The following is a 115,343-nucleotide window of genomic DNA, read 5'->3' as shown; positions in this document are numbered from 1 at the left end:
CAGCAGCAGCCGCTCGACCTGCAATGTCTGGCAGAAGGCCACGCGGCTCAGGCGCCAGTGGTTGTTGGTGAAGCGGAACTCATCGCCATCGACCGGCCCGGCCACCGCCAGGCACACCGCCGCCAGGCCGCCGCGGGCGATACCCTGGCCTTCCAGGTAGGCCTCGATGGCCTGTTCCGGGCAGGTGTAGTCAGCGGTGGCGAAGACCTTCACTTCATGCAGCTGGTTGTCACGCCACAACGCAAAACGGGCATTGGTGCCGCCGATGTCGCCAACCAGCAGGTCCTTCATTTAAGGTTCTCCAGGGCCGAGGTGAACGCACTGGCGCCCTGCTCTGCCGGGCTGAATGCCATGCGCATGAAGCCGAACAGCTCGCGCCCGCAACCCAGGTCGTTACCCTGGGGCGCTGGCGGCAGGTCGCGGCTGGCCAGTTCTTCGGCCGACACCATCACCCGCAGCGTGCCTTCGACACCATCGACCCGCACCATATCACCGTCACGCACCCGCGCCAGCGGCCCCCCGTCATAAGCCTCGGGGCAAACGTGAATGGCCGCCGGGATCTTGCCCGAAGCACCGGACATGCGCCCGTCGGTGACCAGCGCTACCTTGTAGCCACGATCCTGCAACACGCCGAGGAACGGCGTGAGCTTGTGCAGTTCCGGCATGCCGTTGCAGCGCGGGCCCTGGAAGCGCACCACGGCGACGAAATCACGCTCCAGCTCGCCGGCCTTGAATGCATCGGCCAGCGACTGCTGGTCGTGGAACACCCGCGCCGGGGCCTCGACCACCTGGTGCTCGGGGGCGACAGCGGACACCTTCATCACCCCTCGGCCAAGGTTGCCCTCCATCACCCGCAGGCCGCCTTCGGCCGAGAATGGCCGCGCCACCGGGCGCAGGATGCTTTCGTCCAGGCTGTGCTGCGGCCCTTCGCGCCACACCAGCTTGCCGTTATCGAGGAATGGCTCCTGGGTGTAGCGGCGCAGGCCATGGCCGGCCACGGTGTTGACGTCTTCGTGCAGCAGCCCGGCATCGAGCAGCTCGCGGATCAGGAAGGCCATGCCGCCCGCGGCCTGGAAGTGGTTGATGTCAGCCTTGCCGTTGGGGTAGACGTGGGACAGGGTCGGCACCACCTCGGACAGGTCAGCCATGTCCTGCCAGGTCAACTGGATACCCGCAGCCTGGGCAATCGCCGGGATGTGCAGGGTGTGGTTGGTCGAGCCGCCGGTGGCGTGCAGGGCAACGATGGAGTTGACCAGCGCCTTTTCGTCGACGATTTCACCCAGCGGCATGAAGCTGCCGCTGGCCTTGGTCATGCGCGTGACCTGCTGCGCAGCCTCGGCGGTGAGTGCGTCGCGCAGCGGTGTGTACGGGTTGACGAACGAGGCGCCCGGCAGGTGCAGGCCCATCACTTCCATCACCAGCTGGTTGGTGTTGGCAGTGCCGTAGAAAGTGCAGGTGCCCGGGCTGTGGTAGGACTTCATCTCCGACTCCAGCAGCTCTTCGCGGCTGGCCTTGCCCTCGGCGTAGCGTTGGCGCACATCGGCCTTCTGCTTGTTGGAAATGCCGGAGACCATCGGCCCGCCCGGGACGAAAATGGTCGGCAGGTGACCAAAGCGCAGTGCACCCATCATCAAACCAGGGACGATCTTGTCGCAGATCCCCAGCATCAGCGCGGCGTCGAACATGTTGTGCGACAGGGCCACGGCGGTAGACATGGCGATCACTTCGCGGCTGGCGATGGCCAGCTCCATGCCCGGCTCACCCTGAGTCACGCCGTCGCACATGGCCGGCACGCCACCGGCGAACTGGCCGACCGAGCCGACCTCGCGCAGGGCCTGCTTGATCTGCTCGGGGAAGTGCTGGTACGGCTGGTGCGCCGAAAGCATGTCGTTGTAGGCCGAGACGATGGCCACGTTGGCCGCGTTCATCAGGCGCAGGGTCTGCTTGTCGTCGCTGCCGCAACCGGCCACGCCGTGGGCGAAGTTGGCGCACTGCAGGCTGGCACGCATGGGGCCATCACTGGCCGCGCCGCGAATCAGCTGCAGGTAGCGTTCGCGGGTGGCACGGCTACGTTCGACCAGCCGCTGGGTGACCTCAAGGATGCGCGGATGCATGTACTGGACTCCAGGCTAATTGTAAGGGCGGTTTGCCGGGCATTTCCCCTCCAAACGATTGCGGCCTAGGCTCAAGGTAAAGGAGCCTGCTGCATCACTGGAGGAACGTCGCCCAACCACTCGTTGTATGTTTAAACAAAATACTGCCACTAAAAAGGCTTGTTTTCTATCGTCGAGTGAATAATCTTGTAATTCCAACAACAAAACCGTTTCAGTGAAGCTCCTTTTTGCCACAGGTTTCACTCGGACTGCCAGAGGTACTGCCATGACCCTACGCATCGCCATCAATGGATTCGGCCGCATCGGGCGCAACGTCCTGCGCGCACTGTATACCCAAGGCTACCGCCAGGACCTGCAGGTCGTCGCCATCAACGACCTGGGCGACAGCGCCATGAATGCCCACCTGCTCAAGTACGACAGCGTGCACGGCACCTTCGATGCCAGCGTCGAGGCCGACCACGAGAGCCTGACGGTCAATGGTGACCGTATCGCGGTCAGCGCCATCCGCAACCCGGCCGAACTGCCCTGGAAGGCCGAAGCGATCGACGTGGTGTTCGAATGCACCGGGCTGTTCACCGAGCGCGCCAAGGCCGCCGCACACCTGGCCGCGGGGGCTGGCAAGGTAATTGTCTCGGCACCGGCCAAAGGCGCCGATGCCACCGTGGTGTACGGGGTCAACCACGACATCCTGCGGGCCTCGCACCAGATCATTTCCAACGCCTCCTGCACCACCAACTGCCTGGCGCCGATTGCCCAGGTGCTGCATCGCGAGTTCGGCATCGAGCAAGGCCTGATGACCACCATCCACGCCTACACCAACGACCAGGTGCTGACCGATGTGTACCACAGCGACCCCTACCGTGCGCGCTCCGCGACCCAGTCGATGATCCCGAGCAAGACCGGCGCCGCCGAGGCCGTGGGCCTGGTGCTGCCGGAGCTGGCCGGCAAACTGACCGGCATGGCGGTACGGGTGCCGGTGATCAACGTGTCGTTGGTGGACCTCACCGTCAACCTCAAGCGCGAGGCCACGGCCGAGCAGGTCAACCAGCTGTTCCTCGAGGCCAGCAAGCATTCCAGGGTATTGGGCTACAACGCCTTGCCGCTGGTTTCCTGCGATTTCAACCACAACCCGCTGTCGTCGATCTTCGATGCCAACCATACCCGGGCCAACGGGCGCATGCTCAAGGTGCTGGCCTGGTATGACAACGAGTGGGGGTTCAGCAACCGGATGCTGGATAACTGTTTGGCGTTGTGCCGGGCCCGTTGAGCATGACATGGCATTTTTGCCGCCTGTGAGATCGAGCGCCGCGCGGGCGGCGCTCGATCTCACAGGCACTGATAATGCCGTGGCGAGCGCCTCTGCGCCCAATACTCACAATCTTTACCTTTTCCTAACATTTCCAGGCTTGACCTTCGAGATAGATGATAAGCATTATCATTAACCTTTCGTCGGCCAGGTCCCCCCGTGAGTCAGTCCCGGTTCAACTCTGTCTTCCTCGTCCAGCGCCTTACCCTGCTGCGCACTTTGCAGCGCATGGTGGGCAACCCCACCACGGCCGAGGACCTGCTGCAGGAAACCTACCTGCGGGTTTCCCGCGCCCTCGGTGAGCGGCCCATCGAACACATCGAACCGTTCGTGTTCCAGACCGCGCGCAACCTGGCCCTCGACCACCTGCGCGCGCGCCGGGTGCAATCGCGCATGCTGGTCGACGACGTGCCCGATGAGGTCCTGCACAGCGTGGCCGCGCCGGCCACCAGCAGCGAGGATGCCGCCCATGCCGAACGGTTGCTCAAGCAACTGAGCGTCAGCCTCAACCAGCTCAGCGAACGCCAGCAGCGCATCTTCATCCTCAGCCGCCTGCATGGCGCCACCTACCTGGAAATCGCCGAACAACTGAATGTTTCGCCCAGCACGGTACAGAAGGAACTGAAACTGATCATGGCGATCTGCATGGGTGTCGCCGACCGCCTCAAGTGAGGCTACGCAAAGCCCTTGCCACACCCCGCCTCAGCCTTGATCATTCGCAAAAAACCATTCAAGGACTCACCGTGACCGACAGCCCTGCCCCTCGCCCGTCACCCGCCGGGCCCAGCGCCCGTGCTCGTGCCATGGACGAGGCGCTGGACTGGCTGGTGCGCCTGCAATGCGCCGACGCCGAGGACACCCAGGCCTTCGAAGCCTGGCTAAGCGCTGCACCGGAAAATGCCGAGGCCTATGTCGAGGCAGAAGCCCTGTGGAACGGTGCGCCGCTGCACCAGGTGGCCGTGCAGATGCACCAGCAACAGCGCCGCTCGTGGCGCGGGCGCCTGCGCAGCCACTGGAAACCCCTGGCCACGGCGGCGCTGCTGCTGGTCGGGCTGTTCACCCTCGGCAACCTGCCCATGCGCCTGCAGGCTGACCACCTGACGGTGGTGGGCGAGCGCCAGCGCCTGCAGCTGGAAGACGGGGCGCAAGTGCTGCTCAACACCAATTCGGCGTTTGCCAGCGACCACCGTGACGGTCGCCAGATCGCCCGCCTGCTGCAGGGCGAGGCTTATTTCCAGGTCCCCGAGGGTGCGCTGCTGCCACTGGAAGTGCAGGCCGGGCCGCTGCGCGCGCAGGTGCGCGACACCGATTTTGCCGTGCGCTACCTCGACGGCGAGGCACAGGTGCGGGTACAGCGCGGCGATGTCGACCTGCAGGGCAGCCGCGACCAGCGCATTCGCCTGAGTGCCGGCGACAGCATCAGTGTTGGCCCACAGGGCTTTGGCCAGCGCCAGCGCCCCGACATGCACAAGGACCTGGCCTGGGTAGACGGCCGCCTGGTGTTCGAGAATTGCCCGTTGAGCCAGGTGCTGGCCGAGGTGCAGCGCTACTACCCGGGCTGGATCATCAACCGCAACGCACAGCTGGAAGACGTGGCGGTCACCGGCAACTACCGCCTCGACCAGCCACTGGAAACCCTGCGCGCGCTGGCCCACATCACCTCGGCACGGCTGCACGAGTACCCGGCGCTGGTCATCCTGAACTGATCCGCCAATCGATCTTCAGCAAAATCTGAAACCCGACACGGTCCCTGTGGGAGCGGGCGTGCCCGCTCCCACGGAAATCGCGATACAGATTGCCAGACCGCAATCCAACTTTTTTTACGCAGTCACGCTACCCCGCCCGTCTCGTTATAGCCAATGCAACTGATTCTCGTTTGAAAACGGGAACAGCCATCACCTATAACAGTCCGCGCGTCAGGGAGCGCTTCCGATGTCCACAGGTCCTACCCGCCCCTCCACCCTTCCCAGCCGTAGAGGGCAACCGTCCCTCCTGAGCCTTTCCCTACTGAACCTGGCCCTGCTCGCCAGCGGCGCCTGCAGCCTGCCGGCGCTGGCCGCCGAGCCGGCCCAGGCCAGCAGCCCGCGCATGGGCGACTACCGCTTCAGCATCGGCCAGCAGCCACTGGTTTCGGCCATCAATGCCTTCAGCCAGGTCACTGGCTGGCAAGTCGGTTTCAGCGCCGAGCTGGCCGACGGCGTGGCCTCACCAGGCGTGCAGGGCTCGCTACCGCCGGAAGCCGCGCTCAAGCGCCTGCTGCACGGTACCGGCCTGGGCTTTCGCAAGATCAGCAACGGCAATGTAGTGCTCGAACGCCAGGCCAGCGCCAATGTGGTCGCCCTGCAACAGGTCACGGTCAGCGCCACGCGCAGTGCCCAGGACGTCAGCCAGGTGCCGAGCACCGTCAGCGTGCAGACCCGCGAGGAACTGGACCGGCAGAACGTCAACAACATCCAGGACCTGGTGCGCTACGAGCCGGGTGTATCGGTGGCCGGCACCGGCCAGCGCAGCGGCCTGAACGGCTACAACATCCGGGGCATCGACGGCGAGCGCATTCTCACCCAGGTCGATGGCGTGTCGATCCCCGACAGCTTCTTCTTCGGCCCCTACGCCCAGACCCAGCGCAACTACGTGGACCCGGAGATCGTCAAGCGGGTGGAAATCCTCCGCGGCCCGGCCTCGGTGCTGTATGGCAGCAACGCCATCGGCGGGGCGGTGAGCTACTTCACCCTCGACCCGGATGACATCATCAAGCCCGGCAAGGATGCAGGTGCCCGCCTGAAGACCGGCTACAGCTCGGCCGACGAAAGCTGGCTGACCTCCGCCACCGTCGCCGGTCGCCAGGGCGACTTCGACGGCCTGTTGCACCTGAGCCAGCGCAACGGCCACGAAACCGAGACCCACGGCGGCCACGGCGGTGACGGGCTGTCCCGTACCGAAGCCAACCCGATGGACGTGCGTACTACAAACGTGCTGGCCAAGCTGGGCTGGAACTACGCCGACGACGCGCGCCTGGGCTTCACCTACGAACGCTACAAGGATGATCGCGACCAGAACATCCTCAGTGCGGTGGGCGGGCCGTTCATTCCCGGCCTTGGTGCCTCGGGTTACTACAAGGCGCGCAATGGCAACGACACCATCACCCGCGAACGCTTTGGCATCAACCATGAGTTCGGCCTGGATTCGCTGGTCGCCGACCATGTGAAGTGGAGCCTGAACTACCAGATCGCCAAGACCGACCAGCACACTGAGGAAGTCTACGCACCGCCCGGCCGTCAGGTGCTGCGTACCCGCGACACCACCTACAAGGACCGCCAGTGGGTATTCGACGCCCAGCTGGACAAGGCCTTCAGCCTCGGCGCCACCGACCACCTGCTGACCTACGGCACCACCTTCAAGCACGAAAAGGTCACCGGTTCGCGCAGCGGCACCGGCACCTGCCTGGCCGTTGGCTCAGGTTGCTCCGCCGCTGGCGCCGAGCGCCCGGCAGATGGCCAGGCCCTGGTCAGCGACTTCCCGGACCCGACCGTGAATACCTACAGCCTGTTCGTGCAGGATGAAATCCGCTGGAACAACTGGACCTTCATGCCTGGCGCTCGTTACGACTACACGCGCATGGAGCCCAGGTTCACCAAGGAATTCCTGCGAGGCCTGGAGTCCTCCGGCACCGCGCCCACCTCCCAGGACGACTCGGACAAGAAGTGGCACCGTATCTCGCCCAAGTTCGGCCTGACCTATGCCTTCAACGACAACTACACCTGGTATGGCCAGTACGCCGAAGGTTTCCGCACCCCGAGCGCCAAAGCCATGTACGGGAAGTTCGAGAACATCGAGCAAGGCTACCGCGTAGAAGGCAACCCGGGCCTCGAGCCCGAAAAGAGCAAAAGCTATGAAACCGGCCTGCGTGGCAACTTCGACGCCGGCAACTTCGACGTGGCGGTGTTCTACAACAAGTACCGCGACTTCATCGACGAGGACGCCGTAAAAAGCGCCAACCTGGAGCAAACCTTCAAGGCCAACAACATCAAGCACGCCACCATCAAGGGTGCCGAGGTCAAGGGCCGCCTGAACCTCGACCACTTTGGTGCGCCGCAGGGCCTGTATACCCAGGGCTCGATCGCCTACACCCATGGCCGCAACGATGACACCGGCGAGCCACTGAACAGCGTCAACCCGTTGAAGGGCGTGTTCGGCCTGGGTTACGAGCAACAGCACTACGGCGGCCTGCTGAGCTGGACACTGGTCAAGCGCAAGACCCGCGTCGACGACAGCACCTTCTACTCGCCCGACGGCTCGAGTTCCAAGTTCCGCACCCCGGGCTACGGGGTGCTGGACCTGACGGGTTACTACAAGGTCACCGACGACGTGACCATCAACGCCGGCCTGTACAACCTCACCGACAAGAAGTACTGGCAGTGGGATTCGGTACGCAGCTACGACGGCCAGGGTGAAGCGGCTGTGACCCAGCCCGCCAACATCGACCGCCTGACCATGCCGGGGCGCAACTTCGGCATCAATGTGGTTTGGGATATCTGACCTGGATTATCGCTGACAGGTTTGTTTCGTCAGTGCCGGCCTCTTCGCGGGTAAACCCGCTCCCACAGGGACATCACAGGCCCGAGGTCTGCGCAATACCTGTGGGAGCGGGTTCACCCGCGAAGAGGCCGTCACTACCAGCACAAATACCGGCTTTTTTTACTGTCCCGCCCCCGCTGTTTCGTCTTGTTTCCAGACGCCCCTTTTTTCAAGGACTGCCCCATGACCGACCGCCCAGCCCTGCGCTCTCAGCGCCTGAACCAGATCACCCACGCCCCGCACGCCGAACTGGATGCCCTGGTCAAATCCCACGCGCCCTTCGACAGCCGTGAAAGCTTCGCCCGCTTCGTGGTTGCCCAGTACCTGTTCCAGGCCGAGTTGCAGGCCCTGTACAACGACCCGCAACTGATCGCCATCGTCCCCGACCTGGCCGAGCGCTGCCGCGCCGAACAGGCACGCCTGGACCTCGCCGACCTCGACACCGAAGTACCGCCAGCCGTGCCGGGTGCCCTGCGCAACCCGAGCCTGGGCGAGGCAATGGGCTGGATCTTCGTCTCCGAAGGCTCCAAACTGGGCGCTGCGTTTCTGATCAAGCGTGCCGTGGCCCTGGAACTGTCCGACAGCTTCGGTGCCCGCCACCTGGGCGAACCGGCCGGTGGCCGTGCCGAAGGCTGGAAGCAGTTCACCCGCATTCTTGATGAACTGGCGCTGTCGGCCGAAGAGGAAGCCGCTGCCGAACGCGGCGCAGTCGCTGCCTTCGAGCGCTTCACCGAGCTGCTCAAGCACGCCTATGCTGCAGATGCCGCGCTGGTTTGACACACCGTACCCGGCCACCCTACCGGTGGCCGAACCGCTTTATGCAGTGAGACCATGACCCGACCCGCCCGCTCGAAACTCGCCCGCCTGCTGTATGCGATCCTGGCTTACGTGAGCCTGGGCGTGGGCCTGGTCGCGATCGTCATTCCCGGCCTGCCGACCACCGAATTCATCCTGCTGGCCGCCTGGGCGGCCACGCGCAGTTCGCCACGCCTGTCTGCCTGGCTGGAGAACCATCGGCTGTTCGGGCCGATCCTGCACAACTGGCGCAATGGCAAGGTGATCCAGCGCCGGGCCAAGGTCAGCGCAACCTTCAGCATGCTGCTGTGCGCGGGCCTGATGCTGACGTTCCTGGAACACCGCTGGCCGGTGTTCCTGGCCATCGCCGGCATGACCCTGGGCAACCTGTGGATCTGGTCACGCCCGGAGCACGCCGCCTGCCCTGCCCCGTCACAAGCTCAGCAGCCCTGAATACAGGGCATATGCCGCCAGCGCGGCGCCTGCCAGCACGGCGGCGAAAATCAGCTTTTCCCAGGTGGTGAACAAGGTTTTTCCCTGCTCATGCTTGGCCCTGGCGAACAGGATCACGCCCGGCGCGTACAGCAGCGCCGACAGCAGCAGGTACTTGAGCCCGCCGGCGTACAACAGCCACACGGCATACGCCAGGGCAACCAGCGCCACCAGCAGGTCCTTGCGGCGCAGGGCCGGCTGCCCGGTGTAGGTTTCTGCACGTAACGCCAACAGCACGGCATAGGCCGCCGACCACAGGTAGGGCACCAGGATCATCGACGAGGCCAGGTAGATCAGGCTGGTATAGGTACCGGCGGAAAACAGCGTGATCAGCAGAAAACCCTGGATCATGCAGTTGGTCAGCCACAGGGCGTTGGCCGGCACATGGTTGGCGTTTTCCTTGGCCAGGAAGCGCGGCATGGTCTTGTCCCGCGCCGTGGCGAAGAGGATCTCGGCGCACAGCAGCGCCCACGACAGCAGCGCGCCGAGCAGCGAAACCGCCAGGCCGATACTGATCAGCAAGGCACCCCAGGGCCCGACGATATGCTCCAGCACCGAGGCCAGCGACGGGTTCTGCAGCCCGGCCAGCTCCGGCTGGGTCATCACCCCCAGCGACAGCACGTTGACCAGTACCAGCAGCGCCAACACCCCCAGGAAACCGATCACTGTGGCCTTGCCCACATCCGAACGGCGCTGGGCGCGCCCGGAATACACGCTGGCGCCCTCGATGCCGATGAACACGAACACGGTCACCAGCATCATGTTGCGCACCTGCTCCAGCACGCTGCCGAACTGCGGGTTGCTCAGGCCCCAGATGTCACGGGTGAAGATATCGGCGCGGAAGGCGAATGCCGCTATCACCACGAAAATCAGTAACGGCACCACCTTGGCCACGGTGGTCACCTGGTTGATGAATGCCGCTTCCTTGATGCCGCGCAGCACCAGGAAATGCACCGCCCACAACAGCAGCGAGGCGCAGCCGATGGCGATTGGCGTGTTGCCTTCGCCGAACACCGGGAAGTAGAAGCCCAAGGTACTGAACAACAGCACGAAGTAGCCGACGTTGCCCAGCCAGGCACTGATCCAGTAGCCCCAGGCCGAAGAAAACCCCATGTACTCGCCAAAGCCGGCCTTGGCGTAGGCATACACCCCCGAATCCAGCTCCGGCTTGCGGTTGGCCAGGGTCTGGAACACGAAGGCCAGGGCCAGCATGCCGACCGCGGTGATACTCCAGCCGATCAGCACCGCCCCCACATCGGCACGCGCCGCCATGTTCTGCGGCAGCGAGAAGATCCCGCCACCAATCATCGAGCCGACCACCAACGCGATCAGCGCACCCAGGCGCAGCTTCTGTCCCGGTTCGCTCATGAGCCTTCCTTTTTTTTGCGCGCTGTCATGGGTTTGAAACAGCCATGCGCGCCATATACACGATGTTACTTATAAGGATCCTGATCGATGAAGCTATAGCACTAATAACTGCTTTGTCTATGCCACCCTTTGACAAAAAACTAGCAGCTCCCGAGCAACTAGAAAAGAACCTGATAAAACTCGAAATTCTTGTGAAAAATTTGCGAAAGCGGCAAAAGCGGCTAGCTTCAAGCATCGCAGGCTGAACAGAGCGTTTGCTCTAGAAGGACATGGAGGTGCCAGCGTGCAAGGCCTGCAGCAGAAGTTGTCGGCACTCTCCAGGAGCTTCGTGAAGGAATTTTCCTACTTCACGTCGCCATGAACTGACCCAAGTCAGCGAATGGCCGCGGCGTCGGATTTACTCTGTCGTCAACTTTCTCCTGGCAGGAGTTGTTAAATGTCTGATTCATCCGGAAAACTAAAACTCGGCGCGCTAGTTGCACTTGTCGTCGGCTCGATGATTGGTGGCGGGATCTTCTCGCTGCCGCAAAACATGGCTGCCAGCGCTGGGGTTGGCGCTGTACTGATCGGTTGGGCCATCACCGCGGTCGGCATGCTGACCCTGGCGTTCGTGTTCCAGACCCTGGCCAACCGCAAGCCTGACCTGGATGGCGGGGTGTATGCCTACGCCAAGGCCGGTTTCGGCGACTACATGGGCTTCTCCTCGGCCTGGGGCTACTGGATCAGTGCCTGGCTGGGCAACGTCGGCTACTTCGTGCTGCTCTTCAGCACCCTGGGCTACTTCTTCCCGATCTTCGGCGAAGGCAACACCCCGGCCGCCATCATTGGCGCGTCGGTGCTGCTGTGGGCCGTGCACTTCCTGGTGCTGCGCGGCATCAAGGAAGCGGCATTCATCAACCTGGTCACCACCGTGGCCAAAGTGGTGCCGCTGCTGCTGTTCGCCCTGATCTGCCTGTTCGCCTTCAAGCTCGACATCTTCACCGCCGACATCTGGGGGGTTGGCACGCCAGAGCTTGGCAGCGTGATGAACCAGGTGCGCAACATGATGCTGGTCACCGTATGGGTGTTCATCGGCATCGAGGGTGCGAGCATCTTCTCGTCGCGGGCGGAAAAACGCTCTGACGTGGGCAAGGCCACGGTCATCGGCTTCGTCACCGTGCTGCTGTTCCTGGTGCTGGTCAACGTGCTGTCGCTGGGCATCATGACCCAACCGGAACTGGCCAAGCTGCAGAACCCGTCGATGGCAGCCGTGCTGGAGCATGTGGTCGGCCACTGGGGCGCGGTGCTGATCAGCGTCGGCCTGATCATCTCGCTGCTCGGGGCACTGCTGTCGTGGGTGCTGCTGTGCGCCGAGATCATGTTCGCCGCCGCCAAGGACCACACCATGCCGGAGTTCCTGCGCCGCGAGAACGCCAACCAGGTACCGGCCAACGCCCTGTGGCTGACCAACGCCATGGTGCAGATCTTCCTGGTGATCACGCTGTTCTCCAACAGCACCTACCTGTCGCTGATCTACCTGGCCACATCGATGATCCTGGTGCCCTACCTGTGGTCGGCAGCCTATGCCGTGCTGCTGGCAGTGCGTAGCGAAACCTACGAACAGGCCCTGGCCGAACGCCAGAAGGACCTGGTGATCGGTGGCATCGCCCTGTTGTACGCCATCTGGCTGCTGTACGCCGGCGGCGTGAAATACCTGCTGCTCTCGGCCCTGCTCTACGCACCTGGCGCGATCCTGTTCGCCAAGGCCAAGCGTGAGGTTGGCCAACCTGTCTTCACCAACGTGGAAAAACTGATCTTCGCAGCCGTGGTCATCGGCGCCCTGGTGGCAGCCTTTGGCCTGTACGACGGCTTCCTGACCCTTTGACCCACGTCTTCGTTCAACTGGAGGAATGAAACCATGTCCGCTGAAAAACAGAAGTACGGTGTCCACTCCGAAGCCGGCAAACTGCGCAAAGTGATGGTTTGCTCGCCGGGCCTGGCGCACAAGCGCCTGACGCCAAGCAACTGTGACGAGCTGCTGTTCGACGATGTGATCTGGGTCGACCAGGCCAAGCGTGACCATTTCGACTTTGTCACCAAGATGCGCGAGCGCGGCGTGGATGTGCTGGAGATGCACAACCTGCTGACCGACATCGTCCAGCAACCCGAGGCACTGAAGTGGATCCTCGATCGCAAGATCACCTCCGACACCGTCGGTGTCGGCCTGACCAACGAAGTACGCAGCTGGCTCGAAGGCCTTGAGCCGCGCCACCTGGCCGAGTTCCTGATCGGCGGCGTCGCCGGGCAGGACCTGCCACAGAGCGAAGGCGCCGAGGTGGTCAAGATGTACAACGACTACCTGGGCCACTCCAGCTTCATCCTGCCACCGCTGCCCAACACCCAGTTCACCCGCGACACCACCTGCTGGATCTACGGCGGCGTCACGCTCAACCCGATGTACTGGCCGGCGCGACGCCAGGAAACCCTGCTGACCACCGCCATCTACAAGTTCCACCCACAGTTCACCAACGCCGACTTCCAGGTGTGGTATGGCGACCCGGACAAGGAACATGGCCAGTCCACCCTCGAGGGCGGCGATGTCATGCCGATCGGCAAGGGCATCGTGCTGATCGGCATGGGCGAACGCACCTCGCGTCAGGCTATCGGCCAACTTGCGCAGAACCTGTTCGCCAAGGGCGCCGTCAAGGAAGTGATCGTCGCCGGCCTGCCGAAATCGCGCGCCGCCATGCATCTGGATACCGTGTTCAGCTTCTGCGACCGCGACCTGGTCACGGTCTTCCCGGAAGTGGTCAAAGAGATCGTGCCGTTCATCATCCGTCCGGACGAAAGCAAGCCTTACGGCATGGACGTGCGCCGCATCAACAAGTCGTTCATCGAAGTGGTAGGCGAGCAACTGGGGGTCAAGCTGCGCGTGGTCGAGACCGGCGGCAACAGCTTCGCCGCCGAGCGCGAACAGTGGGATGACGGCAACAACGTGGTGGCCATCGAGCCGGGCGTGGTCATTGGCTACGACCGCAACACCTACACCAACACCCTGCTGCGCAAGGCCGGTATCGAGGTCATCACCATCAGCGCCGGCGAACTGGGCCGGGGCCGGGGCGGCGGCCACTGCATGACCTGCCCGATCGTGCGCGACCCGATCGACTACTAACGCCCATTACCCCCGGCCGCCCTCACAAAGCGGCGGCCGGTGTGTTCACCAAACTCAAGGAGAAAAGTCATGGCGTTCAATATTCACAACCGCAACCTGCTCAGCCTGGAACACCACAGCACCCGCGAGCTGCGCTACCTGCTGGACCTGTCCCGCGACCTCAAGCGCGCCAAGTACACCGGTACCGAGCAGCAGCACCTGAAGGGCAACAACATCGCGCTGATCTTCGAAAAAACCTCTACCCGTACCCGCTGCGCCTTCGAAGTGGCCGCCTATGACCAGGGCGCCAATGTCACCTACATCGACCCGACCTCCTCGCAGATCGGCCACAAGGAAAGCATGAAGGACACCGCCCGCGTGCTCGGGCGCATGTACGACGCCATCGAGTACCGTGGCTTCAAGCAGGAAATCGTCGAAGAGCTGGCCAAGTTCGCCGGCGTACCGGTGTTCAACGGCCTGACCGACGAATACCACCCCACCCAGATGATCGCCGACGTGCTGACCATGCGTGAACACAGCGACAAGCCGCTGCACGACATCAGCTACGCCTACCTGGGCGACGCCCGCAACAACATGGGCAACTCGCTGCTGCTGATCGGCGCCAAGCTCGGCATGGATGTGCGCATCGCCGCGCCCAAGGCACTGTGGCCGCATGACGACCTGGTCGAACGCTGCAAGAAATACGCGGAAGAAAGCGGCGCGCGCATCACCCTCACCGAAGACCCGCTTGCCGCGGTCAAGGGCGTGGACTTCGTGCACACCGACGTGTGGGTATCGATGGGTGAGCCGATCGAAGCCTGGGGTGAGCGCATCAAGCTGCTCAAGCCGTATCAGGTGAATGCGCAGCTGATGAAGTCCACCGGTAACCCACGGACCAAGTTCATGCACTGCCTGCCGGCGTTCCACAACTCCGAAACCAAGGTAGGCAAGCAGATCGCCGAACAGTACCCGGACCTGGCCAACGGTATCGAAGTGACCGACGACGTGTTCGAGTCGCCGGCCTGCATCGCCTTCGAGCAGGCGGAAAACCGCATGCACACGATCAAGGCGATCCTGGTGTCGACCCTGGCTGACCTGTAAAGGCTGACTCGGCAAGCCGGGCAACCCGGATCCCTGTGGGAGCGGGTTTACCCGCGAATGCGTCAGTAGCACCAGCCGCGTTGCATGGGCTGACGCTTTCGCGGGTAAACCCGCTCCCACAAGGGGCGGCGATACCGGTCGAGCGCAGCGCTCCCTTCTTTTCGTTAAAGGACATTCCCCATGCGTATCGTTGTTGCATTGGGCGGCAACGCCCTGCTGCGTCGCGGCGAGCCCATGACCGCTGACAACCAGCGCGCCAATATCCGCACCGCCACCGAACAGATCGCCAAGATCCACCCAGGCAACGAGCTGGTCATCGCCCACGGCAATGGCCCGCAGGTTGGCCTGCTATCGCTGCAGGGCCTGTCCTACAAGCCCGACGAGGCCTACCCGCTGGACGTGCTGGGTGCCGAGACCGAGGGCATGATCGGCTACATGATCGAACAGGAACTGGGCAACCTGCTGGCCTTTGAAGTGCCGTTCGCCACCCTGCTGACCCAGGTCGAAGTGGACGCCAACGACCCCGCCTTCAAGGACCCGACCAAGTTCATCGGCCCGGTCTACGGCAAGGAAGAAGCCGAGCGCCTGGCCAAGGAAAAGGGTTGGGTGGTCAAGCCCGACGGCGACAAGTACCGCCGCGTGGTGGCCAGCCCGAAACCCAAGCGCATCTTCGAGATCCGCCCGATCAAGTGGCTGCTGGAAAAGAGCAGCATCGTGATCTGCGCCGGCGGCGGCGGTATCCCCACCATGTATGATGAGAACCGCAAGCTCAAGGGCATCGAGGCGGTGATCGACAAGGACCTGTGCTCGGCCCTGCTGGCGGAGCAACTGGACGCCGACCTTCTGATAATCGCCACCGACGTCGATGCGGCCTACATTGACTGGGGCAAACCCACGCAGAAAGCCATCGCCCAGGCACACCCCGACGAACTCGAACGCCTCGGCTTCGCCGCCGGCTCCATGGGGCCGAAGGTGCAGGCCGCCTGCGACTTTGCCCGCAATACCGGCAAAGTGGCTGTCATCAGTTCGCTGGAGAACATCGAAGACATCGTCAAAGGCACCGCCGGCACACGCGTTTCCACCGCGAAGCCGGGGATCAGCTACCGTTGAATGCAGTGGGCGGGCGCCAGGCGCCCGCCATTTTCGACCTTCCAAAGGAGCTTGCCATGGCCCAGTACCAGCCCGGTCATGTACACATCGAGCGCACCGCGCTGAACAAGAACGACCACAGCTATGACCTGAACATCGAATACGAAGCCGCGTCGGATCCCAAGGAAGGCAGAGGTATCCAGTTCAAGATGCATGGCAGCATCGAAGGCAAGCCAGTCGAAGAAAAGTTCTTCCTGGCCAAGGATCAGGTGTTGCCCAGCTTCCTCATGCTGCTGACCCGCAAGGCGCAGTCGTACCTGACGCCACCGAAGAAATTCGAGAACCTGAGTTCGCCGCACAAGCTTTATGACCATATGTTCGCGGACATTCGCGAAAAGCTGGATGTGAAGTCGGGCGACCCGATCAAGCCTGAGCATCTGGAGTAATTCAGGAACCGGGGGCTGCTGCGCAGCCCATCGCGACACAAGGCCGCTCCCACAGGTTGGCCGCTGACCTCAAGGCCTGTGCAATATTGTGGGAGCGGCCTTGCGTCGCGAAAGGGCCGCAAAGCGGCCCCGACAATGTTGAGGCATACTACCGCCCTCCCCGGCCACCACTTCACCCTCCCCATGCGCATCCACGTCAGCTTCATCGACCGCGTCGGCATCACCCAGGAAGTCCTCGCCCTGCTCGGTGCCCGCAACCTCAACCTGGACGCCGTGGAGATGGTCCCGCCGAACGTCTACATCGACGCCCCTACCCTCAGCCCCGCCGTGCTCGAAGAACTGCACGATGCGCTGTTCGAGGTGCATGGCGTGCAATCGGTGGACGTGGTCGACATCCTCCCTGGCCAACGCCGGCACCTGCAGCTCGATGCCCTGCTGGCGGCAATGACCGACCCGGTGCTGGCCGTGGACAGTGCCGGCAAGGTGTTGCTGGCCAACCCCGCGCTGATCGAGTTGTGCGGCCGCGAATCGGCCGGGCGCTCGGTGGGTGAACTGTTCGGCGACCCGGCACTGCTGCAGGCCCTGCTGGACAACAACTTCCACCTGCCCATGCGCGAGATGCAGCTCAACGGCCAGAGCCTGCTGCTGGACGCCATGCCGATCACCAACGCCGGTGGCCTGCTGACGCTGTACCCACCCACGCGCATGGGCGAGCGCCTGTCGGCCATGCACCACGACCATGCCGAAGGCTTGGATGCCTTGCTCGGCGAGTCACCGGCCATCCGCACCCTCAAGGCCCGCGCCTTGCGCGTGGCGGCGCTCGATGCGCCGCTGCTGGTGCATGGCGAAACCGGCACCGGCAAAGAACTGGTAGCCCGCGCCTGCCACGCCATCAGCAGCCGCCACGCGGCGCCATTTCTGGCCCTGAACTGCGCCGCGCTGCCCGAAAGCCTGGCCGAGAGCGAACTGTTCGGCTACGCCCCCGGCGCCTTCACCGGCGCGCAACGGGGCGGCAAACCCGGGCTGATGGAGCTGGCCAACCAGGGCACGGTATTCCTCGATGAAATCGGCGAAATGTCGCCGTACCTGCAGGCCAAGCTGCTGCGCTTTCTCAGCGATGGCAGCTTCCGCCGGGTGGGTGGCGACCGCGAAGTGAAGGTGGATGTACGCATCATCAGCGCCACCCACCGCGACCTGGAGCGCATGGTCGCCGAAGGCAGCTTCCGCGAAGACCTGTTCTACCGCCTGAACGTGCTCAACCTGCAGGTGCCGCCGCTGCGTGACCGTGGCCAGGACATCCTGATGCTGGCGCATTTCTTTATGCAGCAGGCCTGTACGCAGATCCAGCGCCCCGCCTGCCGGCTGACCCCGGCCACCCATTCGGCACTGCTGGCCAACCCTTGGCCGGGCAATGTGCGCCAGCTGCAAAACGTGATATTCCGCGCCGCAGCCATCTGCGAAAGCAACCTGGTGGATATCGGTGACCTGGACATCGCCGGCACCTCGGTGGCCCGTGGCCAGGACGGCGAAGTGGCCAGCCTGGAACAGGCCGTGGGCGATTTCGAGCGCGAGCTGTTACAACGCCTGTATGCCAGTTACCCCTCAACCCGGCAACTGGCCGGGCGCTTGCAGACCTCGCATACCGCCATTGCCCAGCGCCTGCGCAAATATGGAATACCGGGCAAAGCCTAGTGCCTGTCAGATATCGCTAACGGGGCTGCCGGCGATGGGCGCAAAGCGGCCCCAAATTAAGTAACTGACAGGTCGTAGGTTAAAGCCTGATAGTTTGCTGGAATAATCCAGTTGGTTGTTCAGGCTTTTCCTACGCCGATGAAAGATACTCTCCCACGCATGCCTCGTAGAATGGTGACAGTGTAATCCTACCTGTCACCCCGCTTATCCGCCCCAGAGCGGGAAGTGGTTCGCTACTGGATATAACGAGAGCACCTGATGTTTGAACTCGATTTTTACGGGACGCTTGTAGCCGCCTCTTTAGTACTGTTATTAGGGCGCGGCCTTGTCGCACGCATTGGCTTCTTGCGCACTTACAACATACCGGAACCTGTCGCAGGCGGCCTGTTAGTGGCCTTGGCACTCTTGGCCTTGCGCAGTTTCGATGTCCACGTGCAATTCGATACCTCACTGCAAGCCCCCCTGATGCTGGCATTTTTCGCCACCATCGGTTTGAGTGCAGACTTCGCCAGCCTGAAAAAAGGTGGCCGCGTGGTTACCGTGTTCCTGTTGGTGGTAACCGGCTTGCTGCTGGTTCAGAACGCCATGGGCATCGGCCTGGCAACGGCACTGGGGCTCGACCCGCTGATGGGCCTGCTGGCCGGCTCTATCACCTTGTCGGGTGGCCACGGCACAGGCGCTGCGTGGGGGGCGACTTTCTCCGAGAAGTTTGGCCTGGCCTCGGCCGCCGAACTGGCAATGGCATCCGCTACCTTCGGCCTTGTGCTGGGCGGCCTGATTGGCGGCCCGGTCGCCCGGCTACTGATCAAACGGGTAAGAACACCGGGCATCGAAGAAACTGCACCGCAACTGCCCAAGGGTTTCGAACAACCGGACAGAGAGCGCCTGATTACATCGTTTTCATTTATCGAAACACTGGCGCTGATCGCTGTCAGTTTGCTCGCGGGTTCGTTACTTGACGGTTTGTTGAAAGGCACTGCGTTTGAACTGCCAACATTCGTTTGCGTGCTGTTCGTGGGTGTGGTGTTGCGAAACGGCCTTTCGGCATTCGGCGTTTATCATGTCTTCGAGCGGGAGGTCTCGGTATTGGGCAATGTGAGTTTGTCGTTATTCCTGGCCATTGCCTTGATGTCGCTCAAGTTGTGGGACCTGGCGGCGTTGGCATTACCGTTCTTTGTATTGCTCGCCGCACAGACACTGGTCATGGCACTGTTTGCGATCTTTGTCACGTTCCGGGTCATGGGCCGCAACTATGATGCAGCAGTACTGGCCGCCGGGCACTGTGGTTTCGGCCTGGGCGCAACGCCGACGGCAATTGCCAACATGCAAGCGGTGACCCAGCGCTACGGAGCCTCGCACATCGCCTTCCTGGTGGTGCCGATGGTGGGGGCGTTCTTCATCGACATCATCAATGTCATCGTCATCAAGCTGTATCTGGCCTTGCCGTTCTTTTGAGCCAGACGCTGAACACTCAGCCGGTATGTTGCTCCGCCAGGTGCTGCCCAGGATCCGTAGACAGGGCCTGGTGCAGCATTTTCTCCAGAATCGAGAAAAAGCACTTTATGTGAGGCTGCTTCAACGCCTGTGGCCGGGTCACCATGTAGACGTCCATATCTGGAATGGGAAGGTCGACGAACAACTCGATCAAATCCTTGGCCAAAATCCGGGGAAGTACCGCCACCCCCATGCCTCGTCTCACCGATTCGAACTGTGCGCTGAACGAGTTCACGCGGATAGGCGCACGTTCCAGCCCCCCCGCCTTTGCCGCACGGACTTGCGGCAACACATCCAGCGGCGGAAGCAGGCCGATATTGGCCGCCGTCGCTGGGGTAACCCCCGGAAACCGCTGCAAGTAACCAGCAGCGGCGAACACACCATAGCCAAGCCGGCCTATCGGCCGATAAATCAGTGAGGGTTCCCCCAGGTGGGCCGTGCGCACGGCAATGTCCGCCACCCCCCGGACGATCTTGTGGAAGTCGGCGGTCACGGTCAGCTCCACCGAGCAACCCGGGTGTAGGCCGGTGAAGCGATCGGCTGCCTCCAGTACGCAAGTCGAGAAGCCTTCCCCTGCGCTCACCTGAACAGTGCCCGAGAGCTCGCAAGGCAGCTCGGCATCGCCTGCACGCGTCTGGCGCCGCAGGCCAGCTTCTGCGGCCAGGGCCACTTCGACCAGCGATTGGCCGCGCGAAGTCAGCCTGCATCCCTCTACGCCTCGCTCGACCAGTGGCTCACCCAACGCGGCCTCAAGCTGGGTCAGGCGACGCGAAACGGTCGAGGGTGCAATACCCAGCAACTCGCCAGCGCGAAGAAAGCTGCCCCGTCGCCATACGGCCAATAGCAGCCGAAGATCATCCCAGTTTTCCTGCAATGCCATATGCGCTGGCCTCTCCCTGGTTTGCAAATACGCAAAGCCATTATGCGGTAGGCGCTGTTTTTCGACAGCAACCGCCGGCGTATACCTTGGGCCCCTCTGAACGAATGGAATGGATTGCATGATGACTAGCCCCAAGGATTATGCCCAGCGAGCCGCCAACGCCTTTAACCAGCGTGATGTGCAAGGGCTGCTGGCATTGGTCGACGAAGACTTCGTGTACCTGGATGGCATGACGACCCAAACCGGGCGCGAAGCCATGCGCGCACGCGAGATGGCGCTGTTCAGCGCATTCCCTGATGCCCTGGTGACCATGACCCCATTCATGGTCTCGGACGATCGGCTGGCAATGACCGCCATCCTGACCGGCACCTTCGCTGCCCCGCTGCTGCTGCCAGCAGGTGTGATCGTTCCGGCCCATGGGCGTCGGGTGTGCGTGCACTATGCGGCCCACTTCACCTTCAGGAACGGCCTGGCCATTCGCGAAGCGGTATTTTTCGACAGCGCCATGTTGCGGCCATCTGCCGAACAGCACGAGGGTTGAGCCATGCGCAATGTATTCGTCACCGGAGCAACCGGCTTGCTGGGCAACAACCTGGTCCGCGAACTGGTCGCTCGTGGCTACAAGGTCAAAGGGCTGGTGCGGTCAAGAGCAAAGGGGGAACAGCAGTTCGGTGATATGCCCGAAGTGGAGCTGGTCGAAGGCGACATGGCCGATGTCGACGCCTTCGCGGCATCGCTGCGCGGCTGCGACACGGTGTTCCATACTGCGGCGTTCTTTCGTGACAACTACAAAGGCGGCAGCCATTGGCAAGCACTCGAGCAGGTCAATGTGACCGGTACCCGCCGCCTGTTGGAACAGGCCTACCAGGCCGACATCCGGCGGTTCATCCACACCTCGTCCATTGCAGTGCTCGACGGGGCACCCGGCACGTCCATCGATGAGACATGCCTGCGGGCCGAAGCAGATGCAGATGACTACTACCGCAGCAAGATCCTCGCCGACCGCGTCGTGGCTACGTTTCTCGAAGCCCACTCCGACATGCACGCCTGTATGGTGCTCCCAGGCTGGATGTGGGGCCCTGGCGACATCGGCCCTACGTCGTCCGGGCAACTGGTCAACGATGTCGTGCACGGCAAACTGCCTGGCTTGATCCCGGGCAGTTTCTCGGTGGTCGATGCCCGCGATGTGGCTTTGGCGCACATTGCCGCTGCTACACAAGGGCGAAGCGGTGAACGCTACCTGGCTGCGGGCCGGCATATGACCATGGCTGAACTGGTACCAATAGTGGGCCGTCTGGCAGGCGTACGAACGCCAGCACGGCATTTACCGCTGCCGTTGTTGTTCTGCCTGGCCGCAGTGCAGGAAATGTATGCGCGGCTCACCGGCAAGCCCATCCTGCTAAGCCTGTCCACACTGCGCCTGCTGGTACGGGAAAAGGATCGTACGCGTTTCAACCACAGCAAAAGCGAACACGCGCTTGGCCTGAGCTTTCGGGCGCTGGAGCTGACAATCGCCGATACCGTGGCGTGGTATCGTGATCACGGCTGGTTTGAACAACAGGGCGCGCCCACCAGGACAAGGAAGTAGTTACACCATGACCGCGGAAATAATCTTGATGCGCCACGGCCAGCCAGCACTGGTTACAAGCAACAAAGTGTCAGCGCTGGATATGAAGGACTGGATCGAAGGCTACAACCGCGCCGAAATTACCGACCAGCCCGTCCCGGCCGCCAGCCTGCAGCTCGCCACAACGGCGAGGGTGATTGTCTCGAGCACAGCGCCACGTGCATTGAGCTCGCTGCAGGCGCTCGGTCTTGAGCCCAGCCACGTCGATGCGCTTTTTTGTGAAGCGCACCTGCCGTATGGCCAATGGAAGTTGCCTCGACTTTCACCGTTTACCTGGGCATTCATCCTTCGCCTCCTGTGGTTGTGTGGTTACTCGCGCAATGTCGAAACAGTCAGCGGTGCCAGGCTTCGCGCCAGCATGGCAGCACAACGGCTGTTATCACTTGCCAGCGAGGGGCCGGTACTGCTGCTGGGTCACGGGTTCATGAACCGGATGATTGCCAAGGAACTGATGGCAAAGGGCTGGACTCGCCAACACCAAAACGGCAGCCGCTATTGGAGCGCGGCTGTTTTTGCGAAGGGTAATGAGGGCCAGGACTAAGCGGCCGTTATAGCTACAAGTTCCAGGTACGATCCATGACCGGCGACTCTAGCATCCTCCCTGGTTGAAGCACTGCGAGCGGCCAGCAAGCTGAACTGCCCGGCCCCGTCTGCGACAAAAGGGCGCTGCCTGGAACTTTTACAGAGCGCCACCGATGCGGCTTAATGCGCAACTTACTCCATGGGGCGGTCCATGCTGCCAGACCTTCGCACTCACCTCTGGCTGCTCGCCTGTTTCGCAGTGGTGTTCAACCTGCTGGCGATGCCGCTCGACCGTTCCTTGCGCGCCCCGGCTGTAGACCAGTCGCTGATTCTCGGCAGCTTCTGCAGCCTGCATGGCACGCAGAACCTGCCAAAATCACTACTGGCTCAACTCAAACTCAATCAGCCCGAACTGGCTGAGCATGCCGATAGCAAGCTGCAAGCCGGTGATTGCTGCTGTGGTCACGCCGGTCAGGCACTGCTAGCCGGTGACTATTTCAAGCATCTGTTCCCGCGTTTCTGGCCCGCTGAGCTGCTGCTCGGCCATGCCCCTACCTTGCGGCTACCTCGTGAGCAGTGGCCCAAACTGAGTCCACGCGCCTCTCCCTTGGCCTGATCTGTCGACTACTCCTCGGTCCCACGCACGATGCGCGTGATGACCGTGCCCGACTTTTTCTTGCCAGGAAGCTCTGTCCATGCCTGCGTTCCGTAGCACCGCACGCACTGTATTACCCGTTTTTGCCATCACCTGCGTTTCCACCCTGAACCCTCTGTCCCAGGCGGTAGCCGAGACGCTGCCTAGCGAAAACTCCACCTTGACCCTCGGCGCCGTCACCGTCAGCGGTACCAGCACCGGTCCACTGACCACCAGTACCGTCCTCAGCTCGGTGGACATTCTCGGTGGCGATATCCTTGAGAAAATGCCAGTCACCTACAGCTGGGAACTGTTCAACCGCGCGCCCGGTGTAATGCTTACAGAGTTCAACCAGGGCACCACCTCTGGCAAGTTGTCGTTCCGCGGCTTCAACGGCGAAGGTGAAGTCAATGCAGTGAAGCTGTTGATCGACGGCATTCCCAGCAACAGCAACGACGGCAACATGCCCTTCATCGACTCGGTGTTCCCGATGGACATCGACAGCATCGAGGTGGCGCGCGGCACCAGCGACCCGCGCTACGGCCTGAACAACATCGCCGGTAACGTCAACATCAATACCCGCACCGGCGGCAACTACAACAAGGCACGCGTGCGTTACGGCAGCTTCAACACCCTTGAGGTGCAACTGGCCAAGGGCATCGAGACCAGCAACTGGACGCAGAACTATTTCTTCGGCCGCCAACAGCTCGACGGCTATCGCGACCATGCCGATACCGAACGCTACAGCTTCGGCGGCAAGTGGTTCTACACCCCCGACGATGGCAACTACCGCCTCGGCCTGATTGCCCGCCACTATGAGTCCGAAGCCCAGGAAGCCGGCTACCTGACCGAAGACGATGCCCGCCATCACCCACGCATGAGCAACGCCTACAACGCCACGGACAAAGGCACACGGCGAATGAACCAGGTCAGCGTGCACTTCGACACCGAACTGGCCGACACCTTGTCCTGGTCAGCCAAGACCTACGTCAACACCTTCGACGACCTCCGCTGGACCCAGTACTGGCACACCAGCTCACAGCAGGAGCTGCGATAGCTACGAGGACCAGTACGGCGCCATCACCTCCCTGACCTGGCGGCCTCAGATCGACTGGCTGCACACTTTCGCCCTGGAAAGCGGCAGCGACGTGCAGAAGCAGCAGAACCGTAGCCAGCGCTACCGCACGGTAGAACGTGTGCGCCAGGTGCAGACTCGCGATCAGGACTTCGACCTCAACACCGTCGGTGCCTATGTCCTGGCTGAAATCGAACCGGTCGAAACGCTGAAGATTGTCCATGCGTATCGCATCGACAAGATCAGTGGTGATTTCACCAACAAGATGACCGGGCAGGACTACGACATAAACGACTATGGGTTGATCAAGCAGCCCAAACTCAGCATTGTCTACTCACCATGGCAGTTCGCCAGTATCTATGCGAACTGGGGCCGCACCTTCCAGGTCGGTACCGGCGCTGCAGCCTACAAGGTGCCGCCGCGCAACGAAGACCTCGACCCTTCGATCAACGAAGGCTGGGAAACCGGTGTGAAATTTACCCATGCCAGTTGGATCGATGGCCGCGTGGCCTACTGGCGCCAGGACGCCACCGGCGAGGTCAGCCGTCGCCTGAACGACCCGAGCGGCGAATCCGATAACGTCGGTGAGACACGCCGCTGGGGCTACGACCTGCAGGTCAACCTGCACCCTGACGAACGCACCGAGGTCTGGATGTCCTACTCCTGGCAGTACTCGAAAATTCTTGAACCCAGCAGCGCGCTCCCGGACAGCAAAGGCAAGGAAATCGACCACGTGCCGCACCACCTGTGGAACACCGGTATCAGCTACCAGGCCACCCCGGCACTGCAACTTACAGCCTGGGCTAACGGGCAGACCAACTACTACCTTGAGCGGGAGAACACTCAGGGAACTTATGGCGGCTACGTATTGATGAACCTAGGCGCGACCTGCAGGCTCAGCGACTTGATGAGCGTGGACCTGCAACTGAAGAACCTCACCAATCGCTACTATGAGTATGTCTGGTACGACCCGGATGGAGCGGACGCGTCCCTGCATTCGCCTGGTGATGGTCGCGCAATTTATGCCGGTATGACGCTCGATTTTTAAAGGGTGCCTGCTCTCGGGTTTAGCGAAAACACGCTGTGGCTGGATCGGTCGGGGGCACCATTCGAAATGCTTTATCGCTCCCCTGCCGATTTATGCAACGGCGTGAAGTGAGTTGATGAATCCGCATCGCTTACCTCTGTGCCCCCCTGTAACTGGGTCGCCGAGCCTTGTCGCAGCCAGGGGAAATTGGCGAGATTCCGGGTGCACAGCGGAACAAGCTGATTGATTGTGCTGCCGGCAAGATTTTCAGCGCTCGATATGAAGCGCTGGATCAAGCAATCCGACCTTTCCGAAATGAAAAACCTGCCCGCACCGAAGGATAGCGTCGTCAAGCAGCGCGCGCCTCGCACACCGACTTCCATTGAAGCGCTAGGCTTGCCGCCCACTCGAGTGGGAGTGGCGTCACCGCGCGCTTGATGGTAAGGTTCGCTCAGAATACTGTAATTTTGTACAGTGTACATTTATCCAGAGGACGGAATATATGCTCAAAGGTAGTTGCTGCTGTGGAGCGGTAAAGTTCATGGTATCCAGCCCGCCGACAATGATGGGTACATGCCACTGCTCCCGCTGCAGAAAAGCAGGAGCCAGTACATTTGTTTTTGTTCAGCGCTCATCGTTCGAAATGCTGTCCGGCCTGGATTCGATAACTACTTACAAGCCCGAAGCACCTTACAAGTACAACCGATGCTTTTGCTCGATATGCGGAACTGCATTAGGTGAAGTGACAGCAACCGCCGATTCCTTTCCAGTGGCTGCTAACTGTTTTGACGACGCATTGCACCCTTCAAACCTGTTCCACGAATTTGTCAAGGAAAAACCGAATTGGTACGAAATTTGCGATAACGCCAAACAATTCGCTGCACACCCTTACAATTAAATCGACCACGTCGAACTACAACTCTGACAGAGCACAAGACGAAGCTGACCGCGATAGAGAATAGCCACTTCATGATCTGACGCGCAGGCAGACACAACTGCCCAAGTCGGTCCTTGCCCGCCAACCGATGCGCGACAGATTTTATTGCTGCCCCACCTTCACATCAGTCAGGCCTCACCACCTGTACTGATTTCAGTACATCGTATCGAATTCACTACAACCTTGCCTGGATACGGCTCGCCAAGGTTTTGAACCCCAAACCCTTTTCCTCCGTCCACTGTGTGTAGCGTTTTCATTCCACAGAAAATGAGAAAACGTCATGAGAACTTTGTAAATCATTGATTTAAATGATTTTCTATACATTGGCCGCATTTTTGCTAAGGGAATCCCAACCCCAAGAGCGCGGAGCCACCGCGCCTAACGCCCTGCTTCCCGAGGATTCCCCATGAGCGAGTTGCGTTTCACTGAAGATCACGAATGGCTGCGCGTCGAAGCCGATGGCAGCGTTACCGTGGGCATCACCGCCTACGCCCAGAACGCCCTTGGCGATGTGGTTTTCGTGCAACTGCCAGAGTTGCAGCAGTATGAGAAAGGCAGCGAAGCCTCCACCGTCGAGTCGGTCAAGGCCGCCAGCGGTGTGTACATGCCCCTGACCGGCGAAGTGGTGCAGATCAACGAGCAGCTCGAAGACAGCCCGGAACTGGTCAACGAAGACCCGATGGGCGAAGGCTGGTTCTTCCGCTTCATCCCCGCCGATGCCAGCGCCGTGGCCGCCCTGCTCGACCAGGACGCCTACGACCGCCTGATCAAAGCCAACGACGACGCCTGAGGAACTCCGCCATGACCATCAACCTCGGCACCGCCAACGAATTCATCGCCCGTCACATCGGCCCGCGCGCCGCCGACGAGCAGGCCATGCTGGCCGCCCTCGGCTTCGACTCGCTGGAAGCCATGACCGCCGCGGTCATCCCCGACAGCATCAAGGGCACCAGCGTGCTCGGTTCGCACGACGGCCAGAGCGAAGCCGACGCGCTCGCCGCGCTCAAGGCCATCGCCGGCAAGAACCAGCTGTTCAAGAGCTACATCGGCCAGGGCTACTACAACACCCACACCCCGGCGCCGATCCTGCGCAACCTGCTGGAAAACCCGGCCTGGTACACCGCCTATACCCCATACCAGCCAGAAATTTCCCAGGGTCGCCTGGAAGCGCTGCTGAACTTCCAGACCCTGATCAGCGACCTGACCGGCCTGCCGATCGCCAACGCCTCGCTGCTCGACGAAGCCACCGCTGCGGCCGAGGCCATGACCTTCTGCAAGCGCCTGTCGAAGAACAAGGCCAGCCACGCGTTCTTCGCCTCCGTGCACTGCCACCCGCAAACCCTCGACGTGCTGCGCACCCGTGCCGAGCCGCTGGGCATCGAGATCGTGGTCGGCGACGAGCGCGAACTGGGCGATGTCAGCGCCTTCTTCGGCGCCCTGCTGCAGTACCCGGCCAGCAACGGTGAAGTGTTCGACTACCGCGAAGTAATCGAGCGCTTCCACGCTGCCAACGCCCTGGTCGCCGTTGCCGCCGACCTGCTGGCCCTGACCCTGCTGACCCCGCCGGGCGAGTTCGGCGCCGACGTGGCCATCGGCAGCGCCCAGCGCTTCGGCGTACCACTGGGCTTCGGTGGCCCGCACGCCGCCTACTTCGCCACCCGTGACGCGTTCAAGCGCGACATGCCGGGCCGCCTGGTCGGCGTGTCGATCGACCGCTTCGGCAAGACCGCCCTGCGCCTGGCCATGCAGACCCGCGAGCAGCACATCCGCCGCGAAAAGGCCACCAGCAACATCTGCACCGCCCAGGTGCTGCTGGCCAACATCGCCAGCATGTTCGCCGTGTACCACGGCCCGGCCGGCCTCAAGCGCATCGCCGAACGTACCCATGCCCTGACCTCAATCCTGGCCGCCGGCCTGAAGACACTGGGCGTGCAGGTAGCGGGCGCCAGCGCCTTCGACACCCTGACCCTGGCCACCGGCAGTGCCACTGCCAGCCTGCATGACAAGGCGCGCGCCCAGGGCATCAACCTGCGCCAGATCGATGCCGCCCACGTGGGGCTGTCGCTGGACGAAACCAGTAGCCAGGCCGATGTCGAGGCCCTGTGGCAACTGATCGGTGGCGACCAGGCCCAGCCGGACTTCAACGCCCTGGCCGCCAGCACCGGCTCGCTGCTGCCTGCTGCCCTGCTGCGCCAGTCGGCCATCCTCGCGCACCCGGTGTTCAACCGCTACCACAGCGAAACCGAGCTGATGCGCTACCTGCGCCGCCTGGCCGACAAGGACCTGGCACTGGACCGCAGCATGATCCCGCTGGGCTCGTGCACCATGAAGCTGAACGCCGCCAGTGAAATGATCCCGGTCACCTGGGCCGAGTTCGGCAACCTGCACCCGTTCGCCCCGGCCGAGCAGAGCCAGGGCTACCTGCAGATGACCACCGAACTGGAAGCAATGCTCTGCGCCGCCACCGGCTACGACGCCGTGTCGCTGCAGCCCAACGCCGGTTCCCAGGGCGAGTACGCAGGCCTGCTGGCCATCCGCGCCTACCACCGCAGCCGTGGCGAAGGCCACCGCGACATCTGCCTGATCCCGTCGTCGGCCCACGGTACCAACCCGGCGACCGCGCACATGGCCGGCATGCGCGTGGTGGTCACCGCCTGTGACGCCCGCGGCAACGTCGATGTCGAGGACCTGCGCGCCAAGGCCATCGAGCACCGCGAGCGCCTGGCCGCGATCATGATCACCTACCCGTCGACCCACGGCGTGTTCGAGGAAGCGATCGGCGAAATCTGCGCGATCATCCACGACAACGGTGGCCAGGTGTACATCGACGGCGCCAACATGAACGCCATGGTCGGCCTGTGCGCCCCGGGCAAGTTCGGCGGCGACGTTTCCCACCTGAACCTGCACAAGACCTTCTGCATCCCGCACGGCGGTGGCGGCCCGGGCGTCGGCCCGATCGGCGTCAAGTCGCACCTGGCGCCGTTCCTGCCCGGTCACGCGCAGCTGGAAAACACCGAGGGCGCGGTTTGCGCCGCGCCGTTCGGCAGCGCCAGCATCCTGCCGATCACCTGGATGTACATCCGCATGATGGGCGGTGCCGGCCTCAAGCGTGCCTCGCAGATGGCGATCCTCAACGCCAACTACATCGCCCGTCGCCTGGAAGAGCACTATCCTGTTCTGTATACCGGCGGCAATGGCCTGGTGGCCCACGAGTGCATCCTCGACCTGCGCCCGCTGAAAGACACCAGCGGCATCAGCGTCGACGACGTGGCCAAGCGCCTGATCGACTTCGGCTTCCACGCCCCGACCATGTCCTTCCCGGTGGCAGGCACGCTGATGATCGAACCGACCGAAAGCGAGTCCAAGGAAGAACTGGACCGCTTCTGCGACGCGATGATCCAGATCCGCGAAGAAATTCGCGCGGTCGAAAACGGTAGCCTGGACAAGGACGACAACCCGCTGAAGAACGCCCCGCACACAGCGGCCGAGCTGGTTGGCGAATGGGCCCATGGCTACAGCCGCGAGCAGGCGGTGTACCCGCTGCCAAGCCTGGTGGAAGGCAAGTACTGGCCGCCGGTCGGCCGGGTCGACAACGTGTTCGGCGACCGCAACCTGGTGTGCGCCTGCCCGTCGATCGAGAGCTATCAGGACGCCTGATAGCCCTCAGGCCCGCTCCCACAGGGTTCACCGTCCGCCCAATTTTCCTGGCTGGAGGTCACCCATGTCCCTGAGCGTCTTCGACCTGTTCAAGATCGGCATCGGCCCCTCCAGCTCCCACACGGTCGGCCCGATGCGCGCCGCCGCGCGTTTCGCCGAAGGGCTGCGCCGTGATGACCTGCTTACCCGCACCGTCAGCGTCAAGGCCGAGCTGTATGGCTCGCTCGGCGCCACCGGCAAGGGCCACGGCAGCGACAAAGCCGTGCTGCTGGGCCTTGAGGGCGAGCACCCCGATGTCATCGACACCGACACCATCCCTGCCCGCCTGCAGGCCATCCGCGACAGCGGTCGGCTGAACCTGCTCGGCGAGCACAGCATCGCGTTCATCGAAAAGCAGCACCTGGCGATGATCCGCAAGCCGCTGGACTACCACCCCAACGGCATGATCTTCCGCGCCTTCGACGAGGCCGGCCTGCAAATCCGCAGCCGCGAGTACTACTCGGTGGGCGGCGGTTTCGTGGTCGACCAGGACGCCGCCGGCCACGACCGCATCGTCGAAGACAGTACACCACTGACCTACCCGTTCAAGACCGCCAAGGAACTGCTCGGCCATTGCACCGGGCAAAACCTGTCGGTCAGCCAGGTCATGCTGGCCAACGAGGCGGCCTGGCGCCCCGAGGCGGAAACCCGTGCCGGGCTGCTGCGTATCTGGCAGGTGATGCAGGATTGCGTCGAAGCCGGCTGCCAGCATGAAGGCATCCTGCCGGGCGGGCTCAAGGTCAAGCGCCGGGCGCCGGCGTTGTACCGCCAACTGAGCCGCCACCCGGAGGCCAGCCTGCGCGATGCCCTGTCGGTGCTCGACTGGGTCAACCTCTACGCCCTGGCGGTGAATGAGGAAAACGCCAATGGCGGGCGTGTGGTCACTGCGCCGACCAACGGCGCGGCGGGCATCGTCCCGGCAGTGCTGCACTACTACATGCGCTTCGTACCGGGAGCCAGCGAGGACGGGGTGGTGCGGTTTCTGCTCACCGCCGCGGCCATCGGCATCCTGTACAAGGAAAACGCCTCCATCTCCGGCGCCGAAGTGGGCTGCCAGGGCGAGGTCGGTGTGGCCTGCTCGATGGCCGCCGGGGCGCTGTGCGAAGTGATGGGCGGCAGCGTGCAACAGGTGGAAAACGCTGCCGAAATCGGTATGGAACACAACCTGGGCCTGACCTGCGACCCGATCGGCGGGCTGGTCCAGGTGCCTTGCATCGAGCGCAACGCCATGGGCTCGGTAAAGGCGATCAACGCGGTGCGCATGGCCTTGCGCGGCGACGGGCAGCACTACGTGTCGCTCGACAAGGTCATCCGCACCATGCGCCAGACCGGCGCCGACATGAAAAGCAAATACAAAGAGACCGCCCGTGGCGGCCTGGCCGTCAACATCATCGAATGTTGACCCGACAACAACAGCAAGGAGTCACCGATGTCCGAAACACTGCTCAAGACCCCGCTGCACGCCCTGCACCTGGAACTGGGTGCGCGCATGGTGCCGTTCGCCGGCTATGACATGCCAGTGCAGTACCCGCTGGGCGTGCTCAAGGAACACCTGCACACCCGCGAGCAGGCCGGCCTGTTCGATGTCTCGCACATGGGCCAGATCACCCTGCGTGGCAGCGATGCCGCCAAGGCCCTGGAAAGCCTGGTGCCGGTGGATATCATCGACCTGCCGGTGGGCATGCAGCGCTATGCCATGTTCACCAATGAGCAGGGCGGCATCCTCGACGACCTGATGGTCGCCAACCTGGGCGACGACACCCTGTTCCTGGTGGTCAACGCCGCCTGCAAGGACCAGGACCTGGCCCACCTGCAAGCGCACATCGGCAGCCGTTGCGAGGTGCAGCCGCTGTTCGAGCAACGCGCCCTGCTGGCCCTGCAAGGCCCGGCGGCGGTCAAGGTGCTGGAGCGCCTGGCCCCGGAAGTGGCCGGCATGACCTTCATGCAGTTCCGCCCGGTGAAACTGCTGGGCGAAGACTGCTTCGTCAGCCGTTCGGGCTACACCGGCGAAGACGGCTATGAAATTTCGGTACCGGCACAGGCCGCCGAAGCCCTGGCCCGCCGCCTGCTGGCCGAGCCCGAAGTACAGCCGATCGGCCTGGGTGCGCGTGATTCGCTGCGCCTGGAAGCCGGCCTGTGCCTGTATGGCCACGACATGAACACCGAGACCAGCCCGGTCGAAGCCAGCCTGCTGTGGGCCATTTCCAAGGTTCGCCGTGCCGACGGCGCGCGTGCCGCCGGCTTCCCGGGTGCCGAGGCCATCTTCGCCCACCAGCGCGATGGCGTGGCGCGCAAACGGGTGGGTCTGTTGCCGCAGGAGCGTACGCCAGTACGTGAAGGCGCGGATATTGTCGATGCAAACGATAAACCTGTAGGCAAAGTGTGCAGCGGCGGCTTTGGTCCGACACTCGGTGCACCTGTAGCAATGGGTTATATCGATAGTGAACATGCCGCACTCGACACCCCACTGTTTGCCATGGTGCGTGGCAAGAAGGTTGCCTTGAAAGTCAGCAAAATGCCTTTCGTGGCACAACGTTACTACCGGGGCTGAAGCCGCTTTGTGAAGGTTGCGGGCAGGCTCGAGATATTCGATTTCGAACCTGTCCAATAACTTTTGAACATGGCGCCAGGCCAGGCGCCATGCCGTTTCCGACAAACCGGTCGGTTATCGGCAAACGGCTGATTTTCCATACGACCAAGGGCTTGTTTTTCGCTCGGGAGTTGGCGTAGAGTCACTGCACTGTGTTTGCATGGGTCGCAACAGTTCGTGACCTGGGCCAGTAGCCGCAATCTGCTACAACCCGTTTGACGTCTCTTACTTTCCTGCAACCCAGCCCAGTAATCTTTTGCTTGTTTATTGCAAAAGAAACTGTCATCAAAATTCAAGCTTCATAGGAAATAAGACAATGGCTGAGCGTCAGAACGGTACCGTCAAGTGGTTCAATGACGAAAAAGGTTACGGCTTCATCACCCCAGAAAGCGGTCCGGATCTGTTCGTGCACTTCCGCGCTATCGAAGGTAACGGCTTCAAGAGCCTGAAAGAAGGCCAGAAGGTCACCTTCGAAGCAGTCCAGGGCCAGAAAGGCATGCAGGCTGACAAAGTTCAGGTCGCCGGCTAAGCCGAACCCGACTTCGAGAAAAGCCCCTGCCAAGTGCAGGGGCTTTTTTTTGCCCGTAGAATAGCGGCTTCGTCTTCTGGAGCCGTTTTGCATGTCCAAGCCTCTGCTCACACCCCAGGGTGATTTTCCGCCAGTCGGCCTGGGCCGGCGCCTGGCGGCGATGTTCTATGACTTCCTGCTGTGCTCGGCGCTGCTGATCGTGACCGCCGGTGCCTACAAGATGATCCAGATGGCGATCATCGGCGAAGCCCGCATGCGTGAGCTGACCGAGGCTGGCGCACTGGACGGCGACCCGCTGCTGTCGACGGTACTGCTGTTTGCCTTGTTCGGTTTCTTTGCCAAGTTCTGGACCCATGGCGGGCAGACCCTGGGCATGCAAGTGTGGGGCGTGCGGGTGCAGAACGCCGATGGCACGGCTATCAGCCTGTGGCAGGCGCTGTTGCGCTTTGTGGTGTCGATTGCTTCGTGGCTGTGCCTGGGGCTGGGGTTTTTCTGGGTGTTGATCGACAAGCGCAAGCGGGGCTGGCATGACATCTATTCGGAAAGCCAGCTGGTGCGGGTGCCGAAGCAGAAGAAATGAGCCGGGGATTTGTGTTGCCTGTTCGGGCCTCTTCGCGGGCTCGCCCGCTCCCACAGGAACCTCACAATCCTCAGGGCCTGTGATGAACCTGTGGGAGCAGGCAACACAAATGCCAGCAAAAAGCCGACCCTGAGGTCGGCTTTTTTTGTGCAGCTCAGGCCATCAACCCGCCCGGCGCAACAACCACACACCCGCCAAGGCACAAATGCCTGCCGGGATCACCACTGCCAGCAGCGGCGGGAAGCCGAACACCTGGCTCGAAGGCCCCAGCAGGTCCTGGGCGATGCGGAACACGAAGCCCACCAGCACACCGGTGAACACGCGCTGGCCAAGGGTCACCGAACGCAGCGGGCCGAAGATGAAGGAAATCGCCATCAGCACCAGCGCCGCAGTCACCATCGGCTGCAACACCTTGGTCCAGAACGCCAGCCAGTAACGTGCATTGTTCAGACCCTGGTCGGACAGGTAGTGGATGTAGTCCCACAGCCCGGTGATGGACAGCGACTCCGGCGCCAGGATCACGGTATTGAGCAGTTGCGGCGTGAGCGAAACGTCCCAGCGCTCCTGCGGCGTGTTCACCACTTCGGTGTGGTCGCCACGGAAGTAGGTGGTGCGCACATCGGCGAGCAGCCAGTGGTCATCCTGGTACTGCGCCCGGCGTGCAAAGCTCGAGGTGATGATCTTGCGCTCGTTGTCGAAGCGGTAGCGGGTCACCCCCAGCAGCAGGCCGTTGGGCTGCACGGCGTTGATGTGCACGAACTCCTCGCCCTGGCGGTGCCACATGCCGCGCTTGGAGCTTTGCGCATCGCCACCACCCTGGGCCAGGGAACGGTCGGCCTGGGCCTTGTTCTCGGTCACCGGCGCCACGTACTCGCCGATCAGCAGGCCGACCAGCATCAGCACCAGCATCGGCTTCATCACCGCCCAGACGATACGGCCGATGGAAACCCCGGCAGCGCGCATGATGGTCAGTTCGCTGCTGCTGGCCAGGCTGCCCAGGCCGATCAGGCAGCCGATCAAGGCGGCCATCGGCAGCATTTCGTACAAGCGCCGTGGTGCGGTCAGCAGAACGAAGTTGCCCGCCTCCATCACCGTGTAGGTGTCACTCAGGTCGCTCATCTCGTCGATGAAGGCAAACAGCGAAGCCAGGCCAAGGATGATCCCCAGCACGGCGAGGATGGCCAGCAGCACACTCTGGCCGATGTAGCGGTCGAGCTTACCCATGGGCCACCTCCGCACGACGGGCGGCGCGCTTGAGGCGCAGCGGCTCCCAGTACATCAGGCCCAGGCCGATCAGCAGGAACAGGCCGTGGACCCACCACATGCCCAGGGCGATCGGCAGTTTGCCCTTCTCGAGGGCGCCGCGTACGGAAATCAGCATTGTCAGGTAGGCCATGTACAGAAGAATTGCCGGCAGCAGCTTGAGGAAGCGGCCCTGGCGCGGGTTGACCCGGGACAGCGGCACCGCCAGCAAGGTGACGACGAACACCAGGATCGGCAGCGACAGCCGCCATTGCAGCTCGGCGCGCTCACGCAGGCCCTTCTTGCCGATCAGCTCGGAGGTGGGGACGGCCTCGCGCTCGGTCACTTCCTCGCTGACCTCCGGTTTGGGCAGCAGCACGCCGTAGGTATCGTACTTGATGGCACGGTAGTCGGCCTGGCCCGGGTTGCCGTCATAACGGTAGCCGTTTTCCAGCACCAGGTAGCGGTTGCCGTCGGCCTGTATTTCCTGGTGGCCTTTTTCGGCAACCAGCACCGACGGGGCGCGGTCCTTGGTCTTGTCCTGGTTGAAGCGCTTCTCGGAGATGAACACGCCGGCCAGGTTGATGCGATCGTCCGAAAGCTCTTCGGTGTAAGTCACTCGCGAACCGTCGCGCAGGGTCTGGAAGCGGCCCGGCACCAGGGTGTCGAACTCGGTCAGGGCATCCTGCTGGCTGATGATCTGCTGCACCTGGGCAACGCCCAGCGGCGCCAGGCTCAGGCTCAGCCAGGCCACCAGCAGGGCGACCAGGGCGGCCGGCACCATGGTCAGGCCCAGCAGGCGCTGCTGGCTCATGCCGGTGGCCGACAGCACGGTCATCTCGCTTTCCAGGTACAGGCGCCCGTACGCCAGGAGAATGCCGAGGAACAGCCCCAAAGGCAGGATAAGCTGCAGGAAGCCCGGCAGGCGGAAGCCCATGATCAGGAACAGCACGCTCGGGTCGAGCACGCCCTGGGCAGCCTGGGCCAGGTACTTGATGAAGCGCCCACTCATGATGATCACCAGCAGCACGGCGCTGACGGCGCTCAAGGTCACCAGGACCTCGCGGGACAAATAACGAAAGACGATCAAACCAGACACTCCTGGGTTGTCAGGGCGGACTGCCAATCTATGGCGCCAGACAATGACTTAGTACAGCCAAGACCAATGCCGGTTCGCCAAAGGCGAACCTCCATGTAAAGTGCGCGCATTATCCTGTGATTGACCGCCCCTGTCACTTCGCCGCGCATGAAGGCGCATGACGGGGTTGTCAGCACGCTTGCCGCAGGCTCAAACTGGCAGCTTTTCCGCTGGCGCGCGACGACGCGGCCTGGCCCGTCCAGAGCGCTGGAATACACAGCGCCGACTGTATCGATCATTCGGGGATCCTGACATGGAACTGGTTGTAAAAAGCGTAGCTGCTGCATCCGTAAAAACCGCCACCCTGGTCCTCCCGGTAGGTGAAAACCGCAAGCTCGGCGCCGTGGCCAAGGCCGTGGACCAGGCCAGCGAAGGCGCCATCAGTGCCGTGCTCAAGCGTGGCGACCTGGCCGGCAAGCCGGGCCAGACCCTGCTGCTGCAGAGCCTCCCGGGCCTTAAGGCCGAGCGCGTGCTGCTGGTGGGCAGCGGCAAGGACGAAGCCCTGGGCGACCGCGCCTGGCGCAAACTGGTCGCCAGCGTCGCCGGCGTGCTCAAGGGCCTGAACGGCGCTGATGCCGTGCTGGCCCTGGACGACATCGCGGTCAGCAACCGCGACGCCCACTACGGCAAGTACCGCCTGCTGGCCGAAACCCTGCTCGACGGCGAGTACGTGTTCGACCGCTTCAAGAGCCAGAAGGCCGAGCCACGCACCCTGAAGAAGGTCACCCTGCTGGCCGACAAGGCCGGTCAGGCCGAGGTCGAACGTGCCGTCAAGCACGCCAGCGCCATCGCCACCGGCATGGCCTTCACCCGCGACCTGGGCAACCTGCCGCCCAACCTGTGCCACCCAAGCTTCCTCGCCGAACAGGCCAAGGACCTGGGCAAGGCGCACAAGGCGCTGAAAGTCGAAGTACTGGACGAGAAGAAGATCAAGGACCTGGGCATGGGCGCGTTCTACGCCGTCGGCCAGGGCAGCGACCAGCCGCCACGCCTGATCGTGCTCAACTACCAGGGCGGCAAGAAGGCAGACAAGCCGTTCGTGCTGGTGGGCAAGGGCATTACCTTCGACACCGGCGGCATCAGCCTCAAGCCTGGTGCCGGCATGGACGAGATGAAGTACGACATGTGCGGTGCCGCCAGCGTGCTCGGCACCCTGCGTGCGGTGCTCGAACTGCAGCTGCCGGTCAACCTGGTGTGCCTGCTGGCCTGCGCCGAGAACATGCCAAGCGGCGGCGCCACCCGCCCGGGTGACATCGTCACCACCATGAGCGGGCAGACCGTGGAAATCCTCAACACCGACGCCGAAGGCCGCCTGGTGCTGTGCGACACCCTGACCTACGCCGAGCGCTTCAAGCCACAGGCAGTGATCGACATCGCCACCCTGACCGGCGCCTGCATTGTCGCCCTGGGCAGCCACACTACCGGCCTGATGGGCAACAACGACGACCTGGTCGGCCAGTTGCTCGACGCCGGCAAGCGCGCCGACGACCGCGCCTGGCAGCTGCCGCTGTTCGATGAATACCAGGAGCAGCTGGACAGCCCGTTCGCCGACATGGGCAACATTGGCGGGCCGAAGGCCGGCACCATCACCGCCGGCTGCTTCCTGTCGCGCTTTGCCAAGGCCTACGACTGGGCACACATGGACATCGCCGGCACCGCCTGGGTCAGCGGCGGCAAGGACAAGGGCGCCACTGGCCGCCCTGTGCCCCTGCTGACCCAGTACCTGCTGGACCGCGCTGGCGCCTGACGCCGTGCAGCCGGTGGCGCCCCACGCGCCACCGGCCGGCGATACCACCATGAGCAAAGTCGATTTCTACATCCTGCCCACCGACTCGCTGTCGGCACGGCTCGATTTCGCCTGCAAGCTGTGCGAAAAGGCCTGGCGCCTTGGCCACCGGGTCTACCTGCATTGCCAGGACGCCGAGCAGCGCAGCGAGCTGGACCAACGCCTGTGGCGCTTCAAGGGCGAGGCCTTCGTGCCCCACGACCTCGCGGAAGTACATGCCGATGCCGGCGTGGCATTGGGCCTGGCCGCCGACAGTGCAGGCGATCACCACGACCTGTTGATCAACCTGGGCGCCGGCGTACCGGGCTTTGTCGGCCAGTTCGAACGGGTGGCCGAAATCGTGGTTGAGGAGCCTGGCATCCGCCAATCGGCCCGTGAACGATTCCGTTTCTACCGTGAACAGGGCTATGCTCTGCAAGACCACCGCTTACAGCGACTTTGACGACGATGGACAAGCCCTCCCCCCTGCCCGACTCCGCCCATCTGCTCGATGACCTCGAGTCGATACGCCAGCTGCTTGGCGACGCCGACCTGCAACCACCGCTGCTGACCGAGACAGTGGAGCAGATCCCGCTGCTGCTGGAAGAAGCGCCCGGCAACCCCGCGCCTGTGGCCGAACCGGTCGAGCCCGAAGACGACCCGCAGACCCGCCGCCAGGACACCCTGCTGCACCTGGAAAGCGAGCTGCGTGCCGCGGCGCAGATGATCATGCAGGACGTGATCAACGACTTCACCCCGCACATCGAGAACGAGATCAAGCGCCGGCTGGATGCGCGGATCGAGCGGTTGATCAAGCGTTCCGAGTAAAACCGAGATTCGGCGGTACCTTCTTCGCGGGTAAACCCNNGAGCGGGTTTACCCGCGAATAGGCCATCCCTGCCGTGCCAGATAGCAGCAGCTTGTCGCCTGCGGCCCCCAGCTTGGTTATACTTCCCGGCTTTCCCGAATAAATGCACAGGGTCCCGCCGCGCATGGATAAGACCTACCAGCCGCACGCCATCGAAACTTCCTGGTACAACACCTGGGAGTCCGAGAACTATTTCGCCCCACAAGGTGCAGGCGAGTCCTACACCATCATGATCCCGCCGCCGAACGTGACCGGCAGCCTGCACATGGGCCACGGGTTCAACAACGCGATCATGGACGCCCTGATCCGTTTCCGCCGCATGCAAGGCCGCGACACCCTGTGGCAGCCAGGCACCGACCACGCCGGTATCGCCACCCAGATGCTGGTCGAGCGCCAGCTCGAGGCCAAGGGCCAGAACCGGCATGACCTGGGCCGCGAAAAGTTCCTGGAAAAGGTCTGGGAATGGAAGGACCAGTCCGGCGGCAACATCAGCCGTCAGATCCGCCGCCTGGGCTCGTCGGTCGACTGGAGCCGCGAGCGCTTCACCATGGACGACGGCCTCTCCGAAGCGGTCAAGGAAGCATTCGTGCGCCTGCACGAAGACGGCCTGATCTACCGCGGCAAGCGCCTGGTCAACTGGGACACCAAGCTGCACACGGCCATCTCCGACCTCGAAGTGGAAAACCACGACGAGAAGGGCCACCTGTGGAACCTGCGCTACCCGCTGGCCGACGGCGCCAGGACCGCCGAAGGCAAGGACTACCTGGTCGTCGCCACCACCCGTCCGGAAACCCTGCTGGGTGACGCCGCCGTGGCGGTCAACCCGAACGACGAGCGCTACCAGGCACTGATCGGCAAATTCGTCGAACTGCCGCTGGTCGGCCGCCGCATCCCGATCATCGCCGACGACTACTGCGACCCCGAGTTCGGTACCGGCTGCGTGAAGATCACCCCGGCCCACGACTTCAACGACTACGAAGTCGGCAAGCGCCACAACCTGCCGCTGCTGAACATCTTCGACAAGAACGCCTTCGTGCTGGCCAGCGCACAGGCCTTCAACCTCGACGGCAGCGTCAACGAGCAGGTCGACACCCGCCTGCCGGCCCAGTACGCCAACCTCGACCGCTTCGTCGCGCGCAAGCAGATCGTCGCCGACCTGGATGCCCAGGGCCTGCTGGTGAGCATCGACGACCACGCCCTGAAAGTGCCGAAAGGCGACCGTTCGGGCACCGTCATCGAGCCGTGGCTGACCGACCAGTGGTACGTTTCCACCAAGCCGCTGGCAGAACCTGCCATCGCCGCCGTGGAAGATGGCCGCATCCAGTTCGTGCCCAAACAGTACGAGAACATGTACTTCTCCTGGATGCGTGACATCCAGGACTGGTGCATCAGCCGCCAGCTGTGGTGGGGCCATCGCATCCCGGCGTGGTACGACGAGGCCGGCCAGGTCTATGTCGGCCGCAACGAGGATGAAGTGCGCGCCAAGCACAACCTGGGCGCCGACGTGGCCCTGCGCCAGGACGATGACGTACTCGATACCTGGTTCAGTTCGGGCCTGTGGACCTTCTCCACCCTGGGCTGGCCGGAGCAGACCGAGTTCCTCAAGAAGTTCCACTCCACCGACGTGCTGGTGACCGGCTTCGACATCATCTTCTTCTGGGTTGCGCGCATGATCATGCTGACCATGCACCTGATCAAGAACGAGGACGGCACCCCGCAGGTACCGTTCAAGACCGTGTACGTGCACGGCCTGGTGCGTGACGGCCAGGGCCAGAAGATGTCCAAGTCCAAGGGCAACGTGCTGGACCCGCTGGACATCGTCGACGGCATCACCCTCGAGGCCCTGCTGGAAAAACGCACCAGCGGCATGATGCAGCCCAAGCTGGCCGAGAAGATCGCCAAGCAGACCAAGGCCGAGTTCCCCGAAGGCATCGCCAGCTACGGCACCGACGCCCTGCGCTTCACCTTCTGCTCGCTGGCTTCCACCGGCCGCGACATCAAGTTCGACATGGGCCGCGTCGAAGGCTACCGCAACTTCTGCAACAAGATCTGGAACGCCGCCCGCTACGTGCTGGACAAGGGCGAGGACTGCGGCCAGAACGGCGAAGCCGTCGAGCTGTCGCTGGCCGACCGCTGGATCATCTCGCAGCTGCAGCGTACCGAAGCCGAAGTGACCCGCCAGCTGGAACAGTTCCGCTTCGACCTGGCCAGCCAGGCGCTGTACGAGTTCATCTGGAACCAGTACTGCGACTGGTACCTGGAGCTGTCCAAGCCGGTGCTGTGGGACGAGAACGCCCCGGTCGAGCGCGCCCGTGGCACCCGCCGCACCCTGGTGCGCGTGCTGGAAGTGGCCCTGCGCCTGGCGCACCCGTTCATGCCGTTCATCACCGAAGAAATCTGGCAGCGCATCGCGCCGCTGGCCGGCATCCAAGGCAAGACCATCATGCTGCAGCCGTGGCCGGTGGCCAATGAAGCACGCATCGACGCTGCTGCCGAAGGTGACATCGAGTGGCTCAAGGAACTGATGGTCGGCCTGCGCAACATCCGCGCCGAGATGAACATCGGTCCGGGCAAGCCGCTGCCGCTGTTCCTGAAAAACGCCAATGTCGACGACCAGCGTCGCCTGCAGGAAAACGAAGCCCTGCTGAAGAAGCTGGCCAAGGTCGAATCGTTCACCATACTGGGCGATGCCGACGAAGCGCCGCTATCGGCCACTGCCCTGGTCGGCGACCTGCAAGTGCTGGTACCAATGGCCGGCCTGATCGACAAGGATGCCGAGCTGGCGCGCCTGAACAAGGAAATCCAGCGCCTGCAGGGTGAAGTGGCACGCGTGGGTGGCAAGCTGTCCAACGCCGCCTTCGTCGACAAGGCACCGCCTGCGGTGATCGAGAAGGAACGCGCCAAGCTGGCCGAGTCCGAACAGGCCCTGGCCAACTTCACCGAGCAGCATGCGCGGATTGCAGCGCTGTAATCACTAGAGAGACCGTTGGGGCCGCTGTGCGGCCCTTTCGCGACACAAGGCCGCTCCCACAGGACGGCGCCAACCTTCAAGGCGCTACCATCCTGTGGGAGCGGCCTTGTGTCGCGAAAGGGCTGCGCAGCAGCCCCAGGCTCTTCAAGCCACCGCTCGTATAGGGCTGGACACTGCCATGACCCCGAACAAACCCACCCTGCACCCGCGCAACCGCCACCAGGGTCGCTACGACTTCCCCAGCCTGATCAAGGCCCACCCTGACCTGGCGCGCTTCACCATCACCAACCCCCACGGCAAACCCAGCATCGACTTCGCCAACCCCGAGGCCGTGCGGGTGTTCAACCGAGCCTTGCTCAAGGCCCAGTACGGCATCCAGCACTGGGACATCCCCGCCGATTACCTGTGCCCGCCAATTCCCGGCCGCGCCGACTACATCCATGTGGCCGCCGACCTGCTGGCCGACGACAATGCCGGCGAGATCCCCAAGGGCGCCCAGGTGCGCGCACTGGACATCGGCGTTGGCGCCAACTGCATCTACCCGCTGCTGGGCCACAGCGACTACCGCTGGCGCTTCCTGGGTTCGGACATCGACCCCGTGGCCCTGGCTTCGGCCAAAGCCATCGTCCAGGCCAATGGCCTGGGCAAGGCCATCACCCTGCGTCAGCAGGCCAACCGTGCGCACATACTCAGCGGCTTGCTGCAGGAAGACGAACGCTTCGACCTGACCCTGTGCAACCCGCCCTTCCATGCCTCACGTGACGAAGCCACCCGTGGCAGCCAGCGCAAATGGAAGAATCTTGGCAAGCAGGACCCCAAGCGCAAGCTGCCGGTGCTCAACTTCGGCGGCCAGAACAATGAACTATGGTGCGAAGGTGGCGAGATCCGCTTTGTCACCCAACTGGTTGGCGAAAGCGTGCAGTACGCCGAGCGGGTACTGTGGTTCACCAGCCTGGTGTCCAAGGCCAGCAACCTGCCAGGGATCGAGGCCGCGCTCAAGAAAGCGGGCGCCAAGGCCGTGCGCATCAGTGAAATGGGCCAGGGGCAGAAGCAAAGCCGCATGGTCGCCTGGAGCTTCCACGACGACACCGCGCGCCAGGCCTGGCACGCCCGGCGTAAATCCCAGGCATGAAAAAACCGCGCCCGGGCAAGCCGGGCGCGGTTTCGTCAAAGCTTCAACAATTACTTGTTGATGGCGTCGGTCAGCACTTTGGCTGGAACGAACTTGACGACTTTCTTGGCAGCGATTTCGATGGCAGCGCCAGTCGAAGGGTTGCGGCCGGTACGGGCAGGACGCTCAGCGACTTTCAGCTTGCCGATGCCTGGCAGAGTGATTTCAGCGCCGTTTTCCAGTTGGTCGGCAACGATCTGGCCCAGTTGCTCCAGAGCGTTCTTGGCGGTGGCTTTTGGCGCGGCGATCGATTCGGCGATGTCGGCAATCAGTTGGTCTTTGGTCAATGCCATGGTGGTGTTCCTTCCCTATCAAATTCGATGGTTATGCAGCGGACTACGACGTTATCGGGCCAGCCCCTGAAAGTGGAGGGCCGCGCCAATCGCGTATGTAGATACGTAAATCGACGTTTGGTTCGACACGACGACAGCACGCTGCCAGCAATGCGCCACACAAGGGGCGCAAGACCGCGCAAAGCTACCACAGGAACGGATAAATATCCGCTGCGCACTTCGATTTAATGCAGGTTTTTCGGGGGTTTTAGCCTAAAACGCACAAATTTGAACAAAAAACGAACAACCGACATTTCTGCCAACATCCGGCCACTGCATCACCTTGTGTCTAAGGTAAACTGGACGACTTTTGCAGCTCGCGAGAATTCCATGCCAATCCGTCATTGCATCGTTCACCTGATCGACAAAAAGCCCGATGGCAGCCCCGCCGTGCTGCATGCCCGCGATTCCGAACTGGCCGCCTCCGACGCCATCGAAAACCTGCTGGCCGACCTCAATGACAGCTACAACGCCAAGCAAGGCAAGGCCTGGGGCTTTTTCCACGGTGAGTCTGGCGCCTACCCGCTGAGTGGCTGGCTGAAACAGTACCTGGACGAAGAAAAGGACTTTACCGCCTTCAGCCGCGTGGCCGTGGAACACCTGCAGAAGCTGATGGAAGAGTCCAACCTGTCCACCGGCGGCCACATCCTGTTTGCCCACTACCAGCAAGGCATGACCGAATACCTGGCGATCGCCCTGCTGCACCACAGCGAAGGCGTGGCGGTGAACGCCGAGCTCGACGTGATGCCTTCGCGCCACCTCGACCTTGGCCAGTTGCACCTGGCAGCGCGCATCAACCTGTTGGAGTGGAAGAACAACCAGAACTCCAGACAGTACATTTCGTTCATCAAGGGCAAGAACGGCAAGAAGGTCTCGGACTACTTCCGCGACTTCATCGGCTGCCAGGAAGGCGTCGACGGCCCGGGTGAAACCCGCACCCTGCTCAAGGCCTTCAGCGACTTCGTCGAGAGCGAAGACCTGCCGGAAGAGTCCGCCCGCGAAAAAACCCAGACCCTGGTCGAGTACGCCACTACCCAGACCAAGCTGGGCGAGCCGGTAACCCTTGAAGAGCTGTCCAGCCTGATCGACGAGGACCGGCCCAAGGCGTTCTACGACCACATCCGCAACAAGGACTACGGCCTGTCGCCGGAAATCCCCGCGGACAAGCGCACTCTCAACCAGTTCCGCCGTTTCACCGGGCGTGCCGAGGGGCTGTCGATCAGCTTCGAAGCGCACCTGCTGGGGGATAAGGTCGAATATGACGAAGCGGCAGGGACCTTGATCATCAAGGGCCTTCCGACCACCTTGGTGGATCAGTTGAAGCGGCGCAAGGACTGAGCGCGAAGCGGCCCTAAATAGCGGAAGACACAGCCTCATAGGAGGCCACCAGCGCCTCCTTCGCCGACTTGCGCAGCCGCTTCACCAGCCGCTCCTGGCGCAATGCTTCGCCCTTGTCCGGCCATTGCTCCACATACACCAGCGCCTGGGCCGGGCTGGTCTTGAAGTAACGCGCGCCCTGCCCTTTCTGGTGCGCCAGAAAACGCCGCTGCGGATCATCGCTGATACCGCAATACAGCGATCCATTGGCAGCCCTTACCAAGTAGACATACCAGGGTTTTACTGCCTGATCCGGCACTTTTTCACTCACGACGCCTGCTCTTTCCATCATTAATTTGGTGAGCCCACCCCAAAAGGGCTTCATCATGCTCACTTCAGTATCCCGCACCTTGCTTGCCGCTGCCCTCTGGGCCGGCGTATCCACCGCCCAGGCCTCCATCGGCGCCCAGACCGCCAAGCAGTTGCAGAAAAACTACGACTCCACGCCCGCGCAGTGCCAGGGCAACGCGGTACCTGCCCACGCCTGTTCGGGCGTTTTACTAAGGTCAACCAGACCTTCACCGCTTTATCACTCCTGGCATCATAGCCAGAACAGCAAGGACAAAGGCGGCGTATCGTTCTCTTACCTGCGCGCCGACATTCCCACCACGCAGCTGGCTGCCGACGGCCGTAGCGGCTTTACCCTGTACCCGCTGCTGCAACGCCCGAAAGAGAGCTTGCGCTACGAAATGCTGTGCGCCTGGCCCACTGACGGTGATACCTGGGAGCGTGACAACCGCGGTTGCGGCGACAATCGGCAGACAGCCGCAACCGAAGCGGCCTGCCATGAACAGGGGGTACTCACTGCCGAGCAGTGGATGGAGCGCTTCCGGCAAAGCGGCGACTACAAGGCCCAGTGTGCATTCGATATCCGCCGGGCGCGGGTTCCTGAGCGGGCTGACGCCTTCTACCAGAGCATACGTGCCAAACAGTTGTTTGCGCCTGAATTACCTTTCCCGTGGAACGAAGTAGTGATCGGTGCGTGGGACGAAGAGCAGTCCAGCAGGCTGCCAATCCAGTCGTTCTTCCATATCGAAGGTGCTTACGGCGCATTGCAACAAGCTCAGGCCGATCAGCAGGATTGGCACAGGACCAACGGCACATTCATACCCGTCATTCGTATTCGCCTACCGAACGGCCTCGATGAACGTGCCGCCTTCAGCTATCACGAGAGTGATCAGGCAGTAGCGCTGCCTTGAGCATGCTGGTACGCCCGCAGGCCTTTGAATGCCTGCTGGCGTACCTTGTTCTGCACCAGCGGCGACCAGCCCAGCAGCACGCCAGGCACTCCCAGCGCCTGGCGCGTCCAGCGCCACAAGTCGAAGTGGTCATCGTGCTGGCAGATCAGCCCGTCACGGATCACGAAACGCGCCTGGATATCGTTGACCACGGTGCGACCGGTCTGGCTGAACAGGTAGGTGGCCACCCAGTGCGCTCCACCACTGCGCTCGTCAGCGCGGACGTTATCGAAGGTCAGGGTGAAGTCCTTGGCGCGGCTGGTCAGCATCCGCCACATGTCGCCTGCATCCTTGCCACGCAGGGTGCCGAAGACCGGGTCGCTGAAGACGATATCATCGCTGTAGCAGGCGACCATGGCCTCGGCGTCCAGGCGCTGGAAGGCCTGGTAGAAACGGGTGATCAGGTCGTGGTTGGCATCGCTCATGAGGGCTGGTCCATCCTGGGAGTCAAAGCAGCACGATAATCTGCCCCGGTTGCTTATGCCAGTACCGGCCCCTTCGCGGGTGAACCCGCTCCCACAGGGATCGCACACATCTTGAAAATTGTGCAGTAGCTGTGGGAGCGGGTTCACCCGCGAAAGGGCCGGCACTGCCAACATCAACTTCAGACTTTCTCGCTGCTCACCTGCACATGCAAAGCCCGCCCGGCCCCCAGGCCGAACACGAGGGCACCCGCCCCCAGCACGGCGAAAATCCACCCCACTGCCGCCCAGCCCCCGGTCAGGTCATGCACCAGCCCCACCGCGAACGGTCCCATCGACGCCAGCGTATACCCCACTCCCTGCGCCATGCTCGACAGGTTTGCCGCCACATGGGCATCCTTCGAGCGCAGCACGATCAAGGTCAGCGCCAGGGCAAAGGTACCGCCCTGCCCCAGGCCCAGCACCACCGCCCAGCCCCACAGCCCGGAAAGTGGCGCATACAGGCAACCGAACAGGCCAGCCAGGGTAATCAGCATGACCAGCACGATAGCCAGGCGCTGGTCCTTGCCGCGCGTGGCCAGCCAGGGCGCACTGAGCGAACTGACCAGTTGCACGATCACCGACCCCGACAGCACCAGCCCCGCTTCGGTCGGGCTCAGGCCGCGGCCGATCAGGATTGATGGCAACCAGCCGAAGACGATGTAAGCCAGCGAAGACTGCAGGCCCATGTACAGGGTCACCTGCCAGGCCAGCGGATCACGCCAAAGCCCACGCACGCGATAGGCCACCTTGTGCAGACCATGGCCCTGGCGGGCTTGCGGCAGCCATACCAGCATGGCCAGCACGGCCGGCAGCACCCAGAAACCCAGCCCCAGCGCCCAGCTGTCGTAGAATTGCCGGGCCAGGGGTACCGTGGCACCCGCCGCCATGGCGGCGCCCAGGCACAACGCCATGGTGTACACGCCGGTCAGGGTGCCAGCATGCTGCGGGAAGTCGCGCTTGACTATACCCGGCAACAGCACGCCAATAATGCCAATACTGGCCCCCGCCATCAGGCTGCCAAGGAACACCCCGATAGCGCCAAAGGTGCTGCGCACCAAAATGCCCAGCGCCAGGGTGACGAGGATGCCGAGGATCACCCGCTCGCTGCCAAAGCGCCGCGCCAGCACCGGCGCCAAGGGGGCGAACAGGCCCAGGCACAGCACCGGCAGGGTGGTCAGCAAACCGGCCTGCGCAGCATTCAGCCCCAAACCTTCGGATACCTGGCCCAGCACCGGCGCCATGCTCGACAGCGCCGGACGCAGGTTCAAGGCCACCAGCACCAGGCCCAGCAGCAACAGCCAGGGCCGCCGCACGACCACTGGCTGCTGCTGGACCTGCTCGTCGTCCGCCTCGGCGTCGATCAGCAGCTCATCGAGGTCCCGCTCGTTCGGTGGGGTGTTACGGGTGATGGATTCAGCCATGGCCTTCTCAGAGTCAGGATTCGATAAGGGTACGGCTCAGGCGCTTGGCCTGCTCCGCATCGCGTTGCTCGATGGCGGCGAGGATTTGCCCATGCAGGTCGAACGTGGCCTGGCAGCGCGGCACAGTCGCCATGTTGTGCTGCAGCGCGGCAGCCACCACACCGGAAAAGTACCGGTACAGTTCACTCAGGGCCGGGTTATGGGCGGCATCGACCAGCCGCTGGTGAAACACCAGGTCGCAGGCCACATAGGCATCGATATCACCGTGAAAATGCCCGGCACTGCTGGCCAGGGCATCACGCAGCGCTTGCAGGTCGGCGTCGGTACGGCGCAGTGCGGCCAGGCCGATGGCCTCGGCTTCGAGGATGTGCCGGGTTTCACGGGCCTGCTCGTGCGTGCAACGGGACATCGCCTGCACCGCCTGCAGCGGATCCTGGGCCGTGCGCAGGTAACTGCCGTCGCCCTGGCGGATCTCCACCAGGCCACTGAACGCCAGCACGCGCATGGCCTCGCGTACGGTGTTGCGGCTGATGCCCAACTGCAGGGCAAGTTCCGGCTCGGTCGGCAAACGCTGGCCAACCTGCCAGTCGCCCAGCTCGATGCGTTCACGCATGCGCTCGACGGCCAGTTCGACCAGGGAGCGCTTGGTCAATTCGGTACTCATGCAACTCAACCAATCATCCGATGAATCTGGTCAGCATAATGTATACCGGCAATACAGCAAACACTGATGGTTTCTGCCGATAGCGGAAATCCTTGTGGGAGCGGGCACGCCCGCTCCCACAAGGGCCGCGTCACGGCAGCTTGCAATACCGTCAGTTCAACGCATCAAGCAGCGCCTGGTTCATCTCTGGCGTACCGATGGTAATGCGCAGGAACTGGGCAATGCGCGGCTGCTTGAAGTGGCGCACGATCACGCCCTGCTCGCGCAGGCGTGCAGCCAGCTCGCCAGCATCCTGCTGCGGATGGCGGGCGAAGATGAAGTTGGCCGCCGAAGGCAGCACTTCAAAGCCCTTGGCCCGCAGCTGCCCGACCAATACCTCGCGGCTGTCAATCACCTTGCGGCAGGTTTGCTCGAAGTATTCGCGGTCCTCGAACGCCACCGCCGCGCCGACGATCGCCGCACGGTCCAACGGGTAGGAGTTGAAGCTGTTCTTGATACGCTCCAGCGCCTCGATCAGGTCCGGGTGCCCCACCGCCAGGCCAACCCGCAACCCGGCCAGCGAACGCGACTTCGACAGGGTCTGGGTGACCAGCAGGTTGTCGTAGCGGTTGACCAGGCTGATGGCCGTTTCGCCACCGAAGTCGATGTAGGCCTCATCGATCACCACCACCGAATCACGATTGGCCTGCAGCAACTGCTCCACCGCCTGCAGCGGCATCAGGCAGCCGGTCGGCGCGTTGGGGTTGGGGAAGATGATGCCGGCGTTGGGCTTGTTGTAGTCCTCGATGCGGATCTGGAACTGCTCGTCCAGCGCCACCTGCTCGAAGGCGATACCGTAGAGGCCGCAGTAGACCGGGTAGAAGCTGTAGCTGATGTCCGGGAACAGCAGCGGTGCGTCGTGCTGGAACAGGCCGTGGAAGATGTGCGCCAGTACCTCGTCCGAGCCGTTGCCGACAAACACTTGTGCCGGAGTCACGCCGTAGTACTCGGCCACCGCCTGCTTAAGCCGGTCACCGTTCGGGTCCGGGTACAGGCGCAGGTTGTCGTTCAGCTCGCCGCGCATGGCCTCCAGCGCCTTGGGTGACGGGCCGTAGGGGTTTTCGTTGGTGTTCAGCTTGACCAGACGGGCCAGCTTGGGCTGCTCGCCCGGCACGTAAGGCACCAGGTCCTTGACGAAGGGGCTCCAGAATCGACTCATGCTCAGTTCCCCTTCTCTTGGGTCAGGATGCGGTATTCAGCGCTGCGGGCGTGGGCGGTCAGCGACTCGCCACGGGCCAGGACCGAGGCGGTATGGCCCAGTTCGGACGCGCCCTGCTCGGAGCAGTAAATGATCGACGAACGCTTCTGGAAGTCATACACCCCCAGCGGCGACGAGAAACGCGCGGTGCCGGAAGTCGGCAGCACGTGGTTGGGGCCGGCGCAGTAGTCGCCCAGCGCTTCGCTGGTGTGGCGGCCCATGAAGATCGCGCCAGCGTGGCGGATGTGTGGCAGCCAGGCCTGCGGGTCGGCCACCGACAGCTCCAGGTGCTCCGGTGCGATGCGGTTGGCCACTTCGATGGCCTGCTGCATGTCGCGCACCTGGATCAGCGCGCCACGGCCATTGATCGACTTCTCGATGATCTCGGCACGCTCCATGGTCGGCAGCAGCTTGTCGATGCTGGCGGCAACGCGGTCGAGGAAGGCGGCATCGGGGCTGACCAGGATGGCCTGGGCATCTTCGTCGTGCTCAGCCTGGGAGAACAGGTCCATGGCGATCCAGTCCGGGTCGGTCTGGCCGTCGCACACCACAAGGATTTCCGACGGGCCGGCGATCATGTCGATACCCACCTGGCCGAACACGTGGCGCTTGGCGGTGGCGACGTAGATGTTGCCCGGGCCGACGATCTTGTCCACCTGCGGCACGCTTTCGGTACCGTAGGCCAGCGCGGCCACAGCCTGGGCGCCACCGACGGTGAACACCCGGTCGACACCGGCGATGCAGGCAGCCGCCAGCACCAGCTCGTTGACCTCGCCACGCGGGGTCGGCACCACCATCACCACCTCGGCCACTCCGGCGACCTTGGCCGGGATGGCGTTCATCAGCACCGACGACGGGTAAGACGCCTTGCCGCCCGGCACATACAGGCCGGCGCGGTCCAGCGGGGTGACCTTCTGGCCGAGCACGGTGCCGTCGGCTTCGGTGTACTGCCAGGAGTCCTGCTTCTGCCGCTCGTGGTACATGCGCACACGGTTGGCGGCCTTTTCCAGGGCTTCACGCTGGGCCGGGGTAATGCGGGTCAGGGCCAGTTCCAGGCGCGCGCGATCGAGGATCAGGTCGTCAATCGACTTGGCATCGACACCATCGAAACGCTGGGTGAACTCCACCAATGCCGCATCGCCACGCTCACGCACGGCCTTGATGATGTCGAGCACGCGCTGGTTGACCGCGTCATCGGACACACTTTCCCAGCTCAGCAGATGATCCAGATGTCGGGCGAAATCCGGATCAGCAGCGTTGAGACGGGCAATTGCAGTGGACACGGTCATGGCGAGGGCCTCGATTATTGGCGAATGCTCAGGCGCCCTAGGCTACCAGTCCATCCGCGCGGGCACCCGAGAAAAATGGCTATGACGCGGATAGACGGGCGCGACAGCAAAGGCCGCGCACAGTCGGTAGAGAGTCAGCCGCGGTGTCGCGATTCGACCGCACCGCGCAGCGTGTCGATCAGGCTCTGGATACGGGCGTGCTGCATTTTCATGGAGGCCTTGTTGACCACCAGGCGCGAGCTGATCGTGGCGATCAGTTCCTGGGGCTCCAGGCCGTTGGCACGCAGGGTATTACCGGTGTCGACCACGTCGATGATCTTGTCGGCGAGGTTGATCAGCGGTGCCAGTTCCATCGAGCCGTACAGCTTGATGATGTCGACCTGGCGGCCCTGTTCGGCGTAGTAGCGCTTGGCTACGTTGACGAACTTGGTTGCCACGCGCAGACGGCCCTTGGGCTCGGGTGCGCCGACCACGCCAGCGGTCATCAGCTTGCAACGGGCAATCTGCAGGTCCAGGGGCTCGTACAGGCCCTGGCCGCCGTACTCCATCAGCACATCCTTGCCGGCCACACCCAGGTCGGCGGCACCATGCTCGACATAGGTCGGCACGTCGGTGGCACGCACGATCAGCAGGCGCACATCGTCCTGCGTGGTGGGGATGATCAGTTTGCGGCTCTTGTCCGGGTTCTCGGTCGGCACGATACCGGCCTCGGCCAGCAACGGCAGGGTATCGTCGAGAATACGGCCTTTGGAAAGCGCGATGGTCAACATTGGAACGTCGGTCCTTAAGCGGCTACTGCCGGTCGGGCGTCGAGCCCGACCGCATTCAATTCGTTATGCGGGAGCGGGCAAGCCCACTCCCGCAGCAGACGACTAGCCCGGTACGCGACGAATCTTCGCGCCCAGCATCTGCAGTTTTTCCTCGATGCACTCGTAACCACGGTCGATGTGGTAGATGCGATCGATCAGGGTATCGCCTTCGGCTACCAGCGCCGACAGCACCAGGCTGGCGGAAGCACGCAGGTCGGTGGCCATTACCGGGGCCCCCTTCAGCGCCTTGACGCCAGTGACGATGGCTGTGTTGCCTTCGACCTGGATCTGCGCGCCCATGCGGTGCATTTCGTAGACGTGCATGAAGCGGTTTTCGAAGATCGTCTCGATCACCGCGCCAGTACCTTCGGCAATGGCGTTGAGCGAGATGAACTGCGCCTGCATGTCGGTCGGGAACGCCGGGTACGGGGCAGTACGCAGGTTGACGGCTTTCGGCCGCTTGCCGTGCATGTCCAGCTCGATCCAGTCTTCGCCGGTGTTGATGTCGGCGCCGGCTTCCTTGAGTTTTTCCAGTACGGCTTCAAGGATGGTCGGGTCGGTGTCCTTGACCTTGACGCGGCCACCGGTCACGGCAGCGGCAACCAGGTAGGTACCGGTCTCGATACGGTCCGGCATCACGCGGTAGCTGGCCGAGTGCAGGCGCTCGACGCCATCGATGGTGATAGTGTCGGTACCAGCGCCCTGGACCTTGCCGCCCATGGCGTTGATGAAGTTGGCCAGGTCGACCACTTCCGGCTCGCGCGCGGCGTTCTGCAGCACGCTGCGGCCGTTGGCCAGGGCAGCGGCCATCATGATGTTCTCGGTACCGGTCACGCTGACGGTGTCGAAGAAGAAGTGCGCACCGCGCAGACCACCCTCAGGTGCCTTGGCCTTGATGTAGCCGCCTTCGACTTCGATCTTCGCGCCCATGGCCTCGAGGCCACGGATGTGCAGGTCGACCGGGCGCGAGCCAATGGCGCAACCGCCAGGCAGCGCCACTTCGGCCTCACCGAAACGGGCGACCATCGGCCCCAGCACCAGGATCGAGGCGCGCATGGTCTTGACCAGCTCGTAAGGCGCGACCAGGGTCTTGATGGTGCGTGGGTCGATCTCCACCGCCAGCTTTTCGTCGATCACCGGCTCGATGCCCATGCGGCCGAACAGCTCGATCATGGTGGTGATGTCGTGCAGGTGCGGCAGGTTGCCCACGGTGACCGGGCCGTCAGCCAGCAGGGTCGCCGCCAGAATCGGCAGGGCTGCGTTCTTCGCGCCCGAAATACGGATCTCGCCATCAAGGCAAGCGCCGCCAGTAATAATCAGTTTGTCCATTGGAATCTCGCCGCCACGTTGGCTCAGGTGCGCTCAGCCCAGGCTGCGCTGCTGAAAAATTTCATGGTTACCGCATGGATGCTGCCATTGGCGATCCACGGATTCAGGTGAGCATAGATCGCCTGCTGGCGTTTGACCGGGCTCAGGCCAGCCAACTCGTCGCTGATCACGTTCAACTGGAAGTTGCAGCCTTCGCCTTCAACTTCGACCCGGGAACCCGGCAATTTCTCTTCAAGGAAGCTTTTAACTTCTACGGCCTGCATGCTCAACCTCAATCGGCGCCCGATGCGCACGGGTCGGCCATCATACAAAAAAGCCCCTCGCCTGCGAAGCCCAACGAGGGCTTCGCTGACCGAGGGGCCATCACAGGTGGCGAGCCATCAGGTTGCCAGCACTTCATCGAGGTCATAGACCTCGGCAATTTCCCGCATGTCGTCGGGCATGCTGCGTACCTGGCAGCCCTTGCCGGCGGCCTGGGCATCGCGCATGAAGGCCAGCAGCAACGACAGGCCGACACTGGTGGAGCGCTGCACCGCCGAGCAATCGAGTACCAGCTGCACCTCGCGGCAGGCCGCGATCAGTGCCTTGCCCTGCTTGCGCAGGGCCGGCCCGCTGCGGTAGTCCAGCACACCGGCCAGGCGCAACACGCCCGGCTCGGCCATGCTTACACCGGCCTCACTCATTTGACGGTCTTCTCTGGCGAGTTGTCGGCGGCCTGCTTGGCCTTGGCCACTTCGCCGGCCCAGCCGTCGATGGTCTTGTCCAGATCGTTGCCATTGCGCTGCATGGCGTCGGCGAACTGGTCGCGGAACAGCTTGCCGATGTTGATGCCGTTGACGATCACGTTACGCACCTTCCACTCGCCGCCGATGTTTTCCATGGTGTACTGCACCGGATACACGGCACCGTTGTTGCCAGTGACCTTCATGCCGACGCTGGCGCGTTTGCCGTCATCAGCCTTGGCCGGGTCGACTGCGATGCCCTGGTTGTTGTACTCGAGCAGGGCATTGCCATAGAACTGCATCAGGCTGCGCTTGAAGTTTTCCTGGAAGCGCTGCATCTGCTCAGGGGTGGCCTTGCGCGAGTACTTGACGGTCATGATGCTTTTGGAAATACCGTCGGCATCCACCACGGGGCCGAGGATGCGGTTCAGCGCATCGTAGAAGGCATTGGGGTTGGACTTGTACTGTTCCTTGTTGGCCTTCAGGTCACCCAGCAGCTCAGTGGTTGTGCCCTGGATCACATCGTGTGGGGTCTGCGCAGCCATGGTCAGCAGGGGGAAGGCTGCCAGCAGGACCAGCAGGCCACGTCGCAGGATGGAAATCATGGAAACTCCTTAATTAGCCGGTTGCGCTTCTTTAGGTTCCTTGCCAACGGAGTTGAGCAGGAACTTGCCAATCAGATCTTCCAGCACCAGCGCCGACTGGGTGTCGTGGATGGTCCCGCCATCCTTGAGCACCTGGTCTTCACCGCCCACGCTGATGCCGATGTACTTCTCGCCAAGCAACCCGGCGGTCAGGATCGAGGCAGTGGAGTCGGTCGGCAGGTTGTCCACCGACTTGTCCAGCTGCAGCGTCACCCGACCGGTGTAGGAATCACGGTCCAGATCGATGGCGGTAACCTTGCCGATGGTCACACCGGCCATGGTCACTTTAGCTCTGACCGTCAAACCGGCGATATTGTCGAAGTAGGCATAAACTTTATAGGTATCGCTGCTCGGGCTGGCCGACAGCCCGCTGACACGCAGTGCCAGCAGCAGCAGCGCCAGGATCCCGGCCAGGAGGAACAGGCCGACACCGATTTCCAGGGTGCGGTTTTGCATCAGAAATCTCCAAACATCAAGGCGGTCAGAATAAAGTCCAGACCCAGCACTGCCAACGAGGCATAAACCACGGTCTTGGTGGTGGCACGGCTGATCCCTTCTGAGGTGGGCTCACAGTCGTACCCCTGGAATACGGCGATCCAGGTCGTGACAAAGGCGAATACCAGGCTCTTGATCAGCCCGTTGAGCACGTCGTCGGTAAACGAAACACTGTTCTGCATGTTGGCCCAGAACGAGCCCTCGTAGACGCCCAGCCAGTCCACCGCCACCCACGAGCCACCCCAGATGCCGACCACGCTGAAAATCAGCGCCAGCAACGGCAGCGAGATGAAGCCGGCCCACAGGCGTGGCGCGACGATGTACTTGAGCGGGTCGACGCCGATCATTTCCAGGCTCGACAACTGCTCGGTCGACTTCATGTTGCCGATTTCGGCGGTCAGCGCCGAACCGGCACGGCCGGCAAACAGCAGCGCCGTCACCACCGGGCCGAGCTCTCGCAACAGGGTCAGGGCGACCATCTGCCCCACCGCCTGCTCCGAGCCGTACTTGGTCAGGATGCTGAAGCCCTGCAGCGCCAGCACCATGCCGATGAACACGCCGGACACGACGATGATCGCCAGCGACAGCACGCCCACCGAGTACAGCTGCCTGATCAGCAGCTGGAAGCCGCCGCCGATACCGCCACGGCCAATCAGCGCATGGAACAGGAACAGGCAGGAACGCCCCAGCACCGCCAGCACGTCGATTGCCGAGCGGCCCAGCAGGCGGACACGTTCGAGTAAGGATTTTCTGCGCATCAACGCGCCCCCAGCAAGTCGGCGCGGTAGTCAGGCGCAGGGAAGTGGAAAGGTACCGGGCCGTCCGGGTCGCCCTTCATGAACTGGCGAATGCGCGGGTTGTCCGAGCCCATCAGCTCGTCAGGCGTCCCCTGGCCCAGCACCTGGCCGTCACCTACCACATAGATGTAGTCGGCGATGCTGGCGGTTTCCGCCAGGTCGTGGGAAACGACGATGCTGGTGATACCCAGGGCATCATTGAGCAGGCGGATCAGGCGCACCAATACACCCATGGCGATCGGGTCCTGGCCGACGAACGGTTCGTCGTACATGAGGATCTGCGGGTCCAGGGCAATCGCCCGGGCCAGTGCCACCCGGCGTTTCATGCCACCGGACAGTTCGTCGGGCATCAGGTCGATGGCACCGCGCAGCCCCACGGCCTGCAGTTTCATCAGCACGATATCGCGGATCATTTCGTCCGACAGCTGGGTGTGCACGCGCAGCGGGAACGCAACGTTCTCGAACACATCGAGATCGGTGAACAGCGCGCCGCTCTGGAACAGCACCCCCATTTGCTTGCGGGCGTCGAACAGGTCGCTGCGCGACAACGTCGGCAGGTTCTGCCCGGCAACCCAGACCTCACCGCTGGAAGGGCGCAACTGCGCGCCCATCAGGCGGAGCAACGTGGTCTTGCCGCAACCCGATGGCCCCATGATACCGGTGACCTTGCCGCGCGGGATGCGAATGTCGACGTTGCTGAAAATGCTGCGCGAACCGCGTTTGAAGGTAACCCCCTTCAACTCGACCGCGTAGGCGCTATCCACACTCATCTAGACTCCTTGCTGGTGCAGCCTCGTCCTTATGGACGTCGGCCTCCATCTGGAAGGCACAAGCGCCCCTGGCAGGCCGAATAGCGGCGAACTATAGCACCGCTGGCAGCGCCGCCCCAAGGTCGGCTAACGAGTCGTTCAGCCCTGCGACAGGCTGACGAGACATACGCCACGGCAATCGAAAGCGTGAGGGTTTCTTTCATTGCAGCTATAATCGCCGCCTTTTCATCAGGCATTGCTTTTTCGACATGAGCCAATCCAGCGAGCTGATCCAATCCGCCCAACGCACCCTGCGCCTGGAACTCGAGGCCGTAGAGGCCCTGCTGGCGCGCATCGACGACAATTTCGTCAAGGCCTGCGAACTGATCCTGGCCAGCAAGGGCCGGGTCGTCGTGGTCGGCATGGGCAAGTCCGGACACATCGGCAACAAGATCGCCGCCACCCTGGCCAGCACCGGCACACCGGCGTTTTTCGTGCACCCGGCCGAAGCCAGCCATGGCGACATGGGCATGATCACCCGCGATGATGTCATCCTTGCCCTGTCGAACTCCGGCAGCACCGCCGAAATCGTCACCCTGCTGCCGCTGATCAAGCGCCTGGGCATCAAGCTGATCAGCCTGACCGGCAACCCGGACTCACCCCTGGCCCAGGCTGCCGAGGTCAACCTCGACGCCCGCGTCGAGCAGGAGGCCTGCCCGCTGAACCTGGCCCCCACCTCCTCCACCACCGCATCGCTGGTGCTGGGCGATGCGCTCGCCATTGCCCTGCTCGAAGCCCGCGGCTTCACCGCCGAGGACTTTGCCTTCTCGCACCCGGGTGGTGCGCTGGGCCGCCGCCTGCTGCTCAAGGTGGAGAACGTGATGCACGCCGGCGACGAACTGCCCAAGGTGCCCCGTGGCACCCTGCTCAAGGACGCACTCCTTGAAATGTCCCGCAAAGGCCTGGGCATGACCGTGATCGTCGAAGCCGACGGCAAGCTGGCCGGGATCTTCACCGACGGCGACCTGCGCCGCAGCCTGGACCGCAACATCGACGTCCATACCACCCTGATCGACCAGGTCATGACCGTGCACGGCAAGACGGCCCGCGCCGAAATGCTCGCGGCCGAGGCCCTGAAGATCATGGAGGACCACAAGATCGGCGCCCTGGTGGTGGTGGACCGCGAGGACCGCCCGACCGGTGCCCTGAACATGCACGACCTGCTGCGCGCCGGCGTAATGTAAAGGAGCGATGGAATGAACCAGGACCTCATGCAACGCGGCAAGCACGTCAAGCTGGCAGTGTTCGACGTGGACGGCGTGCTCACCGACGGGCGCCTGTACTTCCTCGAGGACGGCAGCGAGTTCAAGACCTTCAACACCCTCGACGGCCAGGGCATCAAGATGCTCATGGCCTCGGGCGTGACCACGGCGATCATCAGCGGGCGCAAGACCCCGGTGGTCGAGCGCCGGGCGAAGAACCTCGGCATCCCGCACCTGTACCAGGGCCGCGAGGACAAACTGGTGGTGCTGGACGGCCTGCTCGCCGAACTGGGCCTGAGCTATGCTGAAGTGGCCTACCTGGGCGACGACCTGCCCGACCTGCCGGTAATTCGCCGGGTCGCCCTGGGCATGGCGGTGGCCAACGCCGCGCCGTTCGTTCGCCAGCACGCCCATGGCGTGACCCAGGCACGTGGCGGCGAAGGCGCGGCCCGTGAATTCTGCGAACTGATCATGCAGGCCCAGGGCACCCTGGACGCTGCCAACGCCAACTACCTGTAAGGCTGCCCATGTTCAGCAAGAAAGCCCGCAACATTGCGCTGCTCGCGGTGATCGCCGCCCTGCTGGTGGCGATCGGCTACTGGAATGTCAGCCCGGAAAGCTTCCTCGACAAACCGGTGGCCCAGGTCGACGCAAGCGCCATCGACTACTACGCGGTCAACGCCCACAGCGTGCAGTTCCTGCCCGACGGCAAGCTGCAGTACGAAATGACCGCCGACAAGGTCGAACACCTCAAGGCCAGCGAAATCACCCTGCTGACCACGCCGGACCTGCACCTGTACCGCGGTACCGAATACCCGTGGCACGTGCAGAGCACCCGCGCCGAGGTCAACCCGGACGGCAGCGAGGTCGAACTGATCGACAAGGTCCGGGTTGCCCGCACCGACGAAAAGCAGCGTGAAACCATCATTACCAGCTCACGCATGACCGTGTTCCCGCAGAAGCAATATGCGCAGACCGAGCAAGCCGTTAGAATCGACGGCGCCGGTGGCACAACTACGGGCAAAGGAATGAAAGCGTATTTGAAAGAAGGCAAGATGGACTTGCTCTCTAACGTAAGAGGACAGTATGAGGCTCGTTAAAACCCTCCCCCTTTTGCTCAGCCTGAGCGCAGCACTGGGAAGCGCGAGCGCCCTCGCCCTGCCGAATGACCGTGACCAGCCTATCCGCATCCAGGCCGACAACGCCCACCTGGACGACAAGCAGGGCGTGGCCACCTACACCGGCGACGTGATCATCACCCAGGGTTCGATGATGATCAAAGGCAACACCGTGACCATCACCCGCTCCGCCTCCGGCGATATCGACGTGGTGACCTCGGTGGGCAACCTGGCCTACTTCGAGCAGCAGCAGAGCGCGGCCAAGCCGGACAAGATGAAAGGCTGGGGCGTGACCATCCAGTACCAGTCGCAGAAGGACCTGGTGATCCTCACCGACCGCGCCAAGGTCGAGAACGAAGGCAACACCACCGAAGGCGAGAAGATCGTCTACAACACCCAGACCCAGGTGGCGACCGCCGGTCGTGGTGGCAACGTGACCTCGCCGCGTCAGCGTATCGACATGGTGATCCAGCCCAAGAAGAAGGCCGAGTAAATGGCAACCCTCAAAGCCCAGCACCTGGCCAAGAGCTACAAGGGGCGGCAAGTCGTACGTGATGTCAGCCTGTCGATCGACAGCGGCCAGATCGTCGGACTGCTCGGCCCCAACGGCGCCGGCAAGACCACTTGCTTCTACATGATCGTCGGCCTGGTCCAGGCCGAGCAGGGGCGCGTGCTGATCGACAACCTCGATGTCAGCCACCAGCCCATGCACGGGCGCGCCCGCGCCGGCATCGGCTACCTGCCGCAGGAAGCCTCGATCTTCCGCAAGCTGTCGGTGGCCGACAACATCATGGCCATCCTCGAGACCCGCAAGGACCTCGACCGCGACGGCCGGCGCAAAGAGCTGGAAAGCCTGCTGCAGGAGTTCCACATCAGCCACATCCGCGACAACCTCGGCATGAGCCTGTCCGGCGGTGAGCGCCGCCGCGTGGAAATTGCCCGCGCGCTGGCGACCGCGCCCAAGTTCATCCTGCTGGACGAACCCTTCGCCGGTGTCGACCCGATCTCGGTCGGCGACATCAAGCAGATCATCCACCACCTCAAGGCCAAGGGCATCGGTGTACTGATCACCGACCACAACGTGCGTGAGACCCTGGATATCTGCGAAACCGCCTATATCGTCAATGATGGCCGGTTGATCGCCGAAGGCGACGCCGAAACCATCCTGGCCAACGACCTGGTCAAAGAGGTTTACCTGGGCCACGAGTTCCGGCTCTGAGCCCGGCACGCGCCTGGAGTACTGGCAAATCGCCCTAAAACAGCGGGTAAAGTTGTTACAGTGCTCTAGGCAAACGCTACAATTTAAGGCATAAAACTTGCTTGATCTGGCGCCCCGGCGCCCTCGTGTAGTGGATGGCGCATGCGCGCCGGCGAACAAGGTATTAAGCCCCAGCCATGAAACCATCGCTCGTCCTAAAAATGGGCCAGCAACTGACGATGACACCGCAGTTGCAACAGGCCATCCGCCTGCTCCAGCTCTCCACCCTGGACCTCCAACAGGAAATCCAGGAAGCGCTGGAGTCGAACCCGATGCTCGAACGTCAGGAAGACGGCGACGACTTCGACAACAGCGACCCGATGGCGGACAACGCCGAGAACAAGCCGGCCGCCGAAGTCCAGGACAACAGCTTCCAGGAAAGCACCACCAGTGCCGACACCCTGGAAGACGGTGAGTGGAGCGAGCGCATCCCCAACGAACTGCCAGTCGACACGGCCTGGGAAGACATCTACCAGACCAGTGCCAGCAGCCTGCCAAGCAACGATGACGACGAGTGGGACTTCACCACCCGCACATCGGCCGGCGAAAGCCTGCAAAGCCACCTGCTGTGGCAGCTGAACCTGGCACCGATGTCCGACACCGACCGCCTGATCGCCGTCACCCTGATCGACAGCATCAACGGCCAGGGCTACCTGGAAGACACTCTCGAGGAAATCTGCGCCGGTTTCGACCCGGAGCTGGATATCGAGCTGGACGAGGTCGAAGCGGTGCTGCACCGCATCCAGCAGTTCGAGCCCGCCGGCATTGCCGCCCGCAGCCTGGGCGAATGCCTGTTGCTGCAACTGCGCCAGCTGCCCGCCAACACCCCGTGGATGACCGAAGCCAAGCGCCTGGTCACAGATTTCATCGACCTGCTCGGCAGCCGTGACTACAGCCAGCTGATGCGTCGCATGAAAATCAAGGAAGACGAGCTGCGCCAGGTCATCGAGCTGGTACAAAGCCTCAACCCGCGCCCTGGCTCGCAGATCGAGTCCAGCGAGCCTGAGTACGTGGTGCCCGACGTCATCGTGCGCAAGGATAGCGACCGCTGGCTGGTGGAACTGAACCAGGAGGCCATCCCGCGCCTGCGCGTCAACCCGCAGTACGCCGGGTTCGTGCGCCGGGCCGACACCAGCGCCGACAACACCTTCATGCGCAACCAGCTGCAGGAAGCGCGCTGGTTCATCAAGAGCCTGCAAAGCCGCAACGAAACCCTGATGAAGGTGGCCACGCAGATCGTCGAGCACCAGCGCGGCTTCCTTGACCACGGTGACGAAGCGATGAAGCCGTTGGTGCTGCATGACATCGCCGAAGCGGTGGGCATGCACGAGTCGACCATTTCGCGGGTTACCACGCAGAAATACATGCATACACCGCGTGGCATCTACGAACTGAAATACTTTTTCTCCAGCCACGTCAGCACCTCCGAAGGCGGAGAATGCTCGTCCACGGCGATCCGCGCGATCATCAAGAAACTGGTTGCGGCGGAAAATCAGAAAAAGCCATTGAGTGACAGCAAGATCGCTGGTTTACTGGAGGCACAAGGCATCCAGGTAGCCCGTCGCACCGTCGCCAAGTACCGCGAGTCCCTCGGCATCGCACCGTCGAGCGAGCGCAAGCGACTGATGTAGCCCCTGAGATGTACCACAGCGTTTGTGGGGCAGGTGCAAGACCTGCCTCTTTATGCACGGGCAACAAAGGAGAAGCTGTATGCAAGTCAATATCAGTGGACAGCATGTAGAAGTCACCCAGCCACTGCGCGATTATGTGCTTGAAAAGCTCGCTCGCGTGGAAAGTCACTTCGACAAGATCACCAACGTGCAGGTCATCATGAAAGTCGAGAAGCTGCAGCAGAAGGTCGAGGCGACCTTGCAGATTCCCGGCGGCGAAGTGGTTGCCAACGCCGAACACGAAGACATGTATGCAGCGATCGATGCCTTGGCCGACAAGCTCGACCGCCAACTGAAAAAACACAAGGAAAAACAGCAAAGCCTGCTGCAAGGTGCAGCTGCCCGCTGATCCCCCTCATCCATGATCCGACTTGAAACCATCCTGACCCCCGGCCGTTCCCTCGTGAACGTGCCGGGCGGCAGCAAGAAGCGCGCCCTGGAAAAGGTCGCCACCGTCATCGCCGAACAAGTGCCAGAACTGGAGATGCAGGATGTCTTCGAAAAACTGGTCGCCCGGGAAAAACTCGGTTCGACCGGTTTCGGCAATGGCATCGCCATCCCGCACTGCCGGCTGGAAGGATGTTCCGCTCCGGTCAGCGCCCTGCTGCACCTGGAAGCCCCTATCGACTACGACGCCATCGATGGCGCGCCGGTGGACCTGCTGTTCGTCCTGCTGGTGCCGGAAGCCGCCACCGATGCCCATCTGGAACTGCTGCGCCAGATTGCCAGCATGCTCGATCGCAAGGAGGTCCGTGATCGCCTGCGTGCGGCCACCAGCAGCGAGGCCCTGTTCCAGGTTGTCCTGGACGTACAGAACGAGCACTGAACATGCGCCTGATCATCGTCAGCGGCCGGTCCGGCTCCGGCAAGAGCACCGCCCTCGATGTCCTGGAAGACAACGGTTTCTACTGCATTGACAACCTGCCCGCCGGGCTGCTGCCGCAGCTGGCGGAAAATGCGCTGATCAACACCGAATTGCAGCAACCCAAGGTCGCCGTGTCGATCGACGCGCGCAACCTGCCCAGCCACCTGACACGCTTCCCCGAACTGCTCGAAGAAGCCCGCGCCCGGCACATCCAGTGCGACGTGCTGTACCTGGATGCCGATGAAGACATGCTGCTCAAGCGCTTCTCGGAAACCCGCCGACGCCACCCGCTGACCAACGCCAACCGCTCGCTCGCGGAAGCGATTCGTGTGGAAAGCGAATTGCTGGGGCCGATTGCGGACCTGGCCGACCTGAAGATCGATACCACCAACCTGAACCTTTACCAGCTGCGCGATTCGATCAAGCTGCGCCTGCTCAACCAGCCCGAGCCTGGCACCGCGTTCCTGGTCGAGTCGTTCGGTTTCAAGCGCGGAATGCCGGTCGATGCCGACCTGGTGTTCGATGTGCGCTGCCTGCCCAACCCCTACTGGAAGCCCGAGTTGCGTGAGCACTCCGGCCTCGACCAACCGGTGATCGACTACCTGGCCGCACAGCCGGATGTCGAAGAGATGTTCAACGACATTTCCAGCTACCTGCTCAAGTGGCTGCCCCGTTTCGCCGCCAGCAACCGTGCCTACGTTACCATTGCCATTGGCTGCACCGGCGGCCACCACCGCTCGGTGTATATCACCGAACGCCTTGGCCAGTTGCTGCAGCAATCCCTGAAAAACGTCCAGGTCCGCCACCGCGACCTCTAGCCCAAGGATCCACCCCACGATGCCCGCCCGTGAAATAACCATCATCAACAAGCTGGGTCTGCATGCCCGGGCGGCAGCCAAGTTCGTCGGCGTTGCCGGCCGCTTCCCCTGCCAGGTCAGGGTTGGCCGTGCGCCGGACAAGCTGGTGGATGGCAAGAGCATCATGGCGGTGATGATGCTGGCGGCCGGCAAAGGCACCCAGGTGCACCTGCATACCGAAGGTGAGCAGGACGACGATGCCATGGCAGCGCTGGTCGAGCTGATCAACAATTATTTCGACGAAGGCGAATGAATTTCGCTGGCCCGCACGGTCCTTGTGGGAACAGCTAGATTGTCCAGTCCTTTGGGCTGCGCAAGCGGTCCGCGTACCCTGTGGGAGCGGCTTTAGCCGCGAAGAATCCAACGCGGTGATGGCACCGGCTGCGCCGGTGTTCGCGGCTGAAGCCGCTCCCAAAGCGAAGCCGGTGCCCCCCCCCATCATCAAGCGCAAGCCAATACACAGCCCCAAGCCGACCAGACCAGGTCCAACCAGGCGAAACCGCGCGCCAATAGCAGCGCAGTGCCTGCCAGCAACAGCAAAGTCCCAAGCGTCAGGCGAATCAGGCGAAACAAGCGCACACGGCTGACAGCCATCATCCCGGAGCGCATAACGGTGCGACTCACTTCAGGGCTTCGAGGTAGCGGCGCTCCACTTCCGCCCAGTCAATGACGTTGTAGAAGGCACCGATGTATTCCGGACGACGGTTCTGGTACTTCAGGTAGTAGGCATGCTCCCACACGTCCAGGCCGAGGATAGGCGTATTGCCGTGCATCAGCGGGCTGTCCTGGTTGCCGCTGCTTTCCACTGCCAGGGTTTTCTGCGGGGTCACGCTGAGCCAGGCCCAGCCACTGCCGAAGCGGGTCAGCGCAGCCTTGGTGAAGGCCTCCTTGAAGGCGTCGAAACCGCCCAGTTGCGCGCTGATGGCTTGCGCCAGCGAGCCCTGCGGCTCACCCCCACCCTGCGGCGACATCACGGTCCAGAACAGGCTGTGGTTGGCGTGCCCGCCGCCATGATTGGTCACCGCACCACGCAGGTTTTCCGGCAGTTGCCTGACCGCACCGACCAGTTTTTCCACCGGCCACTCAGCCCACTCGGTGCCTTCGATGGCGGCGTTGAGGCCATTGACGTAGGTCTGGTGGTGCCTGGTGTGGTGGATTTCCATGGTCTGCGCGTCGATGTGCGGCTCCAGCGCAGCGTAGGCATAAGGCAGTGCAGGCAAGGTATGAGGCATGTCAGCAAATTCCGTAGGCATGGGTTGGGCGATGGCCAGCGCGGCCATCGCAGGCGCTTGGGCCGTGACTCCGGGTCAGATACCACCGGCGGTGAGTTTTTCCGGGTCAAGCAGCGCTTCCAGCTGGTCGCGCGACAGGTCGGTGTGCTCCAGCGCCACATCGATGATCGGTCGGCCCTGCTTGTAGGCGGTCTTGGCGATTTCGGCGGCCTTGAGGTAGCCGATGATCGGGTTCAGCGCGGTGACCAGGATCGGGTTGCGCGCCAGGGCTTCCTTGAGCTTGCTTTCGTTGACCTTGAAGCTGGCGATGGCCTTGTCGGCCAGCAGGCGGCTGACGTTGGCCATCAGCTCGATGCTCTCCAGCAGGTTGCGGGCGATCACCGGTAACATCACGTTCAGCTCGAAGTTGCCGGACTGACCGGCGATGGCGATGGTGGCATCGTTGCCGATCACTTGGGCGGCGACCATGGCGGTGGCCTCCGGAATCACCGGGTTGACCTTGCCTGGCATGATCGAAGAGCCCGGCTGCAGGCCTTGCAACTCGATTTCGCCCAGCCCGGCCAGCGGGCCGGAGTTCATCCAGCGCAAGTCGTTGGCGATCTTCATCAGCGCCACGGCAGTAGTCTTGAGCTGGCCCGACAGCGCCACGGCGGTGTCCTGCGAGCCGATCAGGGCGAACAGGTTCTGCCCGGGGGTGAACTCGACCTGCGTCAGGCCGCTGAGCTGGCGGGCGAAGCCGGCAGCGAACTGTGGGTGGGCGTTGATGCCGGTGCCCACGGCAGTGCCCCCCTGGGCCAGCGCCTGCAGGCTCGGCAGGCTCGCTTCGATGTGTGCCTTGGCGCCTGTGATCTGCGCCGCCCAGCCATCCAGCACCTGGCTCAGGCGCACGGGCATGGCGTCCATCAGGTGGGTGCGGCCGGTCTTCACGTACTGATGCACCTGTGCCGACTTGGCCTCGATCACCTGCACCAGGTGCGCCAAGGCTGGCAGTAATTGCTCGTGCAGGGCCAGGGCGGCGCTGACGTGGATGGTGGTCGGGATGATGTCGTTGCTGCTCTGGCCGCAGTTGACGTGGTCGTTGGCGTTGACGGCGTCACCCAGCACGCGGCTGGCCAGGGTGGCGATCACCTCGTTGGCGTTCATGTTCGAGCTGGTGCCAGAACCGGTCTGGAACACATCCACCGGGAAGTGCTGGATGAAATCTTCAGCCAGCAGCTGCTCGACTGCCTTGACGATGGCCTGTCCCTGCGCAGCCGACAGCTGTTCCAGTTCGACGTTGGCCTTGGCCGCGGCAGCCTTGGCCAGCAGCAACGCACGAATGAACTGGGCCGGCATGCGCTGGCCGCTGATCGGGAAGTTGTCGACCGCGCGCTGGGTCTGGGCACCGTACAGGGCCTGGGCCGGCACCCACAGTTCGCCCATGCTGTCACGCTCGATACGGGTATCACTCATCATCAAATCCTTGCATCAGTTCATCGGGAGAAATCGACGGCAGCAGGCGGCAGTTGGCCAACTGCAGGGCGTAGGGCTGCCAACGCGGGTTCTGTGCCTCGCGGTCGAGGTTGCGCAGGTCCAGCAGCGGGCGCCAGGCCTGGTCCAGGCACAGGCAGCGCCAATGCCAGGGCAGCATGCGGTCGCAGGCGGTATCCAGCAGCAGGCGAAAGGAAGTCAGCGCCACCGTCCATGGCGAGGTCTCGGTGCAGCACACCAGGTAGCGCCCTTCGGCCAGGTAATGCTCGATCAGGCGCGGCTCGTCGGGTTCGAGCGCGCAGCGTATGCGTCGGCTGAGCCAACGCCAGTTTTCCAGGTAGGGCAGTTCGCGGAGGACGGGTTTCATGAACATCATCGCCGAGTTACTGGATAATGATATTCATTATTAAGTGATAACTAGAATCACTTCAAGGGAAAGCTGATGAAACAAAAACCCGGCGCGGGGGCCGGGTCTTCGGTTTCATTGAAAATTCTGTAGTGCCTGCACCGGCCTCTTCGCGGGTAAACCCGCTCCCACAAGGACCGCGCCACGGTACCTGTGGGAGCGGGCAAGCCCGCGAAGAGGCCGGTGCAGGTTATGGATCAACTGCCTGCTACAGTCATCCGCTCGATCAGCACCGAACCGGTGTGAATGTTGCTGCGGGTCTCAAGATCGCTGCCAATCGCGACAATCTGCTGGAACATGTCTTTCATGTTCCCGGCAATGGTCACTTCCTGCACCGCGTGCTGAATCTCGCCATTCTCGACCCAGAACCCTGCCGCGCCACGGGAATAATCCCCCGTCACCATGTTCAGGCCATGCCCCATCAGCTCGGTCACCAGCAGCCCGCGACCCATGCGGCGGATCAGCGCCGCCTGGTCTTCGACACCGTGGCTGACGAACAGGTTGTGCACGCCGCCGGCGTTGGCCGTGCTTGGCAACCCCAGCTTGCGCCCGGAATAGGTACCCAACAGGTACGACACCAGTTCGCCCTTGTCGACAAACGGCTTGGCATAGGTAGCCAGGCCATCGCCATCGAATGCGGCACTGCCCAGTGCCCGCGGAATGTGCGGACGCTCGTCGAGGGTCAGCCAGGTGGGGAACAGGCGCTGGCCAATGGTCCCCTCCAGGAACGAGGATTTGCGGTACAGGTTGCCGCCGGAGATGGCCGACAGGAAGCTGCCGAACAGGCCACCGGCCAGCTCGGCCGAGAACAGCACCGGCACCTCGCAGGTCGGCACCGGCCGCGCACCCAGGCGGCTGGCGGCACGCTGGGCAGCGCGCACGCCGATGCTACGCGGGTCGGCCAGCAGGTTGCCCTGGCGGTTCACGTCGTACCAGTAGTCACGCTGCATTTGCCCGTCGCCTTCGGCGATCATCACACAGCTCAGGCTGTGCCGGGTCGAGGCGTAGCCACCGATGAAGCCATGGCTGTTGCCATACACGCGGCAGCCCTGATGGGTATTGAGGGTGGTACCGTCGGCATTGAGGATACGTGGGTCGGCGTCGAACGCCGCCGCCTCGCAGGCCAGGGCCATCTCGATGGCCTTCTCCGGCTCCAGGTTCCAGTCGTGGTACAGGTCCAGGTCCGGAATCCCGCGGGCCATCAGCGCTGCGTCGGCCAGGCCGGAACACTCGTCCTCGGAGGTATGCCTGGCAATTGCCAAGGCGGCGGCGACGGTTTCGCGGATCGCTTCCGGGCCACTGGCCGAGGTGCTGGCCGAGCCTTTGCGCTGGCCCACATAGAGGGTGATGCCAAAGCCCTGGTCGCGGTTGAACTCGACCGTTTCGACCTCACGCTGGCGTACCGTGGTGGACAGGCCCTGCTCCAGCGACACCGCCACTTCGCAGGCACTGGCCCCCTGGCGGCGCGCTTCGGCGATGATCGCCTCGACCTGCTCCTGCAATGCTGGCAGGTCCTTGGGACCTACGCTCTGGACTGCACTCATGGTTCTCTCCACTCAAATTCTGCGTTCGGCAAGGGTCATTCTACGACCGGGCCGGACAAGCGGCCCCCGACTGGTTATCATGGCGGCGATTTCTAGCGGACTGCCACCATGGTTGATTCAAACGACGACGCCTTCGACGGCGAAAAAAGCAAAACCCAGATCAAGCGCGAGCTGCATGCGTTGGTCGAACTCGGCGAGCGCCTTACCACGCTCAAGGCCGATACCCTGGCCCGCCTGCCGTTGACCGACGAGCTGCGCAAGGCCCTGGCCGAAGCCAGCAAGCACACCGCACACGGTGCCCGCAAACGCCACATGTCATTCGTCGGCAAGCTGATGCGCGTGCAAGACCTGGATGCCATCCACGCCTTGCTCGAACAGATGGACAGCTCGACCCGCCAGTACAACGAACGCTTCCACAACCTGGAGCGCTGGCGCGACCGGCTGATCGACGGCAATGACGAAGACCTCGAGCGCTTCGTCAGCGAGTACCCCGACACCGACCGCCAGCAGCTGCGCTCGCTGGTACGCCATGCCCAGCACGAGAAGGCGCGGAACAAACCGCCTGCCGCCGCGCGCAAGGTGTTCAAGTACATCCGCGACCTGGACGAGCTGCAACGCGGCTTGCGCTGAATCGCCGGGGCCGCTTGGCGGCCCAATCGCGACACAAGGCCGCTCCCACAGTAAGTGCGCTGCCATTTCTGCACGGCGCGGTCCCTGTGGGAGCGGCCTTGCGTCGCGATAGGACCGCAAAGCGGTCCCAGATGGCCATCACGCCCCTGTACCGCCCACGGTAATCGCATCCAGCTTCAGGGTCGGCTGCCCGACCCCGACCGGCACCGACTGCCCGTCCTTGCCGCAAGTCCCTACCCCACTGTCCAGCGCCAGGTCGTTACCGACCATCGACACCCGGCTCATCGCCTCCGGGCCATTGCCGATCAGGGTCGCCCCCTTCACCGGCGCGGTAATCTTGCCGTCTTCGATCAGGTAGGCCTCACTGGTCGAGAACACGAACTTGCCGCTGGTGATGTCCACCTGGCCACCGCCGAGGTTGGCACAGTAGATGCCCTTCTTCACCGAAGCGATGATTTCCTGCGGGTCGCTGTCGCCAGCACGCATGTAGGTGTTGGTCATGCGCGGCATCGGCAGGTGCGCGTAGGATTCACGGCGGCCGTTGCCAGTCACCGCCATGCCCATCAGGCGCGCGTTCAGCTTGTCCTGCATGTAGCCCTTGAGCACACCGTTCTCGATCAGCGTGGTGCACTCGGTCGGGGTGCCTTCATCGTCCACGCTCAGCGAACCACGGCGGCCTTCGAGGGTGCCGTCGTCGACGATGGTGCACAGGCTCGACGCCACCTTCTCGCCAATGCGGCCGCTGAACGCCGAGCTGCCCTTGCGGTTGAAGTCACCTTCCAGGCCATGGCCGACAGCCTCGTGCAGCAGCACCCCTGACCAGCCCGAACCCAGCACCACCGGCAGGGTACCGGCCGGCGCCGGGATCGCTTCCAGGTTCACCAGGGCCTGGCGCAGCGCTTCGCGGGCATAGCCCATGACCCGTTCTTCGGTGAAGAAGCGGTAGTCGGTACGCCCGCCACCGCCCTGCCCGCCACGCTCGCGGCGGCCGTTCTGCTCGACGATGACGCTGACGTTGAAGCGCACCAGCGGGCGCACGTCGGCGGCCAGGCTGCCATCGGCCGCAGCGATCAGGATGCGCTCCCAGACCCCGGCCATGCTCACACTGACCTGCTGGATACGCGGGTCCAGGGCACGAGTAGCGGCGTCGACACGCTTGAGCAGCTCGACCTTTTCGGCACGGCTGAGCACATCCAGCGGGTTGTCCGCCGAATAAAGGGCGGTCACGTCCTGGCTGCGGAAGGCCTGTACCTTGCCGTTCTGCCCGGCACGCGAGATCGAACGGGCGGCCCGGGCGGCCGAGGTCAGCGCCTCGAGGTTGATCGCGTTGCTGTAGGCGAAGCCAGTCTTCTCACCGGACTGGGCACGCACGCCCACGCCCTGGTCGAGGTTGAAACTGCCCTCTTTGACGATGCCGTCTTCCAGCGCCCAGGTTTCCGAGATCTGGCCCTGGAAATACAGGTCGGCGGCATCGATGCCGGGGCCAGCCAACTCACCCAGCACGCTCTGCAGGCTGTCCAGGGTCAAGCCGCCTGGGGCCAGGAGCTGCTCACTGACGGTGGATAACATCTGGCTCATAGTCACTCCGAGGTGTGCGCAGGCCGCAACGCGCCCTGCGAGAAAAAGCGCCGGTGCGATACCACCGGCATGCGCGCCCGGATGGACGCTTGTTCGTCAATGTCGCGCTCGGCGAGCAGTACCGCTTCACCTTGCGCCTGTTCCGCGACGATGCGCCCCCAGGGGTCGACGATCGCCGCATGGCCATGGGTTTCCCGTGGCCCCGGGTGGGTACCACCCTGGGCCGCAGCCAGCAGGTAGCACTGGGTCTCGATGGCACGGGCGCGCACCAGCACTTCCCAGTGCGCCGCGCCCGTTACCGCAGTAAACGCGGCCGGCGCAGTGATCAGCTCCGCGCCGGCGGCGCGCAGCGCGCTGTACAGTTCGGGGAAGCGCAGGTCGTAGCACACGCTCAGCCCCAGCCGCCCCACCGGCGTATCAGCCACCACCACCTGGGCGCCGTGTGCGTAGTCGTCGGACTCGCGATAGCGGCCACGGTTGTCGGCAACGTCGACGTCGAACAGGTGCAGCTTGTCATAGCGTGCCGCTACCTCGCCGTGTTCGTCGATCAGCAGCGAGCAGGCATGAGCCTTGGCCTCGGGCTGGCCGACCGGTGGCAATGGCAAGGTACCGGCGACAATCCATAACTTGAGGTCGCGGGCGGTGCGTTTCAACCATGGCAGGATCGGCCCTTCGCCCAACGCTTCGGCGCGCCCGATGGCAGCGGCGTCCTTGCGGCCCATGGCGGCGAAGTTTTCCGGCAGCACGGCCAGCCGTGCACCGCCAGACGCGGCCTGCTCCAGCAGGGCACCGGCGCGCTGCAGGTTGGCCAGCACATCGTCCTGGCTGACCATCTGGATTACCGCTGCCTTCATGGGCACTCCTAGCGGGATTTCTCGAAAGGTTTCACAAATGTGATTCTAGGCTCTTTCACCGGCCCTTCGACACGGTAGTGCACGCTGGCGAAGCGCGACACGCGATCACCGATCAGCCGGTCGACCAGGAACAGCGCCCCGCCAACGGCCGGCGCGCCGACAATCAGGGCGGCCAGCGGCAGGTTGTTGGTCACCGGCAGGCTCACCTGCAGGTTGGCATCGACCCGGTCGCGTACAAGGTCCAGGGTACCGTCCAGCTCGAAGTTGCTCGACGGGCCGGTCACGGCGATTGGCTCGCGGGTCACGTAGACACCATCACTGGCCACCAGCAAGCCCTTGACCCGGTCGTAGGCCAGGCCCTTGTCGAACAGGTCGGAGAAGTCCAGGCGCAAGCGCCGGCCGATGGAGTTGAAGTTGAGCAGGCCGAACACCCGCAGCGCCTGGGCACTGCCTTCGACCTCGACGAACTGACCGGTACGCAGCGCTGCGTCCATGCTGCCGGAGAAGCGCTTGAGGCTCACCGAGGCCGGCGAACCCGGCCAGCGGCCATCCACATCCAGGCGGAAGTCGCGGCTGGTCACGGTCGGGGCAAAGCCCCAGGCCTTGAGCACATCCGCCAGGTTCTTGCCGTCCAGGCGCCCTTTGTACCAGCTGCTGGTGCTACCCGGTTCGCCTTCCCAGCCGCCGCCACCATCGATACGCAGGCCCTTGAAGTCGAGGTCGATATCGCTGGCGGTCACGCCGCGCGCGGTCGGCCGCAGCTTGAGTGACGCGCTGCCGAACAGGTCGTCACCGCGGTAGAGCTTGTCGATGCTCAGGTCCAGCGCCGGCACCTTGCGCGGGTCGAACGAGGCCAGCGGGTCCGGGCCCTCCTCGGCCTGTGCCTCGGCCTGCTTTTCAGCAGCGCTGGCGGCGGGCAGGCGCAAGGTCTGCATGCGCACGACCATGGGCGCGCCCTTGGCGTCCGGCACCCGGGCGTTGCCGATGACCTCCTTGCTGTCGAGGCGCAGATCCCAGGCCGGGCCACCACGGGCCAGACGCACCACGGCCTGGTTCAGGTCCAGGCCAAAGGCTTTCAACTGGCCGATGCTCAGGTCGACGCCCTGCAGGTTCTGCCGCGCGCTACCGCCCGGATCGTCACCGGCCAGCCGCGCCGCCTGCTCTTGCCAGGGCGCCAGGTCCAGTGCCTCCAGGCGCCCGCGTACCCGCAGGCCCTGGCCGGCAGGTAGCTGGGCGTCACCTGCGCCCAGCAACAATTCGCCACGGCCCTGGGCCAGTTTGTCAGCCGGCGCAGCATAGGCGAAGCGGGCAAGGTCGGTGTAAGCAGCATCGAAGCGCCGTTCCGGGCCTTGCAGACTCATGCTGAACCGGCTGTCACGGGTATCTGCGGCCGCCTTGCCGAACGGTGCCGGCAGGTCGATGGCCAGGCCCTTGAGGCTGGAGGTGACACTCAGGCGGTTGTCCCGGCTACCCAAGCTGACCTGCAACTGGTACGGCAGGTCGCCGGACGCAGGCAAGGCCTGGTTGAACTGCAGCCAGTCGGTCAGCGCCTTGAGCGCGACCCGACCATTGGCGTTTATGCGGGTCTGCATCTGCCCTGGCTGGCCTTCGGCGGTGATTTGCGCCGTTACCGGCTTGCCGAAGGCCTGCAGGCTGATGCCCTTGCCGCTCAGGCCCTTGTCGAAATCGAAACTGAAGTCACCCTTCAGGCGGCTCAACTCCAGGCTAGGCGGCGCGACTTTCAGCCGCGCATCGCTGGTGGCAAAGTCCACCTGCACTTTCGGCCGCTCCCCGCGGACCAGCGGAATGTCGAGCTTGACCTTGCCCTTGAGCGGCCCCTCGCCCTCCCAGCCTGCGAAGATCTCGCCAGTGCCGATTGGCGCTTCCTTGAGGATCTTCAGGCCATCGCCCAGGCTGCCGTCGAAGTCGCCATCGAGGTACAGGTGGCTTTGCTGGCCCTCGTCGACATGCGGGATATCGACGCTCACATCACTGACCTTGGTGTCGAGCAGCACGCCGCGCTGGGCCTTGATGCGCACACCGCTGTCCTCGATGAACACATCACCATCCACGTGCTGCACCTGTGGCCAGCCCGGCTGGAAGTCCAGGGCTGCATCACGCACCTTGAAGAACAGGCTGATGCTGCGGGCTTCCGGTGCGGCGCCATGGTTCAACGAGCCCTGGTACTGGAAGTAGCCTTCGTCCACCGTGCCCTTGACGATCGCGCTGCGCAACCATTCGTCGAGGGCCGGGCTGAGCACCTCGGGCAGGTACTTGGCGGTGTAGCGACCATCGCCTTCGGTCAGGCCGACGCGCAGGTCCATGTAGTCCTCGCGGCCCTCTTCGAACAACAGGCGAATGAGGAAGTCACCGGCGATCTTGCCCTCTTCGCCCAGTACCTTGAGGTAAGGCGCGACCAGGGTGAAACCTTCCTTGTCCAAGGCCCAGGTCAGGCGCGCATTGGCCTTCTGGTAGTGCCAGGGTTTGGCGAAGATCGGGTACAGGTGCAGCATGAATGCCTCGGTATCCAGGCGCAGTTCACCATGGCCAAGGTCACCGCTGATGCTGCCGCTGACATTACCGGCCGCCGGGGCATTGTGATAGGCATCGAAACCGACCTTCTCCAGGTTGGCCTCGAACTGCAGGCGCTGGTCACCCTCGGCCTTGGGCCGTGCTTGCAGGCGCACATTGCGCAGTGCGCCGGTCACCTTCAGGCCATCGACCACGGCCATGACCTTGTCCGGCAACGGCGCCAGGGCATCGATCAGCGGGGTCAACGCCGTGAGGTCGAGGCGGTCGGCCTGCACTTGCCAGCTTTCCGCGGCTGCATCCTCGCCAGGACGCTGCTGCAATTGCAGGTGCGATTCCCAACGGGTCTTGCCGATATCCATGGCCAGGGAATCGACCACTACATCGAAGCCTTGCTCCCGGCGCTGGAACCAGGCACCCAGGGCCAGGTTGTTCAGTGTGGCCGCCTTGCGCCCGGCATAGGCGCCCTGCAGCTCGGGTGCATTGAGGCGCACCACGCCCTGCTGCAACTGCCCGTTGCGCCAGTCGACCCAGAACTCGCCGCCCGCCCGCAAGGCGTCGGCATGCCACTGGCCCAGCAGGCGAGGCGGCAGCCAGCGCGCCCAGTCACTCTGCGGCAGGCTCAGGTAGGCTTCGACCTGGCCGTCGCGCCAGGCGTTGGCCGACGCACGGCTGCGCAGGTTCAGCGCCAGGGGCTGGCCATCGGGCAGGGTCGCGCGCAGGTCCAGGGCCTGGCGCGAAGCCCCGGCCTGCAGGCCGGCGCTCACGTAAGTCAGGGTCAGCGGGTCGCGCTGCCAGGGGTGCAGGGTGACCTGGCTGTCGAACACATCGATGCGGCCCAGCTGGCGCAGGCGCTGCAGCAACTCGGCCGGGTCGAGCGGCGCATCGTTCTGCTTTGGCAAGCCTTCGAGGCTCCAGGCCCCCTGCTCGTTCTCGCGCAGGATCAGTTGCAGACCGCCCAGCTGAATGCGTGCCAGGCGTACTTCGCGGGCGGTGAGGCTGGCCCAGACATCGGGTACTACCTTGACGTCGTCCAGGCGCAGGGCCGTGGCCCCATCGCCCAGTTGCAGGTCGCGCACCCGCAGCACCGGCGCCAGGCCGCTCCAGCGGCCTTCCAGGGCACCGACGTGCACGGGCAACCCCAAGGCTTGCTCGGCCTTGGCCTCCACATCGGCGCGGTACTCGGCCACCAACGGCACCAGTTCGCGACCGAGGCTGACATACAGCGCCACCAGTACCGCCAGCAGGGCGCAAACGCCCAGGCCCCAGCGGGTCAAGGCGACAAGAACGCGGGTCAGACGTCCCATGGCCATGGCCCTCCAGGTCGTTTATCCATGATGGCCCGTCGTACCGGTTTTGCCAGCCCGGGCCACCCGTGGCGCGTTTCAGAAGGCCTCAGAGCAGCACCACATCGTATTGTTCCTGCGAATACATCGACTCCACCTGGAAACGAATGGTTCGGCCGATGAAGGCCTCCAGCTCCGCGACGTTACCGGACTCTTCATCCAGCAACCGGTCGACTACCTTCTGGTTGGCCAGCACGCGGTAGCCTTCGGCCTGGTAGGCACGGGCCTCGCGCAGGATCTCGCGGAAGATTTCGTAACAGATGGTCTCGGGGGTTTTCAGCTTGCCGCGGCCCTGGCAGGCCAGGCAGGGCTCGCACAGCACTTGTTCCAGGCTTTCCCGCGTGCGCTTGCGGGTCATCTGTACCAGGCCCAGTTCGGTGATGCCGATGATGTTGGTCTTGGCGTGATCGCGCTCCAGCTGCTTTTCCAGGGTGCGCAGCACCTGGCGCTGGTGCTCTTCGTCTTCCATGTCGATGAAGTCGATGATGATGATGCCGCCAATGTTGCGCAGGCGCAGTTGCCGGGCGATGGCGGTGGCGGCCTCGAGGTTGGTCTTGAAGATGGTCTCTTCAAGGTTGCGATGGCCGACGAAGGCGCCGGTGTTCACATCGATGGTGGTCATCGCTTCAGCCGGATCGACCACCAGGTAGCCACCGGACTTGAGCGGTACCTTGCGCTCCAGCGCGCGCTGGATCTCGTCCTCGACACCGTACAGGTCGAAGATCGGCCGTTCGCCCGGATAGTGTTCGAGGCGGTCGGCGATTTCCGGCATCAGCTCGCCAACGAACTGCGTGGTCTTCTGGAAGGTTTCCCGCGAGTCGATGCGGATCTTCTCGATCTTCGGGTTGACCAGGTCGCGCAGGGTACGCAGGGCCAGGCCCAGGTCCTCGTAGATGACCGTGGGCGCGCCGCAGGTCTTGATCTGGGTGCCGATCTGCTCCCACAAGCGGCGCAGGTAGCGAATGTCCTGCAGGATCTCTTCGGCGCGCGCGCCTTCGGCCGCGGTGCGCAGGATGAAGCCGCCGGCGTCCTTGATGTTCTCGCTTTCCATGCAGTCGCTGACCACCTGCTTGAGGCGCTCGCGTTCGGCTTCGTCTTCGATCTTCAGGGAAATGCCGACATGGCTGCTGCGCGGCATGTACACCAGGTAGCGCGACGGGATCGACAGCTGGGTGGTCAGGCGCGCGCCCTTGGTGCCGATCGGGTCCTTGGTCACCTGTACCACCAGGGCCTGGCCTTCATGCACCAGGGCGGTGATGTTCTCTACCGCCGAGCCTTCACGCTGGGATATTTCCGAGGCATGGATGAACGCCGCACGCTCCAGGCCGATGTCGACGAAGGCCGCCTGCATGCCCGGCAGCACGCGCACCACCTTGCCCTTGTAGATGTTGCCGACGATGCCCCGGCGCTGGGTGCGCTCGACGTGCACTTCCTGCAGCACCCCGTTTTCCACCACCGCCACGCGTGACTCCATCGGGGTGATGTTGATCAGGATCTCTTCACTCATGGCAGGCTCTCGTCAAAGGTCTTGGGTAATGATGGATGGCGTATGCAGTGCTGGCTACCGCTGGTTTGTTACCTCTGGCGTATGCGCGGGCGATTGCCAGCAGGCGATGCCGAACTGGCCAAGCAGTTCGGCCGTTTCACTGAGGGGCAGGCCGACCACCGCCGAGTAGCTGCCGGAAAGGCCGGTGACGAACACCGCGCCCAAGCCCTGGATGGCATAGCCGCCGGCCTTGTCCGTGGGCTCGCCGCTGGCCCAGTAGCGTTGCGCTTCATCGACGCTGATCACACGGAAGCGCACTTTGCTGGTGACACACAGGCTGTGCACGCGCTGGCCATCGCTGACGGCGACCGCGGTCAGCACCTGGTGCTCGCGGCCCGACAGGTCGGCCAGCATGGCCAGGGCATCTTCGCGGTTTTCCGGTTTGCCGAGAATACGACCATCGAGCACCACGGCGGTGTCTGCGCCCAGCACTACAGCGGGCCCCTTTGGGGCCTTCGCGGGCACGCCCGCTCCCACAGGATCGGCGCTGTACCTGTGGGAGCGGGCATGGCCGCGAATGGCCTGCACTGGAGGTTCCAGGCTAGCCAGGCCGGCGGCAGCCTTGGCCCGGGCCAGGCGCTCGACGTAGGCCGGGGCGCTTTCATTGGGCAGCGGGGTTTCATCGATGGGGGCACTGACGACGCTGAACGGCACACCGATCTGGGTCAGTAGTTCACGACGACGGGGCGAGCCGGAGGCCAGGTATAGTGGGTTCATGCAGACATCTCCCTGTCAGTCGCGGCGGCGCCGTCAATTGATATGCAAGCGTCGGCGCAGGTCGCGCAGGGCGAAGCTGATCCACGGCCAGAGCAAGGCACTGATCACCGCCGACCAGACCAGCGCCAGGGTGGGCAGGCGATTGCCGGTCAGCGCGCTGAGCCACAGCTGGATCAGCTGGGCGATGCCGAAGATCACCAGGATCACCAGGCTCTGCTGCCACATGGGGAACATGCGCAGGCGCTGCTGCAAGGACAGCACCAGGAAGGTGATGAGGGTGAGGATCAGCGCGTTCTGCCCCAGCAGGGTGCCGTACAGCACATCCTCGGCCAGGCCCAGCACGAACGCGGTGGTCATGCCGACCTTGTTCGGCACGGCGAGGGTCCAGAACGACACCAGCAAGGCCAGCCACATGGGCCGGAACACGTCCATGAACTGCGGCATGGGCGAGACGCTGAGCAGCAGGCCGATGGCGAAAGTCAGCCAGATGACCCAGCCGTTGTTGCGGCGTGATGCAGCCATCATTGCCTCCGGGTGTGAGCGGGTGCGGCAGCCGGCGTAGCAGGTGCGGCCGCCGGGGCTGCAGGCTGCGCAGCCGGGGCTACCGGGGCCGCAGGTGTGGCCGGCGCGGCAGGCGCCGGTGCAACGTGCTCGCCCGTCGTGGCCGGCTGGCCTGGGGCCGAGGCGCCCTTGCGGTCAGCCTCTTCCTGGGCGATGCCGGCATCGGTGGCGCGCTGCTCCGGGGTACGTCGGTCACTGAACACCAGCAGCATGTAGCGGCTGCGGTTGAGCGCGGCGGTGGGGATGGCGCGAACGATGGCGAACGGCTGGCCGGAATCGTGAATCACTTCGTTGACCGTGGCCACCGGGTAGCCGGCCGGGAAACGTTGCCCCATGCCGGAACTGACCAGCAGGTCGCCTTCCTTGATGTCGGCGGTATCGGCCACATGGCGCAGCTCCAGGCGCTCCGGGTTGCCGGTGCCGCTGGCGATGGCGCGCAGGCCATTGCGGTTGACCTGCACCGGGATGCTATGGGTGGTATCGGTCAGCAACAGTACCCGCGAGGTGTAGGGCATCAGCTCGACCACCTGGCCCATCAGGCCACGGGCATCGAGCACCGGTTGGCCCAGGAACACGCCATCACGCTCGCCCTTGTTGATCAGGATGCGGTGGGTGAACGGGTTGGGGTCGACACCGATCAGCTCGGCCACTTCGACCTTTTCATTGACCAGCGCCGAGGAGTTGAGCAACTCGCGCAGGCGCACGTTCTGCTCGGTCAGGGCTGCCAGCTTCTGCAGGCGCCCCTGCAACAGCAGGGCTTCGGTCTTGAGCTTTTCGTTTTCGGCGATCAGTTCGGTGCGGCTGCCGAACTGGCCGGCCACACCTTGCCACGCACGCTGCGGCAGGTCGGTGATCCAGTACGACTCCATGAGTACCAGGCCCATCTGGCTGCGCACCGGCTTGAGCACGTCGAAGCGCGCGTCGACAACCATCAACGCGACCGACATCACCACCAGGACGAGCAGGCGAACGCCCAGCGAAGGGCCCTTGGAGAAAAGCGGTTTAATGGGCCGTTCCTCGTGGACGACTCAGGAGGTCATTGGACATGGGACAACGCACCAGCCTGGTTGCGGGTTGACGGATACGGCGCCCCGAACGGGCGCCAGCCCAGCACATACAGGTAGCACTGTGCGTACTACCTGTAAACCGGGCGCTCGTGAACAGCGAGCGGGATCACTCGCTGGAGAGCAGGTCCATCGCGTGCTTGTCCATCATCTCCAGGGCGCGACCGCCGCCACGGGCGACACAGGTCAGCGGGTCTTCGGCGACGATCACCGGCAGGCCGGTTTCCTGGGCCAGCAGCTTGTCCAGGTCACGCAGCAGCGCGCCACCACCGGTCAGCACCAGGCCACGCTCGGCGATGTCCGAGGCCAGCTCGGGCGGCGATTGCTCCAGGGCGCTCTTGACCGCCTGGACGATGGTCGCCAGGGATTCCTGCAGCGCTTCGAGCACTTCGTTGGAGTTCAGGGTGAAGGCACGTGGTACGCCCTCGGCCAGGTTGCGGCCGCGCACGTCGACTTCGCGTACTTCGCCGCCCGGGTAGGCAGTACCGATTTCCTGCTTGATGCGCTCGGCGGTGGACTCGCCGATCAGGCTGCCGTAGTTGCGGCGCACGTAGGTGACGATGGCTTCGTCGAAGCGGTCGCCGCCAACGCGGACAGATTCGGCATAGACCACGCCGTTCAGGGAGATCAGCGCGATTTCAGTGGTACCACCACCGATATCGACGACCATCGAACCGCGGGCCTCTTCGACCGGCAGTCCGGCACCAATGGCGGCGGCCATCGGTTCTTCGATCAGGAACACTTCACGGGCACCGGCGCCCAGGGCCGACTCGCGAATGGCGCGGCGCTCTACCTGAGTCGACTTGCATGGCACGCAGATCAGCACGCGCGGGCTCGGCTGCAGGAAGCTGTTCTCGTGCACCTTGTTGATAAAATATTGCAACATTTTTTCGCAGACGCTGAAGTCGGCGATGACGCCGTCCTTCATCGGACGAATGGCAGCAATGTTGCCAGGCGTACGGCCCAGCATGCGCTTGGCTTCGGTACCGACGGCGACGACGCTTTTCTGGTTGCCATGGGTACGGATGGCAACAACCGAGGGCTCATTCAGGACGATACCGCGCTCACGCACGTAAATAAGGGTGTTGGCAGTACCCAGGTCGATGGACAGATCGCTGGAAAACATGCCACGCAGTTTCTTGAACATGGGAAAGTGACCCTGGGGAAAGCGTGGGTAAAAAAGTGCGGCAAACTCTAACAATGGCAGGGATTTTGGGCAAGGAGCCAATATGTTAAATTGGCTGTTTTTCCGAGCACGCCAGCAGAATTTCGCGGCCGTTAGACCGCCAGAAAGCTGACATGTTCCTCACTCCGGAGCCAAATTCCGGTCTTTGTTTCCCCTGGAGATCCCCATGGCGCTTGAACGCTGCGACGTGGAAAAGATCGCCCATCTGGCCCGTCTGGGCCTGAATGATGGCGAACTGCCACGCATTACCGACGCACTGAACAGCATTCTCGGGCTGGTCGACCAGATGCAAGCGGTCGACACTACCGGCATCGAGCCACTGGCCCACCCCCTGGAGGCCAGCCAGCGTCTGCGTCCCGACCAGGTCACCGAGAGCAACCAGCGCGACGCCTACCAGGCCATCGCGCCATCGACCGAAAGCGGTCTGTACCTGGTTCCCAAAGTCATCGAGTAAGGGATAGAGCCTGCCATGCATCAATTGACCCTGGCCGAGATCGCCCGCGGACTCGCCGACAAGTCGTTTTCCTCCGAAGAGCTGACGGGCGCCCTGCTGGCGCGCATCAAGCAGCTCGACCCGCAAATCAACAGCTTCATCAGCGTCACCGAAGACCTGGCCCTGGGCCAGGCGCGTGCCGCCGACGCCCGTCGCGCCGCTGGCGAAACCGGCGCGCTGCTGGGTGCCCCGATCGCCCACAAGGACCTGTTCTGCACCAACGGCGTACGCACCAGCTGCGGCTCGAAGATGCTCGACAACTTCAAGGCGCCGTATGACGCCACCGTGGTTGCCAAGCTGGCCGATGCCGGCATGGTCACCCTGGGCAAGACCAACATGGACGAATTCGCCATGGGTTCGGCCAACGAATCCAGCTACTACGGCGCGGTGAAGAACCCCTGGAACCTCGAGCACGTCCCGGGCGGCTCGTCGGGCGGTTCGGCCGCGGCGGTGGCTGCGCGCCTGCTGCCAGCCACCACCGGCACCGACACCGGCGGCTCGATCCGCCAACCGGCGGCACTGACCAACCTCACCGGCCTCAAGCCGACCTACGGTCGCGTGTCGCGCTGGGGCATGATCGCCTACGCCTCCAGCCTCGACCAGGGTGGCCCGCTGGCCCGCACCGCCGAAGACTGCGCCCTGCTGCTGCAAGGCATGGCCGGCTTCGACGCCAAGGACTCCACCAGCATCGAAGAGCCGGTGCCGGACTACAGCGCCAACCTGAATGCTTCGCTGCAGGGCCTGCGCATCGGCCTGCCGAAGGAATACTTCGGTGCCGGCCTGGACCCACGCATTGCCGACCTGGTCCAGGCCAGCGTCAAGGAACTGGAAAAGCTCGGCGCGGTGGTCAAGGAAATCAGCCTGCCGAACATGCAGCACGCCATCCCGGCCTACTACGTGATCGCCCCCGCTGAAGCCTCGTCCAACCTGTCGCGTTTCGACGGCGTGCGCTTCGGCTACCGCTGCGAAAACCCGAAAGACCTCACCGACCTGTACAAGCGTTCCCGTGGCGAAGGCTTCGGCGTCGAAGTGCAGCGCCGCATCATGGTCGGCACCTACGCCCTGTCGGCTGGCTACTACGACGCCTACTACGTGAAGGCGCAACAGATCCGCCGCCTGATCAAGAACGACTTCATGGCAGCCTTCAACGACGTCGACCTGATCCTCGGCCCGACCACGCCAAACCCGGCCTGGAAGCTCGGCGCCAAGAGCAGCGACCCGGTCGCCGCCTACCTGGAAGACGTCTACACCATCACCGCCAACCTGGCGGGCCTGCCGGGCCTGTCGATGCCAGCCGGCTTCGTCGACGGCCTGCCGGTCGGCGTGCAACTGCTGGCGCCATACTTCCAGGAAGGCCGCCTGCTCAACGTCGCGCACCGCTACCAGCAAGTGACCGACTGGCACACCCGCGCCCCCAACGGCTTCTGAGGAATTCACACATGCAATGGGAAGTTGTGATCGGGCTGGAAATCCACACTCAGCTCGCCACCCAGTCGAAGATCTTCTCCGGCAGCGCCACCACCTTCGGTTCCGAGCCGAACACCCAGGCCAGCCTGGTTGACCTGGGCATGCCAGGCGTACTGCCGGTACTGAACCAGGAAGCCGTGCGCATGGCGTGCATGTTCGGCCTGGCCATCGATGCCGAGATCGGCAAGCGCAACGTGTTCGCACGCAAGAACTACTTCTACCCCGACCTGCCCAAGGGCTACCAGATCAGCCAGATGGACCTGCCGATCGTCGGCAAGGGCCACCTGGACATCGCCCTGGAAGACGGCACCATCAAGCGCATCGGGGTAACCCGCGCGCACCTGGAAGAAGACGCCGGCAAGAGCCTGCACGAAGACTTCAGCGGCTCCACCGGCATCGACCTGAACCGTGCCGGCACCCCGCTGCTGGAAATCGTTTCCGAGCCGGACATGCGCAGCGCCAAGGAAGCGGTGGCCTACGTCAAGGCGATCCACGCGCTGGTACGTTACCTGGGCATCTGCGACGGCAACATGGCCGAAGGCTCGCTGCGCTGCGACTGCAACGTGTCGATCCGCCCGAAAGGCCAGACCGAGTTCGGCACCCGCTGCGAGATCAAGAACGTCAACTCGTTCCGCTTCATCGAGCGCGCGATCAACAGCGAGATCCAGCGCCAGATCGACCTGATCGAGGACGGCGGCAAAGTGGTGCAGGAAACCCGCCTGTACGACCCGAACAAAGACGAGACCCGCTCCATGCGCAGCAAGGAGGAAGCCAACGACTACCGTTACTTCCCCGACCCGGACCTGCTGCCGGTGGTCATCGAGGACAGCTTCCTCGAAACCGTCCGTGCCGGCTTGCCGGAGCTGCCAACGCAGAAGGTCGAGCGCTTCCAGAGCCAGTACGGCCTGTCGGCCTACGACGCCAACGTGCTGGCATCCAGCCGCGAACAGGCGGACTACTTCGAGGAAGTGGTGAGAATCGGTGGCGACGCCAAGCTGGCTGCCAACTGGGTCATGGTCGAACTGGGCAGCCTGCTGAACAAGCTGGGCATCGAGATCGACCAGGCGCCGGTCAGCGCCGCGCAGCTGGGCGGCATGCTGTTGCGTATTCGCGACAACACCATCAGCGGCAAGATCGCCAAGACTGTGTTCGAGGCCATGGCTGCCGGTGAAGGCGATGCCGACAGCATCATCGAAAGCAAAGGCCTGAAGCAGGTCACCGATACCGGTGCGATCGACAAGATGCTCGACGAAATGCTGGCGGCCAACGCCGAGCAGGTCGAACAGTACCGCGCAGCCGACGAGGCCAAGCGTGGCAAGATGTTCGGCTTCTTCGTCGGCCAGGCGATGAAAGCCTCCAAAGGCAAGGCCAACCCGGGGCAAGTGAACCAATTGCTCAAGGCCAAGCTCGAAGGGTGATTGTTTTATCCCTGTAGTCCTGCGAGGGCTTCGCCCTCGTTCGCGGCTGAAGCCGCTCCCACAGGTACAGCGCTGCTCTCGACAGCGGTGATATACCTGTGGGAGCGGCTTTAGCCGCGAATGGGCCATATCGGAGCATCTGAATTGCTAAAACGATCCCTGAGCACCCTCGCCCTCCTCTCCCTGCTGGCCGGCTGCGCCAGCCAGGACGTCGACGTCGACCCCGACGGCTACGACAAGACCGGCACCGCCTCCTATTACGGCGCGCGCCATCATGGCAAACGCACCGCCAGCGGCGAACCGTTCAACCAGCACGGCCTCACCGCCGCCCACCGTAGCCTGCCCTTCGGCACCCGGGTACGGGTGACCAACCTGGCCAATCAGCGCAGCGTCGTGGTACGCATCAACGACCGCGGCCCACATACCCGCGGCCGCCTGATCGATCTATCACGTGCCGCCGCAGAAAAAATCGGCATGATCCGTAGCGGAACCGCACGCGTGCGGGTACAAGGGCTTAGCAACTGACGCGACAGGAGTCCGACCATTTTCGACCTCGCCACCCTTCCCACCTTCAGCCTCCTGCAACTGGGTATCGCCCTGCTGTTGCTGGTCGGCGGTGCCGAACTGCTGGTGCGCGCAGCCCTGCGCCTGGCCCAGCGCCTGCACGTACGCCCGCTGATCATCGGCCTGAGCCTGGTGGCCTTCGGCAGCACCGCTCCACAAATGACCGTGAGCCTGCAGGCTGCCTACCAGGGCGTGCCGGATGTGGCGGTGGGCAGCGTAATCGGCAGCAATATCTTCAACGTACTGGTCATTCTCGGCCTGGCCGCCCTGATCATCCCGCTGCGCGTGTCGCGGCAACTGGTACGCCTGGACATTCCACTGATGATCGTCGCCAGCGCCCTGGTCTACGCGTTATCCGCCAACGGCCACCTGGGCCGGGTCGAAGGCGTGTTGCTGCTGATCGGCCTGGCCGGCTACCTGGCGATACTCTGGCACCAGTCGCGCCACTACGCACGCACCTACCCCGCTCCGGCCGCCGTCACAAACGGCGCCGGGCGCTTCTGGTCGGGCACGCTGCTGCAGGTGCTGGCCGGCCTGGGCCTGTTGAGCCTGGCGGGCCATTTGTTGCTAGAGGCCGCCGTAGAAGTGGCCACCGACCTGGGCCTGTCCGAGCGCATCATCGGCCTGACCGTCGTTGCCATCTGCACCTCCCTGCCGGAACTGGCCGCCGCGCTGATCGCCGCCCTGCGCGGCGAACGGGAAATCGCCGTAGGCACAGTGATCGGCAGCAACCTGTTCAACCTGCTGGCCGTGCTGGGCCTGACCGCAGTGGTCACCCCCGAGCCACTGTCGATCTCGCCCAACGCCCTGGCCTTCGACCTGCCGGTGATGCTCGGTGTTGCCGCGCTGAGCCTGCCGGTGTTCTATTCCGGCTACCGCATCACCCGCGCCGAAGGCCTGGTGTTCCTCTGCCTGTACCTGGCCTATGGGCTGCACGTCGCGGCGTTTACCATGGGCATGCCACTGGCCGGCCGCTTGGAGCGGTTGATGCTGTTCTACGTACTGCCGGTGCTCGCCATGGTGTTGCTGTACACCACCATACGAGCCTGGCGCCGCCAACACTAAGGAAAACAACATGGCTGATAGCAAGAAAACCGGCGAACAGATTCGGCGCCAGGTGATGGGCGATGTGTTCGTCGACCGCGCCTTGGGCAATGCCACCGACTTTACCCAGCCACTGCAGGACTTCGTCAACGAACATGCCTGGGGCAGCGTGTGGGCTCGCGACGGGCTGCCGTTGAAAACCCGCAGCCTGATTACCCTGGCCACGCTGACGGCACTCAAGTGCCCGCAGGAACTCAAGGGGCATGTGCGTGGGGCGTTGAACAATGGCTGTACGGTGGAGGAAATTCGCGAAGCGCTGCTGCATTGCGCGGTGTATGCAGGGGTGCCGGCGGCAATCGATGCTTTCCGTGCAGCGCAGGAAGTGATCGACAGTTATCAATAGGTAGCCTCGCTCCCACAGGTACCGCACAGCTTTCGGAGCCTGCGTAATCCTGTGGGAGCGGGTTTACCCGCGAAGAGGCCAGTACTGTGTTACCTACCTGGCCTGGCGAGCCTTCTTCATCTTGAAGGCCACCCACAGCACCAGGATCCACCCCGGGATCAGCATCACGGAAATGCGAATCGGCGGGGTCAGGTACATCACCACCAGGATCAGCACGATGAATGCCAGGCACAGGTAGTTGGTAACCGGGTGCCCCCAGCTCTTGTAGAACGGGTTAATCCCGGCCGCCAGCTTGGCCTTGCGGAACTTCAGGTGGGTAATGCTGATGCTCGCCCAGTTGATCACCAGCGCCGACACCGCCAGGGCCATCAGCAAACCAAAGGCTTCACCCGGCATCAGGTAGTTGATCAGCACGCACAGCCCGGTGGCGAAAGCCGACACGCCCAGCGCGGTCAGCGGCACACCGCTACGGCTTACCTTCAGCAACTGACGCGGTGCATCGCCCTGGCTGGCCAGGCCGAACAGCATGCGGCTGTTGGCGTACACGCAGCTGTTGTACACCGACAGCGCGGCCGTCAGCACCACGATATTGAGGATGGTTGCCACCAGGTCACTGTCCAGCTCGTGGAAGATCATCACGAACGGGCTGCCACCCTGCACCACCTTCTGCCACGGGTACAGCGACAGCAGCACTGCCAGGGCACCGATATAGAAGATGAGGATGCGGTACACCACCTGGTTGGTGGCCTTGGGGATGCTCTGGCGCGGGTTGTCGGCCTCGGCAGCGGTGATACCCACCAGCTCCAGGCCACCGAACGAGAACATGATCACCGCCAGCGCCATCACCAGGCCGGTGACACCGTTGGGGAAGAAGCCGCCGTATTGCCAGAGGTTAGCCACGCTGGCGTCCGGGCCGCCATGGCCGCTGGTCAGCAACCAGGCGCCGAAGCCGATCATGCTGACGATGGCCACCACCTTGACCAGGGCGAACCAGAACTCCATCTCGCCGTAGACCTTCACCTGGGTCAGGTTGATCAGGTTGATCACCACGAAGAAGATCGCCGCCGTGGCCCAGGTGGGGAAGCCGGGCCACCAGTACTGCACGTAGATGCCCACCGCCGTCAGCTCGGCCATGCCGACCAGCACGTACACCACCCAGTAGTTCCAGCCCGAGACGAAGCCGGCGAACTCGCTCCAGTACTGGTGGGCGAAGTGGCTGAAGCTGCCAGCCACCGGCTCTTCCACCACCATTTCGCCGAGCTGGCGCATGATCAGGAAAGCCATCAGGCCGGCAATGGCATAGCCCAGCAGCACGGAGGGGCCGGCCAGCTGGATGGTCTGGGCGATACCCAGGAACAACCCGGTACCGATGGCCCCGCCCAGCGCGATCAGCTGGATATGGCGATTCTTCAGCCCGCGCTGTAACCGCTCGGGCGTGCTCTGGTCTTGCATGAAGTGTCCTTTAGCTCAGTGAGGCTGTGTTTTTTGTGTTGTTTGCAGTCAAGGATCTAGATCCATCCGCCCCACTGCAAGATGAAAATGCCAATGTTGGTGGTGATCGCCGCCATTAGCGTGGTAATCACGATGATCGACGCCGCCAGCTCATGGTTGCCCTTGGCCGCCCGCGCCATGACGTAGCTGGCCGCTGCGGTCGGGCTGCCGATATACAGGAACAGGATGCCCAGCTCGGCCCCACGGAAGCCGCATAGCCAGGCGCCGAGGGTGCCTAACAGCGGGAGCCAGACCACCTTCACCAGGCTGGCGTCGATGGCCAGCCTGCCGCTGGCGCGCAGCGCCGCCAGCGACAGCGTGCCGCCGATGCAGATCAGCGCCAGCGGCAGGGTCATCTGCGCCAGGTAGTCGCCCGAGGTCAGCAGCCAGTTGGGCAGCGGCACCTGGCCGTAGGCCATGGGCGTGGCCACCAGCACACTGATGATCAGCGGGTTGCTGAAAATGCTCTTGCAGATGCTCCACGGGTCGGACTTAAGGTCCGGGCTGTACACCGCCAGCACCACTGCCGACAGCGAGTTGTACAGAAGGATGACCAGGCCGGCGAGCACCGCCCCCAGGGAGATGCCGTAGTCGCCGTACAGGCTGGCGGCCAGCGCCAGGCCGATCACACCGTTGTTGCCGCGAAATGCGCCCTGGGTATAGATGCCCCGGTCTGCCCGCGGGCTGCGCCAGATGGCCAGGCCCCAGGCAATGGCGAAACCGACCAGAGTGGCGACGATGAAATAGAGGAGGACGCCGGGTTTGACCGCCGTGGCCAGGTCGGCGTGGTAGATGCCGAGGAACAGCAGCGCCGGCATGCACACGTTGAACACCAGCTGCGAGGCGACGCGGTTGAAATTGTCGTCGATCAGGCGGATACGTTTGAGCAGCATGCCCATGAACAGCATGGCGAAGACCGGGGCCGTGATGTTCAGTGTCTGGATAAGAAGGGCGAGCATGCGCAAGCGATCCTGGAGGGGGTTGCCGTTAGGGGGCTAATGATACGCCAACGGCCGGGACTTGCGGGGATCGCGGGGTGATAAAGAGAAGTTTCTGTCAGTTACGGCCCTTTCGCGGGTAAACCCGCTCCCACAGGTACTGCACAGGTCTTGAGGCTTGTGAAATACCTGTGGGAGCACAGGTACTGCACAAGTCTTGAGGCTTGTGAAATACCTGTGGGAGCGGGTTTACCCGCGAAGAGGCCAGTACAGTCAGTACTGAATCAGCGCCGGACCGGGCGCTTCTGCAGTTTGCGCTGCAAGGTCCGTCGGTGCATGCCCAGCGCCCGCGCGGTGGCCGAGATATTGCCCTCGTGCTCGTTCAGCACGCGCTGGATGTGCTCCCACTGCAGGCGGTCGACCGACATCGGGTTTTCCGGCACCAGGGTGTCCAGGTCGGTGTGCTCCGACAGCAGCGCCGCCAGCACGTCATCGGCATCGGCCGGCTTGCACAGGTAGTTGCAGGCCCCGCGCTTGACCGCCTCCACCGCAGTGGCAATGCTCGAGTAACCGGTCAGGATCACCACGCGCATTTCCGGGTCCAGCTCCAGCAGCTTGGGCAGTAGCACCAGCCCGGAGTCGCCGTCCATCTTCAGGTCCAGTGTGGCGTAGTCCGGCAGGTCCTGCTGGGCCAGGATCAACCCTTCCTCGGCAGAGCTGGCAGTGCTCACGCGGAAACCGCGGCGGCTCATGGCACGAGCCATGACCCGGGTGAAGGTGGCATCGTCATCCACCAGCAACAGGTGCGGCAGCTCTTCGCCTTCGACCTGGTTTTCTTCGCTCATCATTCATCTCCTCGCTTGCCATAGGGCAGGCGCAGTTCGGTCAGGGTGCCACCCTGTTCATGACTATAGAGTTTCACCGAACCGCCCGCACGGGTCACGCTGGCCTTGCTCAAGAACAGGCCCAGGCCGAAGCCTTTGCCTTTGGTGGTAATGAAGGGTTTGCCGATGGCTTCGGCGATGGCCGGCGGCACGCCGGGGCCATGGTCGCGGATGCTGATGACGATGTCATGGGTGTCCCAGTCCAGGCGCACTTCAAGGTCATCGGGGCAGGCATCGGCGGCATTGTTCAACAGGTTCAGCAGCGCCTGGGTCAGGTCCGGCGGCGGCGTCAGGCGCGGCACCTGGCCATCGCGCAGGCGCTGGAAGCGGTAGCTGGCTTCCGGGCGCATCAGGTGCCAGCGGTTGAGCGCTTCGTCCAGCCAGGCCGTCACGTCCTGCTCCACCACGGCCAGGCGGCGGTTGGCTTCGGCGGCGCGTACCAGCTGCTGCAGGGTTTCCTTGCACAGCTTCACCTGGTCCTGAAGGATCTGCAGGTCTTCCTGCAGCAGCGGGTCGGCGTGGTCCTGGCGCATTTCGTTCAGCAGCACGCTCATGGTCGCCAACGGCGTGCCCAGCTCATGGGCGGCACCGGCGGCCTGGGTGGCCACGGCCAGCAGCTGCTCGTCGCGCAGGCTCTCTTCACGCCGCTCGGAACGCAGCTGCTCCTGGCGGCGCAGCTCTTCGGCCATGCGTGCGGCAAAGAAGGTAATCACTGCAGCGGCCAAGGCAATACTCAGCCACATGCCGTACACCTGCATCTTGTCCCGCGCCATCGGCAGGCCTTCGAGGGGGTAGAACTGCACCAGCAGCAGGCTGTAGGCGGTCAGGGCAATGCCGGAAAGGATCAGCGAATACAGCCACGGCAAGGTAACTGCGGCAATCGCCAGCGGCACCAGGTAATACGACACGAACGGGTTGGTCGAGCCGCCGGAGTAATACAGCAAGGCACTGTGGATCAGCAGGTCGCAGGCCAGTTGCAGGGCATACTCCAGTTCGGTGACCGGCAACGACAGGCGCAGGCGCAGGGCCGTGAAGGCACACAGCAGCGAAGACAAGGCCAGGGTGCCGGCCAGTGACAGCCAGGGCAAGGGCAGCAGTTCGGTCCAGTAGGCGACGCCCACGGAGCCGGCCTGGGCAGCCAGGACCAGGACCCGAATGATGGTCAGGCGCCAGAGATTCTGACGGGTAGCGGACAGCGGTTGTACGGCGGCGAGCATGAGCTCTCCTGATGAGTGCTCCAGAAAATCGGCTGGAGTATACCGAAGCCGGGCGCCTCGCTGCAGCGATGCGGCAAAGCGCCACACTTTGTCACAGGTTGATGATGGCACTTTTGAACCCACTACACTGTTGCCGGTCTGATGGGCCATGCGTGGAATGGATGACCAGAACCCACGCCTTATATTGCCAAGGAGTATCACATGCAAATCCCACGTCGCGGCACCGCCCTGATCCTGTCCTGCGGCCTGCTCGCCAGCCTGCCGGCGCTGGCTGCCGATGAGCCGCGTTACAACCAGGTCTCGCTGCGCGCCGAAGTCAGCAAGGAAGTGGCACGCGACCTGATGGTCGTGACCCTGTACAGCGAAGCGCAGAACACCGACCCGGGCAAGCTCGCCAAGCAGATCACCGAAACCATGAACAAGGCCGTACAGCAGTCGCGCCAGGTCAAGGACGTGAAGATCAGCCAGGGCAGCCGCAACAGCTACCCGGTGTATGACAGCAAGGGCCAGAAGATTACCGGCTGGCGCGAACGTGCCGAGCTGCGCCTGGAAAGCGCCAACTTCCCGGCCCTGTCGCAGCTGACCGCCGACCTGCTGCAAGAGCTGAAAATGGGTGGCATGGACTTCTCCATCGCCCCGGCCACGCGCAAGGCCAGCGAGGATGCACTGCTCAAGGATGCGGTGGATGCCTTCAAGGCGCGCGCGCAGTTGGCTACCGAGGCGCTGGGTGGCAAGGGTTACAAAGTGGTCAGCCTGAACCTCAACAGCAGCGGTTACCCACGCCCGTACCTGCGCAGTGCGCCGATGGCGATGAAGGCCATGGGGGCTGATGAGTCGGCACCGGCGCCGGATATCGAGGCCGGGACCAGTGAAGTGAGCATGAATGCCGATGGCCTGATTGAAGTGCAGATGCCTTAACAGATCCACGAAATACCTGTGGGAGCGGGTTACCCGCGAGACGACACCGCGGTGGATGGCACGGGCTTCGCCCGTGTTCGCGGGCAAGCCCGCTCCCACAGGGATCGCGTCAAATTCAGGGTTTCAGACCTTTCCTACGCACTAAAAAGGTGCTTCCTACAACTTCCCTCGCCCAGAAACATCCCGCAAAAAGCCATCATTTTGCCCGCGCAAACGTTTAACTTCGCTGAAAGTTATACCAATGCGACATCCATGTACGCCCGTACCACTTTTCTGACGCCAATCATCCGTCCCCATATTGCATTGGGAACGCCCCCTGCATAAGTATCCGCAGGTCGGCTCACGAGGCCACCTCAATCGAAAAATGACAAAAATGAGGCCACCATGCTCAAACACGCAGTCCTTCCGTTCCTGCTAGGTGCAGGCTTGCTCTCTGGCGCACCATCGGCCCTCGCCGCATCGAACCTGGTGTTCTGCTCCGAAGGCAGCCCGGCCGGCTTCGACCCGGGGCAATACACCACAGGGACTGACTTTGACGCCTCGGCCGAGACCGTGTTCAACCGCCTGACCCAGTTCGAACGTGGCGGCACTGCCGTCATCCCGGGGCTGGCGACCAAATGGGAAGTGTCGGATGACGGCAAGACCTACACCTTCCACCTGCGCGAAGGGGTCAAGTTCCACACCACCGACTACTTCAAGCCCACCCGCACCTTCAACGCCGACGATGTGCTGTTCACTTTCAACCGCATGCTCGACAAGGACCACCCGTTCCGCAAGGCCTACCCCACCGAGTTCCCGTACTTCACCGACATGGGCATGGACAAGAACATCGCCAGGCTGGAGAAGCTCGACGAGCACACGGTGAGGTTCACCCTCAACGAAGTCGACGCCGCATTCATCCAGAACCTGGCCATGAGCTTCGCCTCGATCCAGTCCGCCGAATACGCCGACCAGTTGCTCAAGGACGGCAAGGCCGCCGACATCAACCAGAAGCCGATCGGCACCGGCCCGTTCGTGTTCAGCAAGTATCAGAAGGACGCGCAGATCCGCTTCAAGGGCAACAAGGACTACTGGCAACCCGACGACGTGAAGATCGACAACCTGATCTTCGCCATCACCACCGACGCCTCGGTGCGCATGCAGAAGCTGAAGAAGAACGAGTGCCAGGTCACCCTGTTCCCGCGTCCGGCCGACATCCAGCCGCTAAAGCAGGACCCCAAGCTGCAGATGCCTGACCAGGCCGGCTTCAACCTCGGCTACATCGCCTACAACGTGATGGACAAGATCAAGGGCAGCAACGAGGCCAACCCGCTGGCCCAGCTGAAAGTCCGCCAGGCGCTGGACATGGCCGTGGACAAGAAAAAGATCATCGAGTCGGTCTACCAGGGCGCCGGCCAGCTGGCGGTCAACGCCATGCCGCCGACCCAGTGGTCCTACGACGACAGTATCAAGGACGCGCCATTCGACCCCGAAAAGGCCAAACAGCTGCTCAAGGAAGCCGGCATCAAGGAAGGCACCGAAATCACCCTGTGGGCCATGCCGGTGCAACGCCCGTACAACCCCAATGCCAAGCTGATGGCCGAGATGCTGCAATCCGACTGGGCCAAGGTCGGCATCAAGGCAAAGATCGTCAGCTATGAATGGGGCGAGTACATCAAGCGCTCCAAGGGCGGCGAACAGGGCGCCATGCTGATCGGCTGGAGCGGTGACAACGGTGACCCGGACAACTGGCTGGGCACCCTGTACGGCTGCGATGCCATGAGCGGCAACAACTTCTCCAAGTGGTGCTACAAGCCCTACGACGACCTGATCAAGCAGGCCAAGGCCACCTCCGACCAGGCCAAGCGCACCGAGCTGTATCAAAAGGCGCAGCACATCCTCAAGGAGCAGGTGCCGATCACCCCGATCGCCCACTCCACCGTGTACCAGCCCATGAGCGTCAAGGTGAAGGACTACAAGATCAGCCCGTTCGGCCTGAACTCCTTCTACGGCGTCAGCGTGGACAAATAGCCTAGCTACGGCACCCGCTAAACGGCGGGTGCCCGCCAACCTCGCCACCTCTTCATGTCGTCCCGCCGCTACCCGCAGCGGGGTCGGCGAACTGTTGCCGCCATTCGTACCCCGAGGCGGCGCAAACAGCCGTAACAGGACTTGCCATGCGCCATACCACCCGCCTTTCCGCCCTGCTGGCCCTGGGCCTGATCAGCCAATCGCCGGCCCTGCTGGCCAACAATCTGGTGTTCTGCTCCGAAGGCAGCCCCGCCGGCTTCGACACCGCGCAGTACACCAGCGCCACCGACAACGACGCCGCCGAACCGATCTACAACCGCCTGGTCGAGTTCGAGCGCGGCGGCACCGCCGTGCACCCTGCCCTGGCGACCCGCTGGCAGGTGTCCGACGATGGCCTGCGCTACACCTTCCACCTGCGCGAAGGGGTGAAGTTCCACAGCAACAAGGCCTTTACGCCGAGCCGCGACTTCAACGCCGACGATGTGCTGTTCACCTTCAACCGCATGCTCGACAAGAACCATCCGTTCCGCCAGGCCTACCCGACCGAGTTCCCCTATTTCATCAGCATGGGCCTGGACAAGAACATCGCCCGTGTCGAGAAAGCCGATCCACTGACCGTGATCTTTACCCTGAACAAGGTCGATGCCGCGTTCATCCAGAACCTGGCCATGAGCTTCGCTTCCATCCTCTCTGCCGAATACGCCGAACAGCTGATGGCCAGCGGGCGCCCCAGCGACATCAACCAGCAACCGATCGGCACCGGGCCGTTCGTGTTCCAGCGTTATCAAAAGGATTCGCAGATCCGCTACAAGGGCAACAAGGCCTATTGGGCACCCCAGGAGGTGAAGATCGACAACCTGGTGTTCTCGATCAACATCGACCCTTCGGTGCGCATCCAGAAGCTGCGCCGCAACGAGTGCCAGGTCACCCTGCACCCGCGTCCCGCCGACCTGCCGGCGCTCAAGGCCGACAGCAAGCTGCAGGTGCAGCAGCAGCCGGGCTTCAACCTCGGCTACATCGCCTACAACACCCAACACCCACCGTTCGACCGCCTGGAAGTGCGCCAGGCGATGGACATGGCGGTGAACAAGCAGGCGATCATCCAGGCCGTGTACCAGGACTCCGGCCAGTTGGCAGTCAACGCCATGCCGCCGACCCAGTGGTCCTATGACGACAGCCTCAAGGACGCGCCCTTCGACCCGGAAAAGGCCAAGCAGCTACTGCAGCAGGCCGGGGTCAAGCCGGGTACCGAGATCACCCTGTGGGCCATGCCGGTGCAGCGCCCGTACAACCCCAACGCCAAGCTGATGGCGGAAATGCTCCAGGCCGACTGGAGCAAGCTCGGCTTCAAGGTGCGCATTGTCAGCTACGAATGGGGCGAGTACCTCAAGCGCATGAAAAGCGGCGAGCACGATATCGCCCTGATCGGCTGGACCGGGGACAACGGCGACCCGGACAACTGGCTGGGAACCCTCTACAACTGCGATGCCATCGGCAGCAACAACTACTCGCTATGGTGCGACCCGCAGTACGACAGCCTGGTCAAGCAGGCCAAGCAGGTCACCGACCGCGCGCAGCGCACCGCCCTGTACCAGCAGGCCCAGCAGCGGCTCAAGCAACAGGTGCCGATTACCCCGGTGGCGCACTCCACGGTCAACCAACCGCTGAGCGTCAAGGTTTCCGGGTTCAAGGTCAGCCCGTTCGGGCGCAATGATTTTTCCGGTGTGAGTGTCGACTGATCTTTAACCCTCAAGGGCCTCTTCGCGGGTAAACCCGCTCCCACAGGTACGGCGCACATGCCGAAACCTGTGGTGCCCCTGTGGGAGCAGGTTTACCCGCGAAAGGGCCAACACAACACCCCGATTCAGCCCGGCGACCCCGGGCAACCCTGGCAACACCGCAGCAATCACCCGGCCCACAAGGCCGGCAATAACTAGAAAAGAAAGGGAGCTTTAACCTTGAGAGTATTCACCTTGACCGCACTGGCATTATCCATCAGTGCCTTATCCACCGTGGCCCAGGCCGACCCGCAAAGCCAGGACTACATCCCCATTACCCTCAAAGGCAGCAGCGAGCAGGAGCAGGCCAGTGGCTTCATCGACGGCCAGAGCCTGTCCGGCAGCACCCGTAACTGGTACGCCCGCGAACGCGCCGCACGCGCCCCGCTGTGGAAGTACTACAAGAGCGACGGCACCCGCCACGACACCCACAGCCGCGAGAACTGGGTGCAGGGCACCATCCTCAACTACAGTTCTGGCTTCACCCAGGGCACCGTCGGTTTCGCCGTCGAAGCCGCCGGCTACAACGCCATCGCCCTGCAGCAGAGCCGCGAAGCCGTCGCCGGCCCCAACAACCGCACCCTGACCCACAGCGACGGCGACCCGATCGGCCAGTGGAGCAAGATGGGCCTGGCCAACGTCAAGGCGCGGGTGTCCAACACCACCCTCACCGTCGGCCGCCAGTCGGTGGACACACCAATGATCGCCTACATTGGTAACCGCGCCCTGCCGTCGAGCTTCCAGGGCGCGTTCCTGCACAGTGCCGAATTCGACAACCTGAGCTTCGACCTGGGCACCTTCGACCGCGTCTCGCCGCGTACCGAACAGAGCCTCAGCAAGTTCCGCAGCGAGTACAGTGCCACCGGCGTGGAAACCGACCGCGCCAGCACCGCCGGTATCAACTACCAGCCATTCAAGAGCCTGAGCACCAGCCTGTACGCCACCAAGGTCGACGACTTCTGGAACCAGTACTACTTCGGCGCCAACCACGTGCTCGGCGATAGCGCTGTACTCAGCCTGAGCACTGGCCTGAACTACTACAAGACCGTCGACGCCGGCAGCAAGAAGATGGGCGAGATCGACAACGACACCTACAGCCTGTCGCTCGGTCTGACCCACCAGGCCCATACCCTCAGCGCCTCCTGGCAGCAGGTGAACGGCAACGAGTACTTCGACTACCTGCACGAAACCAACGGCATCTACCTGGCCAACTCGCTGCTGTCGGACTTCAACGGCCCCAACGAGAAGTCGCTGCAGATCTCCTACGTGCTGAACATGGCGCCGTACGGCGTGCCGGGCCTGAAGTTCAACCTGTACAACGCCCGCGGCTGGGGCATCGACGGTACCCATTACCGCGGCACCGCCTACGACGTGAACGGCCTGGATGGCGAAACCCACTACGAGTGGGGCATCGGCACCAGCTACGCGGTGCAGAGCGGGCCACTGAAAGACACCAGCATCCGCGCCACCTACACCGCGCACCGCGCCAGCAAGGCCCAGGGCGATGGCAGCCTGGATGAGTTCCGGGTGGTGACCACCATTCCATTCAACATTCTCTGACGGCCGGCGCCACGGCCCGCTTCGTTGCGGGCCGTGGCGGCTACGCTGGAATCAATGCAAGCAGGGAGTTTCAACCCATGCAGAAAGCTTTCATGAAATCGCTGCCGCTGCGCCTAGCCCTGGCAGCGCTGGTCCTGGGCAGCGCCACGCAACTGGCGGCCAAACCGCTGGTGGTGTGCACCGAAGCCAGCCCGGAAGGGTTCGACATCGTCCAGTACACCACTGCGGTTACCGCCGATGCCTCGGCCGAGACGGTATTCAACCGCCTGGTCGACTTCAAGCCCGGTACCACCGAAGTCCAGCCGGCCTTGGCCGAGCGCTGGGACATTTCAGCAGACGGCCTGACCTACACCTTCCACCTGCGCCAGGGCGTGAAGTTCCACACTACCGACTACTTCAAGCCCACCCGCGACTTCAACGCCGATGACGTCCTGTGGAGCCTCAATCGCCAGCTCGATCCGAACCATCCATGGCATGACAAGACCAGCGTCGGGTACCCGTACTTCGAGAGCATGGGCTTCAAGGACCTGCTCAAGTCGGTCAGCAAAGCCGACGAGCACACCGTGGTGATTACCCTTAACCGACCGGAAGCGCCATTCCTGCGCGACATGGCCATGGGCTTCACCTCGATCTACTCCGCCGAGTACGGCGACCAGCTGCTCAAGGCCGGCAAGGCTGCCGAGTTGAACAGCAAGCCAATCGGCACCGGCCCGTTCATCTTCCAGCGTTACAACAAGGATGCCCAGGTTCGCTTCAAGCCTAACCCGGACTATTTCCGCGGCAAGCCGCCTGCCGATGCGCTGGTCTTCGCTATCGCTACCGACAGCAACGTGCGCCTGCAGAAACTGCGCGCCAACGAATGCCAGGTGGCACTCTATCCCAAGCCCGATGATGTACCGTCGATCAAGCAGGACCCGAAACTCAAGGTCGAGGAGATCGAGGCCTTGGTCACCGGTTACATCTCGATGAACACCGAACACAAATACCTGAGCGACGTTCGCGTGCGCAAAGCCATCAACATGGCCTTCGACCGCCAGACCCATGTCGACCAATTGTTCGGCAAAGGCAATGCACTGGTCGGCGTGAATCCGTACCCGCCGACCATGATCGGCTACAACAACGAGAACAGAAACCCGCCCCGCGACCTGGCCAAGGCGCGCGATCTGCTCACGCAGGCGGGCGTGCCCGAAGGTACGGTAATCACCCTGTTCACGCGCAACGGCGGCGGCCCGACCAACCCCAACCCGCGTTTGTCTGCCGAGATGCTGCAGGCCGACCTCAAACAGATCGGCCTGAAGCTGGACATCCGCGTGATGGAGTGGGCCGAAATGCTGCGCCGGGCCAAGAAAGGCGAGGCCGACCTGGTGTCCACCGGCTGGGCCGGCGACAACGGCGACCCGGACAACTTCCTCAGCCCGCTGCTCAGTTGCGATGCCGCCAAAAGCGGCGAGAACTATGCGCGCTGGTGCAACCCTAAGTTCCAGGAGTTGATCAGCCGCGCCCGCGAAGTCATCGACAACGACGAGCGTGCAAGGCTCTATAACGAGGCATTGAAAGTGTACGATGACGACCAACCCTGGATCAGCATGGCCCATCCAAAGATGTTCACCGCCATGCGTGACAACGTGGAGGGCTACGTGATCAACCCTCTGACCAACAACAACTTCGCCACCACCAAGGTGAAGTAGAACAACAACGACCGCCGGCAACCCACACGGGAACCGGCGGCACCACCGTAGCGGGCTGATCGCCCCACGGCCTGATGAGGTAACCCCGACAATGTTGAGCTTTATTGCCCGGCGCCTTGGCCTGCTGATACCGACCTTTTTCGGTATCACCTTGCTGACCTTCGCGCTCATACGCCTGATCCCCGGCGACCCGGTGGAAGTGATGATGGGCGAGCGCAGGGTCGACCCCGAAATGCATGCCCAGGCCATGGAGCGCCTGGGCCTGAACAAGCCGCTGCCGGTCCAGTACCTGGACTATGTCGGCAAGCTGGCCCAGGGTGACCTCGGTGAATCGCTGCGCACCCGCGAGAGCGTGTGGAGCGAGTTCCTCACCCTGTTCCCGGCCACCCTCGAACTGGCCTTCGCCGCCCTGCTGTTCGCCGGCATCGTCGGCCTGCTGGCCGGGGTGATCGCCGCGCTCAAGCGCGGTTCGCTGTTCGACCACGGGGTGATGGGCATTTCCCTGGCGGGTTACTCGATGCCGATCTTCTGGTGGGGCCTGATCCTGATCATGTTCTTCTCGGTAAGCCTGGGCTGGACCCCGGTATCCGGGCGCATCGACCTGCTCTACGACATCGAGCCGAAGACCGGCTTCATGCTCATCGATACCCTGCTCAGCGACGAGGAAGGCGCGTTCAAGGACGCGGTGATGCACCTGATCCTGCCGGCCATCGTGCTCGGCACCATCCCGCTGGCGGTGATTGCCCGCATGACCCGCTCGTCGATGCTCGAAGTGTTGCGCGAGGACTACATCCGCACCGCCCGCGCCAAAGGCCTGTCACCGGCCCGCGTGGTGTTCGTGCACGGCCTGCGCAACGCGCTGATCCCGGTACTGACCGTGTTCGGCCTGCAGGTCGGCACGTTGCTGGCCGGTGCAGTGCTGACCGAAACCATCTTTTCCTGGCCGGGCATCGGCAAGTGGCTGATCGAAGCCATCGGTGCCCGTGACTACCCCGTGGTCCAGAACGGCATCCTGTTGATCGCCTGCCTGGTGATCCTGGTCAACTTCGTGGTGGATATCCTCTACGGCCTGGCCAACCCACGCATCCGTCATCAGCGCTGAGGCCCTCGCCATGACTAGCCCGATTCCGAAATCCGTCACGCCGGCCAGCCCGGTGGACCAGAGCCTGCTCTACCCCTCGCCGTACAAAGAATTCTGGCAAGCCTTCGCGCGCAACAAAGGCGCGGTGATGGGCCTGGCCTTCATGTGCCTGGTGGTGTTCTGCGCGCTGTTCGCGCCGTGGGTCGCCCCGCACGACCCGAGCGAGCAGTACCGCGACTTCCTGCTGACCCCGCCGGTGTGGCTCGAAGGCGGCAGCTGGCAGTTCATCCTCGGCACCGACGAGCTGGGCCGCGACCTGCTTTCGCGGCTGATCCAGGGCGCGCGGCTGTCGCTGCTGATCGGCCTGTCGTCGGTGGTGATGTCGTTGATCCCGGGCATCCTGCTCGGCCTGCTGGCCGGTTTCTTCCCGCAACTGCTCGGCCCGTCGATCATGCGCCTGATGGACGTGATGCTGGCGCTGCCCTCGCTGCTGCTGGCGGTGGCCATCGTCGCCATCCTCGGCCCAGGCCTGATCAACACCGTGATCGCCATCGCCATCGTATCGTTGCCATCCTATGTGCGCCTGACCCGCGCCGCCGTGATGGGCGAGCTGAACCGCGATTACGTCACCGCCGCACGCCTGGCCGGTGCCGGGCTGCCACGGCTGATGTTCGTCACCGTGCTGCCCAACTGCATGGCACCGCTGATCGTGCAGGCCACCCTCAGCTTCTCCTCGGCCATCCTCGACGCTGCCGCCCTGGGCTTCCTCGGCCTTGGCGTGCAGCCGCCGACCCCGGAGTGGGGCACCATGCTGGCTTCGGCCCGTGACTACATCGAGCGCGCCTGGTGGGTGGTGAGCCTGCCCGGCCTGACCATTCTGCTCAGTGTGCTGGCAATCAACCTGATGGGCGACGGCCTGCGCGATGCGCTGGACCCGAAACTCAAGAACGCCGCCTGAGGAGAACGCCATGTCACTGTTGCAGATCAACAACCTGAACGTGCGCTTCGGCGACGCCACTGCGGTACCGGTGGTCGATGGCCTGGACCTGACGGTGGAGGCCGGCGAGATCCTGGCCATCGTCGGCGAATCGGGCTCCGGCAAGTCCGTGACCATGATGGCCCTGATGGGCCTGATCGATGCCCCAGGGCGCATCACTGCCGACGCGCTCAACTTCGACGGCACCGACATGCTCAAGCTCAGCGGCCGCCAGCGGCGCAAGGTGGTGGGCAAGGACATCGCCATGGTCTTCCAGGACCCGATGACCGCGCTCAACCCCAGCTACACCGTGGGTTACCAGATCGAGGAAGTGCTGCGCCAGCACCTGGGCCTGAAGGGCAAGGCCGCGCGCCAGCGTGCCCTGGAGCTGCTGAAAAAGGTCGAGATCCCGGCGGCCGAAAGCCGCCTGGACGCCTACCCGCACCAACTGTCCGGCGGCATGAGCCAGCGCGTGGCGATTGCCATGGCGATTGCCGGCGAACCCAAGCTGCTGATCGCCGACGAACCCACCACTGCACTGGACGTGACCATCCAGGCGCAGATCATGGAGCTGCTGGTCAACCTGCAGAAAGAGCGCAACATGGCGCTCATCCTGATCACCCACGACCTCGCCGTGGTCGCCGAAACGGCCAGGCGCGTATGCGTGATGTACGCCGGCCAGGCCGTGGAAGTGGGCCAGGTGCCGGAGCTGTTCGACGTGCCTGCCCACCCCTACAGCGAAGCACTGCTGGCGGCGATTCCCGAGCACAGCATCGGCGCCGAGCGCCTGGCCACCCTGCCCGGTATCGTCCCCGGCCGCTACGACCGCCCCGAGGGTTGCCTGCTGTCACCGCGCTGTCCGTACGTGCAGGACAACTGCCGGCGCCAGCGCCCGCCCCTCGATCCCCAGGCCCATGGCCTGGTGCGTTGCTTCTACCCGCTGAACCAGGAGGTGGCGTGATGGCCGTCGTTCTATCCGCCCGGGAGCTGACCCGGCATTACGAAGTCTCTCGCGGGCTGTTCAAGGGCCACGCCCTGGTCCGCGCGCTGAATGGCGTGTCGTTCGAACTGGAGGCCGGCAAGACCCTGGCCGTGGTCGGCGAGTCCGGCTGCGGCAAGTCGACCCTGGCCCGCGCCCTGACTCTGATCGAAGAGCCGTCGTCCGGCTCGCTGCAAATTGCCGGCACCGAAGTGAAAGGCGCCAGCAAGAGCGAACGCAAGCAACTGCGCCGCGACGTGCAGATGGTGTTCCAGAGCCCCTACGCCTCGCTCAACCCTCGGCAGAAGATTGGTGACCAGCTGGCCGAGCCGCTGCTGATCAACACCTCGCTGAGCAAGGCCGAGCGGCGAGAAAAGGTGCAGAAGATGATGGAACAGGTCGGCCTGCGCCCCGAGCATTACCAGCGCTACCCGCACATGTTCTCCGGCGGCCAGCGCCAGCGTATCGCCCTGGCGCGGGCGATGATGCTGCAGCCCAAGGTGCTGGTGGCGGACGAGCCGACCTCGGCGCTGGATGTGTCGATCCAGGCCCAGGTGCTGAACCTGTTCATGGATTTGCAGAAGGAGTTCAACACCGCCTATGTGTTCATCTCGCACAACCTGGCGGTGGTACGGCATGTGGCCGATCAGGTGCTGGTGATGTACCTGGGGCGGCCGGCGGAGATGGGGCCGAAAGAGGATATCTACGAAAGGCCGTTGCACCCGTATACCCAGGCGTTGCTGTCAGCCACGCCGGCGATTCACCCGGACCCGTTGAAGCCGAAGATCCGTATTGCCGGGGAGTTGCCCAACCCGCTGAACCCGCCGGATGGCTGTGCGTTTCACAAGCGCTGCCCGTATGCGACCGAGCGGTGTGCCAAGGAGGTGCCGGCGTTGCGGCAGGTGAGTACGCGGCAGGTGGCCTGCCACTATGCGGAGCAGTTCCTCTAGATCGGTATGACCTTCTTCGCGGGTAAACCCGCTACCACAGGTGTTTCACAGCATTCGAAATCTGTGCGCTCCCTGTGGGAGCGGGTTTATCCGCGAAGGGCCGCAAAGCGGCCCCGGGGATCTCATTGCATGAAGAACCAGATCAGGATAATCACCGGAATCGGCACCCCAATCATCCAGAGCAGTATCGAGCGCATGGCCTTTCTCCTTGTTCGATGTTGAACAGACCGGTGCACTCGCCATGCCATCCCTGTCAAAAAATCACACTCAACCGAATCAACGGCTTACTCCCCAAGCCGCTTGGCGAAACCGTGCAATATGCCGGATCCGCACCCTTGCAGCTGGGTGTTCTGCAATGCACTATCAGGCTCATGACCGCCACTACCCTCCCCGACGGCCCCGAGCAGACCCCGCTCACCGCCGACACCGTGCTGCGCTACCACCTGTGCTGGAAGCACCGCGACCTCGACGGCGTCATTGCGCTCTACCACCCCGACATCCAGTACCACGACTTCTTCCAGAACCGCGTGCTCGGCTACCAGGAACTGCGTGACTACGTGCGCGCCTGCCTGCCCCATGAAGCCGGCGAAGATATCGTCCACAGCGACCGCATCCGCGTCGACGGCTGCACCGCGTTCATCCAGTACCAGGTCACGGTCCAGGGCGGCGATGGCCTGGTAGCGTTCCAGTCCAGCGAGGCGATCACCGTCAAGGACGGCCTGATCTGGCAAGTCAACGAGTACGCCACGCTGGTCCGCCAGAACGGCAGCGGCCACACCAGCAGCGGCCCGCGCCCAGCCACCAGCCGCCTTGGCCTGTCCCCCCGACAACTGTCGACCATGGCTCAGGACCTGGAACACTACTTCCAGCGTCAGCGCCCCTACCTGGACCCGGAGCTGGACCTGCAACAGGTGGCCGACGCCAGCGGTTACAGCCGCAACCAGATCTCCTACCTGCTCAACCAGGTGCTCGGGCAAAGCTTCTACCGCTACGTCAACCAGGCCCGCCTGCAACACCTGATGGCCAGCCTCGATGACGACAGCGTCGAGGCGACGATCGACGAGCTGGCGTTCAATGCCGGTTTCAACTCGCTGTCGGCGTTCTACAAGTGTTTCCGCGAACACACCGGGCTTACGCCCAAGGCCTACCTGAAGCAAATTTCCCTGCGTGCACGCACGTAGGACAGCCGCCCGCCGACACCACTACGATCGCCACAGACCTTGACGGATGTGGAGCCGAACCCGATGCAACCCCTGCGCACGCTCAGCCTGTGGATGGACCAGCTTGACGAGCCGCTGTGCGCCCGCCCGGCCCTGCGCGACGACCTGGAAGCGGATGTGTGCATCATCGGCGCTGGCTACACCGGCCTGTGGACCGCCTACTACCTCAAGCGTCAGGCGCCACAGCTGAACATCGCCGTGATCGACGCCAACATCGCCGGCTTTGGCGCCTCGGGGCGCAACGGCGGCTGGCTGATGGGCAACCTGCTCGGCGAAAACCGCCTGCTCGCGACCCTGTCGCCGCAACAGCGGCGCACCAGCATCGACCTGCTGCATGGCATTCCTGATGAAGTACACCGCGTGCTGCAACGCGAGGGCATTGACTGCGATTACCGCAAAGGCGGCGTGCTGTACTGCGCCGCACGCTACCCGGAACAGGAGCGTAGCCTGCGCGCCTACCTCGACGACCTTTATCGTCAGGGCATGACCGAGGACGACTACCGCTGGCTGCGCCCCGAACAGCTGGACGCCCAGTTGCGGGTCAGTAATGCCTATGGGGCCATCTACAGCCCGCACACCGCAACTATCCAACCCGCCAAGCTGGCGCGTGGCCTGGCCCGAGCGGTAGAAGCGCTGGGCGTACCCATCTACGAAAACACCCCGGCCATCGACTGGCAGCCCGGTGAGGTGCGTACCCCGTTGGCGCGCATTCGCTGCCAATGGATGGTACCCGCCGTGGAGGGCTACGCCGCCAGCCTGCCGCCACTGGGCAAACATCAGCTGCCGGTACAGAGCCTGTTGGTGGCCACCGAGCCATTGCCGGAGGCCACCTGGGAACAGATCGGCCTGAACCAGGGCCAGGCGTTCAGCGAAAGCAGCCGCCAGGTCACCTATGGCCAGCGTACCGCCGACAACCGCCTGGTATTCGGCGCCCGTGGCGGCTACCGCTTCGGTGGCCGCCTGCGCGAAAACTTCAACCTCACTGAACAGGAAATCGAGCTGCGCCGCTATCTGTTCAGCGAACTGTTCCCGCAGCTGAAGCACGTGCGCATCACCCATTCGTGGGGCGGCAACCTGGGCATGGCACGGCGCTTCCACCCGCACATGCTCTGCGACCGCCAGCGCGGCATCGCCCTGGCCGGCGGCTACGGCGGCGAGGGTGTCGGCGCCACCAACCTGGGCGGGCGCACCCTGGCGGCGCTGATCCTCAACCAGCACAACGAACTGACTGCGCAACCCTGGGTGCTCGACAACCGCCCGCTTTCAAGCCTGGCCAGCTGGCCACCCGAGCCCTGCCGCTGGCTGGGCTACAACGCAATCATCCAGAGTTTCGTCCACGAGGACCGGACCCTCGCCAATCCCGCCTGCGCGTCGTGGAGGCGGCGCCTGGCCAGCAGTCTTGCGGACTTCATGGAAGGTTTCATGCACTGACTTCCCTTTCCCCGACACAGGATTCACCGGTCATGAACATCACCCAGTTCAAGAACAGCGACAGCGCCGTGCTCGATAGCTCCAACCCCGTTGCGGTACCACTCGGCGAGCCCGTGGCGGTGACCTCGGTCACCTGCGTGGAACGCAGCGACGGCGTCGAAACCGGCATCTGGGAGTGCACCCCCGGGCGCTGGCGGCGGCAGATCGTGCAGCAGGAGTTCTGCCATTTCATCAAGGGCCGCTGCACCTTCACCCCCGACGGTGGCAAGCCGCTGCTCATAGAAGCCGGAGACGCACTGATGCTACCGGCCAACAGCACCGGCACCTGGGACATCCAGGAGACCGTGCGCAAGACCTACGTCCTTATTTTCTGATCCGCTGATCGCCTGCCTTCGACAACAACAGACAAAGCAAGGTAACCCCGACATGCGCACGCTCCTTCTCGCCCCCCTGATGCTGACCGCCAGCGTGGCCGGCGCCGCCGAAACGGTGAAGATCTACAACTGGTCCAGCTACGTCGCCCCCGACACACTGAAGAACTTCCAGCAAGCCAGCGGTATCGTGCCCACCTACGATGTTTACGACAGCAACGAAACCCTCGACGGCAAGCTGATGACCGGCAACTCCGGCTACGACGTGGTGTTTCCGTCCAACCATTTCATGGCCCGGCAGATCCAGGGCAAGGCCCTCAAGCGCCTGGACAAGTCGCAACTGCCCAACTGGCACAACCTCAACCCGGTGCTGCTCAAGGCGCTGGAGGTGAACGACCCGGGCAACCAGTACGGCTTCCCCTACCTGTGGGGCAGCACCGGTATCGGCTACAACATCGACAAGGTCAAGGCGGTGCTCGGGGACAACGCGCCACTGGACTCATGGGACCTGATCTTCAAGCCCGAATACATGAGCAAGCTGAAAACCTGCGGCGTCGCCGTGCTGGACAACGGCCCCGAACTGTTGCCGATCGCCCTGCACTACCTGGGCCTGCCGCACCACAGCCAGAACCCGGCGGACTACGACAAGGCCAAGGCGCTGTTGATGCAGGTGCGGCCGTACATCAGCTACTTCCACTCATCGAAGTACACCGGCGACCTGGCCAATGGCGATATCTGCGTGGTGGTGGGTTTCTCGGGGGATGTGCTGCAGGCGAAGAATCGCGCCGAAGAAGCGAAGAACGGAGTGAACGTGGGGTACTCGATCCCGAAGGAAGGCGCGCCGATGTGGTTCGACATGGTCGCCATGCCGGCCGATGCGCCGGATGAAGAGGCCGGGTATGCCTACATGAACTACCTGCTGCAGCCGCAGGTGATGGCCAACATCAGCAACCATGTGCAGTACGCCAACGGCAACCTCGAAGCGGACGGGCTCGTGGAACCGGCGATGAAGGGCAACACGATGGTTTACCCGAGCGAGGAAGTGATGGGCAAGCTGTATGCGCTGGAGGCAATGCCGGCGAAGATCGACCGTATCAGAACCCGGATCTGGACCAGTATCAAGGCCGGGAATTAATTTCGGTCTTAGCACGGTCCCTGTGGGAGCGGGTTCATCGGAGCGCCGAACCGCCGCGAATGCGATATTGAATTCACCGACGCATTCGCGGGTGAACCCGCTCCCACAGGGTCAGTTGGCAGGCTCTCGAAAATCAGTGGTGCTCGCGGGTAGCGCGGAACTTGATGTCCGGCCAGCGCTCTTCCATCAGCGACAGGTTGACCCGGGTCGGCGCCAGGTAGGTCAGGTGCCCGCCACCGTCGATGGCCAGGTTTTCCATGGCCTTGTTCTGGAATTCCTCGAGCTTCTTCTTGTCGTCGCAGCCGATCCAGCGCGCCGACCAGACGGTGATCGGCTCGTAGGCGCACTCGACCTTGTACTCTTCCTTCAGGCGGCTGGCGACCACGTCGAACTGCAGCACACCGACCGCACCGAGGATGATGTCGTTGCTGCGCTCCGGGAAGAACACCTGGGTCGCGCCCTCTTCGGCCAGCTGCTGCAGGCCCTGACGCAGCTGCTTGGATTTCAGCGGGTCCTTCAGGCGTACGCGGCGGAACAGTTCCGGGGCGAAGTGCGGGATACCCGTGAAGCCCAGCGCCTCGCCTTCGGTGAAGGTGTCGCCGATCTGGATGGTGCCGTGGTTGTGCAGGCCAATGATGTCGCCGGCATAGGCCTCTTCCAGTTGCTCACGCTCGGAGGAGAAGAAGGTCAGCGCATCGCCGATACGCAGGTCCTTGTTGATCCGCACGTGGCGCATCTTCATGCCCTTCTCGTACTTGCCCGAGCAAATGCGCATGAAGGCGATGCGGTCGCGGTGTTTCGGGTCCATGTTCGCCTGGATCTTGAACACGAAGCCGGTGAACTTCTCTTCCACAGGCTCGACGGTACGCTCGTGGGCAACACGGCCCAGCGGGCGCGGCGCCCAGTCGACGACTGCGTCGAGCACGTGGTCGACACCGAAGTTGCCCAATGCAGTACCGAAGAACACCGGGGTCAGCTGGCCGTTGATGAACTCTTCCTGGTTGAACTCGTGGCAGGCACCCTGCACCAGCTCCAGCTGCTCGACGAACGAGTCGTACTGGTCGCCCAGATGGGCGCGGGCCTCGTCCGAATCCAGCTTCTGAATGATCTTGGCTTCGGTGCGCTCGTGGCCGTGGCCCGGGGTGTACACCACGATGTAGTCACCGGTCAGGTGGTACACGCCCTTGAAGTCGCGGTAGCAACCGATCGGCCAGGTGATCGGTGCCGCCTTGATCTTCAGTACCGCTTCGATCTCGTCGAGCAGTTCGATCGGGTCGCGGATGTCACGGTCGAGTTTGTTGATGAAGCTGACGATCGGCGTGTCGCGCAGGCGGCACACGTCCATCAGGGCGATGGTGCGTGGCTCTACACCTTTACCGCCATCAAGCACCATCAGCGCCGAGTCCACCGCGGTCAGGGTGCGGTAGGTATCTTCCGAGAAGTCTTCGTGACCGGGGGTGTCGAGCAGGTTGATCATGTGCTCGCGGTACGGGAACTGCATCACCGAGGTGGTGATGGAGATGCCGCGCTGCTTCTCCATTTCCATCCAGTCGGAGGTGGCGTGGCGGTCGGACTTGCGCGACTTCACGGTACCGGCGACGGCAATGGCCTTGCCCATCAGCAGCAGCTTCTCGGTGATGGTGGTCTTACCGGCGTCGGGGTGGGAAATGATTGCGAAAGTGCGGCGCTTCGCGACTTCGGCGGCCTGGTTGGTCATGGGAAATCGCCTGACTGGGGGATTTAAAAGGGGCGATATCATACCTGAAGTTGGGCCGGGACCAAAACCTGAGGAATGAGTGGTGCTGTGCCGGCCTCTTCGCGGGTAAACCCGCTCCCACAGGGACTGCACAGCGTCCAGGTGCGGTGCAGTCCCTGTGGGAGCGGGTTTACCCGCGAAAGGGCCGGCTCAGGCAAAGCCGATTCCACAGGCAATCGCTTTATCACGATAAATGGCCACAGGTCAGTTATTTCAACGCTTGTAGCGAATCAATACGCTGTTTTTTCTCGCCATATTTCGATACACCCAGTGATTAGCACTGGCCAAATGCCGCCCCAGATGGGAACCTTTACGCCCACGGAGACGTCCACTCCCCTGCAACCCGCTTCGGTTGGGGAGCTGTTTTCATCAGCATTTTCGGGCCCGACGGGGTTCGGCTCATGGCCTGATCGCAGCCTTCGGCGTGCGTCATGCTGCTACTCGCGAACACACCACCCGCCGCCAGGACTGGCCGGCAACCAAGAAGTGTGCTCGCCGACTACACAAGGAGTCCGCCTGTGGCAAAACGCTACGGAAAAGGGCTGTTGGGATGGGCCGCCGTGCTCGTCATCCTGGCCCTGCTGATCCACTGGATCGGCATCGACACGATCACGCGTTATCGCGACGATCTTGGGTTCTACCTGCAAGCGCACCTGGTCCTGGTGCTGGCTTCGATGGCGGCGGCGCTGGCCGTGGGCATCCCCGCCGGCATTGCGTTAAGTCGACCGCAGCGGGTCGACAAAGCCGAGCGCTTCATGCAGTTGTTCAACGTTGGCAACACCATCCCTCCCCTGGCCGTTCTGGCCATCGCCCTGAGTATCCTGGGCATCGGCGCCGGGCCTGCAATCTTCGCCCTGTTCCTCGCCTCCCTCCTGCCCATCGTGCGCAACACCTACGAGGGCCTGAAAAACGTCCCCGCCTCGCTCAAGGAAGCCGCCACCGGCATCGGCATGACCCCGCGCCAGCAACTCTGGCAGGTTGAGTTGCCCAACGCCGTGCCGATCATCGTCGGCGGCGTGCGCGTGGCCCTGGCGCTGAACGTGGGCACCGCACCGCTGGCCTTCCTGATCGGCGCCAACAGTCTGGGCAGCCTGATCTTCCCCGGCATCGCCCTGAACAACCAGCCACAGCTGCTGCTGGGTGCCGCCTGCACCGCGCTGCTGGCGCTGGTGCTGGACGCGGCGGTGAGTTTCTCCAGCAAGCGCTGGCTGGAACGTGGCCTGGCTGGATAACAAGAGGGAACGTATGAACAAGAAAATCGCCTTGCTGCTGGGCGCGGCCCTGCTGTTCGCAGGATTTGCCCAGGCAGCGGAAAAACCGCTGATCCGCATCGGCGCGCGGGTGTTCACCGAACAGACCGTGCTCGCCGAAATCACCGCGCAATACCTGCGCGCCAACGGTTTTGACGTGCGCGTCACCAGCGGCCTTGGCAGCAGCATCGCGCGCCAGGCCCAGGAAACCGGCCAGCTCGACCTGATGTGGGAATACACCGGCGTGTCACTGGTGTCGTACAACCATATCGATGAGCGCATGCCCAGTGCCGAGGCCACCTACGCCAAGGTCAAGGCACTGGACGCGAAGAAAGGCTTGATCTGGCTGACCCCGTCGAAGTTCAGCAACACCTACGCGCTGGGCCTGCCCAAGCAGGTCGCCGAGGCTTATCCACAGATCAACTCGATCAGCGACCTCAACCAGGTGCTGCGTGACGAAAGCCGACGCAACCACCTGGTGGCGCTGGACACCGAGTTCGCCAACCGCCCGGACGGCCTGGTCGGCCTGAAGGCGATGTACGACTTGCAAGTGGGCCGCGCCAACATCCGCCAGATGGATGCCGGCCTGGTCTACACCGCCATGCACAACAACCAGGTGTTCGCCGGCCTGGTGTACACCACCGATGGCCGCCTGAACGCGTTCAACCTCAAGCTGCTGGAAGACGACAAGCACTACTTCCCCGACTACACCGCCGCGCCGGTGGTGCGCAAAGCCGTGCTCGACGCCAACCCGCAGCTGGCCGGCCTGCTCAAGCCACTGGCCGAGCAACTGGATGACGCAACCATGCGCCAGCTCAACGCCAAGGTCGATGTCGAGCACCAGAACCCGACCGCCGTGGCTGCCGCTTTCCTGCGTGAGCATCCACTGAACAGCGAGGGCCAGCCATGAACCTGATCGATACCTTCAACCATCTGGACTGGGCCCAGGTGCTGCATCTGACCTGGCAACACATCATGCTGGTCGGCGTCGCCGTGGGCCTGGCGATCATCGTCGGCGTACCGCTGGGCATCCTGATGACCCGCTTCCCGGCCGTCGCCGGCCCATTGCAGGCCAGTGCCACGGTGCTGCTGACCATCCCGTCCATCGCCCTGTTCGGCCTGCTGCTGCCGTTCTACTCCAGGTTCGGCCAGGGCCTCGGGCCGCTGCCGGCGATCACTGCGGTGTTCCTCTATTCACTGCTGCCGATCCTGCGCAACACCTACCTGGCCCTGACCAACGTCGAGCCCGGCATCCGTGAAGCCGCGCGCGGCATCGGCATGACCTTCGGCCAGCGCCTGCGCATGGTCGAACTGCCCATCGCCGTGCCGGTGATTCTCGCCGGCGTGCGCACCGCCGTGGTGATGAACATCGGCGTCATGACCATCGCCGCCACCATCGGCGCCGGCGGCCTCGGCGTACTCATCCTTACCTCCATCAGCCGCAGCGACATGTCGATGCTGCTGGTCGGCGCCGTGCTGGTCAGCCTGCTGGCGATCATCGCCGACCTGCTGCTGCAAACCCTGCAACGTGCCCTGACTCCAGAAGGACTGCGCTCATGATCGAACTGAAGAACCTCAGCAAAACCTTCAACGTCAACGGCAAGGACGTCAAAGCCGTCGACGCGGTAAGCCTCACCGTCAACGAAGGGGAAATCTGCGTGTTCCTCGGCCCCTCGGGCTGCGGCAAGAGCACTACCCTGAAAATGATCAACCGCCTGATCACCCCCACTTCCGGCCAGGTGTTCATCAATGGCGAAGACACCACCGGGCTGGACGAAGTCACCCTGCGCCGGCACATCGGCTACGTGATCCAGCAGATCGGTCTGTTCCCCAACATGACCATCGAGGAGAACATCACCGTGGTGCCGCGCCTGCTCGGCTGGGACAAACAGAAGTGCCATGAACGCGCCCGCGAGCTGATGCACATGATCAAGCTGGAGCCCAAGCAGTACCTGCAACGCTACCCGCGCGAGCTGTCCGGTGGCCAGCAGCAGCGTATCGGCGTGATCCGCGCCTTGGCGGCGGAAGCGCCGGTACTGCTGATGGACGAGCCGTTCGGCGCGGTCGACCCGATCAACCGCGAGATGATCCAGAACGAGTTCTTCGAGATGCAGCGGGCGCTGAACAAGACGGTGATCATGGTCAGCCACGACATCGACGAAGCGATCAAGCTGGGCGACAAGATCGCCATTTTCCGTGCCGGCAAGCTGTTGCAGCTGGACCACCCGGACACCCTGCTGGCGCATCCGGCGGATGAGTTCGTCAGCAACTTCGTCGGCCAGGACAGCACCCTCAAGCGCCTGCTGCTGGTGCGTGCCGAGGATGCGGCAGACAACGCGCCATCGGTGAGCCCGCAGACGCCGGTGAGCGATGCGCTGGAGCTGCTGGACGAGCACGACCGCCGTTACGTGGTGGTGACCGATGCGCAGAACAAGGCACTGGGCTACGTGCGCCGGCGTGATATGCATCGCCAGCAAGGGACTTGTGGCGACTTCCTGCGGCCGTTCAATGCCACGGCGGCGCATGATGAGCATTTGCGCATCCTGTTGTCGCGGATGTACGAATTCAACCGGGCGTGGCTGCCGGTGCTGGATGCCGAGCAGGTGTTCCTGGGTGAAGTGACCCAGGAGTCGATTGCGGCTTACCTGAGCTCGGGGCGATCGCGGGGGGCCAAGACCAGCATCGTTTCGCCGGCCGAGGCGGTGATTTCCTGAATCGGCCTCTTCGCGGGTAAACCCGCTCCCACAGGGTCGGCGCAAGGCTAAAGACCTGCGCGATACCTGTGGGAGCGGGTTCACCCGTGAAGCAGGCGACGCGGTGTCAGAACCCTACACTGGCCTGCACATAGAAGGTCCGTGGCTCACCCACATAGATGCCGGCATTGTTGTCGCTGGAGCGGGTGAAGTACTGCTTGTCGAACAGGTTCTTCACCCCCGCCGCCAACTTCAGGTTGGACATTTCCGGTCCGAACTCATAGCCGCCACGCGCATGCCAGGTCACGTAACCCGGAATGTCGCCGAACTGCCCGTCCGCACTCGGCTCGGTGATGTAGTCGCCGTTGAAGCTGCCATCGGCATTGATCCCCGTACCCGGTGCACGCTGTTTGGATTGGGCATAGGCATCCAGGTTCCAGGTCCAGTGGTTGACCGCGTAGCGCACCCCGGCAGTGGCCACCTGGCGTGAATAGAACGGCAGGTCACGGCCCTTGAAGCCAGGAATGTCCCCTTCATAAGTAGCGCGGGTATAGGTGTAGCCACCGCTCACCGACAGCCCTTCCAGGCGCGGGTCAAGCCCCGCCAGGTCATAGCGCACCGAAGCCTCGATACCCTGGTGCTTGGTCGCGCCGAGGTTGGTCCAGCCCACGTCGTTGCTGATGTACTGCAGTTCGTCGTCGAAGTCGATGTAGAACGCCGTCAGCTCACCGGCAAAGGCGCCATTGTCATAGCGGGTACCGATTTCGTAGGTCTTGGCCTTTTCCGGTTCCAGGCCATTGGCCGTGCTGTTGCCAGTACCGCCCTGGCCCAGCTGGAAGTACTGCAGGCTGCCAAACGAGGTCTCGTAGTTGGCGAACAACTTCCACGCATCGGAGAGGTGGTACATCACGCTCAGCGCCGGCAGCGGCTCGTTGCTGGTGATGCTGCGTTTCTTCTCTGGCACCGGCTGGCCGTTGGCACCGAGCACCGGGCGGTCGCGCCAGTCGGTGTTGATGTGCTCGAAGCGGATGCCCGGGGTGATGGTCCAGTTACCCACGTCGATCTTGTCGTCGATGTAGTAGGCGCTGGCCTCGGTACCGCCACTGCGGTCCTGGAACACATGGCCGTCGGAGGTCGGGGTTGGCGTCGGCACATTGTCGATCAGCGCCAGGCGGGTCGACTGCTCACGCATCGCTTCCTTCAGGTAGCGGTAACCCACGCTGACTTCCTGGGTGGTCGGGCCGGCGAAGAAGATCCGCGACAGCCGTGGTTCGATGGCGAAGGTGTGGTAGTTGCGCGGGTACGACGACAGGGTCTTCATGTCGCGCGAGGCAATGGCGCTGCCGCGGAAGCTGTCGGTGTAGTAGGTCAGCACTTCGAACTGGGTGGCGTCGTCGAGCTGCCGCTGCCACTTGAACGACACATCCTTGCGCCGGCCGGCGAAGTAGTCGTAGTCGCGCAGCGACTGGTACGGGTTGCTGTCGTACTGGGCCTGGGTCAGGCCGCCGGGCATGTCGGCACGGCCATCGTAATAGTGGAAGTTGAGCCAGAACTCGTCGACGTCAGTCGGCGCCCAGTGGGTCTTGAGGATGACGTCATCGATGTCGTTGCCGTTGTTGCTTTCACGGTAGCCGTTGCCATTCACCCCGGTGTACAGCAGCGCCACACCCATGCCGTTGTCCGCCGTGCCGCCGACGAAGGCCGATTCGGTATGCTTCCAGCCACCATGCCGGGAGGTTTCTAGGGTGGTGGACAGCTCCGCCGATGCCTTCTCCGGGATCGCCCGGGTAACGAAGTTGATCACCCCGCCGACGTTCTGCGGGCCATAACGCACGGAACCGGCGCCACGTACCACGTCGATGCTGTCGAGGTTGCCCGAGGAAATCGGCGCCATCGACAACTGCGGCTGCCCATAGGGCGCGAAAGCGGCCGGGATACCGTCGATCAGTACCGTGGAGCGTGGCGACAGGCGTGAAGTCAGGCCGCGAACGCCCACGTTCAGCGACAGGTCGCTGCCGCCGGTGCCGTTGGAGTCCTGCACCTGCACGCCCGGGATACCGCGCAGCACATCGCGCACGTTCATTGCGCCCTTCTCCACCATCGCCTCGCGGCGCACCACCGTGCGCGCGCCGGGGTGGTTCTGCACCACGCTCTGCTGGGCATCGCCCAGCCAGTCACCCACCACCTTGATGTCGGTGGGCGCTAATTCCAGGCTGCCAGTGGTGAGGGTGCCATCGGCCTGGGCCGGCTTGACCACCACGGTGCCCTGGGACATCTCGTAGGTCAGGCCGCTGCCTTGCAGCAGCTGCTGCAGCGCCTGCTCGGGCGCCAGCTGACCGGACACCGCCGGGGCTTGCTTGCCGGCCACCAGTTCGGGGCTGAAGAACAGCTGCAGGTTGGTCTGCTGGCCCAGCTGGTTCAGCGCCGAAGCCAGGGGTTGGGCCTGGATCTGGATGGTGCTGCCGGCCTCTGCGGCCTGGCCGTTGACCGCCACGGCACTGACCGCCAGGGCCAGCGCCAGAGCGCGGAAGCGTGGAAAGGGCTTGTTGTTGTTCACGTCGTCGAAACTTCCTGGAATACGGAATAAACGCCAACCGCATGCAAATGGAAATGCTTGGCAGTTGCAGCTGGCGGGGAAGACGAACGAGCGGAAAAAAACCTGAATCTATTTCGCGATTATTTCGCGCGAGCCATCTTCATGGGCCTTGATGGCCACCGGCAGGATGCTCGGCAAGGCGCGCAGCAGCGCGTCGGTGTCGTCGGTGCTGAAGGTGCTGGACAGCCGCAGTTGGGCGACTTTGCCGGGGGCGACCCGCAGCGGCTGGCTGCGGTAACGCGAAGCTTCTGCCACCACCTCGGCCAGGGTGGCGTTGTCGAACACCAGCCGGCCTTGGCGCCAGGCCGTCAGGGCATCGGTATTCACCGCATAGGGTGCGGCCACCTGGCCTTGTGCATCGATATGCGAGCCCTGGCCAGCCGTGAGCTGCGCCAGCGAGGCGCCCTTGCCCTGCACACGCACCGAGCCCTGCTCCACCGCCACGCGCGTGCTGGCCGGGTCCAGCCGGACATCGAAACGGGTACCGGTGACAGTCACGCTCCCCTGGGCGGTGTCGACCACGAACGGCCTGCCACTGTCATGGGCGACAGTGAACATCACTTCACCCGCCATCAGCCGGACATGCCGCTGGCCGGCGCTGAAGGCGACCTGCACTTGCGTACTGCCGTTGAGTTCAAGGTGCGAACCATCCGGCAGGTCAACCTGGCGGCGTTCGTTGAAGGCTGTCTGCAAACTGCCCTGGTGATTCAGTTGCTGGTAGTGCCAGCCACCCCAGCCCAGCCCCAACGCCAGTGCGGCCACACTGGCGGCCAAGGCCTGGCGCACAAAGCGTCGACGTGGCAACTGACGTACCGGGGCTGGCTGGCACAGCGCTTCCAGGCGCTGGCGGGGGATGAAGTCGGCGGCCTGCCACAGGCGGGCGAGCTGCTGGTACTCATCACGGTGCCGTGCATCGCC

General features: G+C 63.4%; 105 protein-coding genes and 1 pseudogene (2 of these 106 cut by a window edge). 66 read left to right on the top strand and 40 right to left on the bottom strand.

The window, feature by feature from the left end:
- Together M2S36_RS12375 and edd are read right to left on the bottom strand one after the other, a co-directional pair.
- Positions 1–291, bottom strand: partial view of a glucokinase gene (locus M2S36_RS12375; protein WP_207835913.1) — the 5' portion only. It extends 669 nt beyond the left edge of the window; the window shows 291 of its 960 coding nt (coding positions 1–291); the start codon lies at positions 289–291; the stop codon falls past the left edge of the window.
- Positions 288–2,114, bottom strand: coding sequence for a phosphogluconate dehydratase (gene edd / locus M2S36_RS12370; protein WP_087502589.1), 1,827 nt, complete (start codon positions 2,112–2,114; stop codon positions 288–290). The genes M2S36_RS12375 and edd overlap by 4 nt, the downstream gene beginning before the upstream one ends.
- Before the next feature lie 265 nt (positions 2,115–2,379).
- Between edd and gap the strand changes: the two genes are divergently transcribed.
- From gap to M2S36_RS12340, 6 genes are all read left to right on the top strand, one after another.
- The gene (gap, locus tag M2S36_RS12365) at positions 2,380–3,381 is read left to right on the top strand and encodes a type I glyceraldehyde-3-phosphate dehydrogenase (RefSeq protein WP_063911405.1); all 1,002 of its coding nucleotides are present in this window, start codon (positions 2,380–2,382) and stop codon (positions 3,379–3,381) included.
- Positions 3,382–3,579: 198 nt separating this feature from the next.
- Positions 3,580–4,092 carry an RNA polymerase sigma factor gene (locus M2S36_RS12360; RefSeq protein ID WP_207835917.1) on the top strand — a complete coding sequence of 171 codons (513 nt, stop codon included), beginning with the start codon at positions 3,580–3,582 and terminating at the stop codon, positions 4,090–4,092.
- A gap of 71 nt (positions 4,093–4,163) precedes the next feature.
- On the top strand, positions 4,164–5,126 hold the full coding sequence (locus M2S36_RS12355; RefSeq protein WP_207835929.1) for a FecR family protein: 963 nt from the start codon (positions 4,164–4,166) through the stop codon (positions 5,124–5,126).
- A 226-nt stretch (positions 5,127–5,352) separates the two neighbouring features.
- Complete coding sequence (locus tag M2S36_RS12350) at positions 5,353–7,956, top strand: TonB-dependent receptor (protein ID WP_333957216.1); 2,604 nt, start codon at positions 5,353–5,355, stop codon at positions 7,954–7,956.
- A 222-nt stretch (positions 7,957–8,178) separates the two neighbouring features.
- Positions 8,179–8,772: a biliverdin-producing heme oxygenase gene (locus M2S36_RS12345; RefSeq protein ID WP_207835947.1), complete on the top strand. Its 594-nt coding sequence runs from the start codon at positions 8,179–8,181 to the stop codon at positions 8,770–8,772.
- A gap of 54 nt (positions 8,773–8,826) precedes the next feature.
- Entirely contained in the window at positions 8,827–9,243 is a 417-nt protein-coding gene (locus M2S36_RS12340; protein ID WP_063911400.1) for a YbaN family protein, read from the top strand.
- On the opposite strand, the gene arcD (M2S36_RS12335) is transcribed toward M2S36_RS12340, so the two are convergent.
- The gene (arcD, locus tag M2S36_RS12335; protein ID WP_063911399.1) at positions 9,223–10,650 is read right to left on the bottom strand and encodes an arginine-ornithine antiporter; all 1,428 of its coding nucleotides are present in this window, start codon (positions 10,648–10,650) and stop codon (positions 9,223–9,225) included. The two genes, M2S36_RS12340 and arcD (M2S36_RS12335), sit on opposite strands and share 21 nt — an antisense overlap.
- A 436-nt stretch (positions 10,651–11,086) precedes the next feature.
- Here arcD (M2S36_RS12335) and arcD (M2S36_RS12330) point away from each other — a divergent pair, with 436 nt between their 5' ends.
- The 7 genes from arcD (M2S36_RS12330) to gltS all read left to right on the top strand — a co-directional run bounded on the left by arcD (M2S36_RS12330) (position 11,087) and on the right by gltS (position 19,563).
- Positions 11,087–12,514, top strand: a complete 1,428-nt coding sequence (gene arcD / locus M2S36_RS12330; RefSeq protein ID WP_207835966.1) for an arginine-ornithine antiporter — start codon at positions 11,087–11,089, stop codon at positions 12,512–12,514.
- Between the two features lie 33 nt (positions 12,515–12,547).
- Positions 12,548–13,801, top strand: a complete 1,254-nt coding sequence (gene arcA / locus M2S36_RS12325; protein ID WP_063911397.1) for an arginine deiminase — start codon at positions 12,548–12,550, stop codon at positions 13,799–13,801.
- A 69-nt stretch (positions 13,802–13,870) separates the two neighbouring features.
- Positions 13,871–14,881, top strand: a complete 1,011-nt coding sequence (locus tag M2S36_RS12320) for an ornithine carbamoyltransferase (protein WP_063911396.1) — start codon at positions 13,871–13,873, stop codon at positions 14,879–14,881.
- A gap of 180 nt (positions 14,882–15,061) precedes the next feature.
- Positions 15,062–15,991, top strand: a complete 930-nt coding sequence (arcC, locus tag M2S36_RS12315; protein ID WP_063911395.1) for a carbamate kinase — start codon at positions 15,062–15,064, stop codon at positions 15,989–15,991.
- A 56-nt stretch (positions 15,992–16,047) separates the two neighbouring features.
- Positions 16,048–16,416 (top strand): DUF5064 family protein, encoded by a 369-nt coding sequence (locus tag M2S36_RS12310; RefSeq protein ID WP_063911394.1) that lies wholly within the window; start codon positions 16,048–16,050, stop codon positions 16,414–16,416.
- A gap of 183 nt (positions 16,417–16,599) precedes the next feature.
- On the top strand, positions 16,600–18,108 hold the full coding sequence (locus M2S36_RS12305; protein WP_063911752.1) for a sigma-54-dependent transcriptional regulator: 1,509 nt from the start codon (positions 16,600–16,602) through the stop codon (positions 18,106–18,108).
- Positions 18,109–18,366: 258 nt separating this feature from the next.
- Positions 18,367–19,563, top strand: a complete 1,197-nt coding sequence (gene gltS, locus M2S36_RS12300) for a sodium/glutamate symporter (RefSeq protein ID WP_207835994.1) — start codon at positions 18,367–18,369, stop codon at positions 19,561–19,563.
- Between the two features lie 16 nt (positions 19,564–19,579).
- On the opposite strand, the gene M2S36_RS12295 is transcribed toward gltS, so the two are convergent.
- Entirely contained in the window at positions 19,580–20,482 is a 903-nt protein-coding gene (locus M2S36_RS12295) for a LysR family transcriptional regulator (RefSeq protein WP_233687245.1), read from the bottom strand.
- 118 nt (positions 20,483–20,600) lie between these two features.
- On the opposite strand from M2S36_RS12295, the gene M2S36_RS12290 reads away from it, so the two are divergent.
- The 12 genes and pseudogenes from M2S36_RS12290 to M2S36_RS12240 all read left to right on the top strand — a co-directional run bounded on the left by M2S36_RS12290 (position 20,601) and on the right by M2S36_RS12240 (position 33,699).
- Complete coding sequence (locus tag M2S36_RS12290; protein ID WP_063911391.1) at positions 20,601–21,023, top strand: ester cyclase; 423 nt, start codon at positions 20,601–20,603, stop codon at positions 21,021–21,023.
- Between the two features lie 3 nt (positions 21,024–21,026).
- Positions 21,027–22,070 carry an SDR family oxidoreductase gene (locus M2S36_RS12285; protein ID WP_333957214.1) on the top strand — a complete coding sequence of 348 codons (1,044 nt, stop codon included), beginning with the start codon at positions 21,027–21,029 and terminating at the stop codon, positions 22,068–22,070.
- 7 nt (positions 22,071–22,077) lie between these two features.
- Complete coding sequence (locus M2S36_RS12280) at positions 22,078–22,650, top strand: histidine phosphatase family protein (RefSeq protein ID WP_207836004.1); 573 nt, start codon at positions 22,078–22,080, stop codon at positions 22,648–22,650.
- Positions 22,651–22,842: 192 nt separating this feature from the next.
- Complete coding sequence (locus tag M2S36_RS12275; protein ID WP_207836008.1) at positions 22,843–23,247, top strand: DUF2946 family protein; 405 nt, start codon at positions 22,843–22,845, stop codon at positions 23,245–23,247.
- Between the two features lie 79 nt (positions 23,248–23,326).
- Positions 23,327–25,388: pseudogene (locus M2S36_RS12270) on the top strand (TonB-dependent receptor).
- A 481-nt stretch (positions 25,389–25,869) separates the two neighbouring features.
- Positions 25,870–26,265, top strand: coding sequence for a GFA family protein (locus tag M2S36_RS25105; protein WP_442969523.1), 396 nt, complete (start codon positions 25,870–25,872; stop codon positions 26,263–26,265).
- A gap of 445 nt (positions 26,266–26,710) precedes the next feature.
- Entirely contained in the window at positions 26,711–27,094 is a 384-nt protein-coding gene (gene gcvH / locus M2S36_RS12265; RefSeq protein WP_207836025.1) for a glycine cleavage system protein GcvH, read from the top strand.
- Positions 27,095–27,105: 11 nt separating this feature from the next.
- On the top strand, positions 27,106–29,961 hold the full coding sequence (gene gcvP / locus M2S36_RS12260) for an aminomethyl-transferring glycine dehydrogenase (protein ID WP_207836027.1): 2,856 nt from the start codon (positions 27,106–27,108) through the stop codon (positions 29,959–29,961).
- A 64-nt stretch (positions 29,962–30,025) separates the two neighbouring features.
- Positions 30,026–31,402, top strand: coding sequence for an L-serine ammonia-lyase (locus tag M2S36_RS12255; protein ID WP_233693892.1), 1,377 nt, complete (start codon positions 30,026–30,028; stop codon positions 31,400–31,402).
- Between the two features lie 27 nt (positions 31,403–31,429).
- Complete coding sequence (gcvT, locus tag M2S36_RS12250; RefSeq protein WP_207836047.1) at positions 31,430–32,551, top strand: glycine cleavage system aminomethyltransferase GcvT; 1,122 nt, start codon at positions 31,430–31,432, stop codon at positions 32,549–32,551.
- A gap of 355 nt (positions 32,552–32,906) precedes the next feature.
- Positions 32,907–33,119 (top strand): cold-shock protein, encoded by a 213-nt coding sequence (locus M2S36_RS12245; protein WP_003257941.1) that lies wholly within the window; start codon positions 32,907–32,909, stop codon positions 33,117–33,119.
- Positions 33,120–33,210: 91 nt separating this feature from the next.
- Positions 33,211–33,699 carry an RDD family protein gene (locus tag M2S36_RS12240; protein ID WP_333957213.1) on the top strand — a complete coding sequence of 163 codons (489 nt, stop codon included), beginning with the start codon at positions 33,211–33,213 and terminating at the stop codon, positions 33,697–33,699.
- Between the two features lie 162 nt (positions 33,700–33,861).
- Here M2S36_RS12240 and lptG read toward each other — a convergent pair whose 3' ends face one another.
- On the bottom strand, positions 33,862–34,923 hold the full coding sequence (gene lptG, locus M2S36_RS12235) for an LPS export ABC transporter permease LptG (protein ID WP_207836051.1): 1,062 nt from the start codon (positions 34,921–34,923) through the stop codon (positions 33,862–33,864).
- Positions 34,916–36,031, bottom strand: coding sequence for an LPS export ABC transporter permease LptF (gene lptF, locus M2S36_RS12230; protein WP_063911380.1), 1,116 nt, complete (start codon positions 36,029–36,031; stop codon positions 34,916–34,918). The genes lptG and lptF overlap by 8 nt, the downstream gene beginning before the upstream one ends.
- 301 nt (positions 36,032–36,332) lie before the next feature.
- Here lptF and M2S36_RS12225 point away from each other — a divergent pair, with 301 nt between their 5' ends.
- From M2S36_RS12225 to rlmF, 5 genes are all read left to right on the top strand, one after another.
- Positions 36,333–37,826: a leucyl aminopeptidase gene (locus M2S36_RS12225; RefSeq protein WP_207836054.1), complete on the top strand. Its 1,494-nt coding sequence runs from the start codon at positions 36,333–36,335 to the stop codon at positions 37,824–37,826.
- A gap of 49 nt (positions 37,827–37,875) precedes the next feature.
- The gene (locus M2S36_RS12220) at positions 37,876–38,307 is read left to right on the top strand and encodes a DNA polymerase III subunit chi (protein ID WP_207836056.1); all 432 of its coding nucleotides are present in this window, start codon (positions 37,876–37,878) and stop codon (positions 38,305–38,307) included.
- Positions 38,308–38,312: 5 nt separating this feature from the next.
- Positions 38,313–38,672, top strand: a complete 360-nt coding sequence (locus M2S36_RS12215; RefSeq protein ID WP_063911378.1) for a hypothetical protein — start codon at positions 38,313–38,315, stop codon at positions 38,670–38,672.
- 164 nt (positions 38,673–38,836) lie between these two features.
- Complete coding sequence (locus tag M2S36_RS12210; RefSeq protein WP_207836063.1) at positions 38,837–41,683, top strand: valine--tRNA ligase; 2,847 nt, start codon at positions 38,837–38,839, stop codon at positions 41,681–41,683.
- Between the two features lie 178 nt (positions 41,684–41,861).
- Positions 41,862–42,815, top strand: coding sequence for a 23S rRNA (adenine(1618)-N(6))-methyltransferase RlmF (gene rlmF / locus M2S36_RS12205; RefSeq protein ID WP_207836064.1), 954 nt, complete (start codon positions 41,862–41,864; stop codon positions 42,813–42,815).
- A gap of 50 nt (positions 42,816–42,865) precedes the next feature.
- On the opposite strand, the gene M2S36_RS12200 is transcribed toward rlmF, so the two are convergent.
- Positions 42,866–43,147: an HU family DNA-binding protein gene (locus M2S36_RS12200; protein ID WP_003257928.1), complete on the bottom strand. Its 282-nt coding sequence runs from the start codon at positions 43,145–43,147 to the stop codon at positions 42,866–42,868.
- Positions 43,148–43,516: 369 nt separating this feature from the next.
- Here M2S36_RS12200 and yejK point away from each other — a divergent pair, with 369 nt between their 5' ends.
- Positions 43,517–44,524, top strand: a complete 1,008-nt coding sequence (gene yejK, locus M2S36_RS12195; RefSeq protein ID WP_333957212.1) for a nucleoid-associated protein YejK — start codon at positions 43,517–43,519, stop codon at positions 44,522–44,524.
- A 13-nt stretch (positions 44,525–44,537) separates the two neighbouring features.
- On the opposite strand, the gene M2S36_RS12190 is transcribed toward yejK, so the two are convergent.
- Positions 44,538–44,852, bottom strand: a complete 315-nt coding sequence (locus M2S36_RS12190) for a GIY-YIG nuclease family protein (protein WP_207836086.1) — start codon at positions 44,850–44,852, stop codon at positions 44,538–44,540.
- Between the two features lie 37 nt (positions 44,853–44,889).
- On the opposite strand from M2S36_RS12190, the gene M2S36_RS12185 reads away from it, so the two are divergent.
- Positions 44,890–45,762: a hypothetical protein gene (locus M2S36_RS12185; RefSeq protein ID WP_233687252.1), complete on the top strand. Its 873-nt coding sequence runs from the start codon at positions 44,890–44,892 to the stop codon at positions 45,760–45,762.
- On the opposite strand, the gene M2S36_RS12180 is transcribed toward M2S36_RS12185, so the two are convergent.
- From M2S36_RS12180 to M2S36_RS12120, 13 genes are all read right to left on the bottom strand, one after another.
- Positions 45,741–46,226, bottom strand: a complete 486-nt coding sequence (locus tag M2S36_RS12180) for a nuclear transport factor 2 family protein (protein WP_207836073.1) — start codon at positions 46,224–46,226, stop codon at positions 45,741–45,743. The two genes, M2S36_RS12185 and M2S36_RS12180, sit on opposite strands and share 22 nt — an antisense overlap.
- A 179-nt stretch (positions 46,227–46,405) precedes the next feature.
- Positions 46,406–47,686, bottom strand: a complete 1,281-nt coding sequence (locus M2S36_RS12175) for a CynX/NimT family MFS transporter (protein ID WP_333957210.1) — start codon at positions 47,684–47,686, stop codon at positions 46,406–46,408.
- 13 nt (positions 47,687–47,699) lie between these two features.
- Positions 47,700–48,350 carry a FadR/GntR family transcriptional regulator gene (locus M2S36_RS12170; RefSeq protein ID WP_207834665.1) on the bottom strand — a complete coding sequence of 217 codons (651 nt, stop codon included), beginning with the start codon at positions 48,348–48,350 and terminating at the stop codon, positions 47,700–47,702.
- A gap of 151 nt (positions 48,351–48,501) precedes the next feature.
- Positions 48,502–49,548, bottom strand: coding sequence for a histidinol-phosphate transaminase (gene hisC / locus M2S36_RS12165; RefSeq protein ID WP_233693883.1), 1,047 nt, complete (start codon positions 49,546–49,548; stop codon positions 48,502–48,504).
- A 2-nt stretch (positions 49,549–49,550) separates the two neighbouring features.
- A complete protein-coding gene (gene hisD, locus M2S36_RS12160; RefSeq protein ID WP_333957208.1) occupies positions 49,551–50,876 on the bottom strand; it encodes a histidinol dehydrogenase in 1,326 nt (441 codons plus the stop codon).
- Between the two features lie 134 nt (positions 50,877–51,010).
- Positions 51,011–51,646, bottom strand: a complete 636-nt coding sequence (gene hisG / locus M2S36_RS12155) for an ATP phosphoribosyltransferase (RefSeq protein ID WP_003257924.1) — start codon at positions 51,644–51,646, stop codon at positions 51,011–51,013.
- Positions 51,647–51,748: 102 nt separating this feature from the next.
- Entirely contained in the window at positions 51,749–53,014 is a 1,266-nt protein-coding gene (murA, locus tag M2S36_RS12150) for a UDP-N-acetylglucosamine 1-carboxyvinyltransferase (protein WP_207834682.1), read from the bottom strand.
- Between the two features lie 23 nt (positions 53,015–53,037).
- Positions 53,038–53,277, bottom strand: a complete 240-nt coding sequence (locus M2S36_RS12145) for a BolA family protein (protein ID WP_003255121.1) — start codon at positions 53,275–53,277, stop codon at positions 53,038–53,040.
- Between the two features lie 117 nt (positions 53,278–53,394).
- Positions 53,395–53,697: an STAS domain-containing protein gene (locus tag M2S36_RS12140; protein WP_063911368.1), complete on the bottom strand. Its 303-nt coding sequence runs from the start codon at positions 53,695–53,697 to the stop codon at positions 53,395–53,397.
- The gene (locus tag M2S36_RS12135; protein ID WP_063911367.1) at positions 53,694–54,341 is read right to left on the bottom strand and encodes an MlaC/ttg2D family ABC transporter substrate-binding protein; all 648 of its coding nucleotides are present in this window, start codon (positions 54,339–54,341) and stop codon (positions 53,694–53,696) included. The genes M2S36_RS12140 and M2S36_RS12135 overlap by 4 nt, the downstream gene beginning before the upstream one ends.
- Before the next feature lie 9 nt (positions 54,342–54,350).
- Positions 54,351–54,836 (bottom strand): outer membrane lipid asymmetry maintenance protein MlaD, encoded by a 486-nt coding sequence (gene mlaD, locus M2S36_RS12130; protein ID WP_003257921.1) that lies wholly within the window; start codon positions 54,834–54,836, stop codon positions 54,351–54,353.
- Positions 54,836–55,633 (bottom strand): lipid asymmetry maintenance ABC transporter permease subunit MlaE, encoded by a 798-nt coding sequence (mlaE, locus tag M2S36_RS12125; protein ID WP_063911366.1) that lies wholly within the window; start codon positions 55,631–55,633, stop codon positions 54,836–54,838. Before mlaE ends, mlaD begins: the two co-directional genes overlap by 1 nt.
- Positions 55,633–56,442, bottom strand: coding sequence for an ATP-binding cassette domain-containing protein (locus M2S36_RS12120; protein WP_012270662.1), 810 nt, complete (start codon positions 56,440–56,442; stop codon positions 55,633–55,635). Before M2S36_RS12120 ends, mlaE begins: the two co-directional genes overlap by 1 nt.
- 248 nt (positions 56,443–56,690) lie before the next feature.
- Here M2S36_RS12120 and M2S36_RS12115 point away from each other — a divergent pair, with 248 nt between their 5' ends.
- The 10 genes from M2S36_RS12115 to M2S36_RS12070 all read left to right on the top strand — a co-directional run bounded on the left by M2S36_RS12115 (position 56,691) and on the right by M2S36_RS12070 (position 63,704).
- Positions 56,691–57,665 (top strand): KpsF/GutQ family sugar-phosphate isomerase, encoded by a 975-nt coding sequence (locus M2S36_RS12115; RefSeq protein WP_063911365.1) that lies wholly within the window; start codon positions 56,691–56,693, stop codon positions 57,663–57,665.
- A 12-nt stretch (positions 57,666–57,677) separates the two neighbouring features.
- On the top strand, positions 57,678–58,202 hold the full coding sequence (locus M2S36_RS12110) for a KdsC family phosphatase (RefSeq protein ID WP_207834684.1): 525 nt from the start codon (positions 57,678–57,680) through the stop codon (positions 58,200–58,202).
- Between the two features lie 8 nt (positions 58,203–58,210).
- Positions 58,211–58,783 carry an LPS export ABC transporter periplasmic protein LptC gene (lptC, locus tag M2S36_RS12105; protein WP_207834686.1) on the top strand — a complete coding sequence of 191 codons (573 nt, stop codon included), beginning with the start codon at positions 58,211–58,213 and terminating at the stop codon, positions 58,781–58,783.
- A complete protein-coding gene (gene lptA / locus M2S36_RS12100; protein ID WP_063911362.1) occupies positions 58,770–59,294 on the top strand; it encodes a lipopolysaccharide transport periplasmic protein LptA in 525 nt (174 codons plus the stop codon). The genes lptC and lptA overlap by 14 nt, the downstream gene beginning before the upstream one ends.
- A complete protein-coding gene (gene lptB / locus M2S36_RS12095) occupies positions 59,295–60,020 on the top strand; it encodes an LPS export ABC transporter ATP-binding protein (protein ID WP_003255132.1) in 726 nt (241 codons plus the stop codon). It begins immediately after the preceding gene.
- A gap of 176 nt (positions 60,021–60,196) precedes the next feature.
- Positions 60,197–61,690, top strand: a complete 1,494-nt coding sequence (locus tag M2S36_RS12090; RefSeq protein WP_063911361.1) for an RNA polymerase factor sigma-54 — start codon at positions 60,197–60,199, stop codon at positions 61,688–61,690.
- Between the two features lie 79 nt (positions 61,691–61,769).
- Positions 61,770–62,078 (top strand): ribosome hibernation-promoting factor, HPF/YfiA family, encoded by a 309-nt coding sequence (gene hpf / locus M2S36_RS12085; protein WP_003255135.1) that lies wholly within the window; start codon positions 61,770–61,772, stop codon positions 62,076–62,078.
- A gap of 12 nt (positions 62,079–62,090) precedes the next feature.
- Positions 62,091–62,555, top strand: a complete 465-nt coding sequence (ptsN, locus tag M2S36_RS12080; protein ID WP_015269060.1) for a PTS IIA-like nitrogen regulatory protein PtsN — start codon at positions 62,091–62,093, stop codon at positions 62,553–62,555.
- A 2-nt stretch (positions 62,556–62,557) separates the two neighbouring features.
- Complete coding sequence (gene rapZ, locus M2S36_RS12075; protein ID WP_207834688.1) at positions 62,558–63,412, top strand: RNase adapter RapZ; 855 nt, start codon at positions 62,558–62,560, stop codon at positions 63,410–63,412.
- A 19-nt stretch (positions 63,413–63,431) separates the two neighbouring features.
- Complete coding sequence (locus M2S36_RS12070) at positions 63,432–63,704, top strand: HPr family phosphocarrier protein (protein WP_013971075.1); 273 nt, start codon at positions 63,432–63,434, stop codon at positions 63,702–63,704.
- A gap of 367 nt (positions 63,705–64,071) precedes the next feature.
- Here M2S36_RS12070 and M2S36_RS12065 read toward each other — a convergent pair whose 3' ends face one another.
- The 4 genes from M2S36_RS12065 to pmbA form a co-directional block, all read right to left on the bottom strand.
- Positions 64,072–64,683 (bottom strand): superoxide dismutase, encoded by a 612-nt coding sequence (locus M2S36_RS12065; protein ID WP_333957206.1) that lies wholly within the window; start codon positions 64,681–64,683, stop codon positions 64,072–64,074.
- Between the two features lie 75 nt (positions 64,684–64,758).
- A complete protein-coding gene (locus M2S36_RS12060; RefSeq protein WP_333957205.1) occupies positions 64,759–66,135 on the bottom strand; it encodes a class II fumarate hydratase in 1,377 nt (458 codons plus the stop codon).
- Complete coding sequence (locus tag M2S36_RS12055) at positions 66,128–66,529, bottom strand: hypothetical protein (protein ID WP_063911358.1); 402 nt, start codon at positions 66,527–66,529, stop codon at positions 66,128–66,130. Before M2S36_RS12055 ends, M2S36_RS12060 begins: the two co-directional genes overlap by 8 nt.
- A 227-nt stretch (positions 66,530–66,756) precedes the next feature.
- Entirely contained in the window at positions 66,757–68,103 is a 1,347-nt protein-coding gene (pmbA, locus tag M2S36_RS12050; protein WP_333957204.1) for a metalloprotease PmbA, read from the bottom strand.
- Between the two features lie 108 nt (positions 68,104–68,211).
- Here pmbA and yjgA point away from each other — a divergent pair, with 108 nt between their 5' ends.
- Complete coding sequence (yjgA, locus tag M2S36_RS12045) at positions 68,212–68,733, top strand: ribosome biogenesis factor YjgA (protein WP_207834694.1); 522 nt, start codon at positions 68,212–68,214, stop codon at positions 68,731–68,733.
- Positions 68,734–68,871: 138 nt separating this feature from the next.
- On the opposite strand, the gene tldD is transcribed toward yjgA, so the two are convergent.
- The 8 genes from tldD to mreB all read right to left on the bottom strand — a co-directional run bounded on the left by tldD (position 68,872) and on the right by mreB (position 80,075).
- Positions 68,872–70,311, bottom strand: coding sequence for a metalloprotease TldD (gene tldD, locus M2S36_RS12040; RefSeq protein ID WP_063911355.1), 1,440 nt, complete (start codon positions 70,309–70,311; stop codon positions 68,872–68,874).
- Positions 70,312–70,313: 2 nt separating this feature from the next.
- Complete coding sequence (locus M2S36_RS12035; protein ID WP_015269054.1) at positions 70,314–71,165, bottom strand: carbon-nitrogen hydrolase family protein; 852 nt, start codon at positions 71,163–71,165, stop codon at positions 70,314–70,316.
- Positions 71,166–71,173: 8 nt separating this feature from the next.
- Positions 71,174–75,007 (bottom strand): YhdP family protein, encoded by a 3,834-nt coding sequence (locus M2S36_RS12030; protein ID WP_207834712.1) that lies wholly within the window; start codon positions 75,005–75,007, stop codon positions 71,174–71,176.
- Positions 75,008–75,089: 82 nt separating this feature from the next.
- Entirely contained in the window at positions 75,090–76,547 is a 1,458-nt protein-coding gene (gene rng / locus M2S36_RS12025; protein WP_013971067.1) for a ribonuclease G, read from the bottom strand.
- A gap of 54 nt (positions 76,548–76,601) precedes the next feature.
- On the bottom strand, positions 76,602–77,303 hold the full coding sequence (locus M2S36_RS12020) for a Maf family protein (RefSeq protein WP_333957203.1): 702 nt from the start codon (positions 77,301–77,303) through the stop codon (positions 76,602–76,604).
- Positions 77,304–77,336: 33 nt separating this feature from the next.
- A complete protein-coding gene (gene mreD, locus M2S36_RS12015) occupies positions 77,337–77,825 on the bottom strand; it encodes a rod shape-determining protein MreD (protein ID WP_063911352.1) in 489 nt (162 codons plus the stop codon).
- Positions 77,825–78,811: a rod shape-determining protein MreC gene (gene mreC, locus M2S36_RS12010; protein WP_063911351.1), complete on the bottom strand. Its 987-nt coding sequence runs from the start codon at positions 78,809–78,811 to the stop codon at positions 77,825–77,827. Before mreC ends, mreD begins: the two co-directional genes overlap by 1 nt.
- Positions 78,812–79,037: 226 nt before the next feature.
- Positions 79,038–80,075, bottom strand: a complete 1,038-nt coding sequence (gene mreB, locus M2S36_RS12005; protein WP_003255163.1) for a rod shape-determining protein MreB — start codon at positions 80,073–80,075, stop codon at positions 79,038–79,040.
- Positions 80,076–80,280: 205 nt separating this feature from the next.
- Here mreB and gatC point away from each other — a divergent pair, with 205 nt between their 5' ends.
- From gatC to M2S36_RS11975, 6 genes are all read left to right on the top strand, one after another.
- Positions 80,281–80,568 (top strand): Asp-tRNA(Asn)/Glu-tRNA(Gln) amidotransferase subunit GatC, encoded by a 288-nt coding sequence (gene gatC / locus M2S36_RS12000; protein WP_003255165.1) that lies wholly within the window; start codon positions 80,281–80,283, stop codon positions 80,566–80,568.
- Between the two features lie 15 nt (positions 80,569–80,583).
- Positions 80,584–82,035, top strand: coding sequence for an Asp-tRNA(Asn)/Glu-tRNA(Gln) amidotransferase subunit GatA (gene gatA, locus M2S36_RS11995; RefSeq protein ID WP_207834723.1), 1,452 nt, complete (start codon positions 80,584–80,586; stop codon positions 82,033–82,035).
- A gap of 11 nt (positions 82,036–82,046) precedes the next feature.
- Positions 82,047–83,492 carry an Asp-tRNA(Asn)/Glu-tRNA(Gln) amidotransferase subunit GatB gene (gene gatB, locus M2S36_RS11990; protein ID WP_207834725.1) on the top strand — a complete coding sequence of 482 codons (1,446 nt, stop codon included), beginning with the start codon at positions 82,047–82,049 and terminating at the stop codon, positions 83,490–83,492.
- Positions 83,493–83,636: 144 nt separating this feature from the next.
- Complete coding sequence (locus tag M2S36_RS11985; protein WP_207834728.1) at positions 83,637–84,017, top strand: septal ring lytic transglycosylase RlpA family protein; 381 nt, start codon at positions 83,637–83,639, stop codon at positions 84,015–84,017.
- A gap of 60 nt (positions 84,018–84,077) precedes the next feature.
- Positions 84,078–85,121, top strand: a complete 1,044-nt coding sequence (locus M2S36_RS11980; protein WP_207834862.1) for a calcium/sodium antiporter — start codon at positions 84,078–84,080, stop codon at positions 85,119–85,121.
- 10 nt (positions 85,122–85,131) lie between these two features.
- Positions 85,132–85,503, top strand: coding sequence for a carboxymuconolactone decarboxylase family protein (locus M2S36_RS11975; RefSeq protein WP_063911346.1), 372 nt, complete (start codon positions 85,132–85,134; stop codon positions 85,501–85,503).
- Positions 85,504–85,596: 93 nt separating this feature from the next.
- Here the strand turns inward: M2S36_RS11975 and M2S36_RS11970 are convergent, their stop codons facing one another.
- From M2S36_RS11970 to M2S36_RS11955, 4 genes are all read right to left on the bottom strand, one after another.
- Entirely contained in the window at positions 85,597–86,955 is a 1,359-nt protein-coding gene (locus M2S36_RS11970; protein ID WP_207834730.1) for an amino acid permease, read from the bottom strand.
- Between the two features lie 56 nt (positions 86,956–87,011).
- Entirely contained in the window at positions 87,012–87,953 is a 942-nt protein-coding gene (locus tag M2S36_RS11965) for an AEC family transporter (protein ID WP_207834732.1), read from the bottom strand.
- A gap of 263 nt (positions 87,954–88,216) precedes the next feature.
- On the bottom strand, positions 88,217–88,777 hold the full coding sequence (locus M2S36_RS11960) for a response regulator transcription factor (protein WP_025337806.1): 561 nt from the start codon (positions 88,775–88,777) through the stop codon (positions 88,217–88,219).
- Complete coding sequence (locus M2S36_RS11955) at positions 88,777–90,033, bottom strand: ATP-binding protein (RefSeq protein WP_087502527.1); 1,257 nt, start codon at positions 90,031–90,033, stop codon at positions 88,777–88,779. Before M2S36_RS11955 ends, M2S36_RS11960 begins: the two co-directional genes overlap by 1 nt.
- 201 nt (positions 90,034–90,234) lie before the next feature.
- On the opposite strand from M2S36_RS11955, the gene M2S36_RS11950 reads away from it, so the two are divergent.
- From M2S36_RS11950 to M2S36_RS11890, 13 genes are all read left to right on the top strand, one after another.
- Entirely contained in the window at positions 90,235–90,951 is a 717-nt protein-coding gene (locus tag M2S36_RS11950; RefSeq protein ID WP_015269044.1) for an SIMPL domain-containing protein, read from the top strand.
- Between the two features lie 384 nt (positions 90,952–91,335).
- Positions 91,336–92,961 (top strand): ABC transporter substrate-binding protein, encoded by a 1,626-nt coding sequence (locus M2S36_RS11945; RefSeq protein WP_207834734.1) that lies wholly within the window; start codon positions 91,336–91,338, stop codon positions 92,959–92,961.
- 146 nt (positions 92,962–93,107) lie between these two features.
- A complete protein-coding gene (locus M2S36_RS11940; protein ID WP_233687257.1) occupies positions 93,108–94,700 on the top strand; it encodes an ABC transporter substrate-binding protein in 1,593 nt (530 codons plus the stop codon).
- A 219-nt stretch (positions 94,701–94,919) separates the two neighbouring features.
- Positions 94,920–96,299 (top strand): OprD family porin, encoded by a 1,380-nt coding sequence (locus M2S36_RS11935; protein WP_063911341.1) that lies wholly within the window; start codon positions 94,920–94,922, stop codon positions 96,297–96,299.
- A gap of 77 nt (positions 96,300–96,376) precedes the next feature.
- Positions 96,377–97,987, top strand: a complete 1,611-nt coding sequence (locus tag M2S36_RS11930) for an ABC transporter substrate-binding protein (protein ID WP_207834738.1) — start codon at positions 96,377–96,379, stop codon at positions 97,985–97,987.
- Between the two features lie 91 nt (positions 97,988–98,078).
- A complete protein-coding gene (locus tag M2S36_RS11925; protein ID WP_012316108.1) occupies positions 98,079–99,089 on the top strand; it encodes an ABC transporter permease subunit in 1,011 nt (336 codons plus the stop codon).
- A 10-nt stretch (positions 99,090–99,099) separates the two neighbouring features.
- Positions 99,100–100,026 carry an ABC transporter permease subunit gene (locus tag M2S36_RS11920; protein WP_063911340.1) on the top strand — a complete coding sequence of 309 codons (927 nt, stop codon included), beginning with the start codon at positions 99,100–99,102 and terminating at the stop codon, positions 100,024–100,026.
- A 10-nt stretch (positions 100,027–100,036) separates the two neighbouring features.
- Positions 100,037–101,005, top strand: coding sequence for an ABC transporter ATP-binding protein (locus M2S36_RS11915; RefSeq protein ID WP_144170662.1), 969 nt, complete (start codon positions 100,037–100,039; stop codon positions 101,003–101,005).
- Complete coding sequence (locus M2S36_RS11910; RefSeq protein WP_024086321.1) at positions 101,005–101,973, top strand: peptide ABC transporter ATP-binding protein; 969 nt, start codon at positions 101,005–101,007, stop codon at positions 101,971–101,973. The genes M2S36_RS11915 and M2S36_RS11910 overlap by 1 nt, the downstream gene beginning before the upstream one ends.
- 371 nt (positions 101,974–102,344) lie before the next feature.
- Entirely contained in the window at positions 102,345–103,154 is an 810-nt protein-coding gene (locus tag M2S36_RS11905; protein ID WP_144170661.1) for an AraC family transcriptional regulator, read from the top strand.
- 63 nt (positions 103,155–103,217) lie between these two features.
- Complete coding sequence (locus tag M2S36_RS11900) at positions 103,218–104,624, top strand: NAD(P)/FAD-dependent oxidoreductase (RefSeq protein ID WP_207834748.1); 1,407 nt, start codon at positions 103,218–103,220, stop codon at positions 104,622–104,624.
- 32 nt (positions 104,625–104,656) lie between these two features.
- Positions 104,657–104,998: a cupin domain-containing protein gene (locus M2S36_RS11895; protein WP_063911335.1), complete on the top strand. Its 342-nt coding sequence runs from the start codon at positions 104,657–104,659 to the stop codon at positions 104,996–104,998.
- A gap of 52 nt (positions 104,999–105,050) precedes the next feature.
- A complete protein-coding gene (locus M2S36_RS11890) occupies positions 105,051–106,130 on the top strand; it encodes a polyamine ABC transporter substrate-binding protein (RefSeq protein ID WP_333957201.1) in 1,080 nt (359 codons plus the stop codon).
- Positions 106,131–106,263: 133 nt separating this feature from the next.
- On the opposite strand, the gene M2S36_RS11885 is transcribed toward M2S36_RS11890, so the two are convergent.
- Positions 106,264–107,847, bottom strand: a complete 1,584-nt coding sequence (locus tag M2S36_RS11885; RefSeq protein ID WP_003257876.1) for a peptide chain release factor 3 — start codon at positions 107,845–107,847, stop codon at positions 106,264–106,266.
- Between the two features lie 557 nt (positions 107,848–108,404).
- Between M2S36_RS11885 and M2S36_RS11880 the strand changes: the two genes are divergently transcribed.
- Genes M2S36_RS11880 through M2S36_RS11865 form a run of 4 tightly spaced genes read left to right on the top strand, consistent with a single transcriptional unit; the run spans position 108,405 to position 111,850 of the window.
- Positions 108,405–109,118: an ABC transporter permease gene (locus M2S36_RS11880; protein ID WP_333957200.1), complete on the top strand. Its 714-nt coding sequence runs from the start codon at positions 108,405–108,407 to the stop codon at positions 109,116–109,118.
- A gap of 13 nt (positions 109,119–109,131) precedes the next feature.
- Positions 109,132–110,046, top strand: coding sequence for a glycine betaine ABC transporter substrate-binding protein (locus M2S36_RS11875; RefSeq protein ID WP_144170657.1), 915 nt, complete (start codon positions 109,132–109,134; stop codon positions 110,044–110,046).
- Positions 110,043–110,696, top strand: a complete 654-nt coding sequence (locus tag M2S36_RS11870; RefSeq protein WP_063911331.1) for an ABC transporter permease — start codon at positions 110,043–110,045, stop codon at positions 110,694–110,696. The genes M2S36_RS11875 and M2S36_RS11870 overlap by 4 nt, the downstream gene beginning before the upstream one ends.
- Positions 110,693–111,850 carry an osmoprotectant ABC transporter ATP-binding protein OsmV gene (locus M2S36_RS11865; RefSeq protein WP_144170656.1) on the top strand — a complete coding sequence of 386 codons (1,158 nt, stop codon included), beginning with the start codon at positions 110,693–110,695 and terminating at the stop codon, positions 111,848–111,850. Before M2S36_RS11870 ends, M2S36_RS11865 begins: the two co-directional genes overlap by 4 nt.
- Positions 111,851–111,956: 106 nt before the next feature.
- On the opposite strand, the gene M2S36_RS11860 is transcribed toward M2S36_RS11865, so the two are convergent.
- Positions 111,957–114,386, bottom strand: coding sequence for a TonB-dependent siderophore receptor (locus M2S36_RS11860; protein WP_144170655.1), 2,430 nt, complete (start codon positions 114,384–114,386; stop codon positions 111,957–111,959).
- Positions 114,387–114,494: 108 nt separating this feature from the next.
- Positions 114,495–115,343, bottom strand: partial view of a FecR family protein gene (locus M2S36_RS11855; RefSeq protein WP_333957199.1) — the 3' portion only. Its footprint extends 114 nt past the window's final position; the window shows 849 of its 963 coding nt (coding positions 115–963); its start codon lies off the right edge, out of view; it ends in the stop codon at positions 114,495–114,497.

This window comes from Pseudomonas sp. SF2 (genome assembly GCF_036858055.1).
GTDB lineage: Bacteria > Pseudomonadota > Gammaproteobacteria > Pseudomonadales > Pseudomonadaceae > Aquipseudomonas.
This window is presented reverse-complemented; position numbering and strand designations above follow the sequence as displayed.

Excerpts from the sequence above, each read along its gene's own strand:
- edd (WP_087502589.1), bottom strand. The coding sequence starts at position 2,114 with ATGCATCCGCGCATCCTTGAGGTCACCCAGCGGCTGGTCGAACGTAGC.
- gap (WP_063911405.1), top strand. The coding sequence starts at position 2,380 with ATGACCCTACGCATCGCCATCAATGGATTCGGCCGCATCGGGCGCAAC.
- M2S36_RS12350 (WP_333957216.1), top strand. The coding sequence starts at position 5,353 with ATGTCCACAGGTCCTACCCGCCCCTCCACCCTTCCCAGCCGTAGAGGG.
- M2S36_RS12345 (WP_207835947.1), top strand. The coding sequence starts at position 8,179 with ATGACCGACCGCCCAGCCCTGCGCTCTCAGCGCCTGAACCAGATCACC.
- M2S36_RS12340 (WP_063911400.1), top strand. The coding sequence starts at position 8,827 with ATGACCCGACCCGCCCGCTCGAAACTCGCCCGCCTGCTGTATGCGATC.
- arcD (WP_063911399.1), bottom strand. The coding sequence starts at position 10,650 with ATGAGCGAACCGGGACAGAAGCTGCGCCTGGGTGCGCTGATCGCGTTG.
- arcD (WP_207835966.1), top strand. The coding sequence starts at position 11,087 with ATGTCTGATTCATCCGGAAAACTAAAACTCGGCGCGCTAGTTGCACTT.
- arcA (WP_063911397.1), top strand. The coding sequence starts at position 12,548 with ATGTCCGCTGAAAAACAGAAGTACGGTGTCCACTCCGAAGCCGGCAAA.
- M2S36_RS12320 (WP_063911396.1), top strand. The coding sequence starts at position 13,871 with ATGGCGTTCAATATTCACAACCGCAACCTGCTCAGCCTGGAACACCAC.
- arcC (WP_063911395.1), top strand. The coding sequence starts at position 15,062 with ATGCGTATCGTTGTTGCATTGGGCGGCAACGCCCTGCTGCGTCGCGGC.
- M2S36_RS12310 (WP_063911394.1), top strand. The coding sequence starts at position 16,048 with ATGGCCCAGTACCAGCCCGGTCATGTACACATCGAGCGCACCGCGCTG.
- M2S36_RS12305 (WP_063911752.1), top strand. The coding sequence starts at position 16,600 with ATGCGCATCCACGTCAGCTTCATCGACCGCGTCGGCATCACCCAGGAA.
- gltS (WP_207835994.1), top strand. The coding sequence starts at position 18,367 with ATGTTTGAACTCGATTTTTACGGGACGCTTGTAGCCGCCTCTTTAGTA.
- M2S36_RS12295 (WP_233687245.1), bottom strand. The coding sequence starts at position 20,482 with ATGGCATTGCAGGAAAACTGGGATGATCTTCGGCTGCTATTGGCCGTA.
- M2S36_RS12290 (WP_063911391.1), top strand. The coding sequence starts at position 20,601 with ATGATGACTAGCCCCAAGGATTATGCCCAGCGAGCCGCCAACGCCTTT.
- M2S36_RS12285 (WP_333957214.1), top strand. The coding sequence starts at position 21,027 with ATGCGCAATGTATTCGTCACCGGAGCAACCGGCTTGCTGGGCAACAAC.
- M2S36_RS12280 (WP_207836004.1), top strand. The coding sequence starts at position 22,078 with ATGACCGCGGAAATAATCTTGATGCGCCACGGCCAGCCAGCACTGGTT.
- M2S36_RS12275 (WP_207836008.1), top strand. The coding sequence starts at position 22,843 with ATGCTGCCAGACCTTCGCACTCACCTCTGGCTGCTCGCCTGTTTCGCA.
- M2S36_RS25105 (WP_442969523.1), top strand. The coding sequence starts at position 25,870 with ATGCTCAAAGGTAGTTGCTGCTGTGGAGCGGTAAAGTTCATGGTATCC.
- gcvH (WP_207836025.1), top strand. The coding sequence starts at position 26,711 with ATGAGCGAGTTGCGTTTCACTGAAGATCACGAATGGCTGCGCGTCGAA.
- gcvP (WP_207836027.1), top strand. The coding sequence starts at position 27,106 with ATGACCATCAACCTCGGCACCGCCAACGAATTCATCGCCCGTCACATC.
- M2S36_RS12255 (WP_233693892.1), top strand. The coding sequence starts at position 30,026 with ATGTCCCTGAGCGTCTTCGACCTGTTCAAGATCGGCATCGGCCCCTCC.
- gcvT (WP_207836047.1), top strand. The coding sequence starts at position 31,430 with ATGTCCGAAACACTGCTCAAGACCCCGCTGCACGCCCTGCACCTGGAA.
- M2S36_RS12245 (WP_003257941.1), top strand. The coding sequence starts at position 32,907 with ATGGCTGAGCGTCAGAACGGTACCGTCAAGTGGTTCAATGACGAAAAA.
- M2S36_RS12240 (WP_333957213.1), top strand. The coding sequence starts at position 33,211 with ATGTCCAAGCCTCTGCTCACACCCCAGGGTGATTTTCCGCCAGTCGGC.
- lptG (WP_207836051.1), bottom strand. The coding sequence starts at position 34,923 with ATGGGTAAGCTCGACCGCTACATCGGCCAGAGTGTGCTGCTGGCCATC.
- M2S36_RS12225 (WP_207836054.1), top strand. The coding sequence starts at position 36,333 with ATGGAACTGGTTGTAAAAAGCGTAGCTGCTGCATCCGTAAAAACCGCC.
- M2S36_RS12220 (WP_207836056.1), top strand. The coding sequence starts at position 37,876 with ATGAGCAAAGTCGATTTCTACATCCTGCCCACCGACTCGCTGTCGGCA.
- M2S36_RS12215 (WP_063911378.1), top strand. The coding sequence starts at position 38,313 with ATGGACAAGCCCTCCCCCCTGCCCGACTCCGCCCATCTGCTCGATGAC.
- M2S36_RS12210 (WP_207836063.1), top strand. The coding sequence starts at position 38,837 with ATGGATAAGACCTACCAGCCGCACGCCATCGAAACTTCCTGGTACAAC.
- rlmF (WP_207836064.1), top strand. The coding sequence starts at position 41,862 with ATGACCCCGAACAAACCCACCCTGCACCCGCGCAACCGCCACCAGGGT.
- M2S36_RS12200 (WP_003257928.1), bottom strand. The coding sequence starts at position 43,147 with ATGGCATTGACCAAAGACCAACTGATTGCCGACATCGCCGAATCGATC.
- yejK (WP_333957212.1), top strand. The coding sequence starts at position 43,517 with ATGCCAATCCGTCATTGCATCGTTCACCTGATCGACAAAAAGCCCGAT.
- M2S36_RS12190 (WP_207836086.1), bottom strand. The coding sequence starts at position 44,852 with ATGGAAAGAGCAGGCGTCGTGAGTGAAAAAGTGCCGGATCAGGCAGTA.
- M2S36_RS12185 (WP_233687252.1), top strand. The coding sequence starts at position 44,890 with ATGCTCACTTCAGTATCCCGCACCTTGCTTGCCGCTGCCCTCTGGGCC.
- M2S36_RS12180 (WP_207836073.1), bottom strand. The coding sequence starts at position 46,226 with ATGAGCGATGCCAACCACGACCTGATCACCCGTTTCTACCAGGCCTTC.
- M2S36_RS12175 (WP_333957210.1), bottom strand. The coding sequence starts at position 47,686 with ATGGCTGAATCCATCACCCGTAACACCCCACCGAACGAGCGGGACCTC.
- M2S36_RS12170 (WP_207834665.1), bottom strand. The coding sequence starts at position 48,350 with ATGAGTACCGAATTGACCAAGCGCTCCCTGGTCGAACTGGCCGTCGAG.
- hisC (WP_233693883.1), bottom strand. The coding sequence starts at position 49,548 with ATGAGTCGATTCTGGAGCCCCTTCGTCAAGGACCTGGTGCCTTACGTG.
- hisD (WP_333957208.1), bottom strand. The coding sequence starts at position 50,876 with ATGACCGTGTCCACTGCAATTGCCCGTCTCAACGCTGCTGATCCGGAT.
- hisG (WP_003257924.1), bottom strand. The coding sequence starts at position 51,646 with ATGTTGACCATCGCGCTTTCCAAAGGCCGTATTCTCGACGATACCCTG.
- murA (WP_207834682.1), bottom strand. The coding sequence starts at position 53,014 with ATGGACAAACTGATTATTACTGGCGGCGCTTGCCTTGATGGCGAGATC.
- M2S36_RS12145 (WP_003255121.1), bottom strand. The coding sequence starts at position 53,277 with ATGCAGGCCGTAGAAGTTAAAAGCTTCCTTGAAGAGAAATTGCCGGGT.
- M2S36_RS12140 (WP_063911368.1), bottom strand. The coding sequence starts at position 53,697 with ATGAGTGAGGCCGGTGTAAGCATGGCCGAGCCGGGCGTGTTGCGCCTG.
- M2S36_RS12135 (WP_063911367.1), bottom strand. The coding sequence starts at position 54,341 with ATGATTTCCATCCTGCGACGTGGCCTGCTGGTCCTGCTGGCAGCCTTC.
- mlaD (WP_003257921.1), bottom strand. The coding sequence starts at position 54,836 with ATGCAAAACCGCACCCTGGAAATCGGTGTCGGCCTGTTCCTCCTGGCC.
- mlaE (WP_063911366.1), bottom strand. The coding sequence starts at position 55,633 with ATGCGCAGAAAATCCTTACTCGAACGTGTCCGCCTGCTGGGCCGCTCG.
- M2S36_RS12120 (WP_012270662.1), bottom strand. The coding sequence starts at position 56,442 with ATGAGTGTGGATAGCGCCTACGCGGTCGAGTTGAAGGGGGTTACCTTC.
- M2S36_RS12115 (WP_063911365.1), top strand. The coding sequence starts at position 56,691 with ATGAGCCAATCCAGCGAGCTGATCCAATCCGCCCAACGCACCCTGCGC.
- M2S36_RS12110 (WP_207834684.1), top strand. The coding sequence starts at position 57,678 with ATGAACCAGGACCTCATGCAACGCGGCAAGCACGTCAAGCTGGCAGTG.
- lptC (WP_207834686.1), top strand. The coding sequence starts at position 58,211 with ATGTTCAGCAAGAAAGCCCGCAACATTGCGCTGCTCGCGGTGATCGCC.
- lptA (WP_063911362.1), top strand. The coding sequence starts at position 58,770 with ATGAGGCTCGTTAAAACCCTCCCCCTTTTGCTCAGCCTGAGCGCAGCA.
- lptB (WP_003255132.1), top strand. The coding sequence starts at position 59,295 with ATGGCAACCCTCAAAGCCCAGCACCTGGCCAAGAGCTACAAGGGGCGG.
- M2S36_RS12090 (WP_063911361.1), top strand. The coding sequence starts at position 60,197 with ATGAAACCATCGCTCGTCCTAAAAATGGGCCAGCAACTGACGATGACA.
- hpf (WP_003255135.1), top strand. The coding sequence starts at position 61,770 with ATGCAAGTCAATATCAGTGGACAGCATGTAGAAGTCACCCAGCCACTG.
- ptsN (WP_015269060.1), top strand. The coding sequence starts at position 62,091 with ATGATCCGACTTGAAACCATCCTGACCCCCGGCCGTTCCCTCGTGAAC.
- rapZ (WP_207834688.1), top strand. The coding sequence starts at position 62,558 with ATGCGCCTGATCATCGTCAGCGGCCGGTCCGGCTCCGGCAAGAGCACC.
- M2S36_RS12070 (WP_013971075.1), top strand. The coding sequence starts at position 63,432 with ATGCCCGCCCGTGAAATAACCATCATCAACAAGCTGGGTCTGCATGCC.
- M2S36_RS12065 (WP_333957206.1), bottom strand. The coding sequence starts at position 64,683 with ATGCCTCATACCTTGCCTGCACTGCCTTATGCCTACGCTGCGCTGGAG.
- M2S36_RS12060 (WP_333957205.1), bottom strand. The coding sequence starts at position 66,135 with ATGAGTGATACCCGTATCGAGCGTGACAGCATGGGCGAACTGTGGGTG.
- M2S36_RS12055 (WP_063911358.1), bottom strand. The coding sequence starts at position 66,529 with ATGATGTTCATGAAACCCGTCCTCCGCGAACTGCCCTACCTGGAAAAC.
- pmbA (WP_333957204.1), bottom strand. The coding sequence starts at position 68,103 with ATGAGTGCAGTCCAGAGCGTAGGTCCCAAGGACCTGCCAGCATTGCAG.
- yjgA (WP_207834694.1), top strand. The coding sequence starts at position 68,212 with ATGGTTGATTCAAACGACGACGCCTTCGACGGCGAAAAAAGCAAAACC.
- tldD (WP_063911355.1), bottom strand. The coding sequence starts at position 70,311 with ATGAGCCAGATGTTATCCACCGTCAGTGAGCAGCTCCTGGCCCCAGGC.
- M2S36_RS12035 (WP_015269054.1), bottom strand. The coding sequence starts at position 71,165 with ATGAAGGCAGCGGTAATCCAGATGGTCAGCCAGGACGATGTGCTGGCC.
- M2S36_RS12030 (WP_207834712.1), bottom strand. The coding sequence starts at position 75,007 with ATGGCCATGGGACGTCTGACCCGCGTTCTTGTCGCCTTGACCCGCTGG.
- rng (WP_013971067.1), bottom strand. The coding sequence starts at position 76,547 with ATGAGTGAAGAGATCCTGATCAACATCACCCCGATGGAGTCACGCGTG.
- M2S36_RS12020 (WP_333957203.1), bottom strand. The coding sequence starts at position 77,303 with ATGAACCCACTATACCTGGCCTCCGGCTCGCCCCGTCGTCGTGAACTA.
- mreD (WP_063911352.1), bottom strand. The coding sequence starts at position 77,825 with ATGGCTGCATCACGCCGCAACAACGGCTGGGTCATCTGGCTGACTTTC.
- mreC (WP_063911351.1), bottom strand. The coding sequence starts at position 78,811 with ATGTCGGTCGCGTTGATGGTTGTCGACGCGCGCTTCGACGTGCTCAAG.
- mreB (WP_003255163.1), bottom strand. The coding sequence starts at position 80,075 with ATGTTCAAGAAACTGCGTGGCATGTTTTCCAGCGATCTGTCCATCGAC.
- gatC (WP_003255165.1), top strand. The coding sequence starts at position 80,281 with ATGGCGCTTGAACGCTGCGACGTGGAAAAGATCGCCCATCTGGCCCGT.
- gatA (WP_207834723.1), top strand. The coding sequence starts at position 80,584 with ATGCATCAATTGACCCTGGCCGAGATCGCCCGCGGACTCGCCGACAAG.
- gatB (WP_207834725.1), top strand. The coding sequence starts at position 82,047 with ATGCAATGGGAAGTTGTGATCGGGCTGGAAATCCACACTCAGCTCGCC.
- M2S36_RS11975 (WP_063911346.1), top strand. The coding sequence starts at position 85,132 with ATGGCTGATAGCAAGAAAACCGGCGAACAGATTCGGCGCCAGGTGATG.
- M2S36_RS11970 (WP_207834730.1), bottom strand. The coding sequence starts at position 86,955 with ATGCAAGACCAGAGCACGCCCGAGCGGTTACAGCGCGGGCTGAAGAAT.
- M2S36_RS11965 (WP_207834732.1), bottom strand. The coding sequence starts at position 87,953 with ATGCTCGCCCTTCTTATCCAGACACTGAACATCACGGCCCCGGTCTTC.
- M2S36_RS11960 (WP_025337806.1), bottom strand. The coding sequence starts at position 88,777 with ATGAGCGAAGAAAACCAGGTCGAAGGCGAAGAGCTGCCGCACCTGTTG.
- M2S36_RS11955 (WP_087502527.1), bottom strand. The coding sequence starts at position 90,033 with ATGCTCGCCGCCGTACAACCGCTGTCCGCTACCCGTCAGAATCTCTGG.
- M2S36_RS11950 (WP_015269044.1), top strand. The coding sequence starts at position 90,235 with ATGCAAATCCCACGTCGCGGCACCGCCCTGATCCTGTCCTGCGGCCTG.
- M2S36_RS11945 (WP_207834734.1), top strand. The coding sequence starts at position 91,336 with ATGCTCAAACACGCAGTCCTTCCGTTCCTGCTAGGTGCAGGCTTGCTC.
- M2S36_RS11940 (WP_233687257.1), top strand. The coding sequence starts at position 93,108 with ATGCGCCATACCACCCGCCTTTCCGCCCTGCTGGCCCTGGGCCTGATC.
- M2S36_RS11930 (WP_207834738.1), top strand. The coding sequence starts at position 96,377 with ATGCAGAAAGCTTTCATGAAATCGCTGCCGCTGCGCCTAGCCCTGGCA.
- M2S36_RS11925 (WP_012316108.1), top strand. The coding sequence starts at position 98,079 with ATGTTGAGCTTTATTGCCCGGCGCCTTGGCCTGCTGATACCGACCTTT.
- M2S36_RS11920 (WP_063911340.1), top strand. The coding sequence starts at position 99,100 with ATGACTAGCCCGATTCCGAAATCCGTCACGCCGGCCAGCCCGGTGGAC.
- M2S36_RS11915 (WP_144170662.1), top strand. The coding sequence starts at position 100,037 with ATGTCACTGTTGCAGATCAACAACCTGAACGTGCGCTTCGGCGACGCC.
- M2S36_RS11910 (WP_024086321.1), top strand. The coding sequence starts at position 101,005 with ATGGCCGTCGTTCTATCCGCCCGGGAGCTGACCCGGCATTACGAAGTC.
- M2S36_RS11905 (WP_144170661.1), top strand. The coding sequence starts at position 102,345 with ATGACCGCCACTACCCTCCCCGACGGCCCCGAGCAGACCCCGCTCACC.
- M2S36_RS11900 (WP_207834748.1), top strand. The coding sequence starts at position 103,218 with ATGCAACCCCTGCGCACGCTCAGCCTGTGGATGGACCAGCTTGACGAG.
- M2S36_RS11895 (WP_063911335.1), top strand. The coding sequence starts at position 104,657 with ATGAACATCACCCAGTTCAAGAACAGCGACAGCGCCGTGCTCGATAGC.
- M2S36_RS11890 (WP_333957201.1), top strand. The coding sequence starts at position 105,051 with ATGCGCACGCTCCTTCTCGCCCCCCTGATGCTGACCGCCAGCGTGGCC.
- M2S36_RS11885 (WP_003257876.1), bottom strand. The coding sequence starts at position 107,847 with ATGACCAACCAGGCCGCCGAAGTCGCGAAGCGCCGCACTTTCGCAATC.
- M2S36_RS11875 (WP_144170657.1), top strand. The coding sequence starts at position 109,132 with ATGAACAAGAAAATCGCCTTGCTGCTGGGCGCGGCCCTGCTGTTCGCA.
- M2S36_RS11870 (WP_063911331.1), top strand. The coding sequence starts at position 110,043 with ATGAACCTGATCGATACCTTCAACCATCTGGACTGGGCCCAGGTGCTG.
- M2S36_RS11865 (WP_144170656.1), top strand. The coding sequence starts at position 110,693 with ATGATCGAACTGAAGAACCTCAGCAAAACCTTCAACGTCAACGGCAAG.